At 34.3% G+C, this 115,343-nt stretch carries 107 protein-coding genes and 3 tRNA genes (2 of these 110 cut by a window edge); 66 read left to right on the forward strand and 44 right to left on the reverse strand.

The features are described 5' to 3' along the window. The 4 genes in view from PHV37_09250 to PHV37_09265 are tightly spaced (at most 53 nt apart) and all read left to right on the forward strand, a layout consistent with a single transcriptional unit that may run on beyond the window. Positions 1–411, forward strand: the end of a protein-coding gene (locus PHV37_09250; protein ID MDD3238266.1) for a hypothetical protein. It extends 639 nt beyond the left edge of the window; 411 of the gene's 1,050 nt are visible here — the last part of the coding sequence; its start codon lies off the left edge, out of view; it ends in the stop codon at positions 409–411. Further along, complete coding sequence (gene pnuC / locus PHV37_09255) at positions 401–1,108, forward strand: nicotinamide riboside transporter PnuC (GenBank protein MDD3238267.1); 708 nt, start codon at positions 401–403, stop codon at positions 1,106–1,108. The genes PHV37_09250 and pnuC overlap by 11 nt, the downstream gene beginning before the upstream one ends. A 53-nt stretch (positions 1,109–1,161) precedes the next feature. Further along, the gene (locus tag PHV37_09260; GenBank protein MDD3238268.1) at positions 1,162–1,425 is read left to right on the forward strand and encodes a TIGR03905 family TSCPD domain-containing protein; all 264 of its coding nucleotides are present in this window, start codon (positions 1,162–1,164) and stop codon (positions 1,423–1,425) included. Between the two features lie 32 nt (positions 1,426–1,457). Further along, positions 1,458–1,967, forward strand: a complete 510-nt coding sequence (locus PHV37_09265; protein MDD3238269.1) for a ferritin — start codon at positions 1,458–1,460, stop codon at positions 1,965–1,967. Between the two features lie 73 nt (positions 1,968–2,040). Here the strand turns inward: PHV37_09265 and PHV37_09270 are convergent. After that, positions 2,041–2,112: transfer RNA gene (locus PHV37_09270), tRNA-Gly, on the reverse strand. A gap of 83 nt (positions 2,113–2,195) precedes the next feature. Further along, positions 2,196–2,269: transfer RNA gene (locus PHV37_09275), tRNA-Met, on the reverse strand. 184 nt (positions 2,270–2,453) lie between these two features. Here PHV37_09275 and PHV37_09280 point away from each other — a divergent pair. Further along, positions 2,454–5,069: a pitrilysin family protein gene (locus tag PHV37_09280; GenBank protein MDD3238270.1), complete on the forward strand. Its 2,616-nt coding sequence runs from the start codon at positions 2,454–2,456 to the stop codon at positions 5,067–5,069. An 84-nt stretch (positions 5,070–5,153) separates the two neighbouring features. On the opposite strand, the gene PHV37_09285 is transcribed toward PHV37_09280, so the two are convergent. After that, positions 5,154–6,266, reverse strand: coding sequence for a glycosyltransferase family 4 protein (locus tag PHV37_09285; GenBank protein ID MDD3238271.1), 1,113 nt, complete (start codon positions 6,264–6,266; stop codon positions 5,154–5,156). Between the two features lie 233 nt (positions 6,267–6,499). On the opposite strand from PHV37_09285, the gene PHV37_09290 reads away from it, so the two are divergent. The 23 genes from PHV37_09290 (at position 6,500) to PHV37_09400 (ending at position 28,232) form a co-directional block, all read left to right on the forward strand. After that, complete coding sequence (locus tag PHV37_09290; GenBank protein ID MDD3238272.1) at positions 6,500–7,111, forward strand: lytic transglycosylase domain-containing protein; 612 nt, start codon at positions 6,500–6,502, stop codon at positions 7,109–7,111. Then, positions 7,111–7,926, forward strand: coding sequence for a flagellar hook-basal body protein (locus PHV37_09295; protein ID MDD3238273.1), 816 nt, complete (start codon positions 7,111–7,113; stop codon positions 7,924–7,926). The genes PHV37_09290 and PHV37_09295 overlap by 1 nt, the downstream gene beginning before the upstream one ends. A 20-nt stretch (positions 7,927–7,946) precedes the next feature. Beyond that, positions 7,947–8,732 carry a flagellar basal-body rod protein FlgG gene (gene flgG / locus PHV37_09300; protein MDD3238274.1) on the forward strand — a complete coding sequence of 262 codons (786 nt, stop codon included), beginning with the start codon at positions 7,947–7,949 and terminating at the stop codon, positions 8,730–8,732. Positions 8,733–8,747: 15 nt separating this feature from the next. After that, the gene (flgA, locus tag PHV37_09305; GenBank protein ID MDD3238275.1) at positions 8,748–9,458 is read left to right on the forward strand and encodes a flagellar basal body P-ring formation chaperone FlgA; all 711 of its coding nucleotides are present in this window, start codon (positions 8,748–8,750) and stop codon (positions 9,456–9,458) included. Positions 9,459–9,475: 17 nt separating this feature from the next. Beyond that, the gene (locus tag PHV37_09310) at positions 9,476–10,099 is read left to right on the forward strand and encodes a flagellar basal body L-ring protein FlgH (protein ID MDD3238276.1); all 624 of its coding nucleotides are present in this window, start codon (positions 9,476–9,478) and stop codon (positions 10,097–10,099) included. 31 nt (positions 10,100–10,130) lie between these two features. Beyond that, a complete protein-coding gene (locus tag PHV37_09315) occupies positions 10,131–11,237 on the forward strand; it encodes a flagellar basal body P-ring protein FlgI (GenBank protein MDD3238277.1) in 1,107 nt (368 codons plus the stop codon). A gap of 15 nt (positions 11,238–11,252) precedes the next feature. Continuing rightward, positions 11,253–11,591: a hypothetical protein gene (locus PHV37_09320; protein MDD3238278.1), complete on the forward strand. Its 339-nt coding sequence runs from the start codon at positions 11,253–11,255 to the stop codon at positions 11,589–11,591. A gap of 15 nt (positions 11,592–11,606) precedes the next feature. Further along, positions 11,607–11,882, forward strand: a complete 276-nt coding sequence (locus PHV37_09325; protein ID MDD3238279.1) for a hypothetical protein — start codon at positions 11,607–11,609, stop codon at positions 11,880–11,882. A 16-nt stretch (positions 11,883–11,898) separates the two neighbouring features. Continuing rightward, positions 11,899–12,396 carry a flagellar protein FlgN gene (locus tag PHV37_09330; GenBank protein ID MDD3238280.1) on the forward strand — a complete coding sequence of 166 codons (498 nt, stop codon included), beginning with the start codon at positions 11,899–11,901 and terminating at the stop codon, positions 12,394–12,396. 36 nt (positions 12,397–12,432) lie between these two features. Next, a complete protein-coding gene (flgK, locus tag PHV37_09335) occupies positions 12,433–13,989 on the forward strand; it encodes a flagellar hook-associated protein FlgK (protein ID MDD3238281.1) in 1,557 nt (518 codons plus the stop codon). A 20-nt stretch (positions 13,990–14,009) separates the two neighbouring features. After that, positions 14,010–14,966, forward strand: a complete 957-nt coding sequence (flgL, locus tag PHV37_09340; protein ID MDD3238282.1) for a flagellar hook-associated protein FlgL — start codon at positions 14,010–14,012, stop codon at positions 14,964–14,966. Between the two features lie 122 nt (positions 14,967–15,088). Continuing rightward, positions 15,089–16,918, forward strand: coding sequence for a DUF115 domain-containing protein (locus PHV37_09345; GenBank protein ID MDD3238283.1), 1,830 nt, complete (start codon positions 15,089–15,091; stop codon positions 16,916–16,918). A 76-nt stretch (positions 16,919–16,994) separates the two neighbouring features. Beyond that, the gene (fliP, locus tag PHV37_09350; protein ID MDD3238284.1) at positions 16,995–17,825 is read left to right on the forward strand and encodes a flagellar type III secretion system pore protein FliP; all 831 of its coding nucleotides are present in this window, start codon (positions 16,995–16,997) and stop codon (positions 17,823–17,825) included. An 8-nt stretch (positions 17,826–17,833) separates the two neighbouring features. Beyond that, positions 17,834–18,103 carry a flagellar biosynthesis protein FliQ gene (fliQ, locus tag PHV37_09355; protein MDD3238285.1) on the forward strand — a complete coding sequence of 90 codons (270 nt, stop codon included), beginning with the start codon at positions 17,834–17,836 and terminating at the stop codon, positions 18,101–18,103. 16 nt (positions 18,104–18,119) lie between these two features. Further along, a complete protein-coding gene (fliR, locus tag PHV37_09360) occupies positions 18,120–18,899 on the forward strand; it encodes a flagellar biosynthetic protein FliR (protein ID MDD3238286.1) in 780 nt (259 codons plus the stop codon). Positions 18,900–18,905: 6 nt separating this feature from the next. Beyond that, the gene (flhB, locus tag PHV37_09365; protein ID MDD3238287.1) at positions 18,906–19,979 is read left to right on the forward strand and encodes a flagellar biosynthesis protein FlhB; all 1,074 of its coding nucleotides are present in this window, start codon (positions 18,906–18,908) and stop codon (positions 19,977–19,979) included. A gap of 6 nt (positions 19,980–19,985) precedes the next feature. Then, a complete protein-coding gene (gene flhA, locus PHV37_09370; GenBank protein ID MDD3238288.1) occupies positions 19,986–22,097 on the forward strand; it encodes a flagellar biosynthesis protein FlhA in 2,112 nt (703 codons plus the stop codon). Positions 22,098–22,106: 9 nt separating this feature from the next. Continuing rightward, a complete protein-coding gene (locus PHV37_09375) occupies positions 22,107–22,700 on the forward strand; it encodes a PilZ domain-containing protein (GenBank protein MDD3238289.1) in 594 nt (197 codons plus the stop codon). A gap of 42 nt (positions 22,701–22,742) precedes the next feature. Continuing rightward, positions 22,743–22,952 carry a hypothetical protein gene (locus PHV37_09380; GenBank protein MDD3238290.1) on the forward strand — a complete coding sequence of 70 codons (210 nt, stop codon included), beginning with the start codon at positions 22,743–22,745 and terminating at the stop codon, positions 22,950–22,952. Continuing rightward, complete coding sequence (locus PHV37_09385) at positions 22,939–24,621, forward strand: ATP-binding protein (GenBank protein ID MDD3238291.1); 1,683 nt, start codon at positions 22,939–22,941, stop codon at positions 24,619–24,621. Before PHV37_09380 ends, PHV37_09385 begins: the two co-directional genes overlap by 14 nt. After that, a complete protein-coding gene (locus tag PHV37_09390) occupies positions 24,621–25,649 on the forward strand; it encodes a response regulator (GenBank protein ID MDD3238292.1) in 1,029 nt (342 codons plus the stop codon). The genes PHV37_09385 and PHV37_09390 overlap by 1 nt, the downstream gene beginning before the upstream one ends. Before the next feature lie 116 nt (positions 25,650–25,765). Further along, complete coding sequence (locus PHV37_09395; protein MDD3238293.1) at positions 25,766–27,499, forward strand: proline--tRNA ligase; 1,734 nt, start codon at positions 25,766–25,768, stop codon at positions 27,497–27,499. Then, positions 27,489–28,232: a hypothetical protein gene (locus tag PHV37_09400; GenBank protein ID MDD3238294.1), complete on the forward strand. Its 744-nt coding sequence runs from the start codon at positions 27,489–27,491 to the stop codon at positions 28,230–28,232. The genes PHV37_09395 and PHV37_09400 overlap by 11 nt, the downstream gene beginning before the upstream one ends. Here the strand turns inward: PHV37_09400 and PHV37_09405 are convergent. The 3 genes from PHV37_09405 to PHV37_09415 are packed head-to-tail and all read right to left on the reverse strand — an operon-like array spanning position 28,226 to position 32,263. After that, entirely contained in the window at positions 28,226–29,185 is a 960-nt protein-coding gene (locus tag PHV37_09405) for an ABC transporter ATP-binding protein (GenBank protein MDD3238295.1), read from the reverse strand. The genes PHV37_09400 and PHV37_09405 overlap by 7 nt on opposite strands. 49 nt (positions 29,186–29,234) lie before the next feature. After that, positions 29,235–30,080: a diaminopimelate epimerase gene (gene dapF / locus PHV37_09410; GenBank protein ID MDD3238296.1), complete on the reverse strand. Its 846-nt coding sequence runs from the start codon at positions 30,078–30,080 to the stop codon at positions 29,235–29,237. 41 nt (positions 30,081–30,121) lie between these two features. Beyond that, positions 30,122–32,263 (reverse strand): family 10 glycosylhydrolase, encoded by a 2,142-nt coding sequence (locus PHV37_09415; protein MDD3238297.1) that lies wholly within the window; start codon positions 32,261–32,263, stop codon positions 30,122–30,124. A 150-nt stretch (positions 32,264–32,413) separates the two neighbouring features. Here PHV37_09415 and PHV37_09420 point away from each other — a divergent pair, with 150 nt between their 5' ends. Beyond that, entirely contained in the window at positions 32,414–33,463 is a 1,050-nt protein-coding gene (locus PHV37_09420; GenBank protein ID MDD3238298.1) for a DnaJ C-terminal domain-containing protein, read from the forward strand. A 16-nt stretch (positions 33,464–33,479) separates the two neighbouring features. Here PHV37_09420 and PHV37_09425 read toward each other — a convergent pair whose 3' ends face one another. The 5 genes from PHV37_09425 to PHV37_09445 form a co-directional block, all read right to left on the reverse strand. Continuing rightward, a complete protein-coding gene (locus PHV37_09425; GenBank protein ID MDD3238299.1) occupies positions 33,480–33,926 on the reverse strand; it encodes a hypothetical protein in 447 nt (148 codons plus the stop codon). A 23-nt stretch (positions 33,927–33,949) separates the two neighbouring features. Continuing rightward, positions 33,950–34,300, reverse strand: coding sequence for a BlaI/MecI/CopY family transcriptional regulator (locus PHV37_09430; protein MDD3238300.1), 351 nt, complete (start codon positions 34,298–34,300; stop codon positions 33,950–33,952). Positions 34,301–34,389: 89 nt separating this feature from the next. After that, positions 34,390–34,647: a hypothetical protein gene (locus tag PHV37_09435; GenBank protein ID MDD3238301.1), complete on the reverse strand. Its 258-nt coding sequence runs from the start codon at positions 34,645–34,647 to the stop codon at positions 34,390–34,392. A gap of 47 nt (positions 34,648–34,694) precedes the next feature. Beyond that, positions 34,695–35,342, reverse strand: a complete 648-nt coding sequence (locus PHV37_09440) for a PD-(D/E)XK nuclease family protein (protein ID MDD3238302.1) — start codon at positions 35,340–35,342, stop codon at positions 34,695–34,697. Then, a complete protein-coding gene (locus tag PHV37_09445; GenBank protein ID MDD3238303.1) occupies positions 35,332–39,183 on the reverse strand; it encodes an ATP-dependent helicase in 3,852 nt (1,283 codons plus the stop codon). The genes PHV37_09440 and PHV37_09445 overlap by 11 nt, the downstream gene beginning before the upstream one ends. Positions 39,184–39,577: 394 nt before the next feature. Here PHV37_09445 and PHV37_09450 point away from each other — a divergent pair, with 394 nt between their 5' ends. The 4 genes from PHV37_09450 (at position 39,578) to rpsU (ending at position 42,479) form a co-directional block, all read left to right on the forward strand. Beyond that, a complete protein-coding gene (locus PHV37_09450; protein ID MDD3238304.1) occupies positions 39,578–40,474 on the forward strand; it encodes a sigma-70 family RNA polymerase sigma factor in 897 nt (298 codons plus the stop codon). A gap of 129 nt (positions 40,475–40,603) precedes the next feature. After that, positions 40,604–41,665, forward strand: coding sequence for a S1 RNA-binding domain-containing protein (locus PHV37_09455; GenBank protein ID MDD3238305.1), 1,062 nt, complete (start codon positions 40,604–40,606; stop codon positions 41,663–41,665). A gap of 2 nt (positions 41,666–41,667) precedes the next feature. After that, on the forward strand, positions 41,668–42,198 hold the full coding sequence (locus PHV37_09460; protein ID MDD3238306.1) for a hypothetical protein: 531 nt from the start codon (positions 41,668–41,670) through the stop codon (positions 42,196–42,198). A gap of 107 nt (positions 42,199–42,305) precedes the next feature. After that, the gene (gene rpsU / locus PHV37_09465) at positions 42,306–42,479 is read left to right on the forward strand and encodes a 30S ribosomal protein S21 (GenBank protein MDD3238307.1); all 174 of its coding nucleotides are present in this window, start codon (positions 42,306–42,308) and stop codon (positions 42,477–42,479) included. A gap of 26 nt (positions 42,480–42,505) precedes the next feature. Here rpsU and PHV37_09470 read toward each other — a convergent pair whose 3' ends face one another. After that, positions 42,506–45,649 carry a hybrid sensor histidine kinase/response regulator gene (locus PHV37_09470; GenBank protein MDD3238308.1) on the reverse strand — a complete coding sequence of 1,048 codons (3,144 nt, stop codon included), beginning with the start codon at positions 45,647–45,649 and terminating at the stop codon, positions 42,506–42,508. An 11-nt stretch (positions 45,650–45,660) separates the two neighbouring features. Further along, positions 45,661–46,698: a methyl-accepting chemotaxis protein gene (locus PHV37_09475; GenBank protein ID MDD3238309.1), complete on the reverse strand. Its 1,038-nt coding sequence runs from the start codon at positions 46,696–46,698 to the stop codon at positions 45,661–45,663. Positions 46,699–46,794: 96 nt separating this feature from the next. On the opposite strand from PHV37_09475, the gene PHV37_09480 reads away from it, so the two are divergent. Then, on the forward strand, positions 46,795–47,829 hold the full coding sequence (locus PHV37_09480; GenBank protein ID MDD3238310.1) for a chemotaxis protein CheW: 1,035 nt from the start codon (positions 46,795–46,797) through the stop codon (positions 47,827–47,829). Positions 47,830–47,831: 2 nt separating this feature from the next. Here the strand turns inward: PHV37_09480 and PHV37_09485 are convergent, their stop codons facing one another. The 5 genes from PHV37_09485 to PHV37_09505 all read right to left on the reverse strand — a co-directional run bounded on the left by PHV37_09485 (position 47,832) and on the right by PHV37_09505 (position 52,392). Continuing rightward, complete coding sequence (locus tag PHV37_09485) at positions 47,832–48,470, reverse strand: DUF452 family protein (GenBank protein ID MDD3238311.1); 639 nt, start codon at positions 48,468–48,470, stop codon at positions 47,832–47,834. A gap of 53 nt (positions 48,471–48,523) precedes the next feature. Then, positions 48,524–49,105: a hypothetical protein gene (locus PHV37_09490; protein ID MDD3238312.1), complete on the reverse strand. Its 582-nt coding sequence runs from the start codon at positions 49,103–49,105 to the stop codon at positions 48,524–48,526. Between the two features lie 39 nt (positions 49,106–49,144). Continuing rightward, a complete protein-coding gene (gene murI, locus PHV37_09495) occupies positions 49,145–49,945 on the reverse strand; it encodes a glutamate racemase (protein ID MDD3238313.1) in 801 nt (266 codons plus the stop codon). A 4-nt stretch (positions 49,946–49,949) separates the two neighbouring features. Continuing rightward, positions 49,950–51,980 carry an N-acetylmuramoyl-L-alanine amidase gene (locus PHV37_09500; GenBank protein ID MDD3238314.1) on the reverse strand — a complete coding sequence of 677 codons (2,031 nt, stop codon included), beginning with the start codon at positions 51,978–51,980 and terminating at the stop codon, positions 49,950–49,952. 145 nt (positions 51,981–52,125) lie between these two features. Next, positions 52,126–52,392 carry a hypothetical protein gene (locus PHV37_09505; GenBank protein MDD3238315.1) on the reverse strand — a complete coding sequence of 89 codons (267 nt, stop codon included), beginning with the start codon at positions 52,390–52,392 and terminating at the stop codon, positions 52,126–52,128. 281 nt (positions 52,393–52,673) lie between these two features. Between PHV37_09505 and PHV37_09510 the strand changes: the two genes are divergently transcribed. The 4 genes from PHV37_09510 to PHV37_09525 all read left to right on the forward strand — a co-directional run bounded on the left by PHV37_09510 (position 52,674) and on the right by PHV37_09525 (position 56,675). After that, the gene (locus PHV37_09510; protein MDD3238316.1) at positions 52,674–54,254 is read left to right on the forward strand and encodes a hypothetical protein; all 1,581 of its coding nucleotides are present in this window, start codon (positions 52,674–52,676) and stop codon (positions 54,252–54,254) included. Between the two features lie 98 nt (positions 54,255–54,352). Then, positions 54,353–54,622: a hypothetical protein gene (locus PHV37_09515; protein MDD3238317.1), complete on the forward strand. Its 270-nt coding sequence runs from the start codon at positions 54,353–54,355 to the stop codon at positions 54,620–54,622. Positions 54,623–54,759: 137 nt separating this feature from the next. Next, a complete protein-coding gene (locus PHV37_09520) occupies positions 54,760–55,446 on the forward strand; it encodes a hypothetical protein (GenBank protein ID MDD3238318.1) in 687 nt (228 codons plus the stop codon). A gap of 5 nt (positions 55,447–55,451) precedes the next feature. Further along, positions 55,452–56,675, forward strand: coding sequence for a hypothetical protein (locus PHV37_09525; GenBank protein ID MDD3238319.1), 1,224 nt, complete (start codon positions 55,452–55,454; stop codon positions 56,673–56,675). Here PHV37_09525 and ilvN read toward each other — a convergent pair. The 5 genes from ilvN to rpsO form a co-directional block, all read right to left on the reverse strand. Beyond that, positions 56,670–57,170 carry an acetolactate synthase small subunit gene (gene ilvN / locus PHV37_09530; GenBank protein ID MDD3238320.1) on the reverse strand — a complete coding sequence of 167 codons (501 nt, stop codon included), beginning with the start codon at positions 57,168–57,170 and terminating at the stop codon, positions 56,670–56,672. The two genes, PHV37_09525 and ilvN, sit on opposite strands and share 6 nt — an antisense overlap. 12 nt (positions 57,171–57,182) lie before the next feature. After that, positions 57,183–58,916, reverse strand: a complete 1,734-nt coding sequence (gene ilvB / locus PHV37_09535; protein MDD3238321.1) for a biosynthetic-type acetolactate synthase large subunit — start codon at positions 58,914–58,916, stop codon at positions 57,183–57,185. 111 nt (positions 58,917–59,027) lie between these two features. Next, the gene (gene metK, locus PHV37_09540) at positions 59,028–60,296 is read right to left on the reverse strand and encodes a methionine adenosyltransferase (protein ID MDD3238322.1); all 1,269 of its coding nucleotides are present in this window, start codon (positions 60,294–60,296) and stop codon (positions 59,028–59,030) included. 95 nt (positions 60,297–60,391) lie between these two features. Then, on the reverse strand, positions 60,392–60,547 hold the full coding sequence (locus tag PHV37_09545) for a hypothetical protein (GenBank protein ID MDD3238323.1): 156 nt from the start codon (positions 60,545–60,547) through the stop codon (positions 60,392–60,394). 287 nt (positions 60,548–60,834) lie between these two features. After that, complete coding sequence (gene rpsO, locus PHV37_09550; GenBank protein ID MDD3238324.1) at positions 60,835–61,104, reverse strand: 30S ribosomal protein S15; 270 nt, start codon at positions 61,102–61,104, stop codon at positions 60,835–60,837. A gap of 202 nt (positions 61,105–61,306) precedes the next feature. On the opposite strand from rpsO, the gene PHV37_09555 reads away from it, so the two are divergent. The 5 genes from PHV37_09555 to recA all read left to right on the forward strand — a co-directional run bounded on the left by PHV37_09555 (position 61,307) and on the right by recA (position 65,851). After that, positions 61,307–61,657 (forward strand): hypothetical protein, encoded by a 351-nt coding sequence (locus PHV37_09555; protein MDD3238325.1) that lies wholly within the window; start codon positions 61,307–61,309, stop codon positions 61,655–61,657. 98 nt (positions 61,658–61,755) lie between these two features. Then, on the forward strand, positions 61,756–63,225 hold the full coding sequence (gltX, locus tag PHV37_09560; GenBank protein MDD3238326.1) for a glutamate--tRNA ligase: 1,470 nt from the start codon (positions 61,756–61,758) through the stop codon (positions 63,223–63,225). Positions 63,226–63,309: 84 nt separating this feature from the next. Continuing rightward, on the forward strand, positions 63,310–63,963 hold the full coding sequence (locus PHV37_09565) for a DUF452 family protein (GenBank protein ID MDD3238327.1): 654 nt from the start codon (positions 63,310–63,312) through the stop codon (positions 63,961–63,963). Beyond that, a complete protein-coding gene (bioC, locus tag PHV37_09570; GenBank protein ID MDD3238328.1) occupies positions 63,960–64,700 on the forward strand; it encodes a malonyl-ACP O-methyltransferase BioC in 741 nt (246 codons plus the stop codon). Before PHV37_09565 ends, bioC begins: the two co-directional genes overlap by 4 nt. 86 nt (positions 64,701–64,786) lie before the next feature. Continuing rightward, complete coding sequence (gene recA, locus PHV37_09575; GenBank protein MDD3238329.1) at positions 64,787–65,851, forward strand: recombinase RecA; 1,065 nt, start codon at positions 64,787–64,789, stop codon at positions 65,849–65,851. Between the two features lie 63 nt (positions 65,852–65,914). On the opposite strand, the gene PHV37_09580 is transcribed toward recA, so the two are convergent. The 4 genes from PHV37_09580 to cdd form a co-directional block, all read right to left on the reverse strand. Then, on the reverse strand, positions 65,915–69,091 hold the full coding sequence (locus PHV37_09580; GenBank protein ID MDD3238330.1) for a DEAD/DEAH box helicase: 3,177 nt from the start codon (positions 69,089–69,091) through the stop codon (positions 65,915–65,917). A 127-nt stretch (positions 69,092–69,218) separates the two neighbouring features. Beyond that, complete coding sequence (locus PHV37_09585; GenBank protein MDD3238331.1) at positions 69,219–70,166, reverse strand: prepilin peptidase; 948 nt, start codon at positions 70,164–70,166, stop codon at positions 69,219–69,221. An 8-nt stretch (positions 70,167–70,174) separates the two neighbouring features. Further along, positions 70,175–70,966, reverse strand: coding sequence for a sigma-70 family RNA polymerase sigma factor (locus PHV37_09590; protein ID MDD3238332.1), 792 nt, complete (start codon positions 70,964–70,966; stop codon positions 70,175–70,177). 72 nt (positions 70,967–71,038) lie between these two features. After that, complete coding sequence (gene cdd, locus PHV37_09595) at positions 71,039–71,437, reverse strand: cytidine deaminase (GenBank protein ID MDD3238333.1); 399 nt, start codon at positions 71,435–71,437, stop codon at positions 71,039–71,041. Positions 71,438–71,581: 144 nt separating this feature from the next. Between cdd and PHV37_09600 the strand changes: the two genes are divergently transcribed. The 3 genes from PHV37_09600 (at position 71,582) to PHV37_09610 (ending at position 74,445) form a co-directional block, all read left to right on the forward strand. Then, positions 71,582–72,688 carry a hypothetical protein gene (locus PHV37_09600; GenBank protein ID MDD3238334.1) on the forward strand — a complete coding sequence of 369 codons (1,107 nt, stop codon included), beginning with the start codon at positions 71,582–71,584 and terminating at the stop codon, positions 72,686–72,688. Between the two features lie 103 nt (positions 72,689–72,791). Then, positions 72,792–74,123, forward strand: a complete 1,332-nt coding sequence (murA, locus tag PHV37_09605; protein ID MDD3238335.1) for a UDP-N-acetylglucosamine 1-carboxyvinyltransferase — start codon at positions 72,792–72,794, stop codon at positions 74,121–74,123. Further along, entirely contained in the window at positions 74,107–74,445 is a 339-nt protein-coding gene (locus PHV37_09610; protein ID MDD3238336.1) for a hypothetical protein, read from the forward strand. Before murA ends, PHV37_09610 begins: the two co-directional genes overlap by 17 nt. Positions 74,446–74,464: 19 nt before the next feature. On the opposite strand, the gene PHV37_09615 is transcribed toward PHV37_09610, so the two are convergent. From PHV37_09615 to PHV37_09625, 3 genes are all read right to left on the reverse strand, one after another. Further along, positions 74,465–76,954 carry a hypothetical protein gene (locus PHV37_09615; protein ID MDD3238337.1) on the reverse strand — a complete coding sequence of 830 codons (2,490 nt, stop codon included), beginning with the start codon at positions 76,952–76,954 and terminating at the stop codon, positions 74,465–74,467. A gap of 280 nt (positions 76,955–77,234) precedes the next feature. Further along, positions 77,235–78,395, reverse strand: a complete 1,161-nt coding sequence (locus PHV37_09620) for an S-layer homology domain-containing protein (protein ID MDD3238338.1) — start codon at positions 78,393–78,395, stop codon at positions 77,235–77,237. A 91-nt stretch (positions 78,396–78,486) separates the two neighbouring features. Continuing rightward, complete coding sequence (locus PHV37_09625; GenBank protein MDD3238339.1) at positions 78,487–78,831, reverse strand: hypothetical protein; 345 nt, start codon at positions 78,829–78,831, stop codon at positions 78,487–78,489. Positions 78,832–79,226: 395 nt separating this feature from the next. Between PHV37_09625 and PHV37_09630 the strand changes: the two genes are divergently transcribed. After that, a complete protein-coding gene (locus PHV37_09630) occupies positions 79,227–81,641 on the forward strand; it encodes a TolC family protein (GenBank protein ID MDD3238340.1) in 2,415 nt (804 codons plus the stop codon). 76 nt (positions 81,642–81,717) lie between these two features. On the opposite strand, the gene PHV37_09635 is transcribed toward PHV37_09630, so the two are convergent. Continuing rightward, positions 81,718–83,319 (reverse strand): hypothetical protein, encoded by a 1,602-nt coding sequence (locus PHV37_09635; GenBank protein MDD3238341.1) that lies wholly within the window; start codon positions 83,317–83,319, stop codon positions 81,718–81,720. A 592-nt stretch (positions 83,320–83,911) separates the two neighbouring features. Between PHV37_09635 and PHV37_09640 the strand changes: the two genes are divergently transcribed. Continuing rightward, positions 83,912–85,093, forward strand: coding sequence for a hypothetical protein (locus PHV37_09640; protein ID MDD3238342.1), 1,182 nt, complete (start codon positions 83,912–83,914; stop codon positions 85,091–85,093). A 189-nt stretch (positions 85,094–85,282) separates the two neighbouring features. After that, on the forward strand, positions 85,283–86,011 hold the full coding sequence (locus PHV37_09645) for a hypothetical protein (protein MDD3238343.1): 729 nt from the start codon (positions 85,283–85,285) through the stop codon (positions 86,009–86,011). Here the strand turns inward: PHV37_09645 and PHV37_09650 are convergent. Continuing rightward, positions 86,008–86,691 (reverse strand): glycosyltransferase family 2 protein, encoded by a 684-nt coding sequence (locus PHV37_09650; GenBank protein MDD3238344.1) that lies wholly within the window; start codon positions 86,689–86,691, stop codon positions 86,008–86,010. The two genes, PHV37_09645 and PHV37_09650, sit on opposite strands and share 4 nt — an antisense overlap. 105 nt (positions 86,692–86,796) lie before the next feature. On the opposite strand from PHV37_09650, the gene PHV37_09655 reads away from it, so the two are divergent. Continuing rightward, complete coding sequence (locus tag PHV37_09655) at positions 86,797–87,777, forward strand: glycosyltransferase family 9 protein (protein MDD3238345.1); 981 nt, start codon at positions 86,797–86,799, stop codon at positions 87,775–87,777. Positions 87,778–87,820: 43 nt separating this feature from the next. Here PHV37_09655 and PHV37_09660 read toward each other — a convergent pair whose 3' ends face one another. Both PHV37_09660 and PHV37_09665 read right to left on the reverse strand, forming a co-directional pair. Then, the gene (locus PHV37_09660) at positions 87,821–88,384 is read right to left on the reverse strand and encodes a hypothetical protein (protein MDD3238346.1); all 564 of its coding nucleotides are present in this window, start codon (positions 88,382–88,384) and stop codon (positions 87,821–87,823) included. Between the two features lie 121 nt (positions 88,385–88,505). Next, entirely contained in the window at positions 88,506–90,263 is a 1,758-nt protein-coding gene (locus PHV37_09665; GenBank protein ID MDD3238347.1) for a ShlB/FhaC/HecB family hemolysin secretion/activation protein, read from the reverse strand. Between the two features lie 184 nt (positions 90,264–90,447). Between PHV37_09665 and PHV37_09670 the strand changes: the two genes are divergently transcribed. The 8 genes from PHV37_09670 (at position 90,448) to PHV37_09705 (ending at position 102,652) form a co-directional block, all read left to right on the forward strand. Continuing rightward, entirely contained in the window at positions 90,448–94,656 is a 4,209-nt protein-coding gene (locus tag PHV37_09670; GenBank protein MDD3238348.1) for a filamentous hemagglutinin N-terminal domain-containing protein, read from the forward strand. Positions 94,657–94,773: 117 nt separating this feature from the next. Beyond that, entirely contained in the window at positions 94,774–95,391 is a 618-nt protein-coding gene (locus PHV37_09675) for a CerR family C-terminal domain-containing protein (GenBank protein MDD3238349.1), read from the forward strand. Then, a complete protein-coding gene (locus PHV37_09680) occupies positions 95,388–96,695 on the forward strand; it encodes a TolC family protein (protein ID MDD3238350.1) in 1,308 nt (435 codons plus the stop codon). Before PHV37_09675 ends, PHV37_09680 begins: the two co-directional genes overlap by 4 nt. After that, the gene (locus tag PHV37_09685) at positions 96,692–97,531 is read left to right on the forward strand and encodes an efflux RND transporter periplasmic adaptor subunit (GenBank protein ID MDD3238351.1); all 840 of its coding nucleotides are present in this window, start codon (positions 96,692–96,694) and stop codon (positions 97,529–97,531) included. Before PHV37_09680 ends, PHV37_09685 begins: the two co-directional genes overlap by 4 nt. Before the next feature lie 3 nt (positions 97,532–97,534). Next, complete coding sequence (locus PHV37_09690; GenBank protein ID MDD3238352.1) at positions 97,535–99,022, forward strand: ATP-binding cassette domain-containing protein; 1,488 nt, start codon at positions 97,535–97,537, stop codon at positions 99,020–99,022. Next, positions 99,019–100,134: an ABC transporter permease gene (locus PHV37_09695; protein ID MDD3238353.1), complete on the forward strand. Its 1,116-nt coding sequence runs from the start codon at positions 99,019–99,021 to the stop codon at positions 100,132–100,134. The genes PHV37_09690 and PHV37_09695 overlap by 4 nt, the downstream gene beginning before the upstream one ends. Beyond that, positions 100,127–101,224, forward strand: a complete 1,098-nt coding sequence (locus tag PHV37_09700; GenBank protein ID MDD3238354.1) for an ABC transporter permease — start codon at positions 100,127–100,129, stop codon at positions 101,222–101,224. Before PHV37_09695 ends, PHV37_09700 begins: the two co-directional genes overlap by 8 nt. 195 nt (positions 101,225–101,419) lie before the next feature. Continuing rightward, a complete protein-coding gene (locus PHV37_09705) occupies positions 101,420–102,652 on the forward strand; it encodes an MFS transporter (GenBank protein MDD3238355.1) in 1,233 nt (410 codons plus the stop codon). Positions 102,653–102,741: 89 nt separating this feature from the next. Here the strand turns inward: PHV37_09705 and minE are convergent, their stop codons facing one another. Genes minE through PHV37_09720 form a run of 3 tightly spaced genes read right to left on the reverse strand, consistent with a single transcriptional unit; the run spans position 102,742 to position 105,372 of the window. After that, positions 102,742–103,353, reverse strand: coding sequence for a cell division topological specificity factor MinE (gene minE, locus PHV37_09710; GenBank protein ID MDD3238356.1), 612 nt, complete (start codon positions 103,351–103,353; stop codon positions 102,742–102,744). A gap of 12 nt (positions 103,354–103,365) precedes the next feature. Then, the gene (gene minD / locus PHV37_09715; protein MDD3238357.1) at positions 103,366–104,172 is read right to left on the reverse strand and encodes a septum site-determining protein MinD; all 807 of its coding nucleotides are present in this window, start codon (positions 104,170–104,172) and stop codon (positions 103,366–103,368) included. A 15-nt stretch (positions 104,173–104,187) separates the two neighbouring features. Further along, positions 104,188–105,372: a septum site-determining protein MinC gene (locus PHV37_09720; protein MDD3238358.1), complete on the reverse strand. Its 1,185-nt coding sequence runs from the start codon at positions 105,370–105,372 to the stop codon at positions 104,188–104,190. A gap of 294 nt (positions 105,373–105,666) precedes the next feature. On the opposite strand from PHV37_09720, the gene PHV37_09725 reads away from it, so the two are divergent. Beyond that, positions 105,667–106,368 carry a hypothetical protein gene (locus PHV37_09725; protein MDD3238359.1) on the forward strand — a complete coding sequence of 234 codons (702 nt, stop codon included), beginning with the start codon at positions 105,667–105,669 and terminating at the stop codon, positions 106,366–106,368. 113 nt (positions 106,369–106,481) lie between these two features. On the opposite strand, the gene PHV37_09730 is transcribed toward PHV37_09725, so the two are convergent. Then, complete coding sequence (locus PHV37_09730; protein ID MDD3238360.1) at positions 106,482–106,853, reverse strand: hypothetical protein; 372 nt, start codon at positions 106,851–106,853, stop codon at positions 106,482–106,484. A gap of 48 nt (positions 106,854–106,901) precedes the next feature. Beyond that, positions 106,902–107,249, reverse strand: a complete 348-nt coding sequence (locus PHV37_09735; GenBank protein ID MDD3238361.1) for a hypothetical protein — start codon at positions 107,247–107,249, stop codon at positions 106,902–106,904. 213 nt (positions 107,250–107,462) lie between these two features. On the opposite strand from PHV37_09735, the gene PHV37_09740 reads away from it, so the two are divergent. Beyond that, positions 107,463–108,806: a hypothetical protein gene (locus PHV37_09740; GenBank protein MDD3238362.1), complete on the forward strand. Its 1,344-nt coding sequence runs from the start codon at positions 107,463–107,465 to the stop codon at positions 108,804–108,806. A 184-nt stretch (positions 108,807–108,990) separates the two neighbouring features. On the opposite strand, the gene PHV37_09745 is transcribed toward PHV37_09740, so the two are convergent. From PHV37_09745 to PHV37_09755, 3 genes are read right to left on the reverse strand one after another with little or no spacing between them, the layout of a single operon-like run. Next, positions 108,991–109,413, reverse strand: a complete 423-nt coding sequence (locus tag PHV37_09745; GenBank protein MDD3238363.1) for a hypothetical protein — start codon at positions 109,411–109,413, stop codon at positions 108,991–108,993. Positions 109,414–109,460: 47 nt separating this feature from the next. Then, on the reverse strand, positions 109,461–109,607 hold the full coding sequence (locus tag PHV37_09750) for a prepilin-type N-terminal cleavage/methylation domain-containing protein (protein ID MDD3238364.1): 147 nt from the start codon (positions 109,605–109,607) through the stop codon (positions 109,461–109,463). Positions 109,608–109,625: 18 nt separating this feature from the next. Next, positions 109,626–110,375 carry a type II secretion system protein gene (locus PHV37_09755; GenBank protein MDD3238365.1) on the reverse strand — a complete coding sequence of 250 codons (750 nt, stop codon included), beginning with the start codon at positions 110,373–110,375 and terminating at the stop codon, positions 109,626–109,628. A gap of 279 nt (positions 110,376–110,654) precedes the next feature. On the opposite strand from PHV37_09755, the gene PHV37_09760 reads away from it, so the two are divergent. Both PHV37_09760 and PHV37_09765 read left to right on the forward strand, forming a co-directional pair. Continuing rightward, positions 110,655–110,731: transfer RNA gene (locus tag PHV37_09760), tRNA-Met, on the forward strand. 468 nt (positions 110,732–111,199) lie between these two features. Next, complete coding sequence (locus PHV37_09765; protein MDD3238366.1) at positions 111,200–112,057, forward strand: hypothetical protein; 858 nt, start codon at positions 111,200–111,202, stop codon at positions 112,055–112,057. A gap of 89 nt (positions 112,058–112,146) precedes the next feature. On the opposite strand, the gene PHV37_09770 is transcribed toward PHV37_09765, so the two are convergent. After that, a complete protein-coding gene (locus PHV37_09770) occupies positions 112,147–112,794 on the reverse strand; it encodes an IS1595 family transposase (GenBank protein MDD3238367.1) in 648 nt (215 codons plus the stop codon). Positions 112,795–112,918: 124 nt separating this feature from the next. Between PHV37_09770 and PHV37_09775 the strand changes: the two genes are divergently transcribed. Beyond that, positions 112,919–113,125, forward strand: a complete 207-nt coding sequence (locus PHV37_09775; GenBank protein MDD3238368.1) for a hypothetical protein — start codon at positions 112,919–112,921, stop codon at positions 113,123–113,125. Positions 113,126–113,175: 50 nt separating this feature from the next. Beyond that, a complete protein-coding gene (locus tag PHV37_09780; GenBank protein ID MDD3238369.1) occupies positions 113,176–113,550 on the forward strand; it encodes a hypothetical protein in 375 nt (124 codons plus the stop codon). A gap of 2 nt (positions 113,551–113,552) precedes the next feature. Here PHV37_09780 and PHV37_09785 read toward each other — a convergent pair whose 3' ends face one another. Continuing rightward, positions 113,553–114,251: a helix-turn-helix transcriptional regulator gene (locus PHV37_09785; GenBank protein ID MDD3238370.1), complete on the reverse strand. Its 699-nt coding sequence runs from the start codon at positions 114,249–114,251 to the stop codon at positions 113,553–113,555. Between the two features lie 243 nt (positions 114,252–114,494). On the opposite strand from PHV37_09785, the gene PHV37_09790 reads away from it, so the two are divergent. Further along, positions 114,495–114,695 carry a helix-turn-helix transcriptional regulator gene (locus PHV37_09790; protein MDD3238371.1) on the forward strand — a complete coding sequence of 67 codons (201 nt, stop codon included), beginning with the start codon at positions 114,495–114,497 and terminating at the stop codon, positions 114,693–114,695. Continuing rightward, on the forward strand, positions 114,692–115,343 hold the 5' end (the start) of the coding sequence (locus PHV37_09795; GenBank protein MDD3238372.1) for a transposase domain-containing protein. The gene runs 1,292 nt beyond the window's last position; only the first 652 of its 1,944 coding nucleotides appear in the window; its start codon is at positions 114,692–114,694; its stop codon lies off the right edge, out of view. Before PHV37_09790 ends, PHV37_09795 begins: the two co-directional genes overlap by 4 nt.

Consider the following 115,343-nt stretch of genomic DNA (forward strand, 5'->3'; position numbering starts at 1 on the left):
GACATTGCTCTTAAATACTCTGACAGTAACTTCCTACAGCATGCAATGAACATAAAAGACGTGTTCGCAACAGCTTGTTTTACGGGGATAACTTTATTGAGCTCAAAGATAAAAGACAAAGATAAAAAACCATTGGTTTACAATTCTTTAATTTCTACAGGGCTTTCTATTGCAGGAGGCTATGCTGTTAATGCAGCTATTGACAAGCCTGTTCAGAAATTTACCGAAAAATTTGTGGAAGCAAACAAAAGTGACCCAAAGTTATATAAATATCTAAACGGTATAAAAATTATGAAACCTATACTTATTTTGAGCGGGGTTTATTATGTCTTGATACCTATGCTCTCAACACTTGGAGCCGCTAAGTTATCACAGGTGAAAGATAATAAGCAACAACATTATGCAAAATGATAAATCTAATATAAAGAATTTTATAAAATCTGAATTTTCAGGCTGGTCGCACTTTGAAGTGTCTTTTTTACTTCTTGCTGTAATTGCCGTCAGTATAGCTTCTTTTTATAAAGAGGATTCTGGTTTTGCTTTAACTTCTGCTGTCTTTGGGATTATATACACGGTCATGGCTGGTAAAGGAAGGGTTTCGTGCTATTTTTTCGGAGTTGTCGGCACTCTATGTTGTGCCTATATTTCGTATAAAATTGCTTTATACGGCAATTTCGCTTTGCATTTGGGATATTATTTCCCAATGGAAATTATAGGATTTTTTACATGGAGAAAAAACCTCCAAAAAACTACTAATGAAATTATTAAGTCGCAATTATCATCCAAAGAAAGAGTAATAATAACCCTTTTGACGATAGCGGCAACTATAATGGCTTATGTTTTCTTTAAAAAAATAGGCGATATGTGCCCTTTTGTAGATGCTTCGATGACGGTGTTGTCTTTGCTCGGCATGTACCTTACCGTCAAAAGAGATATAGAACAATGGCTTGTGTGGACTCTTGTAAATATTCTATCTGTAATTATGTGGTTTAATGCTTTTAGTCAAGGAGAGCATATTTTTGCCATTTTGATTGTAAGAATAATTTATTTCTTTTTAGGTATATACTTCTTTGTAAATTGGAAAAAACAAATTGCAAATAGATGTTAATACTGATATATTTAACTCATTAACAGGCATTTAAAAAGGAATAAGAATATAACATGAAAATTCAGTACCAACCTCAAGGCGTATGCTCTAAAATTATTAACTTAGAAATAGAAAACAATAAAGTTATTTCTGCAGAATTTATAGGCGGTTGCGACGGAAATGCGAAGGGAATTTGTAGCTTGGTAAAAAATATGTCCGTCAATGAAGTGATTGAAAAATTGCAAGGCATAACTTGTGGTCCTAAATCCACAAGTTGCCCAGACCAACTTGCAAAATGCCTTATTCATTATCAGAAAGAAGTCGAACAAACTGTCTAGTATGGATTTGTTTTATAAGAAAGAAGGTAAAAATGATAAATGAAAAATTAGAAAAAGCTATCAATGAACAAATAAATGCTGAATATTATTCTGAATATTTGTATTTGGCTATGAAAGGCTTTTTTAAAGAATTGAATTTGCCAGGTTTCGTAAATTGGTTTGATGTCCAAGTTCAAGAAGAACACGCACATGCGACAGGCATGTACGATTATTTGTATGAACGTGGCGGAAAAGTTGATTTGCTAAAAATAGATGCACCTAAAGTGGAAGGAAATTGTCCGCTTACTATTTTTGAACATGTTTTAAGACATGAAGAACTTGTTACTTCAAAGATTAACGCTCTTGTTGATGTCGCAGAAGAAGTGAAAGACAGAGCCGCTCTATCTTTATTGGATTGGTATGTCAAAGAACAAGTTGAAGAAGAAGCTAATGTTACAAACGTTTTAAGAACCTTGAGATTTATAGGCGATGACAAAAAAGCATTGTTAATGTTGGATAAAGATTTGGGTGCAAGAGTATTTAATCCGCCAGTAATCGGCTAGTTAATAATAAATAAAATATATAAAAACGGTATTCATTTTTTGAGTACCGTTTTTGTTTTAAGTTAAATTTAATAGCGGGAGACGAGACTCGAACTCGCGACATTTTCCTTGGGAAGGAAACATTCTACCACTGAATTACTCCCGCAATTCTTATATTATTATTTTGTACATCAATGCTATAAAAATAGCAAGTACAAGAAAAGGTTTTTCTTTTATAGGCACAAAAAATAGCAAGGGAGAGGCTCGAACTCTCGACCTCACGGGTATGAGCCGTGCGCTCTGACCAACTGAGCTACCTTGCCATTATAGTCATATTTTGTGGTGTTGGGCTTAGTGAACCACCGTTTCCACAAGCTAATTATCAGATAAACTATCAAAAAATGCAAGTTTTATTTTTTGGGTTAAACAAAAAATATTTAGACATAACTTTATAGACAATTTTAATTATCAAGCTAAAATGATACTATGAAGAAAAGAGGATTTAGAATGAAAAAAATATTTATAACTTTTATAGTGTTGTTTTTCGGTTTAGCTGGTTTTGCTGCCGATTACAATACGTATAAACTTGAAAACGGTCAAACAGTTATTATTAAAGAAGTCCATGACAACCCGATGGTGATTATTGACACTTGGATAAATACAGGCTCTGTAAACGAAACTGACAAAAATACAGGTGTTGCACACTTTTTGGAACATTTGTTCTTTAAGGGCACTTTAAAACATCCAGCTAAAGATTTTGATAGAATTCTTGAGTCTAAAGGTGCAATTACAAATGCGGCTACAAGCAAGGATTTTACTCATTATTATATTTTAATTCCTTCAAAATACTTTAACCTCGCTATGGATTTGCATTCTGATATGCTTTTAAATCCGTTGATTCCGAGAAAAGAACTTGAAAAAGAAAGAAAAGTTGTATTAGAAGAAATTTCTAAAAACAATGATAATCCTACGACAGTTATGTATAACAAAATGAATGACGCAATGTATAAAATACATCCTTACAAGCGTGAAGTTATTGGGACAAGAAATGTAATCGAAACTATTCCTCGTGAAGATATTATGGAGTTTTACAATAAATGGTATGTCCCATCTAATATGACCACTGTTATTGTCGGGGATGTCGATAGCGAAAAAGCTTTAAATTCTGTTAAAAAATATTTCGTAAAAGAAGGAAATGTCGCTCAAAAAGCCCCTAAAGCTATTTATAAAATGGATAAGAAACCTTCTCGACCTGTTGAAATAACAACTCCTTTTAAAGTGGAAACAGCATATATGGTTCTCGGGTTTAAAGGGTGCCAAAATGCAAAAAGTAAAGATTCTTATTCGCTTGATTTGTTAGCAACTATTTTGGGTGATGGCAAAACTTCAAGATTATATAAAACCTTAAAAGAACAAAAACAGCTTGTATATTCAATAGGTTCGGGACATTCTTCTTATAAACAAGATTCTACTTTTTATGTTACTGCTAATTTTGCACCTGAAAATGCGGATAAAATAAAAGATTCAACTTTGGCTGAGATTAATAAAATTAAGCTCAAAGGAGTTGACGAAGAAGAACTTGAAAAAGCAAAAAAAATTGTTGAAAGAGATACCTATTATTCTAGAGAATCAATCTCCAATATCGCTAATGAAATAGGCTATACAATGATTTTGACCGGTGATTCGGATTATTATGCTAACTATTTGAACAATATGAAAAAAGTCACTGTTCAAGATGTTCAAAATGCAGCAAAACAATACCTTGATACAAATTCTATGGTCGAGTCGGTTATTATGCCGGAAAATGTTAAATTGGCTGACAAAAAAGACTCTACTAAAAAGGATTATTCTGCAAAAGTTATTTCGCAAAACGGTAATATTATCAAATATGAGCTTCAAAATGGAGCTGATTTGATTATTAATCATAACAAATCTAATGATATTGTTGCGATGGATATTTCTGTAAAGGGCGGTAATTTTACGGAAAAAATTAAAGGCTTAGGCACAGTTACCGCCGACGCTATGCTAAAAGGAACTCAAAAATATACAACTCAAGAATTAGCTTTAATGCTCGAAGAAACCGGAGTCCGAATTGTCCCACAGGCAAAAGCTGATACGTTTTCAATAGGGGTTAAATATACAGCAAATGAACGTGATACGGCATTTGATTTGCTGAATGAGGTTTTGAATAATGCAAATCTTGACGCTTATGATATCGAAAAAGTTAAAAAAGACAAAATGGATAATATAAAAAAGACACGTGATAACCCGACGAGCGTTGTCTTTGAAGAATTTAAAACAGCTATGTGGGATGGCACTGCCTACGGAAATTCGGGAAAAGTATTGGAAAAAACTATTCCTTCAATTAAACAAAATGATGTAAAAGTTTTTTATGACGGTTTGTTTAGTCCCAAAAATATAGTTATTTCAGTAAATGGAAATGTTGACGATAAGACATTAATTAATTATTTTTCACAACTTTTCAGCACGAAACAAAATGCACACAAAGTTGTTTTAGCAAACTATTCATCACAATTTACCCCAAAAAATCAAAATTTATTGGTTAAGACTCCGAAAGATACCCAAACTGCTTGGATTGTTATAGGCTGGAGGGTCAATGGTGTTCTCAATAAAAAAGATTGGGCTACTCTGCAGGTTATTGATTCTTTGCTGGGTGGAGGGATGAGCTCTCGCTTGTTTACAGAGCTTCGGGACCAAGAGGGACTTGCTTATCAGGTCGGGTCTACTTATGCTCCCAATTTCAATAAGGGTGCTTTTGCTGTTTACATCGGCACAAACCCTAAAACTGCAATTGTCGCCAGAGATGGCTTGATGAGTGAAATTACTAAGCTTAAAAAAGAGTTTGTTGGTGACAAAGAGCTTACTCAAGCAAAAGATAAACTTTTGGGGAATTATGTTCTTTCTTTAGAAACAAATATGGACAAAGCCTCTACAATAGGTTGGTTTGAGGTTTCAGACAGAGGCTATATGTTCATGAATGAATTTCCAAAATTAATCGAAAGCGTAACGGTTCAGGATATTATTTCAACAGCAAATAAATATTTCTCAGAGCCATACGTGATGAGCGTTGTAGGACCAAAGGCGGTTGTTGATAAATTCTAAAATGTAAAAATCAGGTGTAAATTATTTGCTTTCATTTCGAGAATAAAATATTTAGCAGAATTAAACTCTTAACGAAATCAGGTTCTAAACTAAAGATTCTTGCTTCAAATGAGAGGTGAGAATCTTTTTTAAATCTTCGCTATGGCGTTCCATGTTGAAATTTTTAGCTGTTAAATAAGCAAATTCGGAAATCTCATCAAGATTATTGCAGGCAAGAACTTCTTTCATCGTTTCAGATAAATTTTTAACCGGCTTGGTTTCATAATCGAAAATCCAGCTGTTGGCGTTGTGTGCGATTATATCGACAGCCCCGCATCTTGATGATGCAATGACAGGACGCCCTGATGCCATTGCTTCAAGTATTACAAGCCCGAAAGTTTCTTCTCTGGAAGGGCATACAAGACAATCGATAGAGGTATAAAAATCGCTCATATCAGGTTGGAAATCTAAAAATTCAACTTTATTTTGCAATCCTAACAAGAATAATAATATTTTAAAAAATGGTGTTTTTTTATGATTAGGGTAAATGATTTTAGCCTTAAAGTCTTTATGAGTTTTGTTTAATTTATGTAAGGCTTCTAAAAAAGTATAGCCGCCTTTAAGGGCAAAAGTAGTTGCACTCATTCCGAAAGTAAAGGTTTTATTTTCCGCTTTTTTATATGGTTTAAATTCTTTTAAACAGGGGTATAAGACGTCAACATTTTCGAAAGGCATTTTGCAGTAGTTTACAAAATCACGTTTAGCAATCGAGGAATTTGCGATTAGAAAATTATAATCATTAAATTCTTCTTGAACTTCTTCAATTCTTTCTTTGTTCATCAATCTGCTTCTTGAAAATATTTTTTTAAAAAACATTTCAAAAGGTGTTCTGACGACAAATTCTCTATATATTTTGGAGTGGGAATGTCTTAGGAAGAAGGTTTTATATTCATCAGATTTGAAAAAGCTCTCTGTCCAATCCCAAACAAATGAGTAGCCTTTATCTTCGAAAAAAGAGCTAGTTACATTTATGTCTTCAAGTTTAATAACATTTATGTCAAAGAATTTATCCAAGTCGCTACTCTTGCAATAAAGGTCGACTTGAAAATTTTTGGTTAAATTTTCAATAAAATTCACAGCGTAGGAAGTCGCCCCACGCCCTGTGTTGTCGCCATGGTTTAAACCGTCTAAAAGAATTGCGATTTTTATGTTTTTCATAAAATTAATGTTAGCACATTTTAACGACATTGAGCAATATTTTGAGAAAATACATCTTAAAAATGATATTTTATAAAAAATATTGACCTGATGGTCTATAGAAAGGTGGTTATTTCAATCACTTGGTGGATGAATGGGGTCATCTAAATATAGTAATTTATTAGTGAGGCATAGAGTACCTATATAGGCTCCCTCGCAAAATGGTAAGTAAATAACTTGGGGAAAACAGAATAATGTCAATGGAATTGACAGGATTAGATATTGCACTACGCAGAATGCAATCAATAGAAAGACAGTTTCAGGAATTGTCAGGTTTTGCTGCTCAGAAAGTGGATTCTGATTTCCAAGCTATATTAAACAATACAATGGCAGAAAAAAATGTTGAGGCAGCTGAATCACCTTCTGAAAAAATATTTTCACCTGCTGTTAATGACACAACAAAGTCTTCAACAAGAAAAGATATTGATTCTTTAATCGATAAATACGCAGAAAAAAATAATCTTGATGCTTCATTTGTAAAAGCACTTGTAAAGCAAGAATCAGGATTTAACCCGAAAGCTCGTTCTCACTGCGGAGCTATGGGACTTATGCAGTTAATGCCTGCTACGGCAATGTCTTTAGGCGTAAATAATGCTTATGATGCCGAGCAAAATATAGCAGGAGGCACAAAATATTTAAGAGGGCTTTTGGATAGATTTGACGGCAACAAAGAGTTTGCTTTAGCAGCGTATAATGCAGGCCCCGGTGCTGTCAACAAATACGGCGGTATTCCCCCATATAACGAAACAAAAAATTATGTCAAAAATGTAATGGCTAATTATCAAAACTTTAAAGGAGGCATCTGATGATAACAAGAGGTCTTCAAATCGCAGCAACAGGCATGCAAGCTTTAATGGATGAAAATGATGTAATTGCTCACAATCTTGCAAATGTCAATACGGCAGGCTTTAAAAAGTCTGCGTTGCGTTTTAAAAGTTTGTATGATGCGAGAGTTGAACAAACTTCTCCTCCGGGAGCTGATATCAAATCAGCCGATTATAAATATGTAGGCAACATTTCAATGGGGGCTCAAACAGATAAATCTTTGTTGGCTTTTACTCAAGGAACTCTTGATAGAACTTCAAATCCATTAGATGTCGCTATTGAAGGAGATGGATTCTATAAAATACAAGATTTGGACGGAAATATTTCGTACACAAGAAATGGACAATTTTATATAAACAATCAAAACAAGCTTGTAACAAGAGAAGGCGAATATGTTCTTGATGTTAGAGACAAGACTGTCGATATCAATCTTCGCCGTGAACAATCTACCGTTGACCAAGTTACATTCCAAGGTGATGGGCAAATTGTTATAAGTAATCCGAATAATCCAAAGCTTCTTCAAAAATTGGCTTTGTATGATTTTTCAGATAAAGAAAATATGAGACAACTCGGTGCGGGTAAATTTGTGCCGACTGATATTCAAACAAATCCGCCTTTAAAAGCGGAAAAATTTACACTGCAACAAGGTGCAGTCGAACTTTCTAACACCAATACAATTACTGAAATGATTAACTCTATCAATGTTTCAAGAACGTATGAAACTTTGAGTAAAATGGTGAAAAATAACTCGACTCTTTTGCAGACGGCTATTAATTTGGGTAAGGTTAGACTATAAATTAGTTTTGGAGGAAAAATATGCTTAGAGCATTAACGACAGCAGCAACAGGCATGATGGCACAACAAAATAACTTAGACGTAGTCGCAAATAACATTGCGAACGTAAATACAACAGGCTACAAAAAATCAAGAGCAGAGTTTCAAGATTTGCTCTCAACAGCTGTAAAAACACCAGGTGCAATGATTAACCAAGGTACATATCAGCCGGTTGGTATTGAAATAGGGCTTGGGGTAAAAACTTCTGCTACAACAAGAGTTTTTACAGGCGGAACCATTCAATCTACAGGGAATCCTTATGATATTGCAATAGAAGGTCAAGGATTTTTTCAAATAATGCAAACTGATGGCTCTACAGCTTATACAAGAGACGGTTCTTTTAAAGTGGATTCAATGGGACAACTTTGCACAACAGACGGAAAACTAATACAACCGCAAATTACTATTCCTCAAAATGCATCAGAAGTGACAGTTTCATCTGATGGTAATGTATCTGTAAAAGTTGGTACAGACCCTAATCCTAATGTCGTAGGTCAAATTCAACTCGTTAAATTTCAAAACCCTGCGGGGCTTCTTTCTGTCGGTAATAACTTGTATGTAGAAACTCCGGGGTCGGGAACGCCTATTCAAGGAACTCCGGGAGAAGACGGATATGGCTCTTTACAGCAAAATTATCTTGAAGGTTCTAATGTTCAACTTGTTGACGAACTTATTAATTTGATTAAGGCAGAAAGAGCATTTGAAGCTAATTCTAAAATCATCACAGCTTCATCAGACATTTTGAGACAAACAAATCAAATAGTATAGGATTTGAATAACTGAATGAAAAAACTTTTAATTACATTATTAATATCAATCTTAACTTTCGGAATTGCAAAGGCTGACGCTCAAGTGATTACTAAAGATTCGCTTATTTTGATGCTTCAATCTCAACAGGAAAAAGAGTTGAGAGCTAAAGGCTATAAAGATATAGATGTAAAAGTTATTCATATCCCTATGCAGTCTTATACTTTTGATGATGGTGTTTTGTCATTCAAAATTAATTCAAACAGTCCTGTTTTGTTGGGTAAAGAGTACAAAAAAATTGATGTTTATTCAAACGGAATTTACCAACATTCAATTGGCGTACCTTTCGAGATAAAAATATATGAAAATGTCATGATTGCAAAAGATATAATCTCACGTGACAGTCTTTTGTCTTCTAAAAATGTAGAGTTTAAAAGAGCTAATATCTTGGGCACTCCGCAACGTCCTTTGACTCAAAAAGATTTGCCGAGAGAAATGATTACAGGCAAAATGTTTCGCCCCGGAGAAGTAATTGACTCAAGATTTTGCAAAATACACCCCGATATTGTTAGAAATGCAATGGTAAAGGTTATTTTTAAAACAGATGATGATATGTCCATTGTTGTTGATGGGACAGCCCTTGTCGAAGGTAAAATCGGTGATTATATCAGTGTTGAAAATAAGACGTACAGAAAAGTTTATATGGGTAAAGTTATCGGTATAAACAAAGTTCTTGTAGAAATATAAAAAAGGAAAATAAAATAATGAAAAGGGGAATAAGAGGTTTAATAGTTTTAACAATGGTTATAGCAACCGCTCAAATTGCAGGTTGCGAGTCATTGTTTATGATGAATGCTTCTCAAAGCTATTATTCTGAGCCAAAATCTTTATACAGCTGTGTAAGAGCACGCTCTGTCGGGGATTTGGTTACTATTGTTATGAATGAAAACGTTATTGTCAAAGATAGTTTGACTTATGGCTCTGAAAGAAGTTCAAATACAGTTGATAATTTTACAAATTTCTTAAATAAAATATTGCCCGGAAAAATATTTAATGATCAATTTAATAACTTTGGCGGAAGCAACTCTGTAGGTAGTTCAACAAACAACAAGAGAGAGTTAGCGATGAATGATTCTGTTACCGTCCAAGTTGTTCAAATGTTGCCAAATGGTAATTTATTGGTTCAAGGTAAGAAAACATTGCTTAATGCCAGTGAAAGAGTTGATTTGCTTGTCAGTGGTATTGTTGACCCACGTTGGATTAATGATATAGGTCAAATAAGTTCTAAAAATGTTGCCAATCTTCAATTCGCTCTAAACGGTAAAGGTTCTACTTCAAGAGCCGGCAACGAAGGTGTTATCAACAGAGCAGTTAAATACTTATTCTAAAACGGCTTTGGGTGAGGATAAAGGTAAAAAAATGAAAAAATTATTCAGCATATTATTAATAGGATTGATGGCATTTGCGATATTGCCACAACAGCCTGCGAATTCTGCGTATGTGCGGATTAAAGATATTACACACGTTAAAGGCGTAAGAGATAACCAATTGGTAGGATATGGTATTGTAACAGGTCTTAATAAAACAGGTGACAACTCTCGTTCTACTCAAATTACAAATCAGTTAATGTTGCAAAATCTTGGTACCGTAATCGGTCAGTCAAACTACATTCAAAAAGGTTCATCAGCTGCTGTTATGGTTACTGCGATTGTTCCTCCATTTGCTAAAAACGGCGACAAAATTGATGTTACTGTTTCAACAATGGCAGATGCAAAAAGCTTAGAAGGCGGAGTTTTGATTTTGACTCATTTAAGAGCTCCTAACGGTGAAGTTGTTGCAACAGCTCAAGGTCCTTTGTCAGTTGGTGGAGCGTCAGGTGAAGCTAACGGCTCAAGCAAAAGAACAGCTATTACAACAACAGGAAGAATTCCTCTGGGTGCGATTGTCGAACGTGATATAAATACTCAAATCGGCGATGAAGACAGTATAACTCTTTCTTTGGACAAGACAGATTATACAATGGTTGCGAGAATAGCACAGGTTTTATCTCAAACAGTTTCTCAAGCCAGAGCAATTGATGGAAGCAGCGTAAAAGTTATCGTTCCTCCAAATTTTCAAAATGACAGAGTTGCCTTTTTATCAATTATTGAAAATATGAATGTTGATGTTTCTAAGCCACAAGCGAAAGTTGTTGTAAACGAAAGAACAGGCACAATTGTAATAGGCAGCGAAGTCAAACTTATGCCGGCAGCCGTTGCTCACGGAAATATAACCGTAACCGTCACAACAAGAAATGAAGTATCTCAACCTGGGGCTTTCTCAGGAGGGTCTGCTGTCGGGTTTGCAAATTCTGATGTGGATATCACAAAACAAACAGGCAGTTTGGTCAAAATATCAGAAAATAACACCCTGAATGACCTTGTAAGAGCATTGAATGCTATCGGCGTTACACCGATTGATTTAATCTCAATATTACAAGCATTGAAAGAGGCAGGAAGTCTTCAAGCAGAGCTACAAATTATTTAAACTCAAAGGTAAAAAATGGTAAGTCAATACAATCAAGTGAATATGGATACTCAACCAACATCTTCAGAGGTTCAAATATTTAATCAAATTAAAAGATGCGGTTCTCATAAAGAACAATTGAAAAAAACAGCATCTGAATTTGAAGCTGTATTTGTGTCAAAAATGTTGAATTTGCTTGATAAAACAGTAGAAAGAGATGAAGAAAGTGTTTTCGGGAAAGAAGGGGATTACCTGAAAACGTTTAAGTCATATATGTTTAATGAAATGGCAAGAGATATTGCGAAAAATCCAAAAACTTCGTTTGGTTTTGCTTCTCAAATATATAAGCAAATGGAAAAGAATATTCAGGATTAGGGATAGGGAGTAAAAATGGTAAGCGGAATCAATTCAGGAATAAATTCAATAAGATTTTTTAATGCAACAAATGCTTTCAAAGCGGCAGTTGCAGAAGAAAAACCCGAAAAAAACGAACCCATGACAGCTGATGGTGTGCATTTGAATGACAACAATGACATGCTAAAGGTTGTAGATGTTAAAGATGTTAAAAAATATGCCTCTTTGTTAGGAGAAGACGGTCTTTCAGACGATGATATAAAGTATGGCTTAACATACGGCAGAAGCGTCATCGCTGACTGGATGGTCTAATTGTAAAGGAAGTATAATGCAAATTGACTTTGAAATGTTAGAAAATTGCTTAAATGAGGAAATAACTTTATATAAGGAACTTGAGAATTTATATAAAGAAAAACAAGAAATTTTGACAAAACGTGATGTCGAAAAGCTTGAAGATATTGACTCAACAATCCTTAAACACTTGGATAGTGTGAAATCACTTATAGAAAAACGCAAAACAATAGCCGTTTCAACTTCGGGAAAGGTTATGACTTTGTCAGAGGTTGTAGAAGCCGCTCTTAGTGTTGACAAGAATCAGGCAGATAAGTTCACAGAACTTCAAAATGAACTTAACTCGCTGGTTAAAGAGTTGATTAGGCAAGAGCGTCTAAACAATGAATTGACAAAATATGGTATTAAAACGACAAACAAAATTATGCAAATAATTTTGAATGAAGTTGCTATACCTACGAAGGAATACAACCAAAAAGGAAAGATGGTTGAACAGAGTTCTTTGAATATTTCTTCTGTCAGTGAAGAAGTATAGAAGACTCCCGCTTAGAAAAGAAAAAGGATTTTCGAAATGTCACTATACAATACGTTTAATATCTCGCAACAAGCGTTGCTTATGAATCAATCGGCTTTGAATGTTGTCAGTAATAACATTGCTAACATGAATACTCAAGGTTATTCAAAGCAAAGAGTTGATCAGGTGAACACCGGCTATACGACTATCCGTGGTCTGAATAATAATTACCAAATAGGCGGAGGTGCTCAAATAGGCTCTATTCAAAGATATCGTGATTCTTATTTGGATTCGTCTTATCGTCAACAATCTTCGAATTTGAGTTATTATTCTTCTTTGTACCAAAATGCTTCGGCTATTGAAAATTCTTTAAACGAGCTTGCCGGCAGCGGACTTTCTGATGCTATTTCTCAATTTTTTACAGCAGTTGGTACATTGAACTCTACTCCTGCAGATTCTACTGCGAGAGTCAATTTTATCAAAAAAGCAGAGGTCGTTTGTACTCAGTTTAATCAAATAGCCCAAACCTTAACAGATGGAAGAACAAGTGCTGTCGGTAATACTTCTGACCCGCAAAGTATTTATAACAGCAAGCTTTATATGAATATAAGCGAATTGAACACAAAAATGGAACAATTGGCTGAAATTAATGACAATATTGTTCAGTCTTCTGTCGGGAATACAGTGCCAAATGCTCTTTTGGACCAAAGGGATAAATTGTTAGATGAAATCTCTCAACTTGCTCCAATAACTGTAACTGAAAATGATAACAACTCTGTTAGTATTGATATAAACGGGCTAAGTCTTGTCAAGGGTAATAAAGCAAATAAACTTGATGTAACAATGGGTGATGATACAAACCCGACAACTATTCAACTAAAAGACGAAGACGGTAATATTATCAATACAAATGTGAATGATAAATTCACAAAAGGCAGCATTGCTTCGTTTTTAGAAATCGGCGGTGATGAGGCTGGTGTGCTTTCTTATCAAAGTATGTTAGACCAAATAGATATCCTAGCTAACGAGTTTGCAGGAGCTATAAATGGTATTCAACAATTTGATGATGGTGCCGGCAAAAAAGCTATGGCAATAGGCTATGATGCAGACGGAAACCAAATTTTGAGTGATTATGCAGGTGCTGGTGGGCTTCCTCCTATTTTTGATTCTAAAACTGCAGGTGCACCGATTAGTGCCTTAAACATGAAAGTCAGCGACGGTATAGAAGCTGACCACTGGAAAGTAGCTACTGCAAGAGTCGACACAACGTCTGCAGATTATGACCCAAAAGCTGTCGGTAACAGTGAAAATATTAAGCTTATGGGACAAGTCAGAAACAATTCTATTGCGGGCTTGAACAATATGAATCCCGAAACATTTTTAACAACTTCTGTTACAAATATGGGTTCGCAAATAGAAACTATTAAATTTAACTATAAGTCAGCAAATTCTTTATATCTTTCTTCTAACGAAGAAAGGCAAAGCTGCATCGGTGTAAGTTTGGACGAAGAACTTGTTGATTTGGTTAAATATCAAAGAGCTTACGAAGCTTCAGCAAGAGTGTTCTCCGTTGCGTCAAGCATAATGGAACAACTTGTAAATTTAGGAAGATAATAAAAACGAGGTAATACAGGATGTATGTTAGAACAACTACGCTAGGGACAAGCGACAGATTAGTTTCTCAAATGATGGCTAATCAATCAGCCTTGTTGAACACACAAATACAACTTTCATCTCAAAAAAGAATTAACAGACCGTCTGATGATTGTGTAGATGCTGCTCAAATCTTATCTTTGGGGCGTCAACAAGATAAAATATCAACTTATAAAGACAATATTAATACCGCAAGAGAACAGATTAATATGTTGGATAGTTCTTTGGCTCAAGTTATTAATGTTGCACAAAGAGCAAATGAACTTGCTGTTCAAGGTTCAAACGGTGTTTATTCAAAAGACCAATTGGGTGCGATAAAAACTGAAATCGACCAGATTACGGCGTCTGTAATGGACTTTGCAAACACTCAATATAACGGTCAATATATCTTTGCGGGCAACAATGTGTCTTCACCTGCTTATACGAAAGGTGCAGATGGCTCTATTGTTTACCAAGGCTCATCAGGTTCTCAAGATTCCGGCAGAACTATGGAAATTATGGAAGGCACCTATTTAGCGTTGAATGTAAACGGTTCTGATGTGTTTGGCAGTTTTACACCCTCTGATACTACAGTTGATCCGGCAATCCCTTCTCAAGGTTCGGGTTTATTTAAGGCTTTAGGTGATTTGAGCGAATCTTTAGCGTTAGATCCTCCTGATTCTCAAAAAATCAGTGAGAGTATCGGTACTATTAAAGACGGATTGAATACAATAAATAACGTTAGAACCGAATACGGCTCTTATGCTTCTACCAGACTTAATATGACGGAGTCTTATTTGACGGATTTGTCATTGTCTGTTACAGAACAACGTTCGAATTTAGAAGATTTGGATATGATTCAAGCAATTACTGATTATAGTAATGAAAATTATGCTTATCAGGCATCTTTGTCTTCTGTTTCTAAAACAATGCAAATTTCACTCTTAAATTATATTTAAACAAATTTGCAAGAATAAAAGTTAAACTTACCATTTTGTAGAGGCTCTATGCCTCTTTTTATTTGTTTGTTTTTTAAAAATAAAAAGTAGATTAAATCTCCGTTGTGGTTTATAATCAGATAATGCTTCAAAAGAATTTAAGTGCATTAAAAAAATATTCACCCAAAATTGCTGATAAAATTGAGCAAATTTCAATAGAAGATGCGGCAAAAAATATCAGTGTTCATCAAGCAAAATCAGGTGATTTAGTGATTGCTAAAGATGGTATTGCTTTGGAAAGTTTGGAAAATCCGATTGAAAACTCTAAAAATGTTTGGGATTCAATCGTAAAAGCACCTTTGACTAAAAATGATTTTGTCATTATTTATGGGCTTGGACTCGGGTATTTGTTGAAAAGAACATATATAAGTTGTCCTTCAAGAATTGTCGTTTATGAGCCGTTTGTTGAGGTTTTAAGATTTGTTTTAGAGTATGTGGATTTTTCTGCTGTATTGTCTTCGGGGCGAGTTTTTTTCGCTGAAGATGCTAATTCGGTAAATGATTTTGTAAATGATAGATTTTTGACTTCTGATAGAGTTGAGGTTGTCTATCCTGAGGCTTATGCGGCAAGATTTTCGCAAGAAGTTATAGATTTCAGCACCAAGATTTTTGAAACTTGCACGTCAAAAATTTCTGATGTGAATACAATCAAACGTCTTAGCGGTAAATGGGTCGGTAATTTTATTCAAAATATAAAAAAACTTGACGGAGCTGTTCCTTTATCTTGTTTCAGAGATAAATATCAAGGCAAAACTGCCGTTATTCTAGGTGCAGGACCTTCTTTGAGAACAAATTTTGAGTATATAAAAAAAAATAAAGACAAATTTGTGATTTTTGCTGTAAATAAAGTTTGTGATTTTTTGGCAGAACAAAATTTTATACCTGATTTTATGGTTGTTGCTGATGCTGAATTTGTAGAGTTTTCTATGCGGCATTATACAAATTTAACCGAGAAGGTTAATTTGATTGCTTCTCCAAAAGTCGATAGTGCAACTTACAATTTGAAATATGCTTCTAAAATATTATTTTTGCTGGAGAATGATTCAATTAGCGTGGATTTGAAAAAACATTTTGATGCGATTTCTTTATCGGCAACAGCCGGTACAGGCGTTGCTCAGTGCTATTTTGCTGCAACTGAAATGGGATTTAAAAATCTTATTTTCGCAGGTGTTGATTTGGCTTTCAAAGACGGCGAAATATATGCCGGTAGAAAAGTGGACTTGGAAACAGAATCAGGGAATTTGAATTTTAAACAAGACCATCCCGATAAGGTTTATTTGAGTACAAAAGGTCTTAGGGAAATTATTGCTCACAACGGGCAAAAGGTTTTGACCCGTGACGATTATCTTGTTTTTATCAATCAATTATCTTCTATTTTTCAACAAGATAAAATACACAATCTTTATAATGTAACAAACTTTGGAGCAAATATTTCAGGCATGAAATATTTGGATTTCGAAAGTGTTTTAAGCGAATTAAATCTTAAAGATGATGACGGTACTATTGATGTCGAGTTTGTTGTCAATCAAAATCAGTTTTTATCTAAAGAAATAGTTCAGTATTGGCGAGAACTTTCAGAAAATGAAAAGATAAATATTACAAATCAAAGGGACATCTTGGCTGATTGGGTATCTAAGCGGTTTACACTTGTGAATGATATTTCAAAAAGTGAAAATTTTGAACAACAGCTATGCTTACAAATTAAAAATGAAGAATTGATTATTGTAAAAAAACTTATGTCGGATTTGTTTTTGCAAGAGGCTTTGCAAGGCTATATTTGCTCGTTTTCGGATTTGAATGCTCCAAAATATGACGGAGATTTGAATGCACTAAAAAATGCTCGAATAAAGGGTATGATTTTGTTTGAACAAATGTTGAACATGATGAATATTCTATTAGAAAAATTTTTATAAAACAGAGTCTTGGTAAAAGGCTAAAAACTATCTTAATATGATTAAGAACGGTAAAGAATTCGGAAAAAACTGATGTATGGCGTATGATATTATTGAGTATTTATGTCTATTGACATACGTCGTAATTGAGGAGGAAATAATTCCGATGAATTTTATAAAAAAGTATGCAAAAATACTGTGTACTTTGCTGGTTAGTTTTTTAACGCCGCTTGCCGCTTCTGCTGCAGTGACTTTCCCGACGGTTACTGTCGGTATGACAAATGCAAATACACCGCAAGAATTTACTCAAGGAGTGCAAATTCTTGTCTTAATGACAGTCTTGACGCTTGCTCCAAGTATATTGATTATGACGACGGCATTTATCAGGATTATAATTGTGCTTGCTTTGACCAGACAAGCGATTGGTACGGCTTCGTTACCACCGAATCAGGTCTTGGCGGGATTGGCAATTATTTTAACTTTCTTTGTTATGGCTCCTACGATTAATCAAATTAACACCAATGCAGTTCAACCGTATTTGAATAATCAGATTACCCAGCAGGTTGCGATAGAAAAAGCAGTTATGCCCCTGCGTGAGTTTATGATTAAGCACACGGAAGAAAAGGAAATCGCATTGTTCTGCAATATGGCAAAGCTGGAACGTCCCAAAAATTGGAATGATGTTCCTACTTATATTATATTGCCGTCATTTGTTTTGAGCGAATTGAAAGTAGCTTTTACAATTGGGTTTGTTATCTTCCTTCCGTTTTTGGTCATTGATATGATAGTTTCGAGTATTTTGGTATCTATGGGTATGTTGTTCTTGCCTCCTACGGTCGTTGCAACACCGTTTAAGCTCATTTTATTCGTCATGATAGATGGTTGGTACCTTATTACGAAATCGCTTCTTGAAAGCTTTGTGGTATAGGAGGAAAGATGGATCAAGCTCAGCTATTGACTCTAATACAGAGTGTTTTGGTATTGATTATGATTTTGTCAGCCCCCGTGCTTATTGTTAGTGTTGTGGTTGGTCTGATAATAAGTATCTTTCAGTCTGTAACTCAAATACAAGAATCAACTTTGACATTTGTGCCGAAAATTATCGCAGGTATTTTGACTTTGATTGTGTCATTGCCGTGGATGATGAATGTGTTTATTGACCATGTGAATGACTGGTTTGACAAAATTCAAGTATTTATTAGATAGGATAAAAACAGAGAGAATGGAGTTAATAGAGCTATTATCGGTTAAAAATATAGTCGGCTTTCTCCTCGTATTGACAAGGTTGAGCGGGATGATTTTTTCTGCTCCGTTATTCTCAACTTATCCTATTCCTACACAGGTAAAAATTTGGCTGGTGGCGTTGGTAGCTTTTATTATGTACCCGATGGTATCGGTTCATAGCGGGTTTTCTGTTCCAAACTCTATGCCAGAGATGATTTTGTATATGGCTAAAGAATTTGGAGTCGGTTTTTTAATTGGGTATCTTGCAAATTTTATTTTTGCGGGGATTCAAATGGGCGGTCAACTTTTGTCAATCCAGCTTGGTTTGTCGATGAGTAACGTTTTGGACCCTGTTTCTCAGTCGCAATCTCCTGTTTTGGGTGAGTTTTATATATTGATGACAGCTATGATTTTTTTGGGGCTAAATGCTTATCAGTGGCTCTTTGCTGCTGTGTATCAAAGTTTTGTAAAAATCCCTCCGGGGCTTGATTTTCTTTATACGCCTGTGTTGGTCGAGCAGGTTATAAGGATGGGTGCTCAGATGTTTGAAATCGCTATGGGAGTTGTACTTCCTATATTTTGCGTGCTGTTTATTTTAGAGGTTCTGATTGGTGTTTTGGCTAAAATGATTCCTCAAATGAATATATTTATGGTTGCCATTCCTTTAAAGATATTTTTAGGGTTATTTTTGATGATAATATTTTTAGACCCGATGGCGACTTATGTCAATAATTTGATTACAACCCAAATGGTTACAATAGTTAAAATGTTTATGTGAGGATAGATGAGCTCAGAAAGAACCGAAGCTGCTACTCCTCGAAAACGGAACGAGGAACGAAAAAAAGGAAATATCTCAAAAAGTCAGGATTTGAGTTCTGCTTTAACTCTTTCTGTTGCCTTGGGGCTTTTGGTTGCAATGTCGGGGATGATAATGTCCGATTTGCAGGCACTTTTGTATGATACGTTTACTCATTTGAATCCAAAAACTATTGAAAGCAAGAATATCCTTGCTTTGATGGAGCCTTATGCCATTGCAACTGCAAAAATTGTTCTGCCTTTTTTAGTTACATTAATGATATTTGCGGCTATTGTTATAAGGTTGCAAGTGGGGGCGTTGTTTGCTCCTGAGAAAATTAAGCCTGATATTAAAAAATTCAGTCCTTCTCAAATAGTTAGCTCATTAAAAAAAATGCTTAATCCTTTTGAAGTTAGAAATATGGTGGAACTTTCAAAAAATCTTCTCAAAGTTGCTATTGTAGGCGGGGTTGGATATTCTGTCTTTAATTCAAGGAAGGACGAACTCTTTGGGCTTGTTGGGTCTGATGTGACGGTAGCTTTTCCTGTAATGGGAAGCATTTTGGTAAATATGCTTATTAACATGTGTGTCGTTATGTTGATTATGGGGCTTATTGATAGAAAATACCAAGACTATGAGTATGAAAAATCAATCAAAATGACAAAACAAGAGGTCAAAGACGAGTTTAAAAATATGGAAGGTGACCCAAAAATTAAACAAAAAATCAAAGCCGCTCAAATGCAGATGATGAAACAAAAAATGATGGCAAATATTCCGCAGGCAGATGTTGTTGTTACAAATCCTACTCATTATGCTGTTGCTATTAAATATGATAGGGTCAACTCTGTTGCACCTATGGTTGTTGCGAAAGGTGTTGATTATATGGCGTTTAAAATCCGTGAAATCGCTCAAAATAATCATGTTCCTATTGTGGAAAATAAGCCTTTAGCTCGTTCGCTTTACAAATTGGTTCCCGTAGATGGTATGATTCCGGCGGATTTATATGTAGCAGTAGCCGAAGTTCTTGCTTATGTATATAATAAGAATAAGGGGAAGAATTAGCACAAGATGAATTTTAATAGTATAGCAAACATTTTTAAGAATAATGACATAGTCCTTGCGGTGGGCTTGGTTGTCATTGTTTGTATGATGGTTTTGCCTTTGCCTGCACCGTTGTTAGATTTCTTGTTGACTATAAATATTTCTTTGTCCGTAATTATAATGTTGGTTTGCTTGTTTACAAAAGAGCCTTTGGAATATTCTACTTTCCCTGTAATATTGCTTATTTCAACAATATTCAGATTGGGCTTGAATGTCAGTTCGACAAGATTAATTTTACTAAATGGCGAAGCCGGTCAGGTAATCAGTGCATTTGGTGAGTTTGTCGTCGGCGGTAACTATGTCGTCGGTTTCATAATTTTCGCTATTCTGGTCATTATCAACTTTATGGTAATCACAGGTGGTGCCGGCAGAGTTGCAGAAGTATCTGCAAGGTTTACATTGGACAGTATGCCCGGTAAACAATTGAGTATTGACGCCGATTTGAACTCAGGTTTAATAAACGAAGAACAGGCAAAATACAGACGTAAAAAACTTGAAAGAGAAGCAGATTTCTACGGTACTATGGATGGTGCTTCTAAGTTTGTAAAAGGTGATGCGACAGCAGGTATAATTATTACCGTTATCAATATTGTGGCGGGTTTAATTATAGGTGTTTGGCAACTTAAAATGGATATTATGCAAGCTTTAAGTACCTATACGATATTGACAGTCGGTGATGGTTTGGTTTCTCAAATCCCTGCACTTTTGATATCTTTTGCAACAGGTTTGATTATATCAAGAGCCGCCGGGCAAGATACTTCTTTGGGTGATGATATCAAGAAAGAAATGTTTTCTAATCCGGTTGTTTTATCGGTTGTATCTGTTTTGCTTTTATTCTTGGGGTTAGTCCCAGGTATGCCTACAGTTCCTTTTGGATTCGTATCTTTGATTGTCGGATATCTTGCTTTCATAAAAAACAAGGCAAAAAAAGAACAAGCTCTTTTAGATAAACAAAAACAAGAAGATGATGAAAAAGCTGCTAAGCTTGAAAAAGTAGCTAAGAAGCGGAAAAAAGCTACTCGTGAAAGCGTAATGGAGCTTTTGGCAATAGAAGCTATTGAAATTGAAATCGGTTACAGGTTGGTTCCATTGTTAGATGCAGAGCAGGGTGGTGATTTGCTAGAGCGTATTGCACAGATAAGACGTCAAACCGCACTTGATTTGGGGATAGTTTTACCTTCTATCAGGGTTAGAGATAATTTACAGCTTCCTCCGAATAATTATCAAATAAAATTAAAAGGGGTTCCGATTGAAACGGGTGAAATATACGTGGACAGATGTCTTGCGATGAATTCTATGGGAACAGAAGATGCTAATATTAAAGGCATAAGTTCTATAGAACCGGCATTTGGACTACCTGCAACTTGGGTTGAAGAAAAAGATAAAGAAATGGTCGAAGCTCAGGGCTACACTGTCGTGAGCCCTTCTGCGGTTGTATCGACTCATATCACGGAAGTTATTAAAAAGAATGCGGCTGAAATCTTGTCAAGAGCTGATGTTCAGCAACTTATCGATAATTTGAAAAAAGAAGTTTCAGAAGATTATGTCAATGATTTGATGAAAGAGATTTCTGCTGCAGAAGTCCAACAAATTTTGCAAAATCTTTTGAGGGAAAGACTTTCAGTGAGAGATTTGAAGACGATTTTGGAAACGGCAAGTCTTCAATCTAAAATAAGCAAAAATCCTGATTTCTTAACTGAGCAAGTAAGGCAAGCTTTAGCAAGAAGTATTTGCAAGCAAAACCTTGCAGATACCGGTGAACTTTTAGTTATAACCTTGGCTCCTGATGTTGAAACAACAATTGCTCAAGGCGTCAGTCCTGACGGGCAAAGTCTGATGTTAGACCCCGGGTTTACAAAAAGTTTGCTTGATAATTTGAATTATGAGCTTGAAAAATCTATTTCAAATTATGGAAATCAACCTGTCATATTGTGTTCTTCTCCAATAAGATTGCCATTCAGGCGACTTGTCGAAAGAACATATCCACAAATTTCTGTTATGTCGTATAATGAAGTAAGTAATAATATAAAAGCAAAATCGGTCGGGGTGGTTCAGGTTCCGACAGGTGCAAAATTGTAGGAGAAATAAATGAAAAGTTATATAGCACAAGATGCGGTTTTTAAAATTATTCCGAAAAATCCGGAAGCAGCGACAAAATGCTCCGTGTTGTCGACAGGTGACGGGTACTTTAAAGTTAAACTTTTTACTGATGAAAAGTTGACGGTGAATGAACCTGTTGAGCTTTTTGCTATTACTCCTCAAGGACTTTTGTATTTTGAAACTTTTACAAAAGAGGTTTCAGGTTCTGTTATAGATTTGATTTATCCAATTGCTCACAAGTTTTTGCAAAGACGTGAATATACAAGAATTAACTTCTCTAAAAATATATTAATCCAAGAAAAAGATACCGAGAATACAATACAATGTTCAGTTTTAGATATAAGTGCCGGTGGTATGAAACTTTCTACCCAAACTCAACTTTCTTTGTCAAAAGATTACAAGGCAAAATTTGATTTGGATAAAAATGTTGCTTTAGACTGCTATTTTGAACCAATCAGGATTGAACAGGATAATATTGGCGGATATACTGTATCGGGACGATTTAAGATTTTAAAAAACATTGATAGAATATCATTGGTACAGTTCTGTTTTAGAAAACAGATGGAAAATCAAAATATGTAACGATAAAGTGCCTATGAGTACTTTTTAAAAGGAAATTGGTAAATGTATTCTAAACTTTCAAGCGGATTGGCAGCATTGTTTGTAAGCCTTGTTATTTATGTCCTTGGTGCTATTATGCTTGTAAACAGTTTTTCTTTAGACGGTGAAGCTGTTTATTCTACTTTGATAAGGTTGATATTGCCGTCTTTTGCATTAGGTTTTCTAGGATTTCGTATAGGTAAGATATTGGATTGTTCAAGTGTTAAAAAATAGATTGTTTTTGAGAATTAAACGTATATGGGGGGAATTTTCCGCCTTTGCTAAATCAGGTGAAAGACGACTTAGTTTTGAATTTGCATTTCTGACCAGTTTGGTTATCGTGTTGATTATTTTGTGTATGGGCTGGTATATCAACGCAGCAATGAACGCTCTTAATGAAAAGGCTAAATTGCAAAATGAAATATTGAATGTTTCAATTTCCGCAACCGTTTTCAATATGATTGAAAAAGATGTGGCGGCGAATGATTATTCTCGTATTACACCTAAAATTCAACACATGCTCTCAAATAAGATTTTGGCGTACTTAGTGGTTTATAACAATAAGACTAAGAAAGTTTTATATTCTTCAATGCCGAAAGATTCTATGAAAATAAACAACGGGATATTGATGCCGATGTTTAATGCTGACCCCTTGATGAAAGAAACAAAATATTTAAAAGGTGGTCGTGGTGATTGCACGATATATGCAGGATTTTATAACGATTCGTTGTTTAAGCCTTATTTCGATTTGTTGATAAATCAGTTATCTTGGCTTATGGTTGCTGCAATTTTGATGGGGCTTTTGCTTGCATATTTCTTATCAAGAAAAATTATCAGCCCTTTAAATTCTTTAATTCAGGCAACAAGTGAGTTTGAGCAAGGTGACTTATCTAATCGTGTTGACAAAACTCCGTATGTTGAAATAAATGAGTTGGTTTTGTCATACAACCTTATGGCAGACGCTTTGCAACGTTTATACAGTTCATTGGAACACAAAGTTCAAGAACGTACAAAACAACTTGAAGGAGCGTATTCAGAGCTTCAAAGCACTCAAGCTATGATGGTTCACTCTGAGAAGATGAAATCTTTAGGTGAGCTTGTTGCGGGGATTATGCACGAGATTAATAACCCTATTAACTTTATATATGGGAATTTGAGCCATTTGACTAACTATTCTAAGGATTTGATTGAAATAATTGATGCTTATTCTGATAAAGAAAGTGAAATGACGCCTGAAAGTGCAAAAGCCATTGATGACTTAAAACAACAAATTGATTACGAATTTTTGAAATCTGATTTGCCTGATTTGATTAGAAGTTGTAAAGAAGGCACAGAAAGAACAAGAAATATTATATTGGATTTGAAGAATTTCTCCAGAATGGAAGAACTTGCACTTTCTGATATTGATTTAACAAAAGAAATTGATACGACTCTCAACATCTTATATAACAAATTTAAACATAAAATTACCGTACACAAAGAATACGAAGACAACTTGCCCAAAGTGGAAGCCTATGGCGGTCAACTAAATCAAGTCTTTATGAATATTCTTGATAATGCTGCTTATGCCATTGATGACAAAGATAAAGGCGATGTATGGATAAGGCTAAAGGCTATTGACAAAGATGTTATAATTGAAATTGAAGATAATGGTAAAGGTATGTCGCCTGATACTATGCACAAAATGTTTGACCCGTTCTTCACTACAAAGCCTGTAGGTAAAGGTACAGGGCTTGGAATGTCAATCAGTTATAAAGTTATTAAAAACCATAAAGGTAACATTGACGTTTCATCTGAGGTCGGAAAGGGTACTAAGTTTATTATAACCCTCCCGATTGATCAACCTAAAGATTCAGTGGACGAAAACAGTGGTAATGAAAGTGAATTTGAGATAATCGAATAATGGACATGTATAAGATTTTAATTGTTGATGATGAACCTGATAACTTGGCTCTGTTGTACAGAACCTTGCGTGGTAAGTACGAAATTACAAAAACGACTTCACCTCTAGAGGCTCTTGAAATTTTGAAACAAAAACATATTGATTTGGTTTTGTCTGACCATAAAATGCCTGAAATGGATGGGGTTGAGTTCTTAAAAAGAGTTTATGACAGCTATCCTAATACTATGCGTCTTTTGGTTACTGCTTATACAGACGCAAGTATTTTGATTGACGCAATTAACTATGCAAAAATATACAGATATATCAAAAAACCGTATAGCCCGGATGAACTTTTACTCACAGTTGCAAACTCTTTGGAGTATTTACAATTAAAACTCGATAACGAAAGCTTGATTAACGATTTAAAAGATTTATTTTCAGGTACTATCAAAGCTATTATTGAAGCCCTTGACGCCAAAGACTCTTTTACCTTGGGAAGAAGCAGGCGTGTTACTTTTTATACAATGAAAATTGTAAGTGTTATGGAGGATATCTCTGAGGATATGTCGTCCAAAATTGAATTGGCAGGCTTACTCCATGATATAGGTATGATTGGTGTTTCAGATGAAATTTTGTATAAAGTCGAAGCTTTATCACAAGATGAGTATGAAGAAATTAAAAAACACGTTAAACATGGAGTTCGGATTTTAGAGGACATTAAACAATTAAAAGGCGTAGTTGAAATCATCAAATATCACCATGAGCATTATGATGGTCATGGCTATCCATTTAAATTGAGTGGTAATGACATTCCACTAGGTGCGAGAATTATCGCAGTTGCAGATGCTTTTGATGGTATGCTTTCAAATAGAGCCTATCGAGAGCCGTTAGATTCATACGCTGCTTTAGACATAATTAAGCAAAAAACAGGCACTCAATTCGACCCAAAAGTCGTTGATGCTCTAGAAAGAGTTTTGCCTTCTGCGATAGAAGAAATTAATCAGTTTGAAATTACAAGCTATAAAGACGAGCCCCAAGCTAATAATTAATCGATTATATAATCAATTATAATTGCACGATTATTCGCCATTTATGTTTGGGCTTTAGTTTTTATGCTAAAATAAACCTATAAAATTGTGCGAATAAAGGAATTATAATTATGAGAATGTCTAAACTTTTTGTCGAAACTTTGAGAGATTTCCCGTCTGACGCTGAAGTTGCAAGTCATAAAATGCTTGTCAGAGCCGGATATATGCGGAAATTGACTAATGGGGTGTATAATTATTTGCCGTTAATGTGGAAAGTTTTGAAAAAAGTTGAAAATATTGTTAGAGAAGAAATGGATAATGCTGGTGCCCAAGAAATTTTGATGCCGTTTGTTCAGCCTAAAGAATTGTGGGAAGAATCAGGCAGATGGGAAGTCTATGGCAAAGAGCTTATGCGTTTAAAAGACAGACACGATAGAGAAATGTGTCTTGGACCAACGCACGAAGAAGTAGTTACATCAATTGCAAGAGAAGGAATTCGCTCCTATAAACAATTGCCTGTTAATTTGTATCAAATCCAATCTAAATTCAGAGATGAAATAAGACCGAGATTCGGACTTTTACGTGGGCGTGAATTTATTATGAAAGACGCTTATAGTTTTGACGCCAATCAAGAGGGGCTTGAAAAATCTTATGATATTATGGCAAAAGCTTATAAAAAAATCTTTGAAAGATGCGGACTTGAAACCAAAATGGTTCAATCAGATTCAGGTGCGATTGGTGGTAGTGTTTCCCATGAATATATGGTGCTTGTGAATGAAGATGCCGAAAATAATGCAGGCGAAAATGACGTTTTCTATTGTGAAAAATGTGATTATTCTGCAAATTCTAATCACGCAATTTCTAAATTAAAATCCGTTAATACAGATGGCGGTTTCACTGAAGCAAAATTTGTTGAAACGCCGAATACAAAAACAATTCAAGAGTTGGCTGAATTTTTGAATATTTCTGAAACGGTTATCTGCAAAGCATTGGTTTATGTTGTTGATAATGACTACGTTGTAGCCTTGATAAGAGGCGACAAAACTGTTGAAGAAACTAAATTGATGAATGTTTTTGCAGGCAACGAGATAAGAATTGCAAGAGCTGATGAAATTGAAGAAATTATGAAAAACAGTGGTTTTTCTGCTGTTGGTGGTTTTATTGGGCCTAAAGGACTTAAGGGCGTCAAAATTGTTGCTGATGAAACGGTAAAAGAATTAAAAAATTTCGTCATAGGTTGCAACAAAAACGATACGCATTTGGTTGGTGCAAATTGGGGTGTCGATATTGATTTACCTCAGATTGCAGATATCAGATTGGTTGAAGCAGGGGATATTTGTCCTGATTGTGGTGCTCAATTGAAAGTTACAAGGGGGATTGAAGTTGGTAATATATTCCAGCTTGGCACAAAATATTCAAAAGCTATGAATGCAACTTTCGCAGATGAAAACGGGCAAGAAAAACCATTTATTATGGGCTGCTATGGGATAGGTATCTCAAGAACTGCAGCAGCTGCAGTCGAAAGACATCATGATGAATATGGCATTAAATGGCCTTTGGCTTTGGCTCCATTCCATGTGCTTGTTGTTCCTGTAAATACAAAGGACGAGCAACAAACAAATGTTGCAGAAAGTATTTATAATCAGTTAAAAAGTGCAGGCGTTGAAGTCTTGATTGATGATAGAGATGAAAGAGCCGGGGTCAAATTTAAAGATGCAGATTTGATTGGTATTCCATATCGTATCACTGTCGGAAAAACTATTGCAGAAGGGCTTGTTGAATATAAAGTTCGTGAAACAGGTGATATGACTAAGTTGACTCCTGAAGAAGCGGTAAAAAATATAATAGAAATTGTTCGCAATGCAAAATAATTCATGTTTGAAAATATCAATAGCACATTTATACCCTAAACTCCTTAATATATATGGAGATATGGGAAATATTATCGCAATCAAAAAACGATGCCAAGATAGAGGTATCGAAGTTGAGGTTACGGATATCAATCCGGGTGACGATATTGATATTTCGAAGTTTGATTTATATTTTATAGGTGGCGGTCAAGATAAGCAACAGATTGACGTTGCGTTAGAACTCAAAAAACATGAAGAAAAGTTGAAACAAGCTGCTCTTGAAGGGAAGGTCTTTTTAGGAATATGTGGCGGATATCAGCTGTTCGGTAAGTATTATCAACCGCATGATGGCAAAAAACTCGAGGGTATAAGCCTTCTTGACGCATACACGATTGCCGGTGATGCTCGTTTTATAGGTAATGTCACCGCTTATACCAATTTCTTAGAGCCGATTTCTTTAGTCGGGTTCGAAAATCACAGCGGACTTACTTATTTAGAAGATGGAACTTCTCCAATTGCAAAGGTTTCTGTCGGTAACGGCAATAATGGCAAGGACAAAGGAGAAGGTGCCAGAAAAAACAACGTATTCGGCACATATCTTCATGGGTCTTTGCTACCAAAAAATCCTCATTTTGCAGACTATTTAATTACACTTGCTCTTGAAACAAGATATAATGATAAAATCGAGTTGACAAAATTGGATGATGAATTTGAGCACAAAGCCCATTTTGATTTGATAGGCAAATCTTATTGAGCTTCATAAAGCCAACAAGAAGTAGCAGAATCTTGATTTATTTGGTGTAAAGGTGGTTTTTGTTTTGTGCATTTTTCCAGTTTTTGATTGCATCTTTCAGCAAATGGGCAACCTATAATTTCATCTCTAATTGATGGGGGCTGACCTTTGATAGTTTCAAGGTTAGTTGTGTGTAAATCGGGAAGTGATTTTAGTAAAGATTTAGTGTAAGGATGTTTTGGTGCTTTGAAAAGCTCTGAATTTGTTGCGTATTCAACAACTGAGCCTGCGTACATAACTGCTATTTTATTTGAATTTTCACAAACCAAACCCAAATCGTGTGAGATGAGAATGATTGAGGTTTGATATTTATTTTGAATTTCTTTTAAAAGCTCCATTATTTGAGCTTGAACGGTTACGTCAAGTGCAGTTGTGGGTTCGTCTGCAATTATTATTTCTGCATTGCAGGCGATTGCCATTGCGATAATTACGCGTTGCCTCATGCCTCCTGAAAATTCATGGGGGTAATTTTTCAATCTTTCTTTTGCGTTAGGAATTTTAACAAGTTCAAGAGCTTCAATTGCTTTTTGTTTAGCTTCTTTTCCTTTTAAATTTTGGTGAAGATGTATGACTTCTAAGAGTTGATTTCCAATGGTATATAGTGGATTTAGTGAGGTCATAGGGTCTTGCGGAATTAGGGCAATTTTTTTCCCTCTTATTTTTTGCAATTGAGAGTCGTTCAATTTTAACAAATCATCGTTTTGAAAAATTATTTTTCCCTCAGTGATTGTGGCAGTATTCGGTATAAGCCCTAAAATGCTCATTGCGGTCAGCGTTTTTCCACAACCCGATTCGCCCACAATAGCAAGGGTTTCGCCTTTGTTTAAATCCAAATTTACATTATGCAAAGCTTGATAGGTTCCGCTTTGAAAGTTGAAGGATAAATTCAAATTTTCTATTTTTAAAATACTCATCTCAGTCATTTTGACTTATTTTTCAAAAAAAATCAATTGCCTAATGTTTTTAGACATCAATCTCGCCTACAAATGAATAATCAGCTCTTCCTGTCATATATACGTTATGATTTATGTCGTTTTTTGAGCCGTCCCACTCTATTGTCAAAGAGCCTCCCGGAAGATTAACTTTAACTTTTTTGTCGACAAGTCCATTGAGGATAGCTGCGACAGTCGAAGCACATGCCCCTGTTCCGCAAGCTAATGTGATAGCACAGCCTCTTTCCCAAACGTCTAAATTTATTTCATTTTTATTCAATATTTTAATAAATTCTACATTTGTTTTTTCGGGGAATAAGATATTTGTTTCAATTTCGCCACCATACTTCAGCACCAAATCTTTTGTATTATCATCAGTTACGATGATACAATGCGGGTTCCCCATGCTCACTGCGTTTGCGGTGAATGTTCTATTTGATGTTTTTACTTCAAAATTTAAATTATTGTTTACGTCTACAGGGATTTTTTTTGTTTCAAGAACCGGTTTGTTCATATTTACGCGAACGTGTTCTTTGTCGACAATTTTGGGTATAATTACACCTGCTTTTGTGTCTACGCTAAATTCTTTTTTGTCGACCAGTTTGTGATCGAAAACGTATCTGGCAAAACACCGCATACCGTTGCCACACATTTGGGCTATGGTGCCGTCTGAGTTATAAAAGAACCAGCCGATGTCTGTGTTTTGGGTCTTTGGGTTTATTATTATTAATCCGTCAGCTCCGATACCGAAGTGCCTGTCGCACAATTTTTTTGCTAAATCTTCTTTTGAAATTTGAGTTTTTTTATATTCTTCAAAATCTAAAACTACAAAGTCGTTGCCTAGTCCTTGCATTTTAGTAAATTTTATTTTTGTCATAATAATACCCGTTTGCTCATTTGTACTGTTATTGTATCACTTTATGCCATGACTGCAATATCGGCTTCATTTTCGCATTTTTTTCTGAATTTTTTCTTTTTCTTAGTTTTTACGGTTGTACTTTTTTTAGAGCATTGTTGAGTTTGTGTTTTTACGGTTTGGGTGTCTTCAGGTTTGAATACACGAGCTTGTAGTGCTTCTACATATTTGTTATCTAAATGAGCATAATCAAACATAATAACGCCGTTTGCTTTTAGTTTTCTTGATTCTTGTATTTGCATCAAAAGGTCATCAATAGAGCCACCCATAAAGGTTACAAATAGACCTGCGTAGACTTTTGTGCAAGGCTGAGAGTTCATTTTTATATCGCTGAGCATATTGGAGGCTGTGTTGGTGTCGCTTGTCAGCAAAAGTGGCGTATAACCGTCTATAATATTGAGTGTAGACCAACTTTTCCAATCTTGCATTTTGGTTTCAAGAGCCTTTTGTCTGTCAGGGAAAACCACAGTAGTTAGTAATATATTTTTAGGTTTAGTTATTTTTCTTACTTCTTTTACGAAATCTGTTATTTTATCCTGACGATATCTTGCCCATAAATCCCAAGATTCTGTACCGTATTTAATGGTGACAGGGTCAACGTTATATAGGTTTTTGAATTCATCTCTTGCGTATTGTGTATAGCCCCAATTTGACATGTCATAGCTCGGGAATTTCGCAGCAATAGATTGGGGGTAACGTATATAATCAAGATTTATTCCGTCTGGTCGATATTTGGTTATGATTTCTTTAAGCAAATCCAGCAAGTAATCCTGAACGGCAGGATTTGCAGGGTCTATAAAGTATCCGTTGTGTTCTGATAGAGAAGCAACTGGAGAATTTGAAGCATATCCGGCTTTTGTGGTATTTGCCCAGTCTGGATGGACATTTAAAACGTGTTTTGTGTTGCCGACAGGATTTTGGTTGCCGACGTAAAATGTTTCAAACCAGATATTTACTTTAATTCCTCGTTTGTGGCATTCGTCAATCCATACTCTCAAGGGGTCAAAGCCGACAAATTCTTCTCTTTGATTTGTTACGTTGTAATCATTTAAAACCTTGCTAGGGAAAATAGTTTTGCCGTGGAAGTATGTTTCAAGGAATATGTTGTTAATTCCTGCTGCATCTAAGTTTTGTACTGTTTTGACAATTTCATCAGGACTTTTTTCTATTGGTCTTATCCAGACGCCTTTGAGTTCGTCAGCCTTGTATGGGATTGCATTTTTAATTGCCATATTAGCTGCTTCCATAGCGTCACTTATGAGAATTTGAGCATTTTGATTGTCTGTTTCAGCTTTTCTCAATAAATCTTTTGATTTATTGATATACATGGTAGCTTTTTTGTCGTTATACAAAATGTCCATATCGGAGTAATATTGCATTAAAGAGTTTGCTTCTTTAATTTTTTCTTTTGCTGCAAAAATAAGGCTGTCTTGGGTTAGGTAAGATTTTATTTTTTTATTTTGTGTATCAATATAGATTTTTGAGCCGATAGAAATATTTTCATTAATCCAATTTTTAGCACTGCCGTGACCGCTGATAACAAAGCCTGTTGTCGGAATTAAAGAGTCAGCACCGTTTAGTTGAATTACCGTGTTTTGGTAAACAATTGCTTCTGTTCCGAACTCATTGGTTCCGGTTTTAATGCCGTATTGAGGGGTGTAAATTACAAGTTGGTTTGCACCTCTAAGTCCCGGGAAATAGCTGTTTGCACCTGTTGCAACAGAAGGGTCAATAGCACTGATGTTACGTGCGGCTTCTTTATATACAAATTCTACAGGCGGTTGAGTTGCAACAATAGGAAATATCGGCTTGACGGTATTATCTTCTATCCCCATTTGATTGGTGATGTTTTGTGTGTTTGAAACGGGTTTTGTATTTACAATGTTTATTGATTGTTTGTTAGTTGAAACAGCCGGAGTCGTTGCGACCTTTTTAATATTCGGAGCTGCTTTTTTGTTAGCTTGTACCGTTAATTTTTTATTAGCTGATTGTTTAACGGCACTTTTTCTGATAATGGTTGTTGTTTTGCTCTGCACAGGTCGATATGGTGCGGTGTAAGACTTTAACACGCCCTCTTGAGCTGCAACTGATAGTGGAAGGAGGCATAAAGCTCCTAATATTATAGATTTTACAAGATTTTTCATATTTTGATAGTACAATAATGCGTTATGAATTTAATCATTAAAATAACCTATTTTTCGGCGTCATCATTAAGAAAAAGTTAATATTAAAAGTTTTTTGAATTTTTATATTATTATGGAAATATATTTAATTTATGACAGGAGTCGATTTTTATGAAATATAAAGATTATTATGAAATATTAGGGGTTGACAGAAGTTCAACCGACGCCCAAATTAAATCTGCATATAGGAAATTAGCTCGAAAATATCATCCTGACGTAAATAAATCCGCTGACGCTGTTGATAAATTTAAAGATATCAACGAATCTTATGAGGTGCTTTCTGACAAAGAGAAACGCTCAAGATACGATAGTCTTGGTGCAAATTGGAATCAAGGTTCTGATTTTACGCCACCGCCGGGGTTCGATGGATTTAACTTTAATCAAGGAGGTTTTGGCGGTGGTCAAACTTATACACACGGGTTTGAAGGTGGCGGAGATTTCTCTGACTTTTTCAGCTCTTTGTTTGGTGATTTGATGGGTGGTCAACGTGCTCAAAGACAAAGACAGGGCGGTTTTTCTTATGAAGATTTAGGCGGTTTTGCTTCTCGAGGACAAGCAAGGCAAAAAACTCATCCTAAAAATACAAATCTTGATGTTACTCAAGAATTAAATGTTTCAGCCAAAGACCTTATGCAAGATAAGCCCATAAGTGTAAAATTAAATACCATGGAAAAATGTATGAAATGTAACGGTGTAGGCTCAATTTGCCATAGTTGCGGCGGAACGGGATTTGTTACAAATTCTAAAAATTTAAGCGTAAAAATTCCTAAAGGTATAAAAGAAGGTCAAAAAATCAGACTTTCAAAAGAGGGCAAATCTGATGATTACGGTCAAAAAGGTGACTTGTATTTCGTTATAAAATTCAAAGATAAAGATTATACAATTAATGGCGAAGACTTGACTAAAGTGGTTGAAATAACACCATCTGATGCCGTATTGGGCTGCAAAAAAGATATTTCAACTCTCCATGGAACAGTCGGTATTAAAATCCCTGCTAAAACTCAATCAGGAAAAACATTACGATTAAAAGACTTAGGTCTGCCGAAAAAATCAGGTGGTTTTGGCAATCTAAATGTAAAAATTTCAATAAATATACCCTCAGACCTTTCAGAGGCTCAAATTGAGTTGTATAAAAAGTTGAGTGAGCTTGAAAAAAAATAGAAATATTTTAAAAAAATTAAATATTCAAAAAGGTACAAAGCTTGTCCCAAATGCCTTTTAGCTTTTTAGAATGGGGTATTAGAGCTGATTGGTGATAGCCCTTATACTCCTGAATTATATTTTGTGGAAGTTCTTCACCTTTTTGCAGGGTGAATGCTATCATTTCTAAATATTCGTCTTGTTCTTGAGCGTAAGAAAAATCACGGCGTCTTAAATCGTCATCTGCCTCTCTATGACAAAGGGCATGCCAAGCTGTTTCAACGGAGCTGTCGTGCATGTCTTGAGGAAAATTTAGCAATGCTTCACGTACAGGTATTTTAGCTGTAAGAGCGGCGAAAATAAGCCTGCTTACGTGCATTCTTGCATCTGATATATTTTGAGTTTTGAATGTAGCTTTTTCTTCAGCAGACATAAGCTTCTTTCTCTTTTTTACGAGTTTGAAGCTTGAAAGTTCGTCGCCCATTTTCTTAAAATAATTTAGAATATTTATTTTGCTAAACTTGAACATTCTTTTTCAAGTGCTTTCATAAGAGAACGGATATCGTTGTTGAAATATTGTCCGGCAAGCCTTTTGATAGCTGATTTAGCCATGTCGTCTCTTGAGGAAGTAGATTTGTAGTAGAATTTTTTGCCTCTTTTGTATCTTGCAAGCATATCTTTTTCGACAAGCCTATCCATTACTGTTTTTACAGTTGTATAAGCTCTGACATTTCCGCTTTTATTGATATCTTCAAGTACCTCGCTAACTGATATTGTGTTAGCTGTTTCTGTGCTTTCTTCCATCGTCCATACTGCACTTAAAATCTCATTTTCCAATGAGCCATGAGTATAATTCATTATAAAACATTCCTTATTTGCAATTCACTACAATTATAGTAATACAAAAACAAAAAAATTCAATAGTAAAAAAGCAAAGCTTAAGAAATTTATCTTTTTAAATCTTCAAAGTCAAAACTAATATCTTGTAATGTAATATCTTTGTCGTTTGAAGTATTTCCCATGTAAATTATATTTTTACCTCTTTTGACTTCATTAGACGAGATAGATTTGTGATCCATCTTGTCGCCGAAAGAGGAGCTTATTTTTTGAAATCCTTTACTTTGTTTACTATTGCAACCAGTTGTAGAGATAACCAGTGTTATCGCCAACAAAGATATGCAGAAATATTTTCCGAAATTTTTCATACGAGGTTTACCGTGCTTAGTTTTTAGTTATATATGATATTACCAAATTAGCATAAATTTTTCAGATCACAATTTTTGCATGTTGAAGTTGTTGATTTTTTTCTATGTTTTTTATCTCTTACACTTTCTACTATTCCCGTAATTTTTGATTTATATCCATCAATTAAAAAATCATCCGTTTGTATGACTTCAGTTGTTTTGTTTTTCAGATTTACGTAGATGAAGCTCAAAATACAATGATTATAAGGGTTTAGGTCTTTTAGAATTTCATTTATAGCATAGAGATAAATTGCAGTTTGCAAGTCGGATTTTGCGTTTTCTGGGATGGAACCTGTTTTCCAGTCGTATATTATGTATTCATTATCTTTTTTTATTATGGCGTCAATTCTGCCTGTAAGCCAAAAATTACCAAGCTTTACATTGAAAGGATATTCTGTATGTAAAGTATCGTTTGGCTGTATTTTTTGAGTTAAGAAATTTTCCCATAATTCTTTTTCTGTTGAGGTTAATATCTCAACAAACTTAGATATGTCTTTGTTTTGGAGGTAATAGTTGATTAAGGAGTGGATATTTTTACCTTGTTCTGCAGCTTGAGATTTTGAGGGGATTTTTATATTGTTTTCATATATAAGTTCAAATTTTTTAGGGCATTTTTTAAATGTTTTCAGCATATTTGCAGAAAAATTATTCAACATAGTTGTCCTCCGAAATTATTTTGAACAAGGTAGAAATTGTCGGTTTCTTACGTTTAATATATGCCTTAGCACAAGAAAGATAGAGGTCTTTTTTTGCTCTTGTAATTCCTACATATAGTAGACGTAAAGTTTCTTCAACTTGCTCTTGCTTGAGTTCGTCTATATTTTTTTGTTTATAATTTGGGTTTAGTTTTTTTATTGTTTCGATAAAATGCGAATTTGATTTAATGTTTAGATTGTTGATATTCGTTGCGTAGTTTTCTTCAATAAGTTCCGGAATAAATACATAATCAAACTCATCGCCTTTTGATTTGTGCATGGTCATTATTTGGACGGAGCCTTGTTGGATTTCGTTGTTTTCATTTTCCGAGTTGAAAAATTTATAATTCGGTAAATTGGGACGTTTTGCAATGGCAATCAACTTTTCTATGATAGTTTCGGGTTTTTTATATTCTGCGGAAAGCCGTTTTATAATCATTGCGACAAGATATACATTTGATTTTTCTATCGGGGTTGAAAAATAATACAGCCCTGCTTTTACTGCTAATGTGTCAAAATCCAGATATGAGTTTTCTATCCAATAAACAGTATCTGTGTAAAGTTGAATTAATCCGTTAGCTTTGATTTCTGCCAAATCAGTCGTTATAAAAGGTCTTTTTAAGTCTTTTAAATAGGTTTGTTGAGAGGCTGTAAGTTCAATTTTTTGTATTTTATTTAATGCAGTTGAAAACTCTATAATATGCTTGTTATTCCAAGGTTCAAATGCAATATTAATAATTGAAAAAATTATTTTAAATATATTTTTTTCACCCAATGAGTCATTTCTCGTTATGGTATGAAACCCTGTTTCTTGGAGGATTTTATTGTAGTTGTTTACTTGGTAGTTGTTTCTTAGTAAAAGTGCTATTGAGGCGTTTGGGTTTATCGAAAAAATATTTTTTATAGTTTTTATAATATAGTTATGTTCTTCTTTTTCATTGGCAAAAATATTGGCGACAATTCCATTCTCTGGGCTTGGATTTTTATTTGTTGATTTCATTTCTATATCATAAAATGCATTCGGTAAGGTTTTTGAATATGTTTTTAGGATTTTATTTGCAAGACTATATACAGGCTCAGAGCATCTTTGAGAGGAGTCCATTTCTACGCAGTTTGAATTGTGCAAAAAATCTTTGAAATTTTTCAAGTCAGAATTAGTAAAAGTCGCAGTTATGGCTTGGTTTACATCGCCACACCTAATGAGGTTTTTATGCTTTGCACTGAGCATTTTTAGCAATTTTTGTTGCAATGATGATGAATCTTGAGCCTCATCTTCAATTATAAATTCGCACAAATTTTGGTAATAATCCAAAATATCTTGATTTTTTTCTAAGATTTTTACTGCTAAATCAAGCATGTCATCGTAGTCTATCAAATTATTTTCTCTTAAAAGTTTGTTGTATTCATTGAAGAATTTTACGAAATTTTTAATTTCTTTGTATTCTGATTCTAAGTTGAAATTATCAGATGACAATTTAATCGCAGATATAGCACTTTGATATTTTTCGGCATTTTCAGCGTCAAGTTTAAGATTGAAGATAGCATTTGTTATGATTTTTTGTTTTTGTATATCATCGCATATTTCAAAATTTTCATTCAAATTAACTTTTGCATAGTTAGAATTTTCTTTAATTATTCTGAGTGCTAAACCATGGATTGTGCTTATGTTAGGTAGCTCGTGGCTGTCAGGGTTTGCGGCTTTAATCCTTTCTTTGAAGTTTTTTGCAGCAGCGTCCATATATGTCAAAACAAAAATATTTTCAGCTTTTGTTCCCATATTCATAAGTTTAAGAATCAAGGCTAATAAAATAGTCGTTTTGCCGGCTCCGGGAACCGCCATAATCCCCATTTGACCTTTTTTGTAGTCAAGTACGGGAGCTTGGTCGCTTCGGGGCGTAAAAGCCCGTTGCGGTTGCTGTTTTTTTATATTATTTTCTTTGAAAAAGTCTAAAATCCCTCCGAAATTTTCATTTCCCAAGTTATCGTACAGGCTCGCAAATGCATATATGTTTTTTTCTGAGCAAAGCATAAGTTTTCTTAGTGTGCGTGCTGTTTTTTCTCGAGAAAGAGTCAAATTATCTTCGTAATTAAATTCTTTTTTGTCCCAATCCGCATTGAAAACCCAAGCGTTGTAAAGGGTTCCTATGTCTTGTTTTTGCCAGTTTGGTGATGAAATATCAAGCCAAAACTGATATTTTGTTTTTATTTCAGAGTCAATGATTTTTTGCGGGCTTCCTACTAATATGCAGTTTTCTTTTATATCATCTCCAACAGCCGGATTTTCGCTTATTATGCTGTTCTCAAGTTGGATTGCAAAGTTTTTTTGTGCTTTTGCATTTTCAGTTCCGAAGGCTTTTTCAAAGCTTTCAACTTCTTTTAAAAGGAAAGAAAATTTGTTCGTATCGTCAGGCGAGAGCTTTTCTGATAGGATTTTTTCATATATATTTAAAAGCTTTTCAGATAATGAGTTTTTTGTCTGTTTCAATTCGTTTGATATGTTTAAAAAATCTTGATATTTTTGTGTAAAATTAGAGTTTTCAAACTCAAAATATATCAGTTGATTGTTTTCTTTAAAGTCGTGGAAAATTTTATAACAATATTTCAACGGTATTTTTAAGATATCTGTAAATAAAACCCTTATTTCAATTGGTTCTATTTTTAAATTCCAATCAGGATTTGTGAGTTTCAAGAGTGCGAGGGCATTTTTTATGCCGGAATTTTCAAAAAGTTTTTCGTTTCCACTCAAAAATTGGAATTCAATATCCAGCTCGTTAGCTATTTCTGCGATAGAAAATTTCAAAACCTCATCAATGTTAGGTGTTACAATGCTTATTTCAGAAGGTTTTGCTTCTTTTTCAAAAAGACCCGCAATCATTTTTTTCAAAGAATCGAAAAGGTCGAGCCTCTTGGTATAGCTTTTAATTTTTATAATGTCAGATGAGTGTTGCTCTCCTTTTTTTATGGCGTCAAAGACCAAATCTGCTTCTTGTGAGATGATATCTTCTGTTTTCAAGTGTTTTGCTTTTTCTTCGAAAACAGTTTCAAATTCATAAACACCCGTCTTGTAAGCACTCAAATAGCCACATCTTGAGGCACCATTTTTATCATAGGCGATAGTCGCACTTTCAAGTTGCGGTTTTAGATGTTTTAAGAATTGCCAGTTGATGTAGGTTATTTCGTCTGCATCATCGACAATAAGGTGTTTTATATCCTTGAAATAATCTGTGTGAGTGTAAATATATTCAAAAATACTTAACTGCCGCAAGTAATCAAAGCTTCTTTTTTCAAGAGTTGTCTTTTTGTAATTTTCAATTGCTTTATAAGAATCTTCAAAAAACGATTCGTTCAGCAATCCGCTTCGAGCTTCTACTTGTTCTTTAGAAAGGGCGTTCTGAACAATGAGTGAATATCTCTTGAAAAGTTGGTGAAGCAGATTAATCTTTGACATGTAATCTTGGAAGCCTGCTGTTTTAATGCTTTGTTTAAAAATATATTGTGAAACTTCTAAGCTGCAAAGATTTGGCTGTATAGTGGTTTTCCCGAGGTTTATGAGGTTTTCTATTTCAACCCAGTTGTCAGAAAAGGCATTGTAAGATAGTCCGTAAAAAGTATAAATTTTAGGGTTTGGCAATATGGTTTTAAAAATTTTTTCTTTGACAGAATTTATAAATGCTTGTTTTTTGAACGGATTTAAGCAAAGGACTAAGATGGAGTCAGCACGGACTCCTTGGTTAATTAGCTCGACATATTTTTCGATGAGCAAATCTGTTTTATTTGATTTTAAATTCCCTTCAATAAGCATAGAAGCCTCTTAGTAGAGGGTACCTCAAAATCAGACTATCGGCAAGAATATTATGCGAGAGGGTTTGTTTAGGATTGTTGATTATTAACAAATATTAAGAAACGAATTCAAATCAGAATGTTTATTTAACATAACTTCACACATGGCTTGATAAAGTATATACAAAGTGATATATTGAGTATATACAAAAAGTGTATTTGTTGTGAAGGTCGTAAACGTAGAAACGATAATGTTTTAGCGTTGTATGCCTGTGCTTAAGTAAGAATTTTATTTGTATCGTGACCCTCTGTAACTTGTCTGTGGGCAGAATTTTTTGTGCCATAGAATGTCTTTGTCGGGTCGAATCGTTATGTCAATTTTTAGTGTGAAAGTATAAAGTATAGGAGCTTTTTAAATGGGAAACAATTTTAATTGCGGAACAAATCCGTCTAAACCTGCTAACTTGCCGATTGTTAATGATTCTACATTTAGTGTGTATGTTCGAGAAATCTCACGTTACCGCTCTCTTGATGCCTTTGAGGAACAACAATATGCCGAAAGTGCAAAAAACGGCTCTATGTCAGCTAAACAAGAGCTTATCAAAGCGAATTTGAAGCTTGTTGTTAATATTGCAAAAAAAATTGTGCATGTCAGCAAATTGCCGATGATAGACTTGGTTCAAGAAGGCAATCTCGGTTTGATGGTTGCTGTTGAAAAATTTAATTGGAAACTGGGCTACCGCTTTTCTACCTATGCTTCTTGGTGGATTAAACAAGCTATTTTTAAGGCTATTTCAGAACAATCTCATAGCATGAAAATTCCTGTTTATATCCAAGAAACCTTGTCAAAATTTTCAAAAATTAAAGCCCAAATGGAACAAGAACAAAATCAATGTGTGAAAAACGAAGAAGTCGCAAAAAAAATGAATATGGAACCTGACAAAATAGACAACTTTTTAAATGCTTATTCCAAGACTTTGTCTTTAGACGCAGATACAGATACAAACGGAAATTCTGATATGAATTTATCCGAAGTTATAGAAGACAAAAAAGCTTCAGCAGATGCTCCTGCAGAATACGTAGCACTTAAAAATGATGTTTTTCAACTAATTTCAACTCTAAAAGACAGAGAGCAATGTGTGATTCGCTTAAGATTTGGTTTGGGTGATGAAGAAAAACAAACCTTGGAAGAAATAGGGAAAATATATGGCGTAACTAAAGAATGTATCAGACAAACAGAGTCAAGAGCCTTGAAAAAATTGAAATTAAGCAGTTTTGGTGCATCTTTGTTTTCCGCTTATGTTGCAGGGTAAGGCTTTCGTGGTGCCTCTTTCGGAGGGGCACCATGTTAATATCTGTGAAGATTTATTTAAAAGTATTAACAAAATCGTGAAAAATTGCTATAATGTACTCGGTCTAATGTATATTTTGGAGAACATCAAATGACAACTCAAGAAAAATTTACCGATGTAGAATTTGAAGAGCTTTTATCTAAGTACGATTATAGCTTTCAAAAAGGCGATTTAGTTAAAGGGATAGTTTGCTCTTATGATTCGGAAGGGGTCATAGTTGATATAGGTGCCAAAACAGCAGCCATCGTGCCTGCTCGTGAAGCCAGAGTCAATTTTGATGTTTCGATTGAAGATACTTTGGTTAGAAATAATCAATATGAATTTTTGATTGTTAAAGAAGAAGACGATGACGGAAGATTTACTCTTTCTTATAAAAAAGTTGCAATGGCTTATAATTGGCGTGAACTTGAAGACCTTAAAGCTAATGATGCTACAGTAGAAGGTACTGTCGTTTCTGTCGTTAAAGGCGGAATCTTGGTGGAAGTCAAAGGTGTTAGAGGCTTCGTCCCTTCAAGCCATTTAAGAGCAAAATCAATAGAAAATATTGTTGGCGAAAAAATTGAGCTCAAAATCCTTACCATGGACGCTCAACAAGGCAACTTTATTCTTTCTAACAGAAAAGTCTATGCTGACGATAAAGAAGAATCTAAACGTGATACATTTGCTCAAATTGAAGTCGGACAAATTGTTCCAGGTGAAGTTGTAAGAATTACTGATTTCGGTGCTTTTATTGATATCGGCGGAATTGACGGACTTCTACCTCTATCTCAAATTTCTTGGAGATGGGTCGATCATCCATCTGACATTTTGAAAATTGCAGATAAAATTAAAGTTGAAATTATCGGTGTCGACCACGATAAACAAAGAGTTAGTTTGAGTTTGAAAAGCTTAGAACAAGATCCTTGGATTGAAGCAAAAGACAAAATTAATGAAGGCGATAAACTCGAAGGTGTTATTACCAGAATTAAACATTTTGGTGCTTTTGTTGAAGTATTCCCCGGGGTAGAAGCTCTACTTCCAAATAACGAAATTGTTGATTACCAAAATAAAACAGGTGTTATGCTAAAAGTTGGGGATAAAATTGAAACAACTATTTTGAAATTTAACCCCGATGATAGAAGAATCAGCTTAAGTATTAAATCTGAAGGCTAAAAATGGCGAATATGATTATCACTCTTTCCGGAAAACAGTTTTCCGGTAAAGATACTGTTGCTAAAATCTTGCTAAATGAACTTAGAGGCTTTAATAGAATCGGACTGGGAGATGCTATTAAGCTTGAGTATGCTAATCAAAAAGGGCTTACCCTTGAAGAAATAGAAAAAAATAAATCTTCTTATCGTCCTGATTTAATAGCCTTAGGTGACCAAGGAAGGGCTATAAGTCCTGATTATTGGATAAAATATGTAATTAAGCAAAATGGTAATATAATCGTTCCCGATGTAAGGATGCCCAGAGAGTATGAGTTTTTTAAAAAACATGGTGCTTTTAAAATAAGAGTTGAATCTTCTTATGAAGCTCGTTCTAAGCGTGGAAAAATAGTTAAAGGAAACGATAATACAGAAACCGCTCTTGATAATATCAAAGATTGGGACTATATAATTACTAATGACGCCACTTACGAGGATTTAGTTAAGGATTCTTATGACCTTGTAGATGCTATAAATCAACGCTTTGATATGGTTTAGATGTAACATTATAGCTACAAACGCTTTTGCTACTTGAAATTGAAAAATGTGCGTGATACTATTCCTATATTGACGAACATAAACCGTATGAAGGTGGTGAATATTAAATGCCAGAAATCCGTGTAGGTGATAACGAAAGTATCGAAAGTGCACTAAAAAGATTTAAGAAAAAAATCCAAAAAGCTGGAATTCTATCTGAAATCAAACGTCGCGAACGTTATGAAAAACCAAGTATCAAAAGAAAACGTAAATCTGAAGCAGCTCGCAAAAGACGTGTTTAATTTTATATTTGAATAAAAAAGATTGCCTAATTGGCAATCTTTTTTTGTAATAAGTCAGAAATTTCTTTTATAAAAATCTTCTTGTTGAAAGATTGTTTGTTAATATAATGAGATATTTTTAAATTTTCAATTTCTTTTTGAACTTTTATTTGTGGAATTGTGGATATAATCATGACAGGTGTATCAGCGGTTTCTTCATCGTTTTTAATCTCTTTAATAAGGTCAACCCCATTGAGATTTGGCATAGAAATGTCGCTGATAATCAAATCAAAATTGTCTTGTTTTATTTTTATAAGTGCGGTTTGCGGATTTGTATAGGCAAAAACTTGATAGCCTTCATTTGAAAGAATTTTTTTCAAAAGAGTTAAGGTTGTTTGCGAATCGTCGATTATTATTATTCGTTTTTCTTCGGGTAAAAATTCAGTAGAATTCACTTCGAGTAAATGCGGAATTTTATTTTCGATAATATTTTCAATTTCATTTACAGTATTTTTAAACAATTCAGGAACATTAAATATTAGACAAATGTCGCCTTCTGCAAGAGTTGTGATGCCTGAGATAAATTTCAGTTTAAAGACCGGAGGCGATAATTTTTTTTGCAAAATATCCTGATCTCCTAATAATTTATCCACAATATATGCGATTTGAGTGTTGGCATTTTCAAGGACAACTACTGTAATTTTTTTTGATTTTTCAGTGTTATGTCTTTTAAGATGAAGCATTTGTGTTAAATCAATAATAGGGATAGTTTGATTATTTAAAATAATAGTTTTGTATCCGTCTTTAATAAAAATTTTGTCCTTGTCGAGCCATTGAACCAGATGGATAGAGCTTGTAGGGATTGCAAATTTTTGTCCTGCAATATCTACAATAAAAGATTTGATGGTAGACATTGAGATAGGCAGCTCAATTATTACTTTTGCACCTTTATTTAATTGAGAATATACCTTAATTTTCCCGTTAAGTTGTGCAATTTTTGTTTGCACAATGTCAAGCCCGATTCCTCTCCCTGAGATTTCGGTTATTTTGTCGCCTGTTGAAAACCCGGGGATGAAGATTAGGTTCATAATCTGTTCGTTGTTCATGGAGTTTATTTCTTCAGTGGTCAAAAGACCTTTTTCGAGTGCTTTTTTCTTGATTTTTTGAATATTTATACCGTAGCCGTCGTCATCAATTTCTATGATGATTTTATTTTCTTCATAATGTGCACTAAGTTGAATTTTTCCGATAGGGGGTTTGTTTTTTTTAATTCTTTCTTCTTTAGGCTCTATCCCGTGGTCGACGGAGTTTCTGAGGATGTGAATAAGTGGCATTTTAATTTCTTCGAGTATTTTTTTGTCGACGGTAGTTTCGCTTCCTGAGATTAACAATTCAACTTCTTTACCGCTATGAATGGCTATATCTCTAATCATTCTGGGGAACATGTGAAATATTGTAGCCAATGGGAGTACACGAATACTTTTGACTATATTTTCTATTTCTACGATTATGTGATTCAGCTTAATGTCATCTTCTTGTATATGTTTGTAAATATTGCCCAAGTCTTTAATCAAATCGCTAACATCAGATTGATTATTTTGAAATTGTATCAAAATTTGTTTGTTAAATGCAGTTAAAGCTTCTGCAAGTTCTTCTTCAGAGAGATTTTTTTTATCAAAATATTTAAGATAATTTACAGTTTTTTTGAGATTTAAATTCCATTCATTTAGCTTTTGAGTGAAAGAATCAATTTCATAAAGATGCTTTTTAGTTTTAATCCCATTTACGATGAGTTCTCCCATTTGAGAGATTAGGGTGTCGAGTTTTTTAGTGTCAACCCGAAGTGTTTTTATGGAACCGATTTCAAAGGTTTTAAAGAAGTCTTGTACTTTTTGGAATTCCGGTTGAGTAGCTTTTATTTCGCCGTCTTCTGTCAGTTGTGTTAGTCCTTTTGTATCGGCAATATCAATCATTTGTTCAATAATTGACAGTCTTTGAAATAGTAGGCTAAGGTCATCAGTTTCAACGTTTTCGTTGTTTAAAATAATATTTTTAGTAATGTTTATACTTTGACTGATGATAGATATTACGTCGTTATCGGGTTTGATGTTATTCTTTTTGATTTGTTCAAGTATGTCGAATATTTTTTTGTAAATTTGTGAGATTTCTTCATTTAAGCCTGAGTTGAGTATGGCTAAAATATTTTGTTGGCATTTTTCAAGATAGCTCGGGTCGAGTTTGATTTGGGTAATAACACTGGAAAGGTAATTTAATTTTTCTTTAATTTGATTTCTTTGGGGCAGCATGTTTTTAGAAGAATCATTTTGTATTTCAGCTGAAACATCTTCATTTTGAATTGGTTGGGTTTGAGATATTGTTATTTTAGGTAAAGAAAGGGTATCGAAAACGGAGTTGATGGCATTAACGATTTCAGTAAAAGTCAATTTCAAGTTATCAATATCAGCTTGATGTGTTGTATTCAAATCTCTTTGAATTGATTCGATGGCTTTCTTTAAAGAGTCGAGCTTGTGGGTAATTTCCGCAAATGAAGTTTTTTGAAAAATTGATAGAATACTTTTGCAGTTGTCGAGAAGAATAGAGAAGTGGGTTTCTTGTTCTTTTTCATCGTATTTTTCAAGTACAAAGAGGAATTCCAAGCATTGAGCACCAATATTAGCTGTTTGAGTCATAAAATATTCAATACCGCTGGTTGGAGTTTCTTCGTCCTTGTTTTTTTCTTCAGAATGAGTGATTTGTGGAATATTGAGTTCAAAAATGTTTTCTTGAGGGTTTGGGTTATTTATTTTATCCAAGACCCTTAAATATTCTTTAAGGTCAGGAGTTTTAAAGTCTTCTTTTTGAGATACGGATTTGTCAATTAGAAATTGCAAAAAATCAGAAGTTTTATAAAGGCTTGATATGATTTCTTTTGTAACTGCAAGTTTTTTATTTTTAAAAAGAGACAGAGTATCTTCGACTTTGTGGGCAAGAGTTTGAATGCCGTCAAAGCCAATCATTCTTGCGGCACCTTTAAGAGAGTGAGCTTCTTGAAAAAGCGGGAGGACAGCAGTTTCGTCGTCAGGATTTTCTTCAAGTCTAAGTAAGCTGTTATTAAATTTTTGTAGAATTTCAGAACTTTCATCTCTAAAAATATTAAGGATTTCGTCGAATTCTTCAGGTAAAAAATTCATAAAAGGTGGTCCTAACTAATAATATTATCTTTTAAATGAGAAGACAATTGCGAAATAATTCTGATATTTTCAGTATTTTCATTAAGAGTTTGAGTAGATTCTTCAAGCTTTTTGTGGAGTTCATCAACAGAGTCGATAACATTTTCAGAGAGCATAGATTGGTCAATAGTTGAGCTCAAGATTTCTTCAATGCCTGTAGTCAAATCTTTCATAATATTTATAAGTGAGTCGATGTTGCCGTTGATATTGTGAGCCAATTCAACGCCTGATTCAATTTCTTTAGTACCTTCTTCAGTAGCCATAACGGTTGAGTTGGTAGCTTGTTCTATATCATTAATCAAAGAAGAAATTTTAGTAGTAGCTTGTTTTGATTCATCAGCAAGTTTTCTGATTTCACCAGCGACAACGGCAAAGCCTTTGCCGTGTTCACCTGCTCTTGCTGCTTCAACAGCTGCATTTAGAGCGAGCATGTTGGTTTGTTCAGCGATATCTTCGACAATGCCGACAGTGTTTCCGATTTGTTGGATATAGTCGCTTAATTCAAGAATCAATTCGGCAATGGTTTGGATTTTTTGTTTTAAGGTAAGCATCATAGATATATTTTCTTTTACCGATTGAGATTCTTTGAAAGAAAAAGATAATGATTCTTGAGCCATAGCGGCGACATTTTGAGCGAAGTCTTTTGTTTTAGAAGATATTTGGCTAACGCTGCGGATAGATTGGTCTATTTTTTTCACTGTGTCAGTGTAGCTGTCAGCGATATTTTTTTGTTTAGTATTCAATTCAAGTGCTTTAGAGGTAGTTTCTTCAGATTCACGTAAGCCCGAGTCGATAGTTGATTTCAAAGCTCTTATGACGTCGTTTCTGGAATAGGTATATTGTAGAATATAAATTGTTGTAAAAAACAGTATCAACAGTAATAATAAGACGGAATTGCCTCTAAATGCTACTGCAAGAGCTGTTATTATTGCAAAGAATAAAATTGAAATGCAGTCGATGAGGCTTTTTCTTCTTAGTTTATTTACAAGACTTAAATCTTTTATTTTCATTATAGAGACTCCTTTACTTTATTTTATTATAGTCTGAATCTCGTATTTAATAATCATTAATTTATTGTATAATTGATTATAACATAGGTCAAAGAAATGATTACGAATCTAACTGTTTCAGATGTAAATTCAAAGGAAGAGAGTTCTCTTTTTGTATATTTTAAACTTGGAAGTAAAAGTTACGCAATTCACACTTCTCATACGATAGAAATTTTAAAATTAGCAAAAATTGAAATTCCGCAAAAGTTGCCTGCGTTGGTGATGGGTGTATTGAATTATAACAATATGACGATAAACGTAATAGACTTGCGTTCAGCGTTGAATTTATCATTGGAGGAGTTTAAAACTTCTAATCAAATTATTGTGTTAAAAACTCAAGAATCTATATTTGCAATAGTGGTTGATGAAGTTTTGAATATATTAAGTATTCCGCATTCTGAGATGAATATTCCCCCATATAACTCTCAATCGCACTTGATTAAAATGCTTTATAACCTTGAGAATGATGTTATCTCAATAGTTGACTTGTATGCGTTAGAAGAACTTGTTTCTGAAAATCAAAATACCCCCAATGAAAATAATTATGAATTGTTTTTTCCAAAAGATGAAAAATCTCTTGCTGTACTTCAAGAAAGAAGCAAATTTATTTCAAAGAAAGACCAATTATCATTTTTTTCTAGTATATATAATCAAGACCAATTTTTGATTTTCAACCTTGCCAAAAATATTTATTGTTTGAATTTGAAATATGTCAAAGAAATTGTGGCACTAAAGAATTTATCAATTACAAAACTTCCATTTGCCCCGAATTATATTGTAGGGATTATAAATCTTCATGGTGATTTTTTGACCGTTCTGAACATGAAAGAGTTTTTTAAAGTATATTCTAAACACCATTGTGAATCGAAAAATATAATAATTATAGATTCAAAGGATTTTAAACTCGGGCTTTTGGTTGACGGGATTAAAAATATTGCGAGTATCAATCATGACAAGTTTATTCATAAATCAAGCAGTAAATTTAACTCAAAATATGTTATGGCTGAAATTGTCGAAGAAAATGAAATATATAATATTTTGAATGTAGAGAAATTCTTAAATGACGAAAAATTATTTGTAAGTATTGAGTAGATTTAAAAATCAATGATTTCATCAAAAGATTTAAAATTGTAAAAAGGCACGTGGTTAGAGTCTTTTAGTAGTTTGTATTTTTTGCCCCAATATTTTTCTTGATTTTCAATAGGTAGCACCTTATCGCATTCGGATAGAATAATTTTGTCATATTTTATTTGTGGGACATCGATTTTGCAATAGTCTTTGAGTTTTATAAGTTCATTGTAGCAGTTTTCAATATCTCTGTGTGGTTGACTTTTGTTGAATAGTTTTAGTTCGGCTTCATTGGTGAACAAAAATTTTTTTCTAAAATCCATAGTGTTTTTTTTAGTTAGCCTGAAAAAAGTTTCATATGCTTCTTTTGATAAACCATAGTCAAGATTATAGGGTTTAGCTGTCCCGTTGATGACGGTTTTTGTTTTAAAAGGAGGTAATATTTTTTGAATAATATTAGCAATTAAAGCTCCACAAGAATATGTCAAAAGGTGAACTTTTTTGTATTTAGAAAAGTCAAAATCAAAAGCCAAAGAGATATAGTCATAAACGATGAGGATATCTTTGCTACTTTGGAGATGTTTATATGGACGTTCGTCAGACCCCCAACCGTTAAAAAAGAGAATTATTTCGTCTGAATTATTATTTATATAATATTGTTTCATCTTATACTTTCTTAAAAAGGCTGTTGCAAATGCAACAGCCTTGTAATGTATTATTATTCTTCTTTGTTTTCGATTATTTTCAAATTTAAAAGATCGCCGGTATTTATTTCCAGTTCTTTACCTTCTTCGGCATATGCAAGAGGAGAATCTTGATATACTTGGTTAAAACCTGATTGCAAACGGTTACCGCTTTCGCCTTTAGCAATACCGTGAATAAATGATATGCCTTGTCCTATTCCCGGAATTTTTACGACTTGCCCAACGGCTGTTTTACCTGCAGACATTGCCAAAGCACCTTTATCAAGTTCTTTGTAAGGGGTTACTTTCATTTTGAACGTCGGGACAGATACTTTTTCAATTTCGTCATTATATTGGATAGATGATGGTTCGACTATAAAGTAAGCATTGATTTTGCCACGTTTAGCGTTGGAAACCTTAACTACGGTAGTGTTAATAATTGTGTTTTCTTTGTATAATTTGTTATTTATAAGAGCGTCGGCAGGCAATTTGACGGAAAATCCCGGCATAGGTGTCATTGTTGAAAAGTTGTCAACTGCAACTGCTTTTATAGACTCAGCGTTGGCTGTCAAAGATAGTGAAAATAAGGTAATGAGTGTTAATAACATTTTTTTCATATTAGAACATCCTCCTATCTTGTATTATTATATCATATTTTATAGAACGGCAGAATTTTGTATAAATAATTCAGGCGTTTTATTAATATTGTAGAATAGGCTTGCTGATTTTTGGAATTCTTCCGGAGCGGAACTAACTATAAATTTAGGTTCAAACAGTTGTTTGTCTGCACGTATGTTTGAATTTTGAATGTCATTTTTAATGTGTTCAACAAAGAAATCAGCAGGGTCAATAAACATATCTCTTGGTGCAAAATTTGATATTGTATCAAGCAGGTAGGGGTAGTGAGTGCAGCCGAGAATTATTTTTTCAACGTTATTATTTAACATATTTTTAACATATTTTTCAACCAAAGCAATGCTTTGAGGATTATCCTGAGTTCTGTGTTCTACGATTTGAACCCAACCGGGACAGCCGCTTTCAAATATTTTTAAAGAAGGTGCATATTTAATAATTTCTTTTGCGTAAGCGTGAGAGTCAGCAGTAGCCTGTGTTGATAGGACTCCGATACGTTTTATGCCTTGTTCAGCAATACATTTTGCTGCGACTTGGATTACGGGGTAAATTTTGAAGTCATAATCGTTTTTTAAAGAGTCATAAGTTAGGGCAGAAGTTGTGTTGCACGCCATAACAACAGCTTTGACATTTTTTTCTTGAAAATAATCAAAGATGATTTTAGCCAGACTTATCAATTGTTCTTGAGATTTTGCTCCATAGGGCACATTTTTGGTATCGCCGAAATAGATATAATTTTCATTTGGTAACAATTTTATAAGTTTGCTAAAGACGGTCAAACCGCCGACGCCTGAGTCAAATAATCCGATAGGGTTGTTATTCATGTCATTACCTTTTGTAGTTTCTTAAGTATTCAGCAATGCCATCAGCAATTGCTTCTGCAGATTTTTGTTTACGTGATTCAGTAAGAAGTGCGTTTCTTTCATTATCGTTCGAAATAAATCCAAGTTCAAGTAGGACAGATGGAGCGAATGTGTGATTTATTACATAAAATCTTGATTTAATAATGCCACGATTAATGCTGTCAATTTTGTTAATCAAGTGATTTTGCATAATTTTTGCAAGAATTTGACTATCATCGTGGTAGTAGTGGGTTTCAATTCCTCTAGGCTCTGGGTTTACGCAAGAATTTATATGTACGCTTACGAAGATGCAGGCTTTTTTGCTGTTGGAAAAATCAGAACGTTCTTGTAAAGAAACATAAGTATCATTCCAGCGTGTCATTTCTACGTGATAACCTCTTTCCGTTAATATTGCAGCGGCTTTTTTTGCGATAGCAAGAGTTATGTCTTTTTCTGCAATACCTGCTCTCATAGCACCGGTGTCAGACCCGCCGTGACCGGCGTCAAGCACAATTGTTTTTGTTGGGGAATAGTTATTGGGCTTGTTTACAGTAGGTTTTGTTGCGGGTTTTGGCTTTTGGACTGTTTGCGGTTGTTGTTTTATTTGGGGTTGAGGAGTTGGCTTTTCGGGGGGATTTTTGACTGAGAATTTTAATTGAGTTGCATTGAGATTTTCGTAGCAATCAAGAGTAGCCTCTTTTTTTACAGGAATAGTTATTTTAACTCCTTGATATGGGAGGTAGTCTATTTTGCTTTCTGCAAAAGGGGTATTTCTAATTTCTTTGTTGAAATCTTCCATTTGGAATTGTGTTACATTGTATAGGTTAATTTCAGTTTTATTGCCCTCTCGTCTGATTGAGTGGACTATTGGGTTTGAAAAGTTTATAACCATATCAGAGGTCAACGAGTTTTGAGCTTTGACGTCCATGTATGTAATTTTTGTAGTTGAGTTAAATAGCTTTACGCCAGCCATTCTGTCGTCGTGAGATACCAGAATACTTTGCAGGTCGAAAGAGTAAATAGGTCTATATTTTAAAGGGTACGGGGTTGTTATTACTATTCTTGCTTTAGTTGGGGTGAATTGTCCTATTCTGATGGATTCAGATGGGCTTATTTGTATTTCTTTTCCTCTTACATTTTCAGAAACGATGGTGTTAGGCATATCGAAAACAACTCGAGAAGGCTCAGAAAGATACATCATTCTTTCGATGTTCACGACGCCTGTACCGCTCAAGAGAATATTTCCTTGTCGCAGTAACATTTTTTCTATGTAGAATCTTGATTTTAGTTTATTTTCAGGTTGAGGAGTTGTTGGGGCTTGTGGTTGAGGAGCTTTGTATTGTCCGACGCCAGAAGCTACTTGAGATTCATTTTCGCTAAATGCTTTTTGAATTTGATTATACACATCAGCATTTTTAGAGGGCGGATTTAATGTTGGAGTAGGTTGTGATGGTTTTGTCACACCTGATTTTGCGAAAAAGTCATAAGGGCTGTCTTTCAATTCCCTGTAGACTTGAGTTAAGTATTGTTGAGCAGGTGCTTCATTTTTTAACTTAATTATCAAATTGCCGTTTAGCTTAAACAGGCGTATTTGGTCATATTCAACAGATGGGTTGTGAGTCAAGACTATTCTTACAACGGGAGGTTCTGTTGTAAATTGTGATATTTTAAGGTTTTGCAAAACGCTGTTTGTAAAGTCATAATTGGCAGAAGGTTTTGTTAATATTGCATTTTCTATATCATAATAGACCCTGTCTGGGCTTGAGAGCTTACCTTTTTTTACAATAAGAGGGTTATTTTCTGTTAAGCCGCTTGTCCCGAGGAATATTACAGAATCTGAGTTGTCAAAATTAATCGTGTTAAACTTGATATTATTTTGGGCTAAAGCTTGCTGCACAAAAGGAGCAAAGATGTTTTGTAGCGGTGTATCCAGAACGGGGGCTTTGCTTTGTGGTATTTCGCAAATGAAATTTAATATAAAAATCGATAATATCGCAATTATTAATCGTTTTATCATATTATTAATGATAGTCGTAAAATGCTAGAGGGCAATTTTTTTTCTTTTTTTAATATTGCAAAAAAGGAGTTAATCTAAAGAAAGAGTAAATAAAAAGCCTCGCTTAAAGCGAAGCTTATATGTTTGTTGTGAGATAATGATTAAATTAGCCTCTTGTATCAAAGTTAGAAGGTCCGGTAGGAGTAGCGGTAGCGTTGCTGACAGTAAAAATCATCTTGTTATATTTGTCTATTTCTTTCGCAACGTCGCCACTGAACACATTTTGATTATCATTTATATAATCAAAAACAGGAGCAAACAGGTTTACGTTTTTAGCAGCAGTTTCCTGAGCTTGTTTGATGGTCCTGTCGGGTACGGTAATGTTGAGCCCGAAGGGACGGTTTAAAATATTATTTGTATTAGCATCAGCCATAATTTACTCCGAACGTGTTTGTCTCTTACAATATATTTATCGACATCTATGTTTAAAACTTTAATAATAAAAAAGTAAATGTAAAGAAAGTTACGAAAATATTTACAAAATAATCCTAAAAAACTAAAATAGTGTAACAAAGACAATTATTGTTTTAGCCTTTAAAAACAGGGCTTGGGTAAAAAAGTTAAAATTAAATGTAACAAAATGCATGAAAAAAGGCAAAAACTGAGGTTCAGTTTATTTATATTTTATGCACATATTAGTATTACGGACAAGGTATGATATCAAAGATTCAATTAACACAAAATCACTATGCAAACAAAAATAACAACGCAAGTTTTAAAGGGTTAGAAGGTGCGGTAACCGCTCTAAGATTTTTGGATAATAGTCCTGCAATCGGGGCATGTGCTGTAGATTTAGGCTCAATGGTAATCCCGAGAACTGCAATTGATATGAAAAACAGAGGCTTTGATGCGGGTACAGAAACAGCTTTTAGAGAAGGTACAAGTACCGCAAACAATGCTTTGGTAGGTGTTGAGGGTGCTTTGGCTGCAGCTGCGGTTTCCGGTGCTATAAATACGAAATATGGCGTCCAAGCTCACAAAATATTTGCTAATAATGACGCTATCGACCTTTTCAGCAATGTTTGGCAAGAGGCAAAAGGTGATAAAAAAGAATATTTCAAAGGCGTCTTAAATAGATTACAAGGTTTAGACGGAAATGAATGGAAGTCCTTCAAGCCGTTAGAAAAAGCAGAAACTTCTATTGAAAGTTTGGCAGAAGAATTATCCACTAAACCTTTGACAAAAGAATTAAAACAAAAAATTTCTAATATTATTGTTCAAAATACAGGGGCAAGAAGCAATTTTAAAGTAGCTTCAAACGGAAAAAGTATTTCAAATTCAATTGATGTAATCATTGAAAACGCTGCTTCTTTGGGTGAATCTTTTGCTTCTAAAAAAATCAATGATATGCCTCAATTTGTAAAAGATTTAAAAAAGGTTAAAACAAGCTCTGCATTGTTGGGGCTGGCAATTCCTGTTGCAATCGGTATTTCTACTCAACCCATCAATAAATATATTACAAAAAAACGTACAGGAAACGACGGATTTGTCGGGGTTGACGGAAAAAAAGAAGCTGATAAATCTACAAGCTTTAAAGTTAAAAAGGGCTTAATGGCGGCCTTGATGGGTGCTGTAGCATTGGGCTCAATTACGACAAAACCATCTGAATTGCTTGGAAAATTGCAATTTACAAGTAAAATCCCTAACCTTAATCAATTTAAGCTAATATACGGAACAACAATAATGAGCCGTTTGTTAGCTTCAAGAGATAAAAATGAGCTAAGAGAAAGCTCTATAAAAGACTTTTTAGGCTTTACAAACTGGTTAATTTTAGGCGGAATAGTTACCAAATTGACAGCAAGAGCTTTGCCTAAAGGCAAAGAATTAATCAACTATGTTGATACAGGCAAAAAAGGTATAGCAAAAGCTTGGGATTGGGTGTCTAAAGCTTCTGTGAAAAATTATGATGAAGTTTTGCTGAAAAATTCAAAAAATGTAGTAGACAACGCAGGAAAAGCGTTAAGTTTTAATAATCTTCTAAAAACTGCAGACAAAGTTACAAAAAGTAAAGTTGGCAAATTGGCACTAGCTCAAGTATTGGGCTATGCATACTCAGGCATCGTTCTAGGCGTTGGAATTGCTAAATTGAACATCTTTATAACCAAACAAGTTCAAAAGAAAAAAGACACTTCTTCACCGCAACAGCAACCACTTGTTAAAAATGACGCAAATGTGATATACTTTGCTCAGAAAGCTGAAAAGGCGAGTGAGGTTTTTTCTGAAATGCAAAAATAGCACCATGTTACAACATGTTACAAATGTCGTGGCATGTTAGCAAAAAAATATTTTAAGGCATTTAATATAATCAAGATGAAGTTAAGGAGTAAGTTGTAATGAATATCCCAAAAATTAGTGTTCCTAAAATTGATTTAAAAGCAATCGGTTCAAATGTTAAAACTGCAGCCCAAAACGGTGCTCAACACATTAAAAATGCACCAAAAGCATTGAAACAATTATCAACAGATACTGTTGATTTAGCTAAAAAAGCACCAAAACAAGCTATCGCATTAGGTGCAGCAGGTGCAGTAGCAATCGCCGCTTTGTCAGGTGTTGCTCACGCTGTAAAATCAGGCGTTGAACATGTTGCAGCTAAAAAAGATTAATTAATCTTCATAAAATTAAAAAAGGACACCATTAATAGGTGCCCTTTTTTGTTATATTTTGTTATAATAACTGTGCGGGATAATTTTTGTTTGGATTGTTGAACAAAAATTACAAATCTACCTTGTGGGGACAGAGGATGCTTAATAAAAAAGATATACTTGATTTACTAAATGATGATAATAACTACGTTGATAAATTTATTTTAGACGCTTTTATAAAAAATTGGAAAATTGAAGCCATATATGAAGATGAAAATGGGGTAGAATTTTTTGATGAGGCGGCTGTTGAAAAAATAAAAATGACATTGAGCCCGAAAAACGAAGAGCAACCTATTTATACAATAGAAGAAAAAGCTCAAACAATTGTCAATGACTGTCCTGTTGTTGACAAATCAATAGAGGAAAATATTGAAGTTGAGCATACTGCTCATGAGAATGTATCTCAAAGTGCTGATGATAAAGAAAAACCTCAACCGGTAGAAACTCCGGTCGAAAAAGCAGTTGTTCCGAATATTCCTGTTGCAAAAACAGTTCCTGAGTTGAAAAATTTAACCGTTGATATGACCAATCAAACCCTTAATATGCTTGCTGAAACAATTGCAAAAAAAGTTTCTGTAGATATATCTAATATGTTAAAAAATAACGAGTGGCTGGAAGAACTTGTTAATGCTGATTCCTTTAAGAAGGACAATACTGTTTTAGCTCAAAAAATAAATGAATTAATCCATGATAATAAAGTTTTGGTCAAAAAAATTCAAGATATGAAAAAAGAAAATGAGTCCTATTTGAATCTTTTCGGCAATATTTATATTAAGAAAAAATAGATAAAATGGTTATTCTTTTAGAAAATGAAATAGAAACACAGCTATCTGAAGACATTCAAGAGGTTATTTTGCTTACCTCGAAAGCTACTGAAGAAACCGATTATAAAACTTTTTTAATTGGCGGCGTAGTTAGGGACTTGATTTTAAATAGAGCAGTCCTTGATATAGATATTATCGTTGAAGGTGATGCAATTTGTTTTGCAGAAAGTTTGGTTAAAAGTAGCGATGCTGAAATTATTCAGGTGCAAGAAACCTTGCGAACTGCAAAAGTGTTGTTTAAAAACGGACAAATCGTGGATTATGCCTCAACAAGAAGCGAGTATTATCCTGAGTCAGGGTGCTTGCCCGTGATAAAATCCATAGGGTGCCCATTATCAGAGGATGTTTTGAGGCGAGATTTTACAATTAATACCTTGGCTGTTTCTTTGAATAAAGATTCTAAGTTCGAGCTTGTTGATTATTTGAATGGTTATCAAGATATTTTAGATAAAAAAATAAAAGTGCTGCACCAAAAAAGTTACGCAGATGACCCTTCAAGAATAGTCAGAGCATTGAAGTTTGCTGTAAGACTTGGCTTTGAACCAGATAATGAAACTTATAAACAACAAAAAGATTTTCTTTCAGAGATTAAATGTTTGACTTGTCCCAAGGAGAGAATTCGCTCTGAGTTTGAGCAGTTATTTAATCTGAACTCTGCTAAGGCTTACGATGAAGTTATCAAGCAAAAAATATATAAATTGCTTACGAACCATGCCAACACTGATATAACAGGGCATTTGATTGAAAAGAGAATAAGTCTTTTTAATATTAATCAAGACCAAATTTGGCTCGTATATTTGGGCTGTTTACTTCTTTATGCAGAAGATTGTGAGATAAATTCACTTAATTTATCCGGTATGGAGCTCAAAATTATTCATGAAGCCAGATTGCTATTGGAAAATAAATTTTCATCAAAAATTGATAACTATACTATTTATAAGACATTTGCTGGCGTTGATATATTGTCATTGCTGGTTTATTACATTTTTTCAACGGATAAAAATGTTGTTTTTTATTTGAACGAGCTGAAAGATATTGCTATTGAGCTTAATGGTAAGGATTTAATTGAAATGGGAGTGGTACCATCTCCTTTGTTTAAAGAGCTTTTAGACAAAATTTTAGAGGAGAAACTCAACAATGGTCTTTCCTCTAAGAATGATGAAATAGCTTTTATAAAACAATTTTTATAAAGATTTTATATGGTTGAAGCTGTTTTCTCTTGAGATAGCAACTTTACCCGAGCGGACAAGCTCTCTAATCCCCAGTTGACGTAAGAGTTCAATTAATGAGCGAATTTGCCTGTTGTCGCCAATTGCTTGAAGAGTGTAGGTTTTGTGGGTTACGTCGATAATTTTTGCGTTAAAAATTTCAGCAATACGTAATATTTCAGAGCGAGTCTCATCTTTTGCACAAACTTTACATAAAATAAGCTCCCGTTCGATAGAGTCTTGCGGTTGAAGAGCCATGACTTTGATTGTGGGTATTAGTCTGTTCAATTGCTTCATAATTTGTTCAATAACTTTGTCGTCACCGCTTGTTACGATAGTTACTCTTGAAAATTCATTTTCGATAGTTGGAGCAACGGTCAAACTTTCGATATTGTATCCTCTGCCACTAAACAAACTGCTTATTCTGGAGAGAACCCCTGCTTCATTTCTTACTAAAACTGATATTGTATGATTCATTGATTTCTCCTCTTAGCATTCTATGCCGTCATTGGATAACAAAACGTTATGCAAAGGTTTACCTGCAAGTACCCATGGATAAACCATTTCAAAAGGTTCTACGATAAAGTCTATAAATACTGGTCTTTTAGCCTCAATAGCTTTTTTCATGGTTGGAGCGATGTCTTCAGCTTTTTCAACTCTAAAGCCTAAAGCACCGTATGCTTCAGCCACTTTTACGTAATCAGGGCTTGTAATTTTTGTTTCAGAATAATGTTTGTTGAACAATTTTTCTTGCCATTGGCGAACCATTCCGAGGTAACCGTTATTGATGATAGCGACGATTACAGGAATATTGTATTGAACGCACGTAGCAAGCTCTTGTATGTTCATTTGGATACTTCCGTCACCTGCAATGTTTATAACGACTTTATCTTTTAATCCGATACTAGCCCCCATTGCAGCAGGGAAACCAAAGCCCATTGTGCCCAAACCGCCTGATGTAACTAATTGTCTCGGATGATTAAATTTGTATAATTGAGCGGTCCACATTTGATGTTGACCTACCTCTGTTGCGATAATAGGGTCAAGGTCTTTCGTGCAGTTATAAATCTCTTTGATAACTGTAAGCGGATTTAATTTTTCAGAACTTACAGCAGGGAGTGCTCTTTTTTGTTTCCACTCTTGAATTTGAGCGAACCAGGCATGTTTTACATCTGAATTAATTTCATATTCTTTTTCGTAAAATTCTTTAAGCATTGCGTCCAAAACATTTTTAGCGTCGCCTACAATTGGGATATCAACACTTACATTTTTAGAGATAGAGCAAGGGTCAATATCGACATGGATAATTTGAGCGTCTTTAGCAAAGCGTTTCAAGCAACCTGTTATTCTGTCGTTAAACCTTGTGCCTACAGCGAAAAGTACGTCACAATTGCTAACGGCATGATTTGCCCAATAGTTGCCGTGCATTCCGAGCATGCCGAGTGACATTTCGCCATCAGCAGGGTAAGTCCCCATTCCCATAAGGGTATTTGTTACAGGGATACCAAGTGTGTTAGCAAGCTCTGTAATTTCTTTGTGAGCTCCTGACATAACAACGCCGCCACCGGATAAGATTACAGGACGTTCTGCGTTGCAAAGCATTTGGAGGGCTTTTGATATTTGTCTGGGGTGACCATTGTAGGTCGGGTTATATCCCGGGAGTTTAATTTTTTCTACGGGAACGTATTTCCCTTTTTCAGTTAAGATATTTCCCGGTAAATCGACAACGACAGGTCCTGGTTTTCCTGTTGTAGCAATATGGAAAGCTTCTTTAACTATTCTCGGTAAATCTCTAAGGTCGCTTACCAAGTAATTATGTTTGCAGCAAGAACGAGTGATGCCGACAATGTCAGCTTCTTGAAAAGCGTCATTTCCTATTTGATTTAAGTCCACCTGACCTGTGAAAACAACGATGGGGTAGCCGTCATAGTAGGCATTTGCGATGCCTGTAATGGCGTTACACGCCCCCGGTCCGGATGTTACAAGTGCTACTCCGGGTTTTCCCGTAACTCTTGCGTATCCTTCTGCTGCGTGGACAGCCGCTTGCTCGTGACGAACAAGATAATGTTTAATAAAATCACAATTATACAGGGCTTCATAAATAGAGATAATTTTTCCTCCGGGGTAGCCGAAAATTTCATCTACGCCCGCATCTTTTAAACATTCAAGGAATATTTGAGCCCCTGTCATTAAGTTTACTTTTTCTTCGGTTTGCTGTGTCATAATTGCTCCAGTGTAATCTTCTGTAGGAATATTAAAAAGGTTTTAGTAAAATGGTGGCTCAAAATATTCGAAACGAATTAAATTTTGAGCACCATTTTATATATTATATAGTTATTTTCCGCAACTGCAAGTTAATGCTTTTTTCAAGACATCAACTTTGTCGGTATTTTCCCACGGAACAGATATATCGGCACGTCCCATGTGACCGTAAGCTGCTAGTTTTTGGTAGAATTTACCGCCATTTTTCTTAGGTAAGTTTCTAAGGTCGAATTGGTTGATGATAGAAACAGGTCTAAGGTCAAAGTTCTTTTTGACTAATTCCATGATTTCATCATCAGAGATTTTGCCGGTGCCGAAAGTGTCAACTAAAATTGAGACAGGTTCAGCGACGCCGATAGCGTAGCCGAGTTCTATTTCGCACTTAGAAGCAAGACCAGCTGCGACAATATTTTTAGCAACATATCTTGAAGCGTAAGCAGCAGAGCGGTCGACTTTCGTTGGGTCTTTTCCGCTGAATGCACCGCCACCATGTCTTGAGTATCCGCCGTAGGTATCTACGATAATTTTTCTTCCTGTTAGACCTGAGTCACCTTGAGGTCCGCCGATTACGAATCTTCCTGATGGGTTGATTAAGTATTTTGTAGTTTCATCAGGTTTAAGTTCCTCGTTAGCAAAGACAGGTTCGATAACGTATTTAATAATGTCATTTTTAATTTGTTCTTGAACTGCTTTGTTGTCAGAAACGCCATTGATTGAAGGGGCGTGTTGAGTAGAGATAACGACAGTGTCAATTCTTACAGGTTTGTCGTTTTCGTATTCTATGGTTACTTGAGATTTGCCATCGGGTCTTAAATAGTTTAAGGTTCCGTTTTTTCTGACTTCAGCAAGTTTCAAAGCCAATCGGTGAGCTAAGCTGATAGGTAGTGGCATAAGTTCCGGAGTTTCGTCACAAGCGAAACCGAACATGATACCTTGGTCACCGGCACCGATATCGTTAGTTTCTTCATCTTTGGTGTCAGCGTTGTTATCTCTTGATTCAAAAGCTTTGTTGACGCCACCTGCGATATCTGTAGATTGTTCATCAATGCTGGTTAATACAGCACAAGTGTTGCAGTCGAAACCGCCACCGGCAGAGCCTTCATAGCCGATATCTTTAATTGTATTTCTAACTACTTGAGGAATATCAACGTAGCAATCGGCGGTAATTTCGCCGCATACGAGTACCATTCCTGTAGTTACCGTTGTTTCAGCAGCGACTCTGGATTTAGGGTATTTTGACAAGAATTCGTCAAGAATAGCATCTGAAATTTGGTCGCAAACTTTGTCCGGATGTCCTTCTGTTACAGATTCAGAAGTAAATAAGTATTTTTTAGAACTCATTTTTCTCTTTCTTTCTAATTATTCTCCGAGTAGGTTTTTGTACATTCAGTTATTCTGTGCTGTGGTATTTGGGCTTTAGTTTTTGATTTGACATGTTAACCTGCATCTGTCGCTTTTGTCTTAAGTTTGGCTGTTTTATTATGCCAACTCGCCATCTGCCGCTTTTGTTTCAGTTTGACTGTTTTATTATGCCAACTCGCCATCTGCCGCTTTTGTTTCAGTTTGGCTGTTTTATTATGCCAACTCGCCATCTGCCGCTTTTGTCTTAAGTTTGGCTGTTTTATTATGTCAACTCGCCATCTGCCGCTTTTGTTTCAGTTTGGCTGTTTTATTATGTCAACTCGCCATCTGCCGCTTCGATACCTTAGCCCCCCTCGGAAGGGTGTTTCGGAAATTTGGGTTATAATTTCTTTAACACAAACTAACCTTAAGAAAATATTAATTCAAAAGCCGAATTAGGTCAAACCTTTCAATAAAAAACGCCCCTTTAAAGAGCGTTTTTGTTACATATTGTTTTATTATTTCAGAGTAAATAAAATTAGCCTCTGATGTTTAATTTTTTCAAGATATCTCTGTAAGAATCAAGATTTTTATTTTTTAAATATGCAAGAAGTTGTTTTCTTTGACCAACCATCATCAAAAGCCCACGTCTTCCTTGGAAATCTTTTTGGTTAGCTTTCAAGTGTTCAGTAAGCTCGTTAATTTTTTGGCTAAGTAGAGCTATTTGAACTTCCGCACTACCTGTATCTTTGCCGTCTTTGCCGAATTTTTCTATGATTTCAGCTTTGTTTTTCAAGTTAATTGACATTTCTTATTCCTTTTTTCTTATTATTTTATATTGGTGTGTAAACTATTATATTACAAAAGAGTTCATTACTAATAGTAGTGTAACGATAATATCACTTCAAGATTTATTTGCAAATGTTAAAAAATATTAGGAAAAAATTTACAAAAGGCAATTTTTAGAATTGAGCAATCTTATTTTATGGGTAAGAAAACGGAGTGTTAAAATGAGCAACGTGAATTTTTGCGGAAGAGTCCCTGTGAAGATGAATCAGTATGTGAAGAACGCATCAGCAGAAAAAATTGCAGCAAATATAAATGACGCATTTCACGCAATGGGAAGCAAACATTTACGCCCCGTTTCAGGCAAATCTTTGATGGAAATTAATACTGATTGCTTTGATAAAAAGACGCATCTTTTAACCGAACAAGGCAAAAAATGTTTTGATAAAGTAAACAAACAAATTGATGTTACAACAGATTCAACGATGGGCGATTATTACCGAGCTATGGTCGGATATATCCAAAACTTTTCTTTTGAGGGCATGGTTTCCAGATTTTTTGATACTTTCCAATAAAATTATTCTGCACACATTTTTTCTTTGAGTTAAAATAGACTTGCATAGGAGATATCCTAGTTTGCAATAGAATTAATGAATAAGTCACGGAGAAAAAAATGAGTAATATCAGAGTAAGAATTGCCCCCTCACCGAGTGGAAATTTGCATATAGGTACTGCAAGAACTGCATTGTTCAACTATTTATTTGCAAAAAAAATGGGCGGCACTTTCGTTTTGAGAATTGAAGATACTGACGCTGAAAGAACAAGCCAAGCATATATTGATAATATTTTTGATAGCTTGAAGGCATTAGGCTTGAATTGGGATGAAGGTCCTGATATTGGTGGTGAATACGGTCCTTATACTCAATCTGAAAGATTTGATATTTACCCTAAATATATCAAAAAACTTTTGGATAACGGCTTTGCTTACGAATGTTTCTGCACTCCTGAGGAATTGCAGGCTGAAAAAGAAGAAGCAACAAAAAATAAAAAACCTTATGTTTATTCAAAAAAATGTGAGAATTTGACAGAAGAAGAAAAAAATAAATTGAGAGCAGAAGGCAGAAAACCTGCGATAAGATTTTCCATTGAAAAAGCCCAAAAAGCTTTTCATGATACCAATATGTTGACTTTTGAAGATATGGTTAAAGGTCATTTGCACCAAGATACTTCTTTAATCGGCGACTTTGTAATTATGAAATCAAACGGTTCTCCGACATACAACTTTGCCGTTGTTATAGATGATATGTTGATGAAAATTTCTCATATTATTCGTGGTGAAGACCATATTTCAAATACTTTCAAACAAATCTTGATATATGAAGCTTTGGGGGCAGAAGTTCCTGAATTTGGTCATCTTGGTATGATTCTTGCTCCGGATAGAAGCAAACTTTCAAAACGCCACGGTGCTACTGCCGTAAGTGAATTTGTAGAAAAAGGTTATTTGACAGATGCTTTGATTAACTTTGTTGCACTTCTCGGTTGGGCACCATCAGACGGTGAAGAAATTAAATCTGTCGATGAAATCGCAAATGATTTTAGAATCAATGAAATATCTTCTTCTAATTCAATTTTTGAATATGAAAAATTGAACTGGATGAACGGTCAATATATTAAAAAAATGGAGATTAAAAAGCTTACAGAAATGGCAAAACCCTATCTTGCTTGCTATGACTTGACTACATTAACAGAAGAACAACTTGAAAAAGTCATAGAAATTACTCGTGAGCCTATTACAATTCTTTCTGATTTGACAGATGACGTTAAATATTTCTTTGGAAAGGATGTTGAAGTAGAAGAAAAAGTTCAAATAGAGGTTTTGGATACAGAACTTTCTCAAAATGTTTTGAAAGAAGCAATGAATAGAGTTGATGAATGGGCATTTGATGATTCTGAAAAACTTCATGAACAATTAGCTGACTTTAGAGCCTATTTCAAAGAACAACACGGAATTAAGCCAAAGCAAACAATGTGGGCTCTTAGAGCTGCTACTACAGGTAGAACCCACGGTGCTGATATGGTTGCAACTTTCGAAATCGTTGGCAAAGACAGAATTAAACATAGAATTGAAAAAGCTATAAAATAGCTTGTAAAATCATTATAATTTTAATGGTGACTTTCTCAACAGTCACCATTTTGTTATAATAAACGAAGTTGAAAAGGATAATTTATGCAAACATATTTTATAAGTAATAATTCTAAGAAATTGATTGTTGTTTTATGTGGTTGGGGAATGGACGAAGCTCCTTTTTTGCCTTTGACAACTAAGGAAACGGATTTTTTATTCATTTATGATTATTCAAATTTAGATTTAAAAATGGATTTCAATATTGATTTTTCTATTTACGAGAAAAATTATCTTGTAGCTTTTTCTTATGGGGTTTTTATTGCAGGACTTGTTGAGGATGAACTTCCTCCTTTTGATTATTCAGTCGCTGTTTCAGGGACACGTTTCCCTATTGATAAAAAATATGGCATAAATCCAAGAATTTTTGACTTAACATTGGAGTCAGTTTCAGATGTGAGTTTGAAAAAATTTAATGAAAAAATGTTCGATTTACCGGAAGATTATCGGAAATATTATGTAAATCTTCCTTTTAGAACCGCAGAAAGTGCAAAAATAGAGCTTTCTAAAATCAAAGAATATGCTAAAAGCTCTAAATATTATGACTTTGCTTTTGATAAAGCTATTGTGCCTCTTAATGATAAAATATTCCCAACGGCAAGTCAGTCTGCTTATTGGGGTAACAAGGCTGTTAGTGTTGAGTCGGGGCACTTTTGTTTATACAAATTCAACTCGTTTTATGAGATAATCAAGCAATGATAATTAAAGATTTAATTAAGAATAGTTTTTCGAAAAACTTTAAAAGTTACGATAAGAATGCACTGGTTCAAAAGCTTATGGCAGATGAGCTCGCAGAACTTTTGTCAGATAAGGAAATCTCCTCAGTCTTTGAAATAGGCATGGGGACTGGCTTTTTGACCAAAAAAATAAATGAAAAATTCTGCCTGAAATCCTATACTGCTAATGATATAGCTGGTTGCGAGTGTTTTTTGCAAAAAATTAATCCTTCATTTGACTTTCTCCAAGGTGATATTGAGGCTCTAAACCTTACCGGGAGCTACGATGCGGTTGTGTCTAACGCTGTTCTCCAATGGATGTGTGATTTTGACGGTCTTTTTGCAAAGATAAAAAGATGTTTAAATGATAAAGGCGTTTTTGCTTTTTCGACTTTTGGCTTGAAAAATTACCAAGAGGTAAAAACAGCAGGTGGTAATGTTTTAGAATACAAAAGTATGTCGGAGTTGGAGGCTTTGCTTCAAAAATATTTCAAAGTAGAAATTATTTATGAAAGAGAAAAAGTTTTGTATTTTCCAACTGTTAAAGATGTTTTAAAACATATTAAAAAAACAGGTGTAAATGCAACTTCTGAGTCGCCAATGTCTATTTCAGAGTTGAAAAAATTCCAAAATCAATACGCAAAATTGAATTCTACCCCTCTAGGCTTTTCTCTTACTTACAACCCTGTTTATGTCCTTTGCTCCAAAAATAGCAATTAATTACAAAATATAAAATCTTTGCCCTGCCATGTTATTAACTTTATAATATTAAACTAAGATAATATGATTGTTAAGGAAGGTGTTATATGGCAGTAAAAGAAAAAGAGCCCGTAAATACAGCGGATGAAAAAAATAAAGCATTAAAATTAGCCATTGAAAAAATCGAAAAAGATTTTGGAAAAGGCTCAATAATGCGTCTGGGTGACAAAACAGCCGTATCAGTAGAAGCGATTCCTACAGGAGCTTTGTCTTTGGACATTGCTCTTGGAATAGGCGGTGTCCCAAGAGGCAGAATTATAGAAATTTACGGGCCTGAAAGTAGCGGTAAAACTACTTTGGCTCAACATATTGTTGCAGAATGTCAAAAAAAAGGCGGAATTGCAGCTTTTATCGACGCAGAACATGCTCTTGACCCTGAATATGCTCATAATTTGGGTGTAAATGTTGATGAACTTTTGATTTCTCAACCAGATACAGGTGAACAAGCTCTTGAAATAGCTGAAGAATTGGTTCGTTCATCTGCTGTTGATATTATCGTTGTTGACTCTGTTGCGGCATTGGTTCCTAAAGATGAAATCGAAGGAGCTATGGAAGATAAACAAATGGGGCTTCAAGCTCGTTTGATGTCTAAAGCTTTAAGAAAATTGACAGGTATTGTAAATAAAACAAATACAACTGTTGTGTTTATCAATCAATTGCGTCAAAAAATCGGTGTAATGTATGGAAATCCTGAAACAACTACTGGTGGAAATGCATTGAAATATTACGCAAGTGTTCGTCTTGATATTAGAAAAGCAGAAGTCCTAAAAGAAGATGGCACAGAATATGGTAACCATATAAGAGTCAAAGTCGTTAAAAACAAGGTTGCACCTCCATTTAGAATTGCGGAATTTGATATAATCTACGGAAAAGGTATTTCAAAATTGGGCTGTATCCTTGATATGGCTGTTAATTTTAATATTGTCAAAAAAGCAGGTGCTTGGTTCAGTTATAATGATGAAAAAATGGGACAAGGCAGAGAAAAGGCTAGAGATTTCTTGGCTGCAAATCCTGAAATTTTAGCAGAAGTTGAAGCTAGAGTTAGAGCTAAGGTCGAAGGTAAAGACGACGAAGCTCCTAAAGAAGCTTCAAAAACAGAAGAAAAAGCTTAAAATTTTTCATAAGCAATCGAAAACGGCACTCGAAAAAGTGCCGTTTTTTTATACAAATAAATATTAATCAATAGAGAAAATATCTTGCAAGTCAGCGTATGTGAGTGTTTTGCCGATATTTCTATCTACAGAAATTACAGAGTCTACAAGATTACGCTTTCTTTGTTTTAGCTTTTGGATTTTTTCTTCGACAGTTCCTTTTGTTATTAGTCTGTAAACAAATACTTTTTTGGTTTGTCCGATACGGTAAGCTCTGTCTGTTGCTTGATCTTCAACTGCAGGGTTCCACCATGGGTCGTAGTGGATTACATAGTCTGCACCTGTTAAGTTCAAGCCTGTTCCGCCTGCTTTTAAGCTGATTAAGAAGATAGGAATACTGTCATCTTCATTAAATCTTTCGACAACCTCTTGTCTGTTTTTCGTTTTACCTGTCAAGTATTCGTGCTTAATTCCTGATTTTATCAGCCATTCTTTAACCAAATCAAGCATATCTACAAACTGGCTGAATAAAAGAACCCTGTGTCCTTCGGATATAATTTCTTCCAGCATGCCTTTAAGATATTCAAATTTTCCTGATTCTTTAATGCCTTTGAGATTTTCCTTGTCATATAATTGAGGGTGACAACAAATTTGACGTAATCTGAGTAGAGCTGAGAATATTGAAAGCCTGTTTTTCTCAAGTCCGTTTTGTTCGATTGATTTAAATAATTCTTCCTTGGTACTGTCGAGGACATCAAGGTAAAAGTCTTTTTGCTCCGGTGTAAGTTCGCAATAGGCAATATTTTCAACTTTATCCGGCAAGTCTTTTGCGACATCTCTTTTCATACGTCTTAAAATGAACGGATAAATTTGTGATTTTAGTCGTTTTTCAACTGCTTTATCTTGACGTTCTACAATCGGGTTTACGTATCGGTAATTAAAATCTGATTGATTAAACAAAAATCCGGGCATTAAGAAGTCAAATATTGACCATAATTCTTCCAATCGGTTTTCAATAGGAGTACCTGATAGTGCCAATTTGTGTTGGCAATTTAATTGTTTTACGCTTTGAGCTGTAATTGATTCAGCATTTTTTATATTTTGTGATTCATCAAGAATTACGTATCTGAAATCGTATTTTTTAAGACACTCAATGTCACGTCTAACAAGGGCATAGCTTGTTATAATAACATCGTGTTTAGGTATTTTTTTGAAAAGTTCTTTTCTGTCAGGACCTGTAAGTGTTAAACATTTCAAATTTGGAGCAAATTTTTGAATTTCTGACTCCCAGTTGAACACGACAGATGTCGGGCAAACAACAAGGTTTGGTGCTTGTTTATTTTTTTCTTTTGCCTTTTGAATTAATGCTAACGCTTGAAGCGTTTTACCTAGCCCCATATCGTCAGCCAAAATGCCGTTTAAACCATATTGATATAAGAACCATAGCCAGCTGAAACCTTTAGCTTGATATTCTCTGAATTCAGCATGCACGCCCTTGGGAAGTGTAGCGTTATCCATTGTTGAGAATGTTGAAATTTGTTTCCAAAACTTATTAAATTTACGGCTCATTTTTAATTTCATGCCTTGGTTTTGCATTTCTGAAATCAAGCCTGCACGATAAGTTTTTACTATGAATTTATTTTCATCGTTTCTATAAACGTCAAATGTATTAAATGATTTCATAAGTGAGAAGAAGTCTTGGTCAGGTAGTGCTGCAAAACCTTCATTTTTGACTCTTATGTATTTATTTCCCTCTAAAATCAATGAATGAACGTCATCAAACGGCATAATATCTTCGCCGACTTTTCCGTATAATGACATTTCAAAGCTGTCTGTAGTATTGGTTGCAAAATCAATATCTGCACACAATTCAAATGGCTGTTCTGCAAGTTTGAAGAAAGACATATCGTCTTTTTCTTCAAATTTCCAGCCCTCTCCTGCTTGTTTTAGATAATAGTTATAAAAATCGATTGCGTTTTCTTTTTCAAGGGCGAGGTTATTTGTTTGCATTGGGGCAAACTTGCACGCAAGAAGCATTCTGTAAGTTTCTTCTTCGTGGTTAATATTTCTTCTAACCCAGTACAGCAAATCTTCTTTTGGCTTCTTAATTGTGACGTAAGGGCTTTTTGATGCCGATTTTGAATAAGGTACTCTGGTTCCGTCGTAGTCAAACTCTAGAGAGGCTTTTAAAGCTCCATCATAGTCGAGTCCCATGGTGACAATATTCAGAGGAGGTTTTTGCTCTAAGGTTAATTTGTCAATTACAGGTGCGACTTCGCAGTCCATCATTTGTCTTAGTTTTGGCAATTCTTCGTATAAGAACTTTGCTCCGTCCGCATCTTTTATATCTGTAAATGTTGATTTGATAAGGTTTTGAGGAAGTGCTGAAATTGCTATATTTGTCGGGAAAATTATATTTTTATATCGTCCCCATTTTAGTTGGCGAGAAAAATATCTTACCTCCTCGAAAGGCAATAAGTCGTCTTTATCAGGGCGTTTCCAGTACAGAGCAAGCAACACATTTCCAACCATAGAAAAATTGACAGATAGTGTCAGGTGCCATTCGTCGTTAGTAAAAACTATGCGTCTTTTTGTTTTTCCATCGATTACTTCATCAGCTTTTGATAAAAGCTGGAAAAACCCGTCAAATTTAGCTATAGGGACGTCATACCAGCCGGCTTTTTTATCAAGTCTTGAATTTTTTAGCAACATTTGGAAAAGGGCGAGTTCTACTTTTTGAGAGGAATTTAGTTCAAAATTAGGGTCTGCTTTTTGTGCTGCAATTACAAGTTTTAAAACAGCTTCCAAGTCCCTTATGACTTTCCCTGTGCTTCTGTCCATCACTAAGATTGAGAAGAAGTTTTGTCTTCGCTTTGGGTTGAAGTGGAAAGTATAGCCACCTTGTGGATTTTCTGCATTTGGAGTTATCTCATCGGAATAATCCGGTTCAACTTTAAATCTTCTGCTTAAAAACTCTTCATAAGTATGTTCTTCAATAGCTTTTAATCCTACTGCTATTGCGTGTTTACACCATTTTTCTTTCAACGGGCATGAGCATTTTGGTTCAACAGAGCCCTTTTTGAAGTTCAATTCTGTTTCATAAAATGATTTGAAATTTCCCTTAACTTTTGCTTTAAGGACATTTCTGACAAGCTCAATATCTTGCACTTGGGCTTTTTGATGATATTCATATCCACGTCTCCAGCTTCCGGGAGTCGCATTGTCTTTTAGGTATTTATAATTGAAATTGCAGACACTCATAAATTCTTTCTTAACACGTAATTAATTGAGCTCGTAATGAGCAGTGTCAAATCCTATAATTAACTACTATCCTGTAATTATTATACATGAAACGTTTTAAATGGCAATAGGTAGTTCCTTTATAATTTTACAATATGGCTGAAACCCAGTGCATAATTTGGTTTTGCCAGATTAAAAACAAAAAGCCTGATATTAATAAAGCAGGTCCAAAGGGTAAATATGTTAAATTTTGGCTGGTTTTTGTTATTTTTACTGTTGCAAAACACAGGTACACACCAAGGACTAAAACTATCAATAATAACGCAGATTGCACTAATATCGGTAATAAAGTGTTATATTCAATATATTTATAAGCTATGACAGCAACGAAAAATGCGACAAGCCCCAAAGCTACAGGTTTTTCGTCGTTGTTCCACATTCTTTTTATAAAGGAAGGAAGTATTGTAAGTGCTTGCAAAACAAGGCTCATTGCTAGTACGAGTATAATGCCTTTGGCTCCGAATAAAGCTCCTAAGCCTGCTGCGATAAACGTATCGCCTTCTCCGAAAGCACGTTTTTTAACAAGTAGAAGCCCAATTCTTGCTAAAAGTTCCATCACAAAAGCTCCGAGAGCCATTCCGCACAATCCCTGAATTATATTGTGGGTATAAAGACTGAAAAGCAATGATATCACTATAAAAGATATGGTATGTACGTCAAATACCACACGCTCTTTGATGTCGCTTACGGCAATAACTATCCCTAGAGAAGCGATAATCCATACAAAAGGGGTCAAAAGTGTTAAGCCGAAGCGGTAAAATATTATCCAAAAAATAATTGCTGTTGTGAGTTCTACAATCGGATATTGTTTGCTTATGTGTTTATGGCAAAATCTGCATTTGCCACCTAAAATCAAGTACGAAAGTACTGGTATGTTGTCGTACCATTTTAATTTATTGTGGCATTGTGGGCATTTTGACGGTGGAAGCACAATGGATTCACCCGAAAAAGCTCTTAAAACCACAACGTTTAAAAAACTCCCGATACATAGTCCAATCGCTAACACAAAAACTGTAAGATATATTGCCCAAAACATATTTGTATCTATTCCTTTTGACCTTTTGCATCAGAAATAATATGGAAAAGTTGATTTAGAGCTTTCCTTATTCTTCTTGAGACTTGCATTTGCGAAATTCCTAATTTCGCTGCAATTTGTGTTTGACTCATGTCGTCAAAATAATTCATTGTTATTACTTCTTGAAGTTTTGGGTCGAGCATTTCTATTGCATCTGTGATTAAAATCTTATTTTCTTGGAAGGAAGCCAAGTTTTGGTAATTATCATCAGCAATTTTGTCGCCCAAAGCTTGGTAATCTTCATCCCCAACAGAAACCATTTGGTCTAAAGAGATAGTTTTTTTTCTTCTTTCAACGTCAATAACTTCTTTAATCTTTTGAACCGGCGTATCGAGTTCAGTTGCAAGTTGAAGTTCTGACGGAATGTTGCCCGAGGAGTCTTTCATCTTTGCAATAAGTTGGTTTACACGATAAGCAAGCTCGTGGATTTCTCTCGGAGCTTTAATCATAGACGCTTTATCTCTCAAATAATGTCTTATTTCGCCTGTGATGAGATACGTTGCGTAGGTTTTGAAGTTTTGGCTTACCTCCGGATTGTAAAATTTAATAGCTTTAATAAGCCCGACGCTACCGACTTGAATAATATCTTCGACAGGGTCAGTATTACGCCTTGCCAATCCTCTTGAAATCCTTTTTACAAGGGGCATAGCAGCCATTGCGATAACATTTTGCAGTTGCTTTTTTGTTTTTACATCGTCTGTTTCACGATATTTAAGCAACCATTCTTTTATTTGTTCAAAATTTATCTCGTTATCGAACAATGCTAAATCCTCTCTTTAGCTCTGAGTCTCTCTATTATAATTATATCATATACGTCAAGCTCATAACATAGGCTATTTTTTTAATTGAAAAATATGTGGTAATAATTCGTTTATGCAGTATTGAATTGATGAAGAATCTTCTTTTTCTAACAAAACTTTTGTGTGTTGACCGTCTTCAAACTCATATATCCATTGCAGGCAAGCTCCGCATGGCCAGCATAATTTTGTATCAGGGGAGGCGATAGCTATTTTTAAAAGTTTTGTTTTTTCGCCTGCTGCAATAGCACTTGAAATCGTGTTACGTTCTGCACACAAGGTTAGTCCATAGCTTGCATTTTCTACATTGCAACCTTGATATACATTACCGCTTTCGTAGACAGCACAAGCTCCCACGTGAAATTTTGAATACGGCACGTAAGCATTTTTTGAGGCTTCGAGTGCGAGCTTTATCATCTCGTCGTTTGTTATCATTGAATATTCCCCTCACTTTAATTCGTCTTTATATTATCCTACTTTTCTTAAATAAAAAATCAATTATATATAGGATAAAAAGAAACCCCTTATCCTAGATAATAGTAGCGTGGAATAACTACAAACAGCAGATTAAATATTTTAATGAATTCATTTTTTAAAAAGTTTTTACCTTTATTCTTCGGGATAATTTTGAGCGTTCAGTATGCGTATTCAAAAGAAGTTATCGCTATTTTAAGTGATAACTTAAAACCTGTGTCTACAAATTATATTATCTACCCTGAATTGTCAAATTTGATTTCCCAAGACCTCGCTAACCGCTTGAATTACAACGCTAATTTGAGAGCTCTTCCTGTTTCTAACTCCATAAATAATGCTCAAAAAAAAGATATTCATCAAGACATTTTGCGTTTTGCAAAGGAATATCAATATACTTATAATATCAATTATAATATTTTACGCCGAATTTCAAGTCGTTTAGAGTCTGATTATATTATGCTCATTTCCAGTGGGCTTGACGTCGAAACGGAGTTTTTAAAAGAAACTTTTTGGAATAAAATACCAATTGCGGGTGAAAATTCTATAAATCCAAGCTACCGTGTAGTTACTCAGGTTACATTGATTGACCCTGATAAAGAGTTGATTATCCTTGATAAAAATTATGTCAAAATCTTGTCTAGCAAAAATATGGATTTGGCTATGCCTTCTTTTGCCCCTGCTCAAAATCAGCTTAATCGAATGAAAAATTTTTCAATAAAATTTACAAAAGATTTAGCCGCCGTTGTTGAAGCTACTCTTATTCCTGAAGAACATCCTGAGGATAGAACTTTCGTTCAAGAAGTTAATTACAGGGTCAAAATTAAGCCATCTCTATACCAACCACCAAAAGACCAATCACTTGTTAAGACAAAATATGTTAAACAAAATTACAAGCATTTTAAGAAACGTTTTGAAAATAATGCTCCAGTTCAAATTGTTCCTCAAACTATAGATAGCAACATTGAGCCTGTAAACAATATGTCTGTTGAAACAGAAGTTGTTCCTGCTGTTCAAAAAACTAAAAAATCAGAAAAAACTGTCCAAAAGAAAACTCGACAAGAAATAAAAGAAGAAAAACAAGCTGCTCAAATTCAAAAACTTATGAATTTTGACGACATGCCTCAAGTCGAAGAACCCAAACAACCCGATTTGATGATAAAAACTAACCCAAACCTCAAACTCAAGTATTATACCGATACTGAGAATTTATAAACTTTATGTTTACTTTACATTAATTAAACTATTTACGTGCAACTTTGTTAGTTATATTATTATAGTAATAGAGAATTTATGTTAATACTCTCGGAGGCATAACTTGGCTGAAAAGCTGAAAATAAAAGGCGGTATTCCGCTCAAAGGTGAAGTTTCTATAAGTGGAGCAAAAAATGCGGTCCTTAAATTGATGGCGGCTGCTCTTTTAGCTAAAGGCGAAAGTAAAATTTACAACGTTCCCGAGCTTACTGATGTCACTATCATGCTCAACGTCATTGAACAACTCGGAGCTAAAACGAGCTATGATAAGGAATCTAAATCCGTTACCATTGATGCTTCTGATATTACAAATATTACCGCAAAATATGAACTCGTAAGCCAAATGCGGGCTTCCTTTATAGTCTTAGGTGCTTTAGTTACAAGATGTAAAGAAGCTATTGTTGCTCTCCCCGGTGGCTGTGCTATCGGCGAAAGACGAGTCGATTTCCATATCAAAGGCTTGGAAGCTCTTGGTGCTAAAATTAAAATCGAAAACGGATACGTTCACGCAAAAGCTTCACGTTTAGTTGGCACGGATATTTATTTGGATATTCCGTCTGTCGGTGCTACTGAAAATTTAATGCTCGCTGCTGTTTTAGCAGAAGGTTCAACCAGAATTCAAAATGCAGCCCAAGAACCCGAAATTATTGACCTCGCTAATTTCTTAAACACAATGGGAGCTGATGTTTCAGGTGCTGGAACTTCTGAAATCGTTATAAACGGTGTCAAAATTAATGATTTGCACCCTATTGAATACACAACTATTCCAGATAGAATTGAAGCCGGCACTTATATGTCCGCTATTATTGCCACAAAGGGCAAAGGTATAATCAGAAACGTTTTCCCTAATCATTTGACTTTCTTTAATTCAAAATTGATTAAAATGGGTGCGTCTATAAAACTTATCGAGCCAACTGCTATCGAAGTTTGTTGTAAATCTAAATTAAATGCGATTAATGTTGTCACTCAACCATATCCGGGGTTTCCTACAGACTTGCAATCTCTTGCTATGGCGATGCTATCAACAGCTAACGGCGTAAGTATTATTACCGAAAGCCTTTACGAAAACAGATTTATGCAGGTTCCTGAATTGCGTAAAATGGGTGCTGATATCCATCAAGAAAGAAATCATGCTTTGGTTAAAGGTGTGAAAAAACTTACAGGTGCAAATCTTAAAGCCAGTGATTTAAGAGCCGGGGCTTCTTTGGTTATTGCAGCTCTAATGGCTGAAGGCTGTAGTAATATCGAAAATCTTCACCATATCGACAGAGGCTATGAGCTTTTGGTTCCGAAACTCAAAGCTTTGGGTGCTGATATTGAAAGATATACCGAAAAAGAATCTCAAACTACATTAACTCAACAAGTAAAAGGAAATATGAATGAGTCCCAAGTATAAACGTTGGTATGACCATGATCCTGTTTTAATTCAAGTTATTGACCTTTTGAAAAATTATCAGGATGAATTAAAAGCTCAGGCGGAAGTTTTCCTTGCTAAAATTGAGGAAAAAGTTTCTAAAGAAACAATTGATAGATTTTATGAAATGGTAAAGCCTGTCAACGGTAATCGTTGGTATGACAAAGACCCTGTCATATCTAAAACTGTTGAGTTGTTAAGGGTTGTGCCTCCTGAAATTCAAAAAGCTGCTGCTGAGCACTTTTTGAAGACCTTAGATGAACTCGGGATTGACCATAATCAAGTTGAAAAAAAAGAGCTTTAAAAGCTCTTTTTTCTTATTTTTATGCTCTTTTTTTGTTCGGCATTTTAGGTTCTTCAGCTTCTTCTTCTTGTCTTATGAAACCTACCATTTCCGTTAAAAGTTCTTTTGTGCTTTGACCGTTTTCATCTTTTGCAAGAGCAACTTTGATATCTTTTGTCTTGTTTTTTTGTTCTTCAGGTGTAAGGCTTGAGTCGTGAAGAATATCGTAGTTTTTCTTTAATTCTTCATAAACTTTTTTGTGGTCGTTTTCAATTTCTCCATCTATTTTTACGCAAAGAGGAGTATCAAGTTCGACATTTGGTAAATCAACCCTGCCACCTGCTGCACCGCCGTGACCGCCACCGCCGAAAAGACTTGCCAAAAGTTCTGCGTGATTGCTGGCACCTCCTGAACGTAGAGATAATCTCAATCCGTTTTGGGTTGCAATTTCAGAATTTTCTGTAATATAGCCTTCTTTTTTATCTTGAATTAATAAAATTGCGATTTTGTCGTCAGCATAAGGTGAGTCATAAATTTCTTTTGCTCTGTCTGCTAAAGAAGCTGATTTACCTCCGTTATTTCCTATTTTGGGGTTGGCAACTTTTTCAGGGTCTGCTTTTAAAGCACTCATAACTTCTGAATATTTAAAGCCGTTTTGGACATCCAAGAGTGTCATATCAGGGTCTTGGGACAAAGAGTCATTCCATATTTCATACATTTGCGGATAGTCAATGGAAATAAAACCGACGCCCAAGTCTTCGTTGACTTCTTTGCTATCAAGTGCGTAGGTTAGCATTTTGTCACGAGGAGATAGCTTCCCATCTTCTTGTATATTGCTCAAGACCTTGTCCGGTACATCATAGGTGATGTTATCTCTGAGCCATTTTTTATTGATTTGACCTTTTGAATTTGTTTCAAGTTCGTCAATTAACCATTTAGACATCCCTTCAGGTAGGAAGTTCGGTCTTTGATTGACCGGGACTTTCATGTGTTCAGGCAATAGGTTTGCGGTTCTTGTGAAAGAGCCGGTGTCTGTTGAAGTGCCTGTTATTACGCTTGCTACGAATTTTTTTGCATTATCAAGGCTGTCTTGCATTGTTTTTCCTAGGATACCTGCTCTATCTGCTATTATTGTAACAAGTTGTGTTGCGGCAGGTACTGAGTCGCATACGAGTGCAAGATTATTTTCATGAATTTGGTTCATGTCAACGCCTGTTTCATCTTTTGCATCGTTCCATTCATTGATTCTATGAGGGTGGTGGTCGATGTAGATTACGTTATTTGCATCTTCAATGTAATCTTTGAAAGCACTTGTGAAACGTTTTGGAGTCGGGACATCCATTATCATTACTAAGTCATATTTTTTCTTGTCTTTTCCTTCTAATGGATTTGGGTCAAAAAGTTTGTCGGGATTTTTTAAATCCTCTAGTTCTTTTTCAAATATTTTAATTTGAGATTCTGTACTTTTTGTTTGTTCTTTGGCTTTTAAAGTTTCAATATTCTTTTCAACCATTTCAATTCTATCAGGATTGTAGGGGCGTTTTACGCTTTCAATTCCCGGCATTTTATCTCTGAAAAGCCCTGGGATTTTGTCATCTACGGCACAATCTATATGCTTATCAGGATATGCTCCTTGGATTGCTGTTTGCATTCCGATTACGCAACCTAAAGTGTCGCCATCAGGTTTGCAGTGCCCGAGTAGCAATATGTTTTTATTTTTTGGATTGTTTATTTCTTTTGAAATTTGGGTTATAGCGTTGTTGATTTCCAATTTCGCTTTAGGACCGTTTGATGCTTTTTCTACATCGAAAATTCTTTCCAAAACCTCCGTTGGTGATACTTTCGGTTGGTAAAGCATTACAGAATCGCTGATTCTTTTGTCTTTGGAGTTAAGCATTTTGTCAAAAGTTTTTTGTGCGTCAACTTTTTTATAAGGGTCATTTCCTGTGTATTGGAGGTTTACTCTAACGCCTATTGTCGGAGCTCCTTTTGAGTTTCCTGCAATCACGTTAGAAAGTACAAATTTGAAGTCTTGGTTTCCTTTGTTCTTGCCTTTTTTGCCACTTCCAATCAATTTTAACAACGGGTCAGTGAGTTCATCAGGGACTCTCCCGATTGGTCCAAATGACGGGTCTGAAAGTTCTATTATATTTTTACCGTTAATTTGGGCTGTTCTGTATCTCAATTCGCGACCTTCTTTCCAGTCGCTTTGAGCCAATTTGATTACATTTGCATCTTTAGCAAAACCTGATGCTCCTAAACTGCCTTTTTGGTGTGCAGAAACGCCTCTTACTTTCATTTGTATAGAGGGCTTTTCTTCTCTTATCGGGTTTTGCAAATTTCCGCTGAATGCAATTCTTAATGCGTTACCCTTGCGTTCAGTTCTAATAACGGGGGCAAGTGCACTTTTCGATAACTGAAAACTATCAGTTTGCATCGGGGCTATCATTGGACTTATAAAGCCGTTTGCTTTCTTAATTTCAGGGTAAAATCCACCTCTAACTCCTACAACAGAACTTCCTATTTGCATAACACACAACCTCTTCAATCTTATTGTTTATTCCACATTTTAAAATTTTATTTTAGAAACCGATTATTAAGTTATAATGCATTTTTTTTGGTTTTTTTGCTAGTGATTTTAATTTTGATAAATCACCTTTTTGTGTATTCTTATGTTATGAGTGAGTTTGTTCAGTTTTAATTATTGTGAAAAAAGTATTAAGTTTTCTTAATGTAGACATAAAAAAGCGGATTTCGTAAATCAAATTTACAAAATCCGCCTTGAAATATAAAGTTATTAGTTAAAATATTTATTTTTTATCTTCGATAATAATGCCGGTAGACATATTTACTTTTATTGGTTGAAGAAGTTGAATATCCACGACTTTACCTTTTTCTATATTAACTTTCGCACCTTTGAAAACTGTATGCAAGAATTTTTGCCAAAAGTTTTTATAAACCAAATCCGTATTAGCCAAGGCTCTAAAGTTTGCGACTTGATTAGTCGGTGTTTTGATAGATTTTGTTTCAAGAATTATTTTCCCGTTGCGAATAAAATATCTGCCGACCTTTACGTCTAATACTTGTCCGGCGATGGGGCTATCTTCTACAATCAAAAGATATTTTTCTTTTGTTACAAAGTTCTTTGGAGTTTTTGTAACAAATACTTCTGCAAGTTTTGATTTTTGAGAAGAAACGGAATTAGACATAATCACAGGAAGAATTGTGCCTGCGGGAATTGTCCCTATATTTCCTTCAACTATTGCGTTTTCAATTATTATGCCTTCAGCGGATTTTGGTTTCATTGCTTCTCTTAATTTTTTATTCGCGTTAATTTGTACCTGCTCTCTCAAGTTATATAAGAAAACAGCTAGTTCTGCTCTTGTTGCAGGTCTTTCTGCTGCCAAAATATTTTCTTGCCCGGGGACTTTTGCTATAACGCCTAAAATTTCTGCTTTACCTGCTATAATAATGACCCAGTCCGGAGTTGTTTTGTAGTCTTTATATGTTTTAGCCAAAGTCATTTTTGCTTGTTCTTCTGTAATATTGCCTGTCTCGAGGGCATTTGTTACAAAAGCCATAGCTTGAGCTCTTGTTACATCAGCTTCTGGATGAAAACAATTGTCAGGAGAACGCTTAATAATATCAAATCTTACTGCTCTTTGTATCATGTTCCAAGCCCAAAAGTCAGTGTTGATATCATCAAAGTTGATTATTTCCTTCAAATCGGCATTTTCTTGTCCTACTGCCTTAATAACCATAGTGGCAAACTCTGCTCTCGTTACATTTTCATCGGGGTGAAAAGATTTATCAGGATACCCCACTACAACGCCTTGTTCAGACAAAGCCTCAATTTGCTTATACGCCCAATGGTCTTTATTGAGGTCGGTGTATTCTGCTGCAAAGGCTTGCGTTGTTCCAATAACAAGCAGTCCTAATAATACAAAAAATTTGCATATCAATTTATTCATAAAATTCTCCTTCTTGACATAATGTCTATGGAGCTATTTTACTTTATGATTGAAAATTTTGCAATGAATCAGCAAAAATGGAAATTTCTATTTATTCAAAATCAGGGTGCGGTTCTTTGCGGTGCTTACTTTTAGCGTTTTTTTCTTCTTTTTTCTTTTTTTCTTCAAGAATTTTTTGAGGCGAATTGTCTTTTAAAACATTTGCAACATTCATCATAGCAAGAGAGTTGAGAGTGGCTCTTAGTTGGGCACTTCTATCTGTATATGCGTTTTTATTGAAATTGTTGTCTTCTTCGCCTTGTTCCATAGCAAAATATTCGGTGCCTTGTCCCATTTTTTCATCAGACATTTTGGCAGCGGTACCTGAGATGTCCCCACTTTTGAAGGTGAGGCTGCTTCCTATTCCGAATACGCTCGCAGAGCGATTGTCTACCACTTTTTTACTCTCTTTCAAGTTTACTTTTACGTGTTTAATTTAAACAATTATACAGTTTTTGTTTCATTTAGACAACTAATCTTATGGTCTAAATTTATACCGGTCAATTATTAACTTACTCACTCGTTACAATTTGGTGTCGTTGTTGGTTTCTAAAATTTGCCACCAATGTATTAAAACCCAAACTATTATTTTTTTGCTAGTAAATCTGAAAAAACTTTTCTTTTTGCCATATTTATTGTAAAAAATACAATTTTTAATTCGAAACGAAATGTTAAGAAATTTAAACCGCTAAAACCCTTATTTTATCTATCGAATAGAAATATCTTGCCCTCCTATATAATTGTCGGATAATTATTTTAGAAAAAGAGTATATCTGCATTGGAGTATGAGAGATGAAAAAACTATTTACGACAATTTTGAGTGTGTTGATGTTATGGCTGTACTCAGGCATGAATCTGGCTGTCATCGCCGCAACCCAAACTAAATCAGCCCAAGTTGCTAAAACTTGTGCGGTTCACCATGTTGAAAAACGACCAATTACATTTGCTTTTGTTTTTGACGGACCTTCTGATAAAAATCAACAGGTTCTTAAACAATTTCAATCGACTATTTCTAAGTCGGTTTCTTGTGATTATACAGCGACTTTCCCTTCTAACTTAATATATACGGGTGATTGGACAGAATCAGGGGTCAAAAAAGTCAGTGATAAAGCTTTGGCTTCAAATGCTGTTATGGTAATTTCGCTCGGCTATATTTCTTCCAAATATTATGCTGAACTTAAAAATAAAAATAAATTCGTTATTACTATTGACCAGTATGGTTTGCGTGGATTTGGCAAGGATATTTTTAATCCTGTCCATGAAGCTTGTGAAAAATTACAACTGTTTAAAAGACTCACCAATTACAATAAAGTCGCAATTTTGATTAACGAAAGCTATTACAAAACTCAAAAAGATTGGTACAAGTTTTTAGAGCATGAATTAAAACCTACAAATATAAATTATAATATTATTTCGGTGAACAACAATGTTGATGGCGTTCTTGCTAAAATACCTGCCGATACCGATGCTGTTTTTGTTACTCCTTTATATAATTTGTCTGTTAGTCAAAGAAAAGAATTATTTGACAATCTGGCAAATAAAAAAATTAAAACATTCTCCTCTGTTGGTAAAGAAGATGTCGAACTCGGGGCGTTGTTGGGGTCCGGGTCTTTGGATTTGGATAAAAAACTTGCTGAGGCTACATCTTTCAATATCCAAGGTGTTTTGAAAGGTGAAGGATATAAATCAGAAAAATTATATTTCTATGAAGATAATATCCTTGCTATAAATATGGATACGGCTGACAAAATAGGCTATATCCCTCATCTTAGATTGTTGAATAATGCTGAGGTGATTTCTACAAAGAAAAATAAAACTTATACTTTGGGTACTGTTTTTTCAACTTTGGAACAACAAAACTTAGATATCGAAAGAAAAAGATTGCTTGTTAAGGCGGCTAAAAATTCTGTCTGGTCTGCTTCTTTAAAATATCTTCCAACCTTGAACATGACTTTAGGCTACCAAAAATATGATAATGAATTTGCTGAATCTGCAAAACTTACTACTCCCGAAGAAACCGGTATTTTCAAAATCGGTCTTGACCAAATGATTTATTCACCTGCTCTTGTGACAAATATATTAATCAAGAAAAAGAAGCTTGATTTCCAAAAAGCTGAACAAACCGTCACAGAGCAAAATATGGGAATTGACGTTGCCCTTTTGTATTTACAAACTTTAATGCTTGAAAATGCAATAAAAAATCAAAAAGATTATGTCAAAGAATCACGTGAAAATCTCGCAATTTCAAGAGTAAGAGAAAAAATGGGCTTCTGCGGAAAAGAAGAAACCCTAAGGTGGGCTTCGCAACTTAATATCAACGAACAACACCTTTTGGAAATGACTGCTGATTATAAAAACGTAAAATTGAATATCAGCAAGCTATTGAATAATCCCCAAAATGTTGATTTTGACCTTTCTCAATTAAAAGCTGATGACCCTGCTTTCTATACTAAAGATTTACATGTAATAGATTATGTGAGAACTCCTGTCGCTCTTGAAAACTTTACTCAAATGCTCGTAGATGAGGCGATTTTTGTTGCTCCTGAATTATCTAAGCTTAGAGCTGCCATCAAAATGAAAAATGATGAGGCAGGCATGTATTATCAAAAATTTATTTTGCCTGACGCTAAATTGTCCCTTGAATACACCTCTTTATTTGGTAGAGAATATTCAAGCCCGATGGCTATACCTATACCTGTTATGGGTAGGTCTATTGTTCTTCCTCCGGCTAATGCTACAAACGGAAGGTTGGGTATCTTTGCTCAGTGGAAACCGATTGAAGGCGGTACTAAAATTGCTGAAATCGCAAGAATTAACAATGAGAAAAAAGAACTTAATAGATATATGGACGAAGTAAAAATTCAATTGGAAGAAGAAATTCGTGGCGTTGTAAACAAAGCTATATCTGCTTATTTCAGTATTGAAAAAAATTACAAGGCTATGTTTGCGGCTCAAGAAAATTATCTCCAAGTTAAAGATATGTACTGGAAAGGTAAGGCCCCTATTACGCAGTTAATCGATGCTCAAAATATCTATCTTGAAGCTAAATTGAAGGCTGCTAATTCACAATACGATTTCTTTAAACAGCTTGTATGGGTGCAAAGAGGCTTGTGCTCTGTGAACTGGGAAACAGCTTCACCTGAAGCTAAAGCATGGATTCAAAAAGTCAAAGACAATCTCGTCGAGATGAAAGACATAAGACTTTAAATTCAACATAAAATAAGAGGTAATCAATTTGATTACCTCTTTTTAATTTCTCGTGTTTTGGTCTCTTATTTTACGTTTATTTTGTTGTTTCAGGAGTTGTGTTTTTTGTTATGCTTGCATTTAAGTCAAAACCTTTGAATGCGTTTGGCATTTTTTCATTTTGTAATTTTAAAGCTTGTTGTTTAGCTGCTTCCATTTCTTTTTCACGTTTAACTTTTTTTTCGGTTACGCTTCTGTTGTATCTCGGTAAAATTATTCCGAGTGAAACGATAGAAAATGCTAAGCCTGCAAGTTGAGAAACTGAACGCATATTCTTTGAGGTAACATCTGTTATTTCGTCAAATGATTTCAATTTGTAATTCTTAACCCAATTCCAGAAACGTTTCGGGAGAGCTTTTGTTTTGTCATCAGCTACAAGTTTGTTTATAATATGAACATCGGGCTTTTTCTTTTCAATCAATGTCGCCGCAGCTTTTTCTGCATAATCGCCAAGGAAATATAAACCTGAAAAAGATGCTAAATCTCTAACAGTAGATTCTCTAAGTTCGTTTTTATCTTCAGCTGCAAACATTCTGCTGGCGAATGTGCCTGTAGCTATCCATCTACATTGGTCAAGGGTTGGAAACATTCCTTTGAATTGAAGCATTTTTAAACTTGGTTTTTTCATCATTGATAATGTTGCAAGTCCTATCATTGCTCCGGCTGCTGCACATTTTTCCATGAAGAATGTACTCTTTTCAGCAGTGGTCATTTCTTTTTGAGTATTTTTGCCTTTGCCGAAATCTTTATATATAGGAGCACCTTTTTGTTTATATTTATGTCTTGTTATTGCTCTATTTATGTATTGCATAGACATTGCGAGCGGCATTATTATGCCTAAGCCGATTAAACTTTTTGTGTTAATCATTTTCTTTGCTGATTTCGCAAAATCATCAATATTGTCTGAAACATTTTTATTTAAAAATTTTCTACCTAATTCTACTTGGTCTCTCAATAAGTCTGAAAGGTTAGAGGAAAAAGCTTTTTTATCACCGACAAATCTTATAGTTTCGGCAGATTTTGTTTCGCCTATAAGTAATTTATAAGCTTCTCCTATAGCTGTTTTAGTTTCTTTTTTTGTAGCGTTGGTATTAGTTATAGTATTTGTTAATATATCTACGGCTTTATCAATATTTTTTTTGTCGACTCTGCCGTCTTCAACGAAGCTGTGGAATTTGTCTGTGTCGAAACCTTCTAGGCTTTCTATAGTTTTGCGGACAAACTTGTGCGTATCTTTGCCGACTTCATCACTTTTGTATATGGAGCTTAATTTTTGTATAGTGTTTTCATCTGCCCAAGATTTAGACATATCAACATTTTTAAAGTTGTGCATTATAGGTTTATTTATTAATTTTGCAACACCTAAAACAAAAAAGCTAGGGATTAGACAATTTACGATTAGTCCTGAAAATTCACGTCTTGCTGTTTCAATTGCAGCAGGAATGCCTGTCTTAAGGTCTACGACAGTTCTTGGCACATTTGTAGCTACTGTGTCGACAAACGATACTTTTAGCATTGGTTGAGCTTCCATTCCACTCAAAACCGTAGTAAGTCCGTCTGCTAAACCTTTAAAATTTTGTTTTTTAGCATTAACAGTATTTGCGTAATTTTGTTTTGGAATTTGATTATTTACTAACATTCAGCCTTTTCCCGATTGGCTATTAGAAGCCGTCTAGTCTATTATTATTTTAGGTTTAAATCTTTATGATAACTGCTTTTTCAATTATCCCTCAATATTTGTATGTCCCCTTCACCGGAAATACAATTTTATGATATCAATTTAAAGTCGGAACACAAATTAAATTGCATGAGGAGGTTTCGTGTGTTTTCTTTAAATCAAGTGAAAAATTCAAATTTACTTGTTTTTTTATAAAAATTTTAATAATTTTATTTTAAAAAAGACGTAATCGGTTATAAAAATTACAAATTTGATAAATTTTTGGGTTAAAAATTCAACTTTACGTTTCTTAAAAAATACAATCAATTTAAGATAGCAAGTCCTGATTTTAAAATTGTTACATTTATAAAATTTTCGGATAATGCTAAACCCTTATAAATAAAGACCGTGTCAAAACTAACTTCTACTTATGTAACAATATCGATGTTATATTGCCACAAATTGGCAAAAAATTTTATTATATAACTTATATGATTACTAGAAAAAATTGGTATTATGAGTGTTCGAGTTTCCCCAGTGTGTATAGTGGGTTATGGTGAAAGAGACGGTTTGTATGCAAGTAAATAGCATTTCTTTGTACAGTTTATCAGGCTTAAATTCTTCTTTGAAAAATAAAGAACAAAGTACGCAATTAAAGACTTCAAGCCCTATTAAGTCTAATGTTACTATGTCATTGTGGGGCAAAAATGAAAATGGTGTTATTCCATTTGCTCCTTATTTTGCAGGTAACAAAACAAAAAAATCACAACAGGCTCCAAAACAGTCTTTTGTTCAACCTGTTTTACCTGCAGGCTATGAAAGACCGGGGGCTTTTGAGGTCTGCAATATTGACAAATTGACTTGTCCTTCTTGTGGAAAGCCAATGCTACCAAGACCTGAGTATGAAATTTTAAAAGAAAGATTGGCTGCAGCTAAACCTCAAGACTATATTGGTATTGTATCTGAGTATGAACCTTATATGCTTTCTGTTGAGGCGAATGTCTTTAATATGGTTAAAAAAGTTGCGGATAAAGAACCCAAAAAACCTCTCGATAGAATAATAAAAGATTTGAGAGCGGAAAAACTTCCTGAATTGCAAAATATTCAAATGGAAAAATTGAACAGAATGTGGGCGGCTACAACTTCTTTACCAAAAAATGAACGTGGCAATGTACAAGCTACTTTGGCTCAAGCTCAACAAAAAATTCAAAATACAAAATCAAAAAAACATTTCAAAAGAAAAGATTTTATTGAAGATGTTGCTAATATGAAAATCAGAGATGGAAATGTTAAAAAACAAATGTTGAAAATTGCTAACGGCTTTCCAACTTCAAGCGAAGCTGAATGTGCTTGGATTGCAAAATACAGTGGTCCTGATGCAAAAGGAAAGGCCAGAAGCTCCAAAGAAATAGCTGAAAGATTTTTGCTACATTCTTTTACAAATACCGACCACATGCTTGCTCAAGATTTAGGCGGTAAAGACATTATTCCTAATTATATTGCAATGCATTCAGGTTGTAACGGCGAAAAAACAAACAAAACATTTATTCAATGGTTTAAAGAAGACCCCGAAAACCGTTTACAATATATGAATAAATATTTTGATGAAGTTCAAGAAGCTTTAGACAGTGGTGATATTGATGATTCGAGATATGTTGATTATGCAACTGAAGCTCCTGAAACTATCTATAAAATTACAAACGGAGAGGTTGATGTCAGAAAAAAACCTAAAGAAAAAGATGACAAAGCTTCTTGAAAAAGTTAGCATAGGGCTTCGGTTTACAGCTGGAATTGAGGCTCTATGCGTCCAGAGTTGAGAGAGTTTTTCACTCTATAAATACAAGACTCCTTATTTTGGGGTCTTTTTATTTTTGCCAAAATTTGTATAATGTTATTTGATGCAAAAATTGTGGTATTAAATATCTGAAAAGATAAAAGGTTTTTTATGAAAATAGATCCTATAACTCTATATACCCTCTCTCAAACAAGTGAAGTCCAAAAAGCTCAACAAATTCAATCCCAAGAGTTAAATGAAGAACAACGAATTGAATCATTTAAAAAATATCACTTACCAAGTTTGGTAATGTCAAAAGGGGAATATAAAGCTTTATTGGAAAAGCGTCCCTTGATTAAATATCGTGCTGTAAGGAATATTTTGATTAAAAAAGCAGACCAACAATTCTTAGCTGACCAACTCGGTATTAATCCGACAGATGTTAGTTCTTATATTGACAATATAATCGACAATGTTGCAAAAACCCGTATTCCACAATATATACCTGCAAATAATGAGTTTGCAAAAAAAGTAAAAATTGCTCCCGGAATATTAGAACCATACATATATAAGCATGGTACCAAAGACCAAGTCATAAACTGGTTTGAGTATAGACTTTCTGATGTTAAAACGGCATTGCAAGAATTATACAAGACCCTTGATGATAATGCAGGCGGAGTTTATGATTATTTCAGTTTGCCCAAGCATTTTTTAGACAATAAAAATATCGAAAAAATGGACAAAATAGTTACGACTAGCATGGGAAATGCCCAAAAGGCTGGCTATATTTCTAAAGACCAAAATGTTGAAGCTTGCAGATGGGCATTGCAACAAATTAACGAAATTCAAAATAATTCTGTAATAAGGCGTGCCGTCAAATTCGTTTATCGAAACTGTTAGATAAACAAGGATTTCAATATTAATCTTAAATGCCTTAATCCATCTCTTATTGGGTTTAGATGTGGCGTTCTGCCTTCTATATCTTTATGCAAAGATATAGGAATTTCTTTAATTTTCATTTTGGCTTTTGCAAATTTAATTATGAGCTCTGATGCAAACTCCATGCCTGTAGATTGGAGGTTTAATTGTTCAATAGCTTCTTTTTTTATTAATCTCATTCCGCATTGAGAGTCTGAGATTTTTGTGCCATATAAAAGATTGATTAGTGCGGTTATGACAGGAGTTCCCACATATCTGTGTAAAGGTGGCATAGCTCTTTTTTCAATGTTGCCTTTGAGTCTTGAACCTATAACCATATCTGTATCTTCGTCAAGCTCATTATATAAAAGAGGTATTTCTAAAAAATCATAGGTGTTGTCAGCATCTCCCATAACAAGATATTTTCCGGTTGCAGCTTTAAATCCACCTCTTAATGCGTTTCCGTAACCTTTTTCAATTACGTTAATGACATTTGCACCTTCATTTTGAGCAATTACGATAGAGTTGTCATTTGAACCGTTATCGGCAATTATTACTTCACCTTTTATGCCAAGATTTTTAAATGCTTTAAAACATTTTTCAATACATATTTTTAGTGTTTCTTCTTCATTTAAACAAGGAATTACCACTGAAATTTCCATAAACTTTCATACTCCAACAAATATAGCTTTCATTATCATTATAATATATTTATTCAATATGTTCATATATTTGTGCTTTCTTGTATTTTTATGTAAAATTCTCTTATGAAAAAGAAGATTTTAATTATTAGATTAGGGGCGATTGGTGATGTTATACATACATCTGTAATCCAAAAATCTATCAAAATGCAACACCCTGATGCGGAAGTCCATTTGTTGACGTCATATATTTTGGCTCCTCTTATGAAAAATGATAAATATTTGGACAAACTGTTCGTTTTTGATTCTTCTAATAAGGACAATCCTTTTTATTTGTTATCTTTGGGGCTAAAATTTCGACGTGAAAAATATGATGCCGTTATAAATTTATCAAATTCAATGAGAAATATATTTTTGATGTTTTTGGCTAGCCCGAAGAAAAAAATCAAAAGATGCACAGAGCCTATCCATGCGGTTCAATCTTTTTTTCAATCTGCAAAAGAAGTCTATGATGATTTGGACTTGCCGAAAAATTTGACTTTGGCAGTTGATGTGGATGTCCAACGTGATGTTCAAAAAATGATTGAAGATTACCCGAGACCCTTTGTTATCTTTAGCCCCGGGGGTGAGCATAATAACGAGCGGCAAGGCAGAGTTTGGCCTATTCAATCTTGGAAAGAATTAGGCAAGCTTGTTTCAAATAAATTCGGAGGAACTATATTTGTAATCGGCTCTCCTGCTGAAAGGCAAAATCACTTGGAGTTAGAAAATTTAGAAAATATAAAAATTTATACCGGCAAATTGACTCTGGAGCAAAGTGCTGCTTTATCTTCAGAAGCTGATTTGTTTATATCAGGTGATTCAGGGCCTTTGCATATTGCTTCAGCTTTAAACGTAACCACATTGGGGTTAATGGGGTCAACTTCGCCTCAATTTTGTTCGCCTTATGGGGAACAATGTCATACTATTTTGCCTAAATCAGAGTGTGCCCCGTGTCATTTGAAAATTTGCTCAAAGCTTGAATTAGGGGAGGACTATACCCCTTGTATGAAGTCAATAACTGCTGACGATATAATGAATTTAATCGACGAAAAAGGTCTTTTGTAGATATTTATTATGCCTGAGCGTATTTTGTTAATTGCTACGATAATTAATTTTGAGCCAATTGATTTTGATAAAAGCTATTATTAGCGATGGATTTTTCAATCAAATTGTTATTGGTTGAAGAGGCTTGATACATTACTGCAAGCTTGTTGAGTCTTGTGACCAAGGTGTCTTGATTATAGTCACTGCTGACCCTGTCTTTTAAAAGCATCCAAGTTCTGGCTTCTGTTGTAGTAGCTCTTAGTTCTTCTTCAAAAGTTGCTTGAGGAAGTTGATGCACGCTTTCATGGGCAATCAGGCATGCCAATGCTTCTTTGGGTGATTTCCTTAAATTTTGATTTATCAAGATGTAGTTAGTCCCTGTTTCATCTGTTGAAGCTATTGCATAATGTTTTGCATACGAATATGAAAGCAATGTTAAATCATAAAATATTATTTGTGTTTTTGTTTTGTCTAATCTTTGGAGTACGTCTTTTTGATTAGCAGAGTCCAAAACACTCAATGCTGAAGCTATTTTAGAGTCATCAGTCATTTGATTTACATTATAAGCGAGTGCAGAATTTGCACAAAATATTACTATGGCAAAAGCTGCCATTATTATTTTCTTCATAGAGAACACGATACCTAACTAAATAAAATATCCTTTTAACATTTAATTAGTCGGTTTTTTTTGTGTTCCTCTTTAGATATATGTAATGTTTGTAAATAAAATGTTACAATAGTGAGCTAAATTATAATCTTTCTTTAGGTTTCATCAATAGTCTGTCTATATCGGAATTTATTGAGAAATAGACCCTGCCGTTTTGTTCTTCATAGTATTTTCCTATAGGGAAACCAACGCCGATTTGGGCGGTAAGCCCGTCCCAAAGATTGGCATACGCACCTATACCGATGCTGCTCAAGAAATTTTGAGGATAGTCATAGACGTTATTATGTTCTTTAATATAACCCCAGTCGTAGAATGCGGTAATTCTAATTCTATCGGCATATTGTTCAAATTTTTTAGGAATAAGGGCGTCTAAATGAGGAATAGGTGCTCTAAATTCTAAAGAGCCGGATACTCCGTAATCACCAATCAATTCACTTGGTTGATAGCCTCTCAAGGAATATACACCCCCTAAATAAAATTGTTCAGCAGCATATAATGATTGAGGTGAATATTGACCATTCATTCTAAAAATGCCAAGGCAGTTTTTAGGTAGTCTTTGCACCCTCGCTGAATTAGCTGTAATCTTATAAAAAGTAGATTGTTGACCTTCATTAATATTGCCTGTAGCCCCGAGTCCACCGATTCCGAAATCCGCACCGACACTTCCTATGTATCTGCCGTATTTATCGTCAAACATGCCTGAAAACGCTGTTCTTATAACTCTTAAATTGTAATCTGCAATGGTTTGCTTTTGCATTAAGCTTTTAGAATTTAGCATGTCGAAAGCTGCTGTGAAATAAACTTCTTGAGTTGCCGTATTTTTCAAAGGTTGAACTAATCTTACAACAAAATCTTGAGCTTCGCCGTCGATGTTATAACCTTTGTAAGGGCCTCCAAGGTGAACTCTTGAGTATGAATAATCAACGCCGACTTTTGTCCCCCATTTACCTACGGGAAGCTCATAGCCTGCTAAAAATCCGTTAGAACGACTGGAAACAATGCTTCCTGCGTAAATTTTGTCACCGTTTCCCGTGAGGTTGTCCATGCCTGCTGTTGCTGTAAAACGTTGTCTACCTGTGTAGTTACGTCCGAAATCGTCCCAGCCCATATTTACATTGATAGGGAAGCGGTCTTGAACGTGCAGTTTTATTGCAGTTCCTTCATCTTTTGTTTTTGATAATTCGGCAGAGCCTGTTAAATAGTCTTCTCGATTAATATTTTTCATTGCACCTTGTAAGGCTTTTGCATTGAAAACAGACCCTTCGTTGAGTCCTGTGCCTCCAAGAGCTATATTTTTGAGGTAATTTTCTCTTTCCCAACGGTTGCCTTCGATTTCTTTTTTTTCGATTTTGCTTTCTTTTATTTTTATGGTGACGCTTCCATCTTTTATTTCTTGGGCGTCAAGATAAGCATAAGAAGTTAGATAGCCGTTTTGTTGGTAGTATCTGCTTACAGAGAGTGTGAAATTTAAAACATCTTCTAAATATATTTCTTTGCCTATAATATTGTTGGCAAGTTTTTGCAATTTTTTGTCGGAAATTTTTGTATTTCCTTCAAAGTTTATAGAATTTAATGTGAATTTTGGGTTATAAGTCAAGTTTCCTCGAACGATGTCTTTTGACTTGTCTTTATTTCTATCTTCAATTTGTTGAGGAATTTCTTTTTCTACAGAGTCGATATAATTCTTGTTGATTTTTGCATCTTTTAAAATAGTCCTATTTTCTCTGTTAATGATTTCAGCCCCTGCTGTCGGATTTACTAAAAGCGGTTCTGACATTGCTTTGTTCAGGCTTAAACTGAATAAAATACATGCTAAACAAAAAACTTGTTTCTTTTTCATTTTTCTCATCTCGTGGTTGACTTAAAATTAATAAATATAAATACATATATACATAAATGGCAAAAAATATTTTTAAACGACTTGTATTTGATATAATATTAATTATACATGAAGAAAAATATATACCAATACTTTTATAATATAATATTTTAACCACATAAATGACTATAGGGAAGGAAATAAAATGAGAAAATTGCTTTTTTCTTTGAGAAAAGTTATAGCATCGATGTTATTGTTATCGTTTGCTAATTTTAGTTTACCGGCGTTGGCTGCAACAGAAATATTCCAAGGCGGTAAAGATAATTTTGGAGCACAGGTCAATGATTTCGGAGGCGCTAATTTAAATAAAAATAATAACAATAATGCTCAAATTGGCATAACAGGTAGCGGAAATACTATAATTTGGGATTGGCTCAACGTCGGAGCAGGCAAAACTCTTGATTTTAATTTTTTAAACAACGGACAAGTTGCTTTGAATAAAGTCATTGGCGGAAGTATGTCCAAGTTTGCAGGTACCTTGTCCACTTCAGGTGCAGATGGGCATTTGGTAATCTCTAACCCTAGCGGTATGTTATTTATGAATGGTGCAATCGTTAATGCAAATTCATTAACATTGACAACTCATGACGCAACGCTTGATGCTGACAAATTGACTCTTGACGGCACTTCTTCTGTAAATAGTCAGGGTATAAAAATTGGGGGCTTGGGTGAGTCAACAAATGCTGTTGTTATGAGAATAGCTAATGACTTAAATATAATTTCTAACGGCATAAAGATAGAAAATGCTGATATTTTAGCAGGTAATAATGTTAATTTGATTACGGCTGACGGCGTTAATTTTTATGCTAAATCAAATAAAATTCCAAATATTACAAAATCTACAAATATTAATGCATTGGCTTTTAATGCCTTTAATAATAATAACAAAAATATCACTTCTTCAATTTTAGTAAAAGATTCTGCGATTGCAGTAAAAAACAATAATACAGGTAAAATTTACTTAGTTGCAAAAGGTAATAATTCAAATATTGCAGTAATTGATTCGGCTATAGATTCTAAAGTTGCTATGGAGGTCACCGGCGACGCTACTTTTGAAGTAATCGGCAATTTGGATTTAAGCGGAATCGACAAAGGTAAACATACCTCCAAAGTCGGTGGCAATTTGATTGCAAAAACAATTGATAAAACATTAAATTTGAAAAACAATACTACAACTTGGACAACGACAACTGATTTTAATAATGTTCAAACGGCAACATCATACTCCGGTAAGGGCTTAATAAACATAGCTAATGTTGTAGTCCAAGGTGATGTTACAGTCGATGGAGCCGGAGTAAGATTATATAATCTAGCAGCAAATAATGGTAAAGTAACCGTTAATTCTACAAAAGATACTGTTGCTACTGCCTCTCGCTCAACTGTGGAGAAAGATTATTCTATAACCACTCAGGACTCTTTGGTTAGCTCAAATACTACAAATACTGCCTCATCTTCAACAACTTCAAATGACTTTTTGCATAAATCTGATGCTATTACAAAAAATATGGTTAATGCAGGTGATATTCTGATTGATAATACTGATAGTGCTTTATCTAACGTTGATGCTGCTAATAAGGGCGAAAAATTCAATTCTCTTAAGGCAACTGCTGATAATAATATTACGATAACAAAATTAGCTGTAAATAATAAATCTGACTTGTCAGCTAAAAATAATATAAATATTAACTATTTGACTTCATCAGGTGAAGTTAAAACAAATTCTATACGTAAAACTTCAATTAAAAATTCAGACGCAGTTTCAATTCTTGCTTCCGCTGCTGAATTAAATGTTGAAAATGTAGATGTTGCTTCTAAGCTTCAATCCAAAACTTCAGGAAATACAACAATTAAAAACCTAAATAAAAATAAAAATTCTCAAAACAGTTCACTCAAAGCGGAAGCTTCAAACGGAAATATCCTCGTTGAAAACATAACAGTTGCTCACGATGTCGATTTAGATGCAAACAATATCACTTGGGGCGGTGCTTCTTCTATTATTGGTGGCACGGTAGATTTATTTGCTCACCAAACGATTGATATATCAAATCTAAACATTGCAGGAGATTTGAAAATGTCAGCTTTCAGCGGTGCGGATAAATACGGCAAAGGGGTCGATGTTAGCAATCTCGTTGCAAAAAATATAACACTAAATTCAAAAAGTGCAGTTGTGAATTTCTCAAATGTTACGGCAGACTCTTTAACAGCAAGTGCTGGTTGGCAGTTTACGTTGAAAAATTTTGATATAAAAAGTGCTGTTATTACTATGACTGCAAGCAAATCATATTCAGGATTTGACTCAAGAAGAAATGTCACAATCAGTGAATTAAAAAATAATAATGATATGTCACTCAAAGTCTATGACGCTCATAATATCACACTTTCGAATGTAAATATAAAAGACGGCAAGTTGAATGCTACAGGTGATATTACAACTGGTGGCTATCTGGTCAATACAACTGGAATTGCAGATGGTTCGATTTTTGCTAATCATAAAACGATAACAAATTCGACCCTTACTGCAGGAGAAATCCACGCTAATGCTGCAATAGTTGATAAATCGTATTTGACTGCTACAAAGCGAAATATATACATAGGTAAAGGCGGACAAAAAAGTGCTGTTGTTTCGAATTCAAGCTTGAATGCAAAAAATGATATTTCGGCTTCAGGTTCTTCTTTTGAAAATTCAAATTTAGTTGCAGGAAATGATTCCAAACTCCAAGATACAAACTTGAACAAGGTTTCGTCAAAGACTGCTAAAATCGCATTTATCGGTGGGGCTGATATAAGCAATGGTTCTTCTGTCAGTGCAAAATCTATCGCAGGGTTTGATGGAAATCGAGTTGATAAAGTTACCAATGGTATTAAACTTTCAAATTCATCTTTAGAAACGACAGAAAATGGTATTAATTTAACCAATGCACAATTCTCTGGTGCTAATATAATAACCTCCGCAGGCGATATTATTTTAGATGCTGCAAAAGCCTCTAATTTAAAATCTCTTGATTTGACAGCTAAATCTGATGTTGAGTTGAAAAATAAAACAGTTTTAAATAATGTAAAAGCTGCTGCTTCAAATATAATATTGTCAGACTCAAATGTCGGTGCTTCTGAATTAAATGCTAAAGACGGCAAAATATTAATTCTAAAAGATACCTTCTTCCACTCAGGTTCTGTAGCAAATGCCAAAGATATTCAAGCTGACCATTCTTATGTCAAAGGCTCAACTATTAATTCCACAAACTTTGTATCTCAAAATGATAATTATATAAAAGAAAATTCAATAGTAAATGCCAAAGAAAATTTAGAAATCAAGAATAACTCTCACATTGAAAATTCAACTTTAAACTCTGATAACAAAGTTGTAATAAAAAAATCTTCTATAAAAGGCAAAAATCAAATTAACGCCGGCACGGTTGACATCAATAATCTTGATAGTTGGTCTTTAGATACAGATATCGCAATTAAATCAACAAATGATACGATTATAGACAAAATTGCAACAGGGAATGTAAACATAGAATCAACAGACGGAAATATATTAATTAAAAATTCAACCGTAAGAAAAAATCTAAAAACTAAATCTAACGGAATTGCAATTGATGATTCTTCTATAAACGGCAGTGCAATCATAGACGCAGTTGGTGCGGTAGTTATCAATTCTTCTGTTCTATCCGATACAAATATTGCAACAACAGGTGATATTACAATAAAAGGCGTTAAAACAAACGGTGATTTAACAATTACAAAAGCTGATAATGTATTTATTTCAAATTCAGATAAACCTGCGAAAACAACAGATATAACAATTGCTGACCTAGCAACCGGTAAAACTCCTATCAATGATTACAATGATAAGAAGTTTACAACTTCCTCTTTTGAAACAATAGGTCTTCCTTTTGGAAATCAATACGGCGACGGAGCTCAAATTACACTGATTGGTGGGAATTTGAATATTTCAAATGCCAATTCTGTAAATGTTGTAAATACTACGGTTATTGGTGATTATATGGTTAAAAATATAACTGCTGACGCAAATTTGATTACCTCATACATCGGAGGCTCTTATGCTCCAGTCAGAGAAACCATCTCAGGCGACGCAAATGCATATCTTTCTTACATAGGCTCTTATTCTCCCTATTATGTGATACCTGAAGTTTTATCTTATTCACTTGATGATGTGAATAGATTAAAATTCGGTAGTGATATTGATACTATTTTTAGACGTCAATTCTCTCCAAGAGGTTTTGCGGCTGCTGATGATGAAATAAAATCAAGAATTTATCAAACAGTTTCTACTGCAAAACAAGGTGCTTCCAATTCAATCAAATTGACTAAGCCATTTATTGCAAATTAATTATTAAAAAAATACAATACGTGGGCGGAATAATTATTCCGCCCTTTTTGTTGATGTTTTCGCTTCGTCACTTCATTCACTTCTTGAAAAATCGAACGTTCGTTCTATAATAAAGGTATGGAAAATAATATTAATAAAAAAGAAAAAATTATAAATGCTGCAATTAAACTCTTTGCCAAAAACGGCTATGCCGGTACCTCAATAAGAGATATCGCTAAACTTGCGAATTCAAGTATAAGTATGGTTTCCTATCATTTTGGAGGGAAAGAAGGGCTTTACCGCTCTATTTTGAAAGACCTTTTTGATAAACAACAAAATGTTATAAATTCTTTTTATGATAAAAGTGAATTTTTAAAGTTTTCAAAAAAAGAAAAAGCAGATTTTTTGTTAAAAATCACTGAAAAAATGGTGGATTTCTTTTACAATGTAATGAATGATGAACTCTTTGCTTTTCTGTTGCGGGAGCAAAGGCACATTGTTTCTGAATATACGCCTCCTGTAGTTGTCCTTTTAAGAGAAATTATAGCCCAAATTATAGATAAACCTATGTTGTCAAGGGAAGTGGTTTATGCTTCTATTTCGATAGCATCTCAAATTTCCGCTTCGAGATTTATGTCGGTCTTTGTTGCTCCATACGCTCAAGATGGATTTGAGGTTGAGGATATAAACATGATTAAGCAAAATGTTAAAAATAGTGTGCTTGCAGTTGTAAAATCAGCAGGTATAAATCTATGATTAAAAAAATATTATTGATAGCAATCTTTTTCTTTGGACAAATTGTACTTGCGGCTCCTGATGTAAATATCGGCTTTTTTGATAGATTCGGAGATACATATTTGTCAGGTTATATCAATCAAGCTGTAGAAAATAATAATGACTTGAAAATTGCAGCAGCAAGAGTCGAGCAGTCAAGGCAACAGGTTAAAATCTCATTTGCAAGTGAGCTTCCGTCTTTGAGCTTTGGGGCGGATTATTTAGGGGTTCATATCCCGAAATTTGATAATTTTACGTTAAACAACAACGCCTTTGTTATGCCTTTTATTGTCAGTTATGAACCTGATTTTTTGCTTAAAAATCGAGATAAAACAAGAAGTGCCGATAAAAGATATGAGGCTGATTTGGAACTTGAAAAATCTGTTTATATCTCTTTGCTTTCTGATGTTGCAAATAGTTATATAAATATTCTTGAGTATGATTATCTGATAAAAAATCAAAAAATGGTTTTAGCTCTAGCAGAAGAGAATTTATGGCGAACTCAAAAAACTTTTATGAGAGGCGTTGTAGATGCAAATGTATTAAATCAAGAAAAACAAAATGTTGAAAAAGAAAAAAACACTCTAAATCAACTGCAAAAACAACAAAATATTATCCTTAATAATTTTTGTGTGTTAGTCGGTGTTTCGCCTAATTGTTCTCTCGATTTGAAAAGAGGAAAATTGGCTCAGTTTGAGTATGAAAATCCTGTTCCTTCTCAAATTTCAAGTGATGTTATCTTTTCACGTCCTGATGTGATTGCTGCTGAAAAGGAACTGGAAAAAGCTAAAATTGACGTTCGGGTAGCGAGAAAAGAATTTTTGCCTTCTTTTAATATAACTGGTCTTTGGGTTTTTAATACAATTGCTCAAGGGAATTTCTTTTCTTGGCAAAATTCCTTAGCTGCTTTGTTTGCAGGTGCTACTATGGATATATTTAAAGGCGGAAAAAAGGTTGCTTTTTTGAGATTACAAAAAGCAAAATATGAAGAACTTTTTGAAAAATACCGATTGACAGATTTGAATGCCACAAAAGAAGTTAATACAGCTCTTTGCGTTATTAAATTTGATACAAAGATTGATGAAAATACTAAAAATCAATTAAATTTAGCAAAAATGAATTTTAAAAATATTCAAAAAAAATATGAGCGAGGTGTTATTTCATACCCTCAATTATTAAAAGAAAATATCAAGATGTTAAATATCGAGCAAAATCAAGTACAGACAAAAGCTACTCGTTTAGCTAACTATATAACCTTATATAAAGCCGTCGGAGGAAAATTATGAAGAAAAAAATAGCGTTTATAATATTATTGATTTTTGTAATTTGCGGGATTTATTATTACTATAACCGTCCAACAAATTTAAATGAATTAACTCTGTTCGGGAATGTAGAAATAAGGCAGGTCGATTTGAGTTTTCAAGTCGGTGGCAAAATATCTCAAATGTATGTTGAAGAAGGCGACTCCATCAAAAAAGGTGATTTGATAGCCTCCTTAGATGACAAAGATTATGCTGCTAATTTTAAAAAGGCTGTAGCAGAAGTTGAAAAGGCAGCTGCTGCAAGTAAAAATGCACAAGATATTTATGATAGAAAAAATCCCCTCTGTGATGACAACACAATTTCGCAAGAAGAATGTGACGCTATAACCAATAATAAAGCAGAATCAGAAGCTTCTTATTCTGCTGCCATAGCCAATAAAATTTATGTCAAAAATCAATGGGATTATACGAAAATTTTTGCACCTGAAAACGGAATTATAACAGTCAGAGTTCAAGAGCCGGGGGCTACTGTTCAAAAAGGACAACCAGTTTGCACTTTATCAAAAAGCAAGCCGATTTGGATTAGAGCTTATGTGTCTGAAAAAGATTTAGGAAATATTAAATACGATATGAAAGCAAAGGTTTTGACAGATGCTATTGACCCTAAAACAGGCAAAAAACGTGAATATGTAGGTCGAATAGGTTACATTTCTCCTGTTGCTGAATTTACCCCAAAAACAGTTCAGACAGAAGATTTAAGAACGGATTTGGTCTATAGAATAAGAGTTTATGTCGATGACTTTGATGCGTTTTTGCGTCAAGGAATGCCTACAACTATAAAAATAGATTTGAAGGAGTAAAATTTGTCTTTAGCAGTTGAGGTCAAAAATTTATCAAAATCTTTTGGTCAGGTCAAAGCTATCGATGATTTGTCTTTAAATGTCAAAAAAGGGCAAATAACAGGTCTGATTGGAGCTGACGGTTCTGGAAAGACAACATTATTGCGGTTGATAATCGGTTTTTTGCTTCCAGACAATGGCTCTATTGTGTCATTGGGGCTTTCTCCTGAAAAACAAAAAGCTTTGTTGAATAAAAAAATAGGTTATATGCCACAAAAATTCGGGCTATATGAGGATTTGACGGTAATAGAAAATCTTAAATTATATGCTGATTTGAAAAATATTCCTTATGATTTTGAAAAACTTTTAAAATTTACTGATTTAGAACGTTTTCAAGACAGGCTTGCCGGTAAACTCTCAGGTGGTATGAAGCAGAAATTGGGGCTTGCGTGTGCTTTGCTGGGTGAACCTGAGTTCTTGGTTTTAGATGAGCCATCTGTCGGCGTTGACCCGATTTCAAGACGTGAACTTATGCAACTTGTCAGAGATTCGATAACTCCTGAAACAACAGTGCTTTGGTCAACTGCTTATTTAGATGAGGCTCAAAGTTTTGACGAGGCGGTTATTTTGGATAAAGGCAAGGTTATTTATGATGGGAAACCTGCTGATTTAGCAACAGAGCCAAAAGAGTTTGAGGCTAAAGTTATTGAGCTTATGGGCGGGTATGATGAGTCAGAATCTTTGATAGCAAAACATTTTGAATGTAATGACTGTTCTGTCGAGTGTCCTGTTCAGGCTCTTGATTTATGCAAAAAATACGGTGATTTTTATGCTGTTAAAAATAACACTTTTCATATAAAAAAAGGTGAGATATTTGGACTTTTAGGTCCAAATGGTGCAGGGAAATCTACTTCTTTTAAAATGATGTGTGGTTTGACTAAACCGACTGCGGGAACTGCCAAAATCAATAATATTGATATATTGGAAAATCCTTCAAAGGCTCGTTCAAAACTTGGTTATATGGCCCAAAAGTTTTCTTTGTACGGAGATATGACGTTGAGAGAAAATCTACTCTTTTTTGCAGGAATATATGGAATTGGTCTGCTAAATCGGGCAGAAAGAGTAAATGAAATTATTAAAATTTTTGGCTTTCAAAATATGCAAAATCAGCAGGCAAAGGATTTGCCTTTGGGGCTTAAACAGCGTCTTTCACTGGCGTGTGCACTTATTCATGAGCCACCTATTCTTTTTTTAGATGAACCCACATCAGGAGTTGATGTAGTTGCAAGAAAAGAGTTTTGGAAGCATATAAAAGGTTTGGCGGCTAAAGGCGTTACGATACTTGTCACGACTCACTTTATGGACGAGGCTGAATATTGCGACAGGATTAGTCTTTTTTATAGAGGGGAAACGATTGCTATAGGAACACCGGCAGAGCTTAAAAGAAAGGCTAACGCTAATACTATGCAAGATGCTTTTATCAATTTGATTGAGGAGCATGATGCTTTATGAAAATTTTGTTTGCCTTAATTAAAAAAGAGTTTTTGCAAATTATAAGAGATCCCAGCAGTATTGTTATATCGTTCGTGCTTCCTTTTATTTTGCTTATTATTTACATGTACGGCATAAACCTTGATACAACAAAAGTAAGCATCGGAATTAAAAATGATGATATGAACCCCGAGATTTCTACGTTGATAAAGTCTTTTAGTCGGAGCAAGTTTGTTAAATCTGATGTATATTACAATCCTGCTGAAATGTATGATGATATTGTTCGCTCAAAGTTAAACGGTGCTGTTTTGATACCTAATGATTTTTCTTCCAAACTTGCAAAGGGACAAGCGGCAGATTTTATGGTGATTACAGATGGAAGCACTGTAAATACAGCCAATTATGTCCAATCTTATCCATTGCAAATTGTAAATGATTGGTTGGCACAAAGCGAGTATGCCAGATTTGTCAAGCCACCTGCGGTTAGCTCTAATATAAGATTTTGGTATAACCAAGATATCAACAGCCATTATTTTATTTTGCCGGGTTCGCTTGCTATTACGATGACATTGATAGGACTTCTTTTGACCGCTCTTGTCGTTGCGAGAGAATGGGAAAGAGGTACAATGGAGGCTCTTTTAAGCACTCAAGTCAGAAAAATTGATATTGTGTTGGGTAAATATATTCCTTATTTTACTTTAGGAATGCTTTCTATGATTTTTAATACGTTTGTTTGTATTTACGTTTTTCACATTCCGTTTAGAGGTAGTTTATTTGTCCTATTTGCAGTAAGCGGGCTGTTTCTCTTTACTTCACTCGGTATAGGACTTTTGATTTCTACTTCTTTAAAAAATCAATTTGTAGCAAGCCAAGTCGCAATAGCTATAGGCTTTTTACCGGCTTTGTTAATGTCAGGGTTGATGTTTCCGATAAATTCAATGCCTATCGCTTTTCAATATTTTACGATGATTTTACCACCTCGGTATTTTGTAACTTTTATTGAAAGCGAGTTTATGGCTGGTACCGTTTGGAGTATTGTAATAGCTAATTCCTTATTTCTATTGGTATTAGGCTCGATTTTATTTGCTGCTGTTTATGAAAAAACAGGAATGAGGCTTGAAGAAGATGCTTAGGCGAATTTTTGCATTAATAAAAAAAGAATTTATTGCTATTTGGAAAGACCCGAAAAGTCGAGGGGTGGTCATAATTTTGCCTGTTATGCAGCTTTTTGTTTTTGCAAATGCAATAACGATGGAAGTTAAAAATATTGATATGTCTGTCTTAGATAGAGATAATTCTGTCGAATCGAGAGAGCTGATTTCTAATTTTTCTGCTTCTCCAAGGTTTAGAAAAGTTGTCAATGTTCAAAATGAGGCGGAATTGAAGCATAATATAGAAGTTCAAAAATCACAGTTAGCACTTGAAATACAAAATGATTTTTCAGAAGCGATAAAGTCAAAGCGTCCAACTACAGTTCAAGTTATTGCAGATGGTAGACAAACGAACTCAGCTTCTATTGCAAGCTCTTATGCTTCTCAAATTATTGCTGACTATTCGGGGACTTTGAGTGATAAAGGTGCTTCGATAAATTACATAGTCAGAAACTGGTATAACGCTAATTTGAATTATCAATGGTACGTTTTGCAGGTGCTTGTGACCATGCTTGCACTTGTAATAACATTGTTGCTGACGGCGTTGTCAATCGCAAGGGAAAGAGAAATGGGCACTTTCGACCAGCTTATAGTAAGCCCGTTATCTTCATTTGAAATATTGGCAGGTAAAACGATTCCCCCCTTGTGTATCGCAATGATTTTGACTTGCACAATGTCAGTAATTGCTGTTTTGGTATTTGGTGTTCCTTTTAGGGGGTCAGTTTTGTTGTTTTTGTTCTCCACAATAGTTGCCTTGCTCTCCATTGTTGGTATCGGGCTATTTATTTCTTCTATTTGCAAAACTCAACAACAAGCTATTTTGGGTGTTTTGACTTTTCAAATGCCTGCTGTCCTCTTATCCGGTTTTATTTCTCCGATTGAAGATATGCCGCCATTTTTCCAATATTTGACCTTGCTTAATCCAATAAGATTTTTTATGAATACAACAAGAGGCATTTTCTTTAGAAATATGGGGTTTTATGATGTGTTCTTAAACTTGATTCCTTTAATATTCATAGCGGTTTTGACGTTATCCTTAGCCGGTTGGACGTTTAAACGAAAATTAGATTAAGAATATATTTTAAAAAATGTAAGGTTACGTAAAAAAATAGCTCCTGAAAAATTGTTGGTGCTATAATTTTTTACGTTGGAAGTGATGGACAGTTTTCCCTGTTAAAGTTGCTGCCTGTTTCTAAAAACAGCCGAAACGCAAAAGAAATGCTTTTGCATGTATTAATAATATCTGTTTACGCAGAGGGAGTTCTCAATGAGAAAGTATTATACTCATATTTTATTGATTGCACTCGGTGCAATTTTGTATTTTATGGCTAATTTTCAAAGGGTAGCGATTCCGGGGGCGATTTTTGATACCTTGCAACTGGATTTACATATAAAAGCCCCGTTTGTTACTGCTTTAGGTGCTGTTTATATGTACGCTTATGCTTTTAGCTTATTGCTGATAGGCATAATGGTTGACAGATATGGCGGTGCCAAAATGATTTTAGGCGGCTCAATTTTGTTTACGCTGGGGGCTTTGGTCTTTCCCAATACAGGCAATTTGCCGCTTCTCTATTTCAGTAGGGTATTGTTAGGCTTGGGTTCGGCAACCTTTTATCTCAGTTTGGTACAAGAGCTCAAGAAGTGTTTTCCCGATAGATATCTGGGGATTGCCGTTTCACTAATGCTCTTTACCGGATATATAGGTGGCGTATTCGCTAATGCTCCATTTATTATTTTATCCGATAAGTTCGATTGGCAGAATGTAATGAATGTTTTAGCCTTTATAACTTTATTTATCACTATTGTTTATATTTTTATTCATAATAATTTGAATTCTATACCTACTAATCGTAATGCGAAGTTTTCGATTGAACCTTTTAAAGAGGTTCTCTCTAAAAAATTTAATCTTCACTTGTTTGGATTTGCCTGTCTTAACTATGGCTTGTATTATGTTATACAGACCGTTATCGGCGTCAAGTTCTTAAAAGATTTCGTTCAAATGTCAGACACGCAAGCTTCTACAATTTTATCAGTAATGGTAATTGTGGCAGGGTTTTCTGGTATGGGCATGGCTACACTGAGCAAACTTTGGGACAATAGAAGAGTTGTTTTTATGAAAACTTTATCAATTATGGCAACTCTTATTTTTGCTGTTATTTCAATTTGTTTGATTTTGAATTTCAGAACTCAAGCAATAGGTATTATATTGTTATTCTTGTCGTTGTGCGGCGGCATGTCACCTTTGTTGGTGCCTATTATACATTCTACAAACAAATATGAAATTAGGGGTACTGCTTTAAGCATAATGAATTGCGGATTTTTCTTGGTCGTAGGAATATTGGGGACGCTTGTTGGCGTTTTGCTCGAAGCTTACGCTCCTGTGGCTTCGTTTTCAGGGCATTTGGTTTACAGTAACAAATCATATTTGCTCGTTTTCGGAACATTTTTCTTGATTTCATTATTTGAAATGTATAATGCATTCAAACTCAAAGATGTATAATCAGGCTGTTTGTATATGTTATGAGGAAATTGAGCAACAAAAAAGCTCCCTGTTTTTAAGGAGCTCTTTTAGGTGTTTTAAAATTTAATTTATTTGTTTTTTTGTTTATTTGAAGATTTTGAATTATTGTTTTTTTCTTCAATAATTTCATCAGCTACAGACTCTTTTTTGTTTGTTTCATCTGTTTCTTTTTCTTGTTCAATAGTTTCAGCTTTTTCATCGTCATTGATTACTTTATCTTCATTTTCTTCTGCTGTATCAATGTCTTCAGTTTCGGAAGCTTCAACTGCTGTTTCTTCTTCATCAGACTCTTTAACATCAGAGGTTTCGTCTTCTTTATCTTCTTCTGTTTCTGTGGTTTCAGAGGACTCTTCTTCTTTTTCAGCATCTAATTTAGCTTGTTCTTCAAGTTCTTCTTCTGTTTTTGCTCTAACAACAGGTATATTCAGCATCAACGCAATTGAGTCACCTTCACCTGCTAAATTCAATTCCAAAAGCTCTTTGTCTATAACCACATATCTTGAAATAACGTCAATCATCTCTAATCTCATTTTCTCAAGCGTCAACGGGTCAAGTTTTGTTCTGTCGTGCATTAAAACTAATTTTAATCGGTTAGAAGCTATATTTTTTGTGTTTTCACCTTTTTCAACTTGGAAAAAAGTCAAAACCTTGTTGTATAATTCTGCAAATATTTCTTTCATTTATCTTCCTCCCTAGGCTTTCTTTCCAAAGAAGAATTTCTTTAGTTTAGCAAAGAAACCTTTTGGTTCATCTAGGTCTAAGAAAGGAACTTCTTCGCCTTGAATTCTTTTTGCGACATTCAAATAGGCTTTTCCTGCAAGAGCTTTTTCGTTATTAACGATAGGCTCACCTCTGTTTGTTGAAGTGATAATGCCGGCGTCTTCAGGGATTATTCCGATTAAAGAACAAGAAAGTATATCAACAACGTCATCGACGCTCATCATATCATTATTTTTAATCATATTAGGGCGAACTCTGTTCAACAAAAGTTTGTAAGATGTAATTTCTTCTTTTGCTTCAAGCAGTCCGATAATTCTATCAGCATCTCTAACCGCAGACATTTCTGGAGTTGTTACGACAATAGCTTCTGTCGCACCTGCTACAGCTGTTTGGAAGCCTTGCTCGATACCTGCAGGGCAATCAACTAATATGAAATCAAAATCTTCTTTTAAGTCTTCTGTGATTTGTTTGATTTGTTCAGCATTTACAGAAGTTTTATCTCTTGTTTGAGCTGCTGCTAAAAGACACAAATTTGGATTTTTTTTGTCTTTAACAAGAGCTTGTTTAAGTTTGCAACGTTCTTCTACAACGTCAACAAGTGTGTAAACAATTCTATTTTCTAATCCTAATAACAAATCAAGATTTCTCAATCCTATATCAGTATCAATAAGGACAACCGAAGAGCCTTCTTTAGCCAAAGCAGTACCGATATTGGCACTTGTAGTAGTTTTTCCTACTCCGCCCTTTCCTGAGGTAATTACTATTACTCTACCACTCATTAATAATCCACTCCTTTAATCATTTATTTTGAATATAACTATTTCACCATCAATAATTTTTGCTTCTTCCGGTGTAAATACATTTGTTTTTTCAGCAAAAATAGTGTGTAATGCATCAGGTCTTCTTGCATAGCAGTCAGCAATTCTTAATTGAATTGCATTCATTTTCAAAGCTCTTATTTTAGCTTTTGTATTTCCGTTAGAACCTGCTTGAGCAATGCCTCCTAAAACACCCCAAACCGTAATATCACCTTTTGCATGGATTTCTGAACCCGGGTGACAATCTCCGATTATTACGATATTTCCGTTGCAATCTATTACTTGACCTGAACGAACAGTTTGTTTTATATATTTTGTTTCAAAAGAGATAATTTCCATATCTTCTTCTGTATATATAGGTTTATCTTTTTCTTCAATATTTTCGATTTGAGGAAGTGTTTCTTTAATTTCAGGCGTTGAAACATTATCATTGTTTGATGCAAACTGATTTGCTAATTTTTTTAGCTCATCATCTTGTTCGTTTTCAATAGGTGTTTCATCTTTTTTGTCGAATATTTCTTCAAGTTTTTGTTCAGAATTGAAGATGGTATCCAATTCTTCTTTTATTGCTTCAGAAGACGGAATGTTTAGTTCCATAGATATATTTGATTTTTCAGGCTCATTTTCATCTTGAACATCTTCATTCGTTATATCTTCTTTGCTTTCTTCAATTTCAGTTTCTGTTTCAACTTCAATGTTTTTAGTGTTATCAGCGTTGTCGATATTGTTGCATTGAGCATCAGTATTTTCTGACTCAGCATCATCTTTCCAGTTTTCGTCCAGTTTTTCATATTCACGTGGTGTGGATGAAATTTCTTCTTGTTGATTTTCCTCAACTGCCTCTATACCTTCTTGATTATTAGGCTCAAATTTAATGTCGTTGCCGTCTAACAAGGTCATTCCCAAGGCTACCACGGATTTTTCTGTAGATGAAGATTTAGTATCAACATATTTTAATGTAGAATTTATACTGCTGATAAGAGATTTTATGCTCAAAAGTTGAGATTGATTAAGTTCAATCGTCCCTAATTTTAGGCAAACATCTTTGTCTTTTGCTTCTTCACTATCCAAAATCGTACTCAAATCATAAATGATTTGAGCAGGCGTTTTAACGTAACTTAAATCAATCACGTAAACATTTTCACTGAAAGGTTGACTCATAATCTTATCTCTCTTATTTTTGACTTAAAAAACACTCTTTTAAGTGCTATATAAAGAATAGCCTAAATTAAAATCTAATACAATTCTTTGTAATTTTTTGTTGCGATATTTTTTATAAAACGTAAACTTAAATAACAAAAGAGGCTCAATATAACTTTTTTTGGAACTTGAAATTAAAAAGTTTGTCCTTATATAATATATAGGCAATAATATATTTATAATAAAATATTGTTTGTTTAAAAAAATACTTTCCGATATGAAAATGAAAGTAAGCAACGGAAGAAGAGTGAAATAGTGATTTTGAAAAAAAGATTATGCTTTGTTTTGGCATTAGGACTTTTAAGTACCGCAATGGCAACAGCTAAGCCGAAAGATGCCCCTCTTTTAAATAAACCTTTAGACCCTACGGTTTTTGAACAATCTGATTCTATTTCTTTTGATACAACTGTTTTGTATAAAACATACAAAGATGTAACAAAAGAAGATAGAATTATGGAAGCCCTTGAAATGATGAAAGGGTGTTTGGGAGATTATTCGCATAATGCAATTATGGGCACAAATTTGACGAATAAAAAAATGAGGATAGAATTTAAAAATCTGAATGAAATAAAACCTCAATATGCAAGTTTTGACGCTCTCGGGTGGAAAAAAGCAGGCAGGTTGTATATTTATATAAACGAAAAGCACAAAGATGCTCCTGCTCCGGCATTGGCGGCGTTGTTGTCGCATGAAGCATTGCATCAAGATGAATTCGACTCTCTGGCAGAAGAAACTTATGCGTGGACTATGGAAGCGGCTGTTTGGACACAGCTATCAGAAAAATATCCTGCTGCTATGGAAAAAGCTCACCCTCTTGTCTATAGAGAAAATATGCTAAAGCGTTTGTTTGAAAAAGGCGATTATACAAACAAATATATTCAAAAAGCTGTATATTCAAACCCAGGATATAAAAATCTTCCTACTCGTTCTCCGGGTTTTGAAACAGATGATTTATAACAATTATGCTAAATATATGGGATAGAACATACTTTAATGTTTTCATATTATTTAAGGTGCTTATATCGTTCATTTTGTCACGAACCGAGCTTCCTTGTAATGTTGAGTCTTTTTTAGGATAATTCCAGCAATCCTTGTTGCATACCATTTTTTATGTCTACCCATATTTGGCTTTTTACTTTTGTTGTTAAATCTTCTATAACTTCTTTTCTCATTACAGCAAAATTTATATCGATAAAATTTATCCCGTCAAGTTCTTCTAAATAAAATTCTTTAGAACCACAATTCGGACAATATTTTTCAACAGGACTAATTTTATTGAATTTGTTGTAGCTCACCCTTTTTATATTGCAACATTTGCAACGTGTTAAATACCATTTTGTCTCCACGTAAGCTCCGCAATCAGGGCAATATGCTTTTTCTTGGTCTGCCCTTATTTTGGGATGGTGACATTCTTTTATGTTTTTAAATAAATCAAGAATCATATTTCTTTATTAAGAAAATATGATAAAAAGTCAAATAAAATCCCAAAACTATGAATTGAAGTCTAGTGTGCCGTGCTTTTCGCTACGGAAGTTTTCTGTAAAAGCTTGATTGTTGCTGGCTTGCGTGCCAAAAATTGAATCTGCGTTTGCGTTATATGCGTCGCTATGGTTATTATATTCTCTAGTTGAAACGTTTTTCACGTTTTCAACGGCTTGTGTTTCTGTTAATTGAGAAAAAGGATTATTTTTCTCAATGGCTGTTGTTGCTTCAATAGAAAACACATTTTTAAATTTGTTATCTAAATATTTGCCGATATTGCCAAACGGATTGCTGCTTTGAGCCCTGATGGCGTCAGCTTGTTTTTCTATTAAGTTGTTATTATTTACAACTGTCATTTTCTCTTAATATCTCTAATTGTTCTGTATATATACAAAGTATATATTAATGAAATAATTGCTTTTGAGGATGTGGTTTTGTGAAGACATGTTAAAATTACTGTGTAAAGGTGCGTTATGGGCACTTTAGGGAAAAGGGGATTTTAGAGGAAATCTGACTTTTAAAAGAAAGTTATTAAATACCTTATAGGCAAGGTGTGAGGGCTACTGAGCTTGTATAACAATACTATTTACCCGGGTTATATTAACTACACAGGGATTAACAATCGAATAGTAAAGAAAAAAGAAGATGAGGAAAAATCTAACTCATCAAGTCAAGCTGCAACAAAAGAGGCACAAAGAGAAGCTGTTAAAGGCGATTCTTTTTCACGTTCTCAGTTTCCGACAGGTGCCCAAGGTGCTATTGACTATTCAAATCCCAAAGTTAATATTTCTCAAATAATAACAGATTTTAAAAATACAACAGTCGCTATCGGAGCTCCCGATGATGTTAAAAACGAAGTAACTTCATACCTTGATTTGATTGAAAAACAAGCTCAAAAAGATGAACCTAGCAAGCAAATTATTCAATCAAATTTAAAAAATGCATCACAAATTTTAGATACATATATCACTACTACTTTGCAAAAGCCCTCCAAAGTAGTGGAAAATTGGATTGATGCTCTGTTTTTGCAACAGGTAGACTATAAGTCAAATCCAAAAGACATAAATCCTGCTTATAAGCTTGATGTACCAGATGATGAAGTTGCTGTGGTTGAAACAGTTGACGAGCCTCAAAAAGTTCAAGAAGAAAATGTAATTGCTTTTCCACAAAAAAACAGTGATATATATATTCCGGAAGATAAACAATTAAGAAAAATGTTTATTCAGGCAAAAAAATATTCTTCTATTGACCAAGATGAAAAAGCACTTGACGCATTTTCTCAAACCTTGAATTATGCAGAACAAGCTGGCGACAAACAAGCTCAGGGTATGGTTTATTATGAAGTTGCTAAAATATATGACCGAAATGATTATCTTCCCGATGCAATAAAAAGTTATGATAAAGCCCTTGAAAATACAGAATCAAATAATATAAAAGCTCGTTCACATATTTCAATGGCAAAAATATATGATGATGTTGTTCAATTTGAACCTGCAGTTGACCATTATTATGCTGCAATTTCTTACGCCGGCGAATCGGAAAATATTCCCTTGCAAACAAAAGCCCTTACCAATTTAGCAGATATGTTTTCTAACAGATATGATAAGTCAAATGCTTTTGATTACTTAGACTTAGCAAATCAAATGGCTCAAGAAACAAAAAGTAATAAGGTTATAGCTTCAACATATAGACGTTCAGCAGATATAAGTGAAAAACTCGATGAAAATCTTACTGCTCTTGACTATTACAAAGAATCAACAAGATATTATACTAAAACTGATAGCCTCGAAAGCATTATAAGCAACTATAGAGATGCTGCCAAAATAATGCTTAAATTGGGCGATTCTCAAAAAGCAAAAACTCTCTTGGGTAAAGCATTTGTAAAAAGCCAAAGTTTAGAAATCCAAAATTAACAGGCAGTTTTGGAATTCCTATCTTTTCCATTCTAACAGTCTAATTATAGTTGCGAATAAAGATAATAACTTTTCATTTTAATCTCTATTCATTATTGAAAAAATTCAGTTAAGCGAAAATATAAAAAGTTTCAATACACGAGACTTATAAGAATCAATATCCGCTTGTATAGGTTAAGCCTCGTTACATTTCGCTAGTGTCAAATTTACAAAACTCTGTATTGTCAGGATTTGCTTTGCAGTCATAATTTTGTATTATACCTGAGGCAGGTGGTACAGCCAAAACAGCACTGGGGTTTGATGAAAAAGGACCACTTGTTATATTGTCAATACCTAATCCAAAATAATAAGTATCTTTTAAAGCAGAATAGTCAGTAGTAATTTCGTTTGGTTTCTTGTCACCATTTATATCAACTAATACTGCCATTCCTTGTATACTATATGCAATCCCGTCAGATGTATAAAATGTTATATCAGTAGACATTCCATTGATTTCGTGACAAGCGTCAGAACTTCCACTAGGCATAGATGACGAGATATTAAATTGTTTTGAATAAAAATTGTCATACCAACAAGTGGAGTCCCATCCGCATTTTGACCATAACATTGCCGCTCCAAGTTTTGACTGGGCATAATTTTTATCAAGAGCATTTGTTAAAGAAGAGTAAACTTTTTTAACAGCAGTCTTTTTTCGTTGTCATTTATATTGTTCAAAAGAGAAGGAATTGTTAAAGCGGCTATTACACCTATTATAACAAGTGTAATTAGAACCTCAGCTAATGTAAACGCTTTATTTTTCATATAATAAGTCCTATTCTATTATAACTCACCACTTCCGCCAATTGAACTTGGGGTATCATCTTTAAGTAAATATTCGCCATAAGCCTCTGCTATAGCTCTATCTTTATATAAGGCGATTCCCGGTATTCTGTCATATAAATCTTTGCCTTGATAACCGGCGTCGGCAAACGCAGGTTGCTCTATTATTGAGTGTAATAAAGCTACGGTCCCTGCTACTCCTCCACCATCATAAGGGCTCATATTAGGTGCTTGTTTTCCGTTTACATCTACTGTGACATAAAAACATGGGGCAGAATAGCCGTCAGGGTCATATTCGCAGTCTCCTATAGACCCCGGTTGAACATAAAACCCTATCCCGTCTGCTGTATATATAAAATCATCGTCGTTAATGGCTGAAGCTCCACCGGCGTATGCAGGAGATTCTATAAGCGGTAAAGTATGTATAGGGGTGTATTTATAGTTAAATGCATCATATGAATCATCTGCGTTATCAGTTGAAAATGAATCAGGAGCTGACAAAATAGAAAATTGTTTTTTGAAAAAATTATTTGATAAATCAGCAACAGACGTGAAATCCTCCATCGTCTTTCCTTCTAGTGTGTTCTCTTTTATAATGGCTTGGTTTAATACGGACAAAGACTTTTTAAAAGCAACTTGGAATTCTTTTCCTTGTGTGTTTTTTATTAAAGCAGGTATTGTCAAAGCCGCTATAACACCTATTATAACTAATGTTATTAATACTTCTGCTAACGTGAATGCTCGTTTCATATAAACTCCTAACTGGTATTCAAACACTTTCTTTTCTAATTATAGCTATATTTAGCTACATATACAATACTTAAATAATAAAAAATTTACAGAAAGTTTTGTAGTTCTAATATATTTTATTCTGTTTGTCACATTTTCTATTCTGTCTGACAAATTATACTTGCAAATCACAAAAGAATTAACGGCTATAAACTAAAAAGTATATTTAAATCAGCTGTTGCAAATACTGGTACTTGATTTTTACTTTTCAGCGTTTCATAATAGAGTATCAAGAGTTATCGCGGGGTGGAGCAGCCTGGTAGCTCGTCGGGCTCATAACCCGAAGGTCGTCAGTTCAAATCTGGCCCCCGCAACCATTACAAAAAGAGGATTTCAAGGAAACTGAAACCCTCTTTTTTATGCAAATTTTTGCCGAAAGTATAACAAAAGTATAACTTTTATTTTTATTATGGATTTAGGGGAAGTTTGTTTTTTGCCCAAGTTTAGCAACTCTTTCTATACTTTGACAGCCAGAATGGAAAATGTGACAAGCAGAATGGTAAAATTTTAATTTTGTGAAAATCAAGTCGGAAGTTTTACCAAACTGGTTGTCAGACATTCAGAATGAACCTGATAAGAACTACAAAACTATCTGATAATTTTTCAATAAAAGTTGCTTAAGGTTTAATATAAAAACGCTATAACTAAGTTTGACAATATAACTTAGTTATAGCGTTTTGCTACGCTTAATATATTTAATTTTGTAAATTTATTTTAAAAATGTCAATTTATTCTATTGACATTTTTAAAATAAATGAAATAATAAAAAATAAAAGGAGAAAAATATGAAGAATTTACTTATGGAAATAAAACAATTAGCTCAAAAAGGAATGGAGAATACAATTATTTCAAATGACGTCCAAAATAAAGATATATTTTTAAGCATATTGTTAAAATCCGAAGTCGCAATAAGCAAAATTGGAGACAATTTTAATAATTCAATTGGTTTTTCCGAAAGACCTGAAAATAATAGAACTTACGAACGCATAGATGAAGAATTAAAAAATGACATGTATTTAATTGCCTATTGCTTTAGCTACTATGAACATACTTCATTGTATCCACAATTTAGTCAAGATAAAGCTTTTGAAGTTGCGGCTACAAAGTTGGGGGTAAAGAAAACCACTCTTAAAAACACCCGTGACTGGTTTGATGGGCACAATGACAGCCATCGTAGAGGATGGTGGCAAGCTCCACTACCTGAAGATATGCAAAATTTTAGAGATGTTTACGATAAGAAAAAAAGGGAAGATATCCTCAATGAAGCAAGAATGATATTGGATACTTTAAGCGTGAGTGACGGCAAAAATATTTCCTTCGGACAAAAATTAAAAAGTGAAAAATATCATGGCAAATTTTTTAAAAAAGAGGAGATTGAAGAATTTATAAATATCGTAATAAATGAATCTCCAACAATTGCTAAAGATTTATTAGATCAGTGTTCAAAAAGAACATTTGAGAAGTGTTATGATCTTCTAGCATCTTCGTACAAAGAATCAACAGAAAAAATCGCACAGCAAATAAAAAAGTATGATTCCAAAGTTGCGTCTAGTTCAGACTTTTCTTTATGGATTAGAGCTCGATTTATGCAAGAGATTTTTAATAATAACCTAGAGAGTGAAGCATTAAATTTGACCAAATAAAAATTATTTTAAAAATAGTGTTATAAAATTAGATATTAAACAATTGGAGGACAAAATGAATAAAAAAAATGGGGCTTGACCAGAAGATTCTAAGATTCAGTAATAGCTTGAAACATCATTTTGTATAAATCCTTGTTTCTATTGTTAAATCTAAACTCTGACTCTTTTAAGTGTAACAAAAATTCTTCCTTTTTAAGTCCGTAAAATTTTGCTAATCTCATTTTACAATATCCCCAAAAACTTTCAATACCATTGATGTGATTTTTACCTCTTGCAAATTCCTTAGAATGGTTGATACGGTAGTGCTTGTAGCCACTTATTGACAGTTTATTGTAAGCCCTAAAACTATCAGTATAAACAACGGAATCCAACTTGATTTTGTTTTGTACAATGTCTAGAAGCGTTTCTGACGACGAATTAGGAATGATTTGAGTATAGACCTTACCATTGCGTTTTAAAATGCCAAAAACAGGTATCTTGTTCTCTGAGCCACGACCTCTTTTCCCTTTATGATGTTTTCCGCCAAAGTAGCTTTCATCCAGCTCTAATTCACCTTCAAAGCCATTTTCTGATTCGCAAGATTGTAAAATTTTCTCTCGGAATAATTGATAATACTTATTAATAGTCTTTCTATTTAACTTCATGATTTTAGCTGTTTGCGTTGCTGTTAAATCTTGTGAAAAGTAAAAAAGTATTTTTTTTATTTTATATTGACTTATCTTTGAGTATTTGAACATATTTTCATCCTTTCATGAAATCTATGTTCTGGTCAAGCCCCAAAAAAATTTATTACTATTAATTATACTATTATCTACAGCTTCGAATGCTTTTGCTGATTCATTTAGTCGACCATTTGAAACCGTGGATGAAGCACGTGCAAGGCATAGTGCAGAAAATTATAATACCTATAAAAATAATAATTATCAGGCACCTCTCGGTGGGTATTCATCAAAACTAGGCGACCCTCAACCACAAGGAACTTTGCAGCCTGGCTATGTAAATAATGGGCTAAATACTAATTCTAATTATGGGAATTTCAATAAAAAAAATAATAATTACGGGTGGTAAATCTAAGTATTGTTAGTTATCAATTCATCATGCACAATAGGAGGTGATATATGAAAAGAATTTTAGCACTCATTGCTTTAAGTTTGCTTCTAACGCAAAATGCCCAAGCCAATGATAACGTAAATCCAAAAGGCACTTGGGATGGTAAGAGTAGTATTGCATATGAAGTGGTAACAATAAAACCGGAAATGAAAATTAGACCTAGCATCGATCCTGACACGAAAGTAGAATTTATTATTCTGCATAGCATAAAACTGTTTGATGGTAGTAATGGGAAAGGCAAAGCCGTTATTGATTTAGAAATAATAGACTACAAGGGTAATCATACTTTTAAGCAATGTGAAAAATCATTGGAAGGCGGACACGGTTATTTTTATGAAGTAGTAAATGAAGAAACGGAAGCTAAGGGACAGATAATAAAATAAATTTAATACCTGTCTTTTTTCCCACCCGACCATATAACTTTACCAATTATTTTAAAGTGTTCAGTTTCTAAATCTACTGTGAATGGTGAGTATTCTTGGTTTTTACTAACAACCTGAACTTTGTTGCCTGGGATTCTTTGCAGGAGTTTAACGTATAATTTGTCGTCAATACTCACAACGTATGTTCCATCATTTGATAAATCGTTCATTGTTTCATTTACAATAATCAAGTCGCCGTCATTGATTTCGCCTGCCATAGAATTACCCTTTACGGTAAAAACCATAAGGTGCTTTGGCGATGCAACTGTTATATCCGTAAGCCATTTTTGTGCAAATGCTATAAAATCTTTTGTTAATTCTCTTTCTTGGATTAATGAACCATAACCTGCGGATGCCGCCATGTTTATTAAAGGTAAAAACACCATTTGTGATAAATCAACATTTGCAGGCAGAGCTGCCGATGAAGTTTCAGATGGAAAAACATCTCCTCTTCCGCTTAATAACCAATCAGGATTCACTTCCAATAAGTCAACAAGTGCTTGCAGATACAAAACACTTGGCTGTCTTTCGTTTAATTCGTAGGAATAGATAGTTCTTGCAGATACTTTTATGCCATTTTCTGCAAGTTTTTTAGAAACTTCTTCCACGGATAATCCATGTTCAGTTCTTGCTTTTTTAATTCTGTATTGCAAGTTTGACATTTTACACATTCCTTTTTTGTAAAGTATTTCACAAAATGCACATTTTTTCAACCCTCTTCTGAAATATTGTGTAATAGTTCTTAATAAATGCACAATACTTCATTACATTATCAATACTATTTTAGAGGCAATTTGCTTTCTTAGTCTTTTTGTAAAGAGTTTCACAGTTTATCAATTCCCCTTGACCTACTGCACGAATTGTCATATCCTATGAAATATCGTGCAGTATTCGAGTAGGGGAAAATGAGTAAGAATTTAATCAGTATGAAATATAAAATAGCACTATTAAGACTTGGAATCACCCAACGTGAAGCTGCAAAGACTCTTGGTTTTTCTGAAAGCTACATAAGTATGCTTGTTTCAGGACAAAGAAAAAATAAAAAATTTAACGAATGGCTCAAAGAAAATGTTAGTCTTGAAGACTTCAAAGGAGTGACTCTTTGAAGATTCAGGCTGAAAATATATGGTTAGAGATTGAAAACGTATGCAGTCTTACCGGTGAAACAAAAGAAACCGTAAGACGTAAATGTAAATCTCAAAAATATACATCTAAGTCTGAGCGTAGTGGCAAATTTGTAACGTATTCGGTACTCTTATCAGCTTTGCCACAAAAAGTTCAAGAGATTTATTTTGAAAAAAATGCAGAACCTTCTGAATTAATAATTGATACTGGTGATATTGATGGCTACTCACTTGCTCCGGCGTGGGCTAGAAAACAAGCTGACAAATATTTAGAGTTGATTTCTATTACTAAAAAAATGACGCATTCTCAGATTAATGCATTTTTGCAGGTATGGAACAAAAAGTATCCGGAGAAAGCTTCAAGCTACACAAGAATACATGAAGCAAGAATGAAATATGAAAAATTCGGAATTTCTGCTCTTCTTTCAAAAAATGGCAATTCGATTAATAAAAAAGTCATTAAAGAAGAATATTATGAATACTATAAAAGCCTTTATTTAAAAGAAGGGGCTCCATCGGCAAATTCTTGTTGGAGAATTACATTGGGATATGCAAAAGAAACTGATGATGTAGAAATTGCAAACTTTCCTTCTTGCAGAACTTTTGACAGACGACTAAGAAAAGAAGTAC

It is taken from the genome of Candidatus Gastranaerophilales bacterium (genome assembly GCA_028693235.1).
GTDB lineage: Bacteria > Cyanobacteriota > Vampirovibrionia > Gastranaerophilales > Gastranaerophilaceae > JAQUVW01.

Excerpts from the sequence above, each read along its gene's own strand:
- bioC (MDD3238328.1), top strand. The coding sequence starts at position 63,960 with ATGATAATTAAAGATTTAATTAAGAATAGTTTTTCGAAAAACTTTAAA.
- PHV37_09545 (MDD3238323.1), bottom strand. The coding sequence starts at position 60,547 with ATGGCGAGTTGGCATAATAAAACAGCCAAACTGAAACAAAAGCGGCAG.
- PHV37_09435 (MDD3238301.1), bottom strand. The coding sequence starts at position 34,647 with ATGAAAAATTTCGGAAAATATTTCTGCATATCTTTGTTGGCGATAACA.
- flhA (MDD3238288.1), top strand. The coding sequence starts at position 19,986 with ATGAATTTTAATAGTATAGCAAACATTTTTAAGAATAATGACATAGTC.
- PHV37_09420 (MDD3238298.1), top strand. The coding sequence starts at position 32,414 with ATGAAATATAAAGATTATTATGAAATATTAGGGGTTGACAGAAGTTCA.
- flgK (MDD3238281.1), top strand. The coding sequence starts at position 12,433 with ATGTCACTATACAATACGTTTAATATCTCGCAACAAGCGTTGCTTATG.
- PHV37_09450 (MDD3238304.1), top strand. The coding sequence starts at position 39,578 with ATGGGAAACAATTTTAATTGCGGAACAAATCCGTCTAAACCTGCTAAC.
- PHV37_09520 (MDD3238318.1), top strand. The coding sequence starts at position 54,760 with ATGCTTAATAAAAAAGATATACTTGATTTACTAAATGATGATAATAAC.
- PHV37_09675 (MDD3238349.1), top strand. The coding sequence starts at position 94,774 with ATGGAAAATAATATTAATAAAAAAGAAAAAATTATAAATGCTGCAATT.
- PHV37_09735 (MDD3238361.1), bottom strand. The coding sequence starts at position 107,249 with ATGACAGTTGTAAATAATAACAACTTAATAGAAAAACAAGCTGACGCC.
- PHV37_09455 (MDD3238305.1), top strand. The coding sequence starts at position 40,604 with ATGACAACTCAAGAAAAATTTACCGATGTAGAATTTGAAGAGCTTTTA.
- flgL (MDD3238282.1), top strand. The coding sequence starts at position 14,010 with ATGTATGTTAGAACAACTACGCTAGGGACAAGCGACAGATTAGTTTCT.
- flhB (MDD3238287.1), top strand. The coding sequence starts at position 18,906 with ATGAGCTCAGAAAGAACCGAAGCTGCTACTCCTCGAAAACGGAACGAG.
- PHV37_09580 (MDD3238330.1), bottom strand. The coding sequence starts at position 69,091 with ATGAGTGTCTGCAATTTCAATTATAAATACCTAAAAGACAATGCGACT.
- fliR (MDD3238286.1), top strand. The coding sequence starts at position 18,120 with ATGGAGTTAATAGAGCTATTATCGGTTAAAAATATAGTCGGCTTTCTC.
- cdd (MDD3238333.1), bottom strand. The coding sequence starts at position 71,437 with ATGATAACAAACGACGAGATGATAAAGCTCGCACTCGAAGCCTCAAAA.
- PHV37_09425 (MDD3238299.1), bottom strand. The coding sequence starts at position 33,926 with ATGGGCGACGAACTTTCAAGCTTCAAACTCGTAAAAAAGAGAAAGAAG.
- PHV37_09780 (MDD3238369.1), top strand. The coding sequence starts at position 113,176 with ATGAAAAGAATTTTAGCACTCATTGCTTTAAGTTTGCTTCTAACGCAA.
- recA (MDD3238329.1), top strand. The coding sequence starts at position 64,787 with ATGGCAGTAAAAGAAAAAGAGCCCGTAAATACAGCGGATGAAAAAAAT.
- PHV37_09500 (MDD3238314.1), bottom strand. The coding sequence starts at position 51,980 with ATGATAAAACGATTAATAATTGCGATATTATCGATTTTTATATTAAAT.
- PHV37_09290 (MDD3238272.1), top strand. The coding sequence starts at position 6,500 with ATGTCAATGGAATTGACAGGATTAGATATTGCACTACGCAGAATGCAA.
- PHV37_09660 (MDD3238346.1), bottom strand. The coding sequence starts at position 88,384 with ATGAAGAAAATAATAATGGCAGCTTTTGCCATAGTAATATTTTGTGCA.
- PHV37_09395 (MDD3238293.1), top strand. The coding sequence starts at position 25,766 with ATGTCTAAACTTTTTGTCGAAACTTTGAGAGATTTCCCGTCTGACGCT.
- PHV37_09405 (MDD3238295.1), bottom strand. The coding sequence starts at position 29,185 with ATGAGTATTTTAAAAATAGAAAATTTGAATTTATCCTTCAACTTTCAA.
- PHV37_09585 (MDD3238331.1), bottom strand. The coding sequence starts at position 70,166 with ATGTTTTGGGCAATATATCTTACAGTTTTTGTGTTAGCGATTGGACTA.
- PHV37_09525 (MDD3238319.1), top strand. The coding sequence starts at position 55,452 with ATGGTTATTCTTTTAGAAAATGAAATAGAAACACAGCTATCTGAAGAC.
- PHV37_09375 (MDD3238289.1), top strand. The coding sequence starts at position 22,107 with ATGAAAAGTTATATAGCACAAGATGCGGTTTTTAAAATTATTCCGAAA.
- rpsU (MDD3238307.1), top strand. The coding sequence starts at position 42,306 with ATGCCAGAAATCCGTGTAGGTGATAACGAAAGTATCGAAAGTGCACTA.
- PHV37_09685 (MDD3238351.1), top strand. The coding sequence starts at position 96,692 with ATGAAGAAAAAAATAGCGTTTATAATATTATTGATTTTTGTAATTTGC.
- ilvN (MDD3238320.1), bottom strand. The coding sequence starts at position 57,170 with ATGAATCATACAATATCAGTTTTAGTAAGAAATGAAGCAGGGGTTCTC.
- ilvB (MDD3238321.1), bottom strand. The coding sequence starts at position 58,916 with ATGACACAGCAAACCGAAGAAAAAGTAAACTTAATGACAGGGGCTCAA.
- PHV37_09610 (MDD3238336.1), top strand. The coding sequence starts at position 74,107 with ATGAGTCCCAAGTATAAACGTTGGTATGACCATGATCCTGTTTTAATT.
- PHV37_09480 (MDD3238310.1), top strand. The coding sequence starts at position 46,795 with ATGATTACGAATCTAACTGTTTCAGATGTAAATTCAAAGGAAGAGAGT.
- pnuC (MDD3238267.1), top strand. The coding sequence starts at position 401 with ATGCAAAATGATAAATCTAATATAAAGAATTTTATAAAATCTGAATTT.
- PHV37_09260 (MDD3238268.1), top strand. The coding sequence starts at position 1,162 with ATGAAAATTCAGTACCAACCTCAAGGCGTATGCTCTAAAATTATTAAC.
- flgG (MDD3238274.1), top strand. The coding sequence starts at position 7,947 with ATGCTTAGAGCATTAACGACAGCAGCAACAGGCATGATGGCACAACAA.
- PHV37_09330 (MDD3238280.1), top strand. The coding sequence starts at position 11,899 with ATGCAAATTGACTTTGAAATGTTAGAAAATTGCTTAAATGAGGAAATA.
- PHV37_09645 (MDD3238343.1), top strand. The coding sequence starts at position 85,283 with ATGAAAATAGATCCTATAACTCTATATACCCTCTCTCAAACAAGTGAA.
- PHV37_09320 (MDD3238278.1), top strand. The coding sequence starts at position 11,253 with ATGGTAAGTCAATACAATCAAGTGAATATGGATACTCAACCAACATCT.
- PHV37_09670 (MDD3238348.1), top strand. The coding sequence starts at position 90,448 with ATGAGAAAATTGCTTTTTTCTTTGAGAAAAGTTATAGCATCGATGTTA.
- PHV37_09490 (MDD3238312.1), bottom strand. The coding sequence starts at position 49,105 with ATGAAAAAAATGTTATTAACACTCATTACCTTATTTTCACTATCTTTG.
- gltX (MDD3238326.1), top strand. The coding sequence starts at position 61,756 with ATGAGTAATATCAGAGTAAGAATTGCCCCCTCACCGAGTGGAAATTTG.
- PHV37_09325 (MDD3238279.1), top strand. The coding sequence starts at position 11,607 with ATGGTAAGCGGAATCAATTCAGGAATAAATTCAATAAGATTTTTTAAT.
- PHV37_09460 (MDD3238306.1), top strand. The coding sequence starts at position 41,668 with ATGGCGAATATGATTATCACTCTTTCCGGAAAACAGTTTTCCGGTAAA.
- fliQ (MDD3238285.1), top strand. The coding sequence starts at position 17,834 with ATGGATCAAGCTCAGCTATTGACTCTAATACAGAGTGTTTTGGTATTG.
- dapF (MDD3238296.1), bottom strand. The coding sequence starts at position 30,080 with ATGACAAAAATAAAATTTACTAAAATGCAAGGACTAGGCAACGACTTT.
- PHV37_09705 (MDD3238355.1), top strand. The coding sequence starts at position 101,420 with ATGAGAAAGTATTATACTCATATTTTATTGATTGCACTCGGTGCAATT.
- PHV37_09265 (MDD3238269.1), top strand. The coding sequence starts at position 1,458 with ATGATAAATGAAAAATTAGAAAAAGCTATCAATGAACAAATAAATGCT.
- PHV37_09720 (MDD3238358.1), bottom strand. The coding sequence starts at position 105,372 with ATGAGTCAACCTTTCAGTGAAAATGTTTACGTGATTGATTTAAGTTAC.
- PHV37_09700 (MDD3238354.1), top strand. The coding sequence starts at position 100,127 with ATGCTTAGGCGAATTTTTGCATTAATAAAAAAAGAATTTATTGCTATT.
- PHV37_09280 (MDD3238270.1), top strand. The coding sequence starts at position 2,454 with ATGAAAAAAATATTTATAACTTTTATAGTGTTGTTTTTCGGTTTAGCT.
- flgA (MDD3238275.1), top strand. The coding sequence starts at position 8,748 with ATGAAAAAACTTTTAATTACATTATTAATATCAATCTTAACTTTCGGA.
- murI (MDD3238313.1), bottom strand. The coding sequence starts at position 49,945 with ATGAATAACAACCCTATCGGATTATTTGACTCAGGCGTCGGCGGTTTG.
- PHV37_09765 (MDD3238366.1), top strand. The coding sequence starts at position 111,200 with ATGAAGAATTTACTTATGGAAATAAAACAATTAGCTCAAAAAGGAATG.
- PHV37_09485 (MDD3238311.1), bottom strand. The coding sequence starts at position 48,470 with ATGAAACAATATTATATAAATAATAATTCAGACGAAATAATTCTCTTT.
- PHV37_09505 (MDD3238315.1), bottom strand. The coding sequence starts at position 52,392 with ATGGCTGATGCTAATACAAATAATATTTTAAACCGTCCCTTCGGGCTC.
- PHV37_09785 (MDD3238370.1), bottom strand. The coding sequence starts at position 114,251 with ATGTCAAACTTGCAATACAGAATTAAAAAAGCAAGAACTGAACATGGA.
- rpsO (MDD3238324.1), bottom strand. The coding sequence starts at position 61,104 with ATGTCAATTAACTTGAAAAACAAAGCTGAAATCATAGAAAAATTCGGC.
- PHV37_09315 (MDD3238277.1), top strand. The coding sequence starts at position 10,131 with ATGAAAAAATTATTCAGCATATTATTAATAGGATTGATGGCATTTGCG.
- PHV37_09600 (MDD3238334.1), top strand. The coding sequence starts at position 71,582 with ATGAATTCATTTTTTAAAAAGTTTTTACCTTTATTCTTCGGGATAATT.
- PHV37_09790 (MDD3238371.1), top strand. The coding sequence starts at position 114,495 with ATGAGTAAGAATTTAATCAGTATGAAATATAAAATAGCACTATTAAGA.
- minD (MDD3238357.1), bottom strand. The coding sequence starts at position 104,172 with ATGAGTGGTAGAGTAATAGTAATTACCTCAGGAAAGGGCGGAGTAGGA.
- PHV37_09620 (MDD3238338.1), bottom strand. The coding sequence starts at position 78,395 with ATGAATAAATTGATATGCAAATTTTTTGTATTATTAGGACTGCTTGTT.
- PHV37_09555 (MDD3238325.1), top strand. The coding sequence starts at position 61,307 with ATGAGCAACGTGAATTTTTGCGGAAGAGTCCCTGTGAAGATGAATCAG.
- PHV37_09445 (MDD3238303.1), bottom strand. The coding sequence starts at position 39,183 with ATGCTTATTGAAGGGAATTTAAAATCAAATAAAACAGATTTGCTCATC.
- PHV37_09345 (MDD3238283.1), top strand. The coding sequence starts at position 15,089 with ATGCTTCAAAAGAATTTAAGTGCATTAAAAAAATATTCACCCAAAATT.
- PHV37_09655 (MDD3238345.1), top strand. The coding sequence starts at position 86,797 with ATGAAAAAGAAGATTTTAATTATTAGATTAGGGGCGATTGGTGATGTT.
- PHV37_09665 (MDD3238347.1), bottom strand. The coding sequence starts at position 90,263 with ATGAAAAAGAAACAAGTTTTTTGTTTAGCATGTATTTTATTCAGTTTA.
- PHV37_09755 (MDD3238365.1), bottom strand. The coding sequence starts at position 110,375 with ATGAAACGAGCATTCACGTTAGCAGAAGTATTAATAACATTAGTTATA.
- PHV37_09470 (MDD3238308.1), bottom strand. The coding sequence starts at position 45,649 with ATGAATTTTTTACCTGAAGAATTCGACGAAATCCTTAATATTTTTAGA.
- PHV37_09510 (MDD3238316.1), top strand. The coding sequence starts at position 52,674 with ATGATATCAAAGATTCAATTAACACAAAATCACTATGCAAACAAAAAT.
- PHV37_09640 (MDD3238342.1), top strand. The coding sequence starts at position 83,912 with ATGCAAGTAAATAGCATTTCTTTGTACAGTTTATCAGGCTTAAATTCT.
- metK (MDD3238322.1), bottom strand. The coding sequence starts at position 60,296 with ATGAGTTCTAAAAAATACTTATTTACTTCTGAATCTGTAACAGAAGGA.
- PHV37_09430 (MDD3238300.1), bottom strand. The coding sequence starts at position 34,300 with ATGAATTATACTCATGGCTCATTGGAAAATGAGATTTTAAGTGCAGTA.
- PHV37_09295 (MDD3238273.1), top strand. The coding sequence starts at position 7,111 with ATGATAACAAGAGGTCTTCAAATCGCAGCAACAGGCATGCAAGCTTTA.
- PHV37_09680 (MDD3238350.1), top strand. The coding sequence starts at position 95,388 with ATGATTAAAAAAATATTATTGATAGCAATCTTTTTCTTTGGACAAATT.
- PHV37_09615 (MDD3238337.1), bottom strand. The coding sequence starts at position 76,954 with ATGCAAATAGGAAGTTCTGTTGTAGGAGTTAGAGGTGGATTTTACCCT.
- fliP (MDD3238284.1), top strand. The coding sequence starts at position 16,995 with ATGGCGTATGATATTATTGAGTATTTATGTCTATTGACATACGTCGTA.
- PHV37_09565 (MDD3238327.1), top strand. The coding sequence starts at position 63,310 with ATGCAAACATATTTTATAAGTAATAATTCTAAGAAATTGATTGTTGTT.
- PHV37_09750 (MDD3238364.1), bottom strand. The coding sequence starts at position 109,607 with ATGAAAAATAAAGCGTTTACATTAGCTGAGGTTCTAATTACACTTGTT.
- PHV37_09695 (MDD3238353.1), top strand. The coding sequence starts at position 99,019 with ATGAAAATTTTGTTTGCCTTAATTAAAAAAGAGTTTTTGCAAATTATA.
- PHV37_09390 (MDD3238292.1), top strand. The coding sequence starts at position 24,621 with ATGGACATGTATAAGATTTTAATTGTTGATGATGAACCTGATAACTTG.
- PHV37_09475 (MDD3238309.1), bottom strand. The coding sequence starts at position 46,698 with ATGAAAATAAAAGATTTAAGTCTTGTAAATAAACTAAGAAGAAAAAGC.
- PHV37_09770 (MDD3238367.1), bottom strand. The coding sequence starts at position 112,794 with ATGTTCAAATACTCAAAGATAAGTCAATATAAAATAAAAAAAATACTT.
- PHV37_09415 (MDD3238297.1), bottom strand. The coding sequence starts at position 32,263 with ATGAAAAATCTTGTAAAATCTATAATATTAGGAGCTTTATGCCTCCTT.
- PHV37_09515 (MDD3238317.1), top strand. The coding sequence starts at position 54,353 with ATGAATATCCCAAAAATTAGTGTTCCTAAAATTGATTTAAAAGCAATC.
- PHV37_09745 (MDD3238363.1), bottom strand. The coding sequence starts at position 109,413 with ATGTTATGGTCAAAATGCGGATGGGACTCCACTTGTTGGTATGACAAT.
- PHV37_09730 (MDD3238360.1), bottom strand. The coding sequence starts at position 106,853 with ATGATTCTTGATTTATTTAAAAACATAAAAGAATGTCACCATCCCAAA.
- PHV37_09285 (MDD3238271.1), bottom strand. The coding sequence starts at position 6,266 with ATGAAAAACATAAAAATCGCAATTCTTTTAGACGGTTTAAACCATGGC.
- PHV37_09635 (MDD3238341.1), bottom strand. The coding sequence starts at position 83,319 with ATGTTAGTAAATAATCAAATTCCAAAACAAAATTACGCAAATACTGTT.
- PHV37_09310 (MDD3238276.1), top strand. The coding sequence starts at position 9,476 with ATGAAAAGGGGAATAAGAGGTTTAATAGTTTTAACAATGGTTATAGCA.
- PHV37_09630 (MDD3238340.1), top strand. The coding sequence starts at position 79,227 with ATGAAAAAACTATTTACGACAATTTTGAGTGTGTTGATGTTATGGCTG.
- PHV37_09400 (MDD3238294.1), top strand. The coding sequence starts at position 27,489 with ATGCAAAATAATTCATGTTTGAAAATATCAATAGCACATTTATACCCT.
- PHV37_09380 (MDD3238290.1), top strand. The coding sequence starts at position 22,743 with ATGTATTCTAAACTTTCAAGCGGATTGGCAGCATTGTTTGTAAGCCTT.
- PHV37_09650 (MDD3238344.1), bottom strand. The coding sequence starts at position 86,691 with ATGGAAATTTCAGTGGTAATTCCTTGTTTAAATGAAGAAGAAACACTA.
- minE (MDD3238356.1), bottom strand. The coding sequence starts at position 103,353 with ATGAAAGAAATATTTGCAGAATTATACAACAAGGTTTTGACTTTTTTC.
- PHV37_09440 (MDD3238302.1), bottom strand. The coding sequence starts at position 35,342 with ATGTTGAATAATTTTTCTGCAAATATGCTGAAAACATTTAAAAAATGC.